This window comes from Micromonospora sp. DT44 (genome assembly GCF_049841635.1).
Lineage (GTDB): Bacteria > Actinomycetota > Actinomycetes > Mycobacteriales > Micromonosporaceae > Micromonospora.
The window spans coordinates 94890-192401 of the sequence record NZ_JBNCKS010000003.1; the positions used below are offsets into that span (position 1 = coordinate 94890).

Sequence of the window (97512 nt, forward strand, 5' to 3'; positions counted from 1 at the left end):
CGTCGGCTCGATAACCGTAGCGCACCGACCCGGGGCACCGCAAAGCGACTCCGATACCGACGTCAGCCCAGCCAGTTCTCGATCGCCGCCACCGCCCGCCGACTGTCGGCGTCCACCTGCGCGCGCTCGGCGGCGGTGTACTCCCAGCCCTGCTCCCAGAGCACCGTCACCACGTCGTCGACCCGGACCGCCCGGACCAGCCGCACCTCGTACGCGCCCGGGTTACCCATGCCCGGCGGGTACGGCGCCCGCAGCTCGAACAGCACCGACTCGTCGCCGTACGCCCCCGGGTCCAGCAGTCGCTGCCGCCAGACCCGGGTGTCGTCGGGCATCTTCTGCTCGGGGCAGGCACGCACGGCCTGCCGCAGCTCCCGCAGCGCGTCGTCGGCGCGGCCGGGACGGTAGATGGTGATGCTGTGCCGGTAACTGCCGTCCGGCACATTCCCCGCCGGGGTCTCCGGCCGCTTGTAGGCGATCGACCGGGCGCGGCGCTGCACCACCGCCGACTCGCTGGCGTACCGGGCGCCGCACAGCGTCGGCAGGACCGGCCCCGCGGCGGTCGATTCCAGACCGGTCCGGTTGGCGACCGCCAGGACGAAGAAGGCCCGGTCCGGGATCGAGGTGGGCGGGTCGACGGTGGCCTGGCCGGTGGGCGCGACCGGCCGCGTACCCCCGGCGGTGGTGTGCGACGGCGTGGGGGACGACGATTGCGGCGTGGGCGGCGCGGACGCCGACGGGGTGGGCGTGGAACTGCCCGCGACCGACGGCGGGGCCGGTGTGTCAGCCGGTGGCGGCAGCGGCACGGACCCGTCCACGGGGAACGCCAGGCGTCCGCCGACGGCTACCCCACCGAGCAGCACCGCCACCGCCAGCGCGCTACCCGCCGCTCGGACGCGGGCCCGCCGGTCGGCGTGCCGCCGGACCTCCTCGGGATGTGCCACCGTCACGTCGTCCGCGGCGACGGTGAGCGATCGGTACAGGTCGGAGAGTTCAGCGGACATCGTTCGCCTCCAGTTCGTCGATGTGGACGTCGGGCAGCAGTACGGCCAGCCGGCACCGGCCGCGGAACAACCAGGACTTGACGGTGCCGACCGGCACGTCGGCCTCCCGGGCAATCTCCTCGACGGACATGTCGAAGAGGTAGTGCAGAGCCAGCGCCTGTCGCTGCGCGGCCGGCAGTTGACGGAGCGCGCTCACGAGCAGCACCCCGTCCTCACCCGGAGGGGGCGCGGTCGACGGCGGACCGCTGCGGCTCAGCAGGACCCGCCGACGGTGCAGGTGCCGCCAACGGTCGTTCGCCAACCGGGAGACCACCAGTCGCAGCCACGCCTCGGGCGCCGGATGCTCGGCGAGCCGCCCCCACTGCCGCCACGCCCGCGCGAACGCCTCCTGCACGACGTCCTGCGCCTCGGTGTGGTCACCGGTCACCGCGTAGCCGTACCGGATCATCCGCCGGACGGCGCCCCGGTAGAAATCGTCGAAGCTCTGTGCGTCCCTCACGACTGCCCCCTTGTCCGCGCCCCGATGCATCAAGGACGGCAGGGGGCCGGCCGGGGTTGCGGGTCGGCTGAACAGAGCGTGTCGGAGAGGCGACAGGCCGGCATGCCGTACGGATACGACGGAGCCCCCGACGTCCGGACCCGGGCGGGTCCGACGTCGAGGGCTCCGGTGTGGCTCCCGAGCGGCTGGTCAGCCGCCCGGCGTGGCACTCGGGGTGCCGGACGGCGGGGGCGCGCCGCCGCTCGCCTGCTGCGCCTGCTGGAACGCGGTCAACGCCTCGTCCAACGCCTTCAGCGCGCGGCCGTACCGCTCGAAGTCCCCGGAGGTCTGTGCGGCGCGGACCTCCGTGATGGCGGACTGCACCCGGTCCGCGGCGGCGGCCAGCTCGCCGGCCGGCGGGGTGGTGCTGCCGGGCGTCGGGGTCGCGCTCGGGGTCGCGCTCGGCGACGGGCTGGTCGGGTTGCCGCCCGTAGTGGGCGGCGGCGAGGTGCCCTGCCCGGCCTTCTTACCCTGATCGACCAACTGCTTGATGCCGTCGTTGATGTTGTCGGCGAGCGCCACGAACGAGCCGCCGTCGCCGTAGGAGAGCAGCACCTTCTGCAACAGCGGGTACGCGTCCTGCTGGTTGCTCTTCACGTAGACCGGCTCGACGTAGAGCATCCCGTCGGCGAAGGGCAGCGACAGCAGGTTGCCGTACTGCACCTGCGCCTGGTTGCTGGAGAGCAGGTTGAGCTGCTGACGGATGTTCGCATTGTTGGTCATCTGCTGGTGCACCTGCACCGGCCCGGAGATCCGGGTCTGGTCCGGCAGCTCCAACACCTCGAGCCGCGGCTTGCCGTCGACGTACGACCCGGAGATCAGCGCGGCCAGGTTCTGCCGGCCGTTCGGGGTGACCGCCGAGGTGAGCTGGAAGCGCGGGCTCTCCTGCCCCGGGAACTGGGTGAAGAGGTAGTACGGCGGCTGCTTCTGGCCGCTGTCCGGCGCGTCCGGCACGTTCGGCACCTGCCAGAAGTCCTGCGCCGAGTAGAAGTCACCCGGGTTGGTCACGTGGAACTTGGTGAGCAGGTTGCGCTGCACCTTGAACATGTCCGCCGGGTAGCGCAGGTGCTCGGTCAGCTCGGGCGGGATGTCCGCCTTCGGCTTGATCAGGTCACCGCCGAAAGCCTTGTTCCACGCCTTGAGCACCGGGTCGGTGTCGTCGTACTCGTAGAGCGTCACGGTGCCGTCGTACGCGTCGACGGTGGCCTTCACCGAGTTGCGCATGTAGTTGACGTTCTCCCGGGCCAACTGGAAGGTGCCCCGGTTGGTCAGCTCGTCGGTCGTCTCGACCTGGAGGTTGACGCGCTCGGCGTACGGGAAGGTCGCGGCCGTCGTGTAGCCGTCGACGATCCACTGCACGCGGCCGTCGACCACCGCCGGGTACGGGTCGCCGTCCAGGGTGAGGAACGGCGCGACCTTCTCCACCCGGTCCCGGGGGTTACGCACGTACAGCAGCTTGGAGTCCTTGTTGATCGCCTCGGTGAGCAGGAAGTTCGACTCCTGCTCCTTGATGGCGTACAGCAGGCGCCGGCTGAAGGAACCGATCTTGACGCCGCCCTCACCGGTGTAGGTGTAGGACTCGCCGCCACCCTCACCGACCGGCCTGTCGAACTCGGCCTTCTTGTTCGGGTCGGACTGCCCGACGATCGCGTAGTCGTCGGCCGCCATCCGCTCGCCGTAGTAGATGCGCGGCTGCTTGGCGGGAATCTGCTCGGTCTGCGAGGAGCACGCCTCCTGGGTCCGCTCGCCGAGGAAGCCGGAGACGAAGAAGGGCTGCCCGCCGCACACCACCTGGTTCGCCGGGGCGGCCACCAGGCCGTACCCGTGGGTGTAGACGGTGTGCCGGTTGATCCAGGTGTTCTGCTGGTCGGTCAGCTCACCGTAGTTGATCTCCCGGACGCCGACGACGTAGTCGGAGGTCTTGCCGTTCACCCCGTACCGGTCGATGTCCAGCTTGGGGCCGAAGTCGTAGAAGCCCCGCACCTGCTGGAGCTGGGTGTACGTCTCGCTGACCAACTGCGGGTCGAGCAGCCGGACGTTCGACACGACGGACGTGTCGGTGGCCAGGTTCGCCGGTGGCGTGAGGTTGTTCGCCGCGTACGGAGTGGTCTCCGTCCCGCCCAACCCGAACGCCGCGCGTGTCGCGTCGATGCTGCGCTGGATGTACGGCGCTTCCTTGTCCTTGGCGCTCGGCTTCACCTCGAAGGTCTGCACCGCCCACGGGTAGATGCCGCCGATCGCCACCGCGGAGACGCCCAGCAGGGCGAGCGAGATGCCCGGCCACACCAGGTTCCGCATCCAGGCGTTGGAGAACACGATGATCGCGATGGCCACCACGACCGAGATGTACGCCAGGATCTCCTTCGCCGGCAGCAGCGCGTTGACGTCCGCGTAGCCGGCGCCGTAGAGCTTGGCGCCCTCGTTGTACTCCAGCAGCATCGCCCGGCGGTCCAGCACGTACGCCAGGGCCTTGAGCAGGACGAACACCGCGACGAGGCTGCTCAGGTGGGCGCGCGCCGCGTTGCTCATCCGGTCACCGACGCCCTGTAGGCGAACCCCGCCGAAGAGGTAGTGCACCGCCAGCGCGCCGATCAGCGCCAGCACCACGGCGGTGAAGCCGACACCGAGCAGGTAGCGCCAGAACGGAAGCTGGAAGACGTAGAAGCCGATGTCGACCCCGAACTCCGGGTCCTTGATCCCGAAGTCACCACCGTTGCGGAACAGCAGCCACTGGTTCCACCGGCTCTGCGCGGACAGGCCGGCGAAGAGGCCGATCACGGCGGCGGTCAGCGCGATCCACGTGCCGAGGCGCGGGCTCAGCGCCATCCGGTAGCGCTCCAGCGTGGCCTGCTCCACCGAGTGCGGTCGCAGCCGCGGCCGCAGCCGGTACGCCAGCCACAGGTTGCCGCCGACGACCACCGCCATGCCGAGGCCGATGGCGAGGAAGAGCAGCAGTCGGGTGACGAGCACACCCGTGAAGACCTCGGTGTAGCGCACCTCGTCGAACCAGAGCCAGTCGGTCCACGCCTGGACACCCCAGCCGAGCAGGGTGAAGAGCACGAACACCCCGACCAGGACGGCGATGGTGACCCGGCCGCGCCGGCTCATCCTCGGCAGAGGGCTGCTGCTACGCATTACCACTGTTGGCTCCGCACGCTCGATGTGATCGGCTCCGATCAGGCACCCAGAGTACGGGGTGTTCCTGAGCGTGTCGGGGCACGGTCACACGGGTCAGCAGCGGGTCGGCTGACCACCCGCGCGCAGCGTGTCCAACGCGGTCAGCGCCTCGTCCAGCGAGCCCACCTTCAGCAACGGCAGGTCGGGCTGTGGGTTACGGACCGCCTCGGCGCAGTTGTCCGCCGGCACCAGGAAGACCTTGGCCCCGGCTCGCTTCGCGCCGACCAGCTTCTGGGCGATTCCGCCGATCGGGCCGACGGTGCCCTCGTCGTCGATGGTGCCGGTGCCCGCGATGACCTTTCCACCGGTGAGGTCGGCCGGGGTCAGCTTGTCCACGATGCCCAGCGCGAACATCAGGCCGGCGCTCGGCCCACCGATGTCCTCCAGGTCGATGCCGAGCGTGAACGGGTGCGGCTGCTGCTGGTCGATCTCGACCCCGATCCGCGGCCGGCCGTCCTGCTCCCGACTGGTCACCGTCGCGGTGGCCGGCGTGCCGTCGCGCGTGTAACCGATGGTCAGCGCCGTACCCGCCGGCTTGGCCCGGATCAGCTCGGTGACCTTGGCGGCCACCGGCACCGGCTTACCGTCGACCGAGGTGACCACGTCGCCGACCTTGAGCGCCCCGGCGGACGGGCCGTCCGCCGCGACCGTCTTGATCACCACCTGCACCGGGAAGCCCAGTTCCCGCAGCGCGGCGGTCTCGGCGCTGGTCTGCGACACCTTGAAGTCCTCGGCGTTGCGCTGCTCGACCTGCTCGGTCGACTCCCCCGGCGGGTAGACCAGCTCGCGCGGCACCACCGCCTCGTCGTCGGAGAACCAGCCGGCGATCGCCGAGCGGAGCCGGACCGTCGGCTGCACCCCCACCGTCGTCAGCCGCAGCTGGCCCGCCGACGTGGAGGTCTCCCGGCCGGTGACCTGGATGACCTCCTTACCGTCGGTCGTGCCGAGGGTGTTGACGGTCGGGCCCGGGCCGAGCACCACGTACGGAATCGGCACCCGGAGCACCCCGATGCTCAGCAGGGCGGTGAACAGGGCACCGAGCAGGACCGTCAGGCCACGACGTCTCATGCGCCAGAGCGTACCGATCGCCACCGTCCGGTCCGACGGATGCGTCACACGACTTCGCCCTCAGCGCAACGCCAGCGGCGACTACCTGGGGCGCGGCCCGCGTACCGTAGAGGTTGTGCCTGATATTCCGTTCGGTTTCGCGCTCCCGGGTGGGCAACCACCAGACCCCAACGATCCCGCGCAGATGCAGCAGTTCATGTCGCAGTTGCAGCACCTGCTCTCGGCGCCGGGCAGCGGGCCGGTCAACTGGGACCTGGCCCGGCAGGTAGCGGCCAGCCAGCTCGCCGCCGTCGGCGATCCGGCCGTGTCGCCGTACGAGCGCAACGCCGTCGAGGAGGCGTTGCGCCTGGCCGACCTGTGGTTGGAGCCGGCCACGTCGTGGCCGTCCGGTATCCAGTCCCCGGTCGCCTGGAACCGCAACGAGTGGATCTTCAAGACCCTCGACGTGTGGCGCAAGCTCTGCGACCCGGTGGCCAGCCGGATGGTCGGCGCGATGGGTGACCTGGTGCCGCCGGAGGCGCGCGCCCAGCTCGGCCCGATGCAGTCGATGGTGGCCACCCTCGGTGGCGCGCTCTTCGGCGGCCAACTCGGGCAGGCCCTCGGCTCGCTCGCCGCGGAGGTGCTCTCCGCCGGCGACATCGGGCTGCCGCTCGGCCCGGCCGGCACGGCCGCGCTCATCCCGGCCAACATCCGCGCGTACGGCGAGGGCCTCGAACTTCCCGAGGACGAGGTACGCCTCTACGTGGCGCTGCGCGAGGCCGCCCACCAACGGCTGTTCCAGCACGTTCCGTGGCTGCGCGGGCACGTGCTCAGCGCCGTGGAGATGTACGCCTCGGGCATCCGGGTCAACCGGGAGGCGATCGAGGAGGCGATGGGCCGGGTCGACCCGACCGATCCGGAGTCGATGCAGGCGATCGCCCTGGAAGGCATCTTCACCCCCGAGGACAGCCCGGCCCAGAAGGCCTCACTGGCCCGCCTGGAGACCGCGTTGGCCCTGGTGGAGGGCTGGGTGTGCCACGTGGTGGACAGCGCCGCCAGTGACCGCCTGCCCAACGTCGTACGGCTGGGCGAGGCGTTCCGCCGCCGCCGGGCCGCCGGCGGCCCCGCCGAGCAGACCTTCGCGGCGCTCGTCGGCCTGGAGCTGCGCCCGCGCCGGCTGCGCGAGGCGGCGGCCCTGTGGGCGGCGCTCACCCAGCACCGCGGCATCGAGGGCCGGGACGCCGTCTGGGGTCACCCGGACCTGCTCCCGTCGGACGACGACTTCGCCGACCCGGTGGCGTTCGCGATGAACGACATGGACCTGAGCGAGCTGGACAGCTTCGACTTCAGCGCCCCGGGCGGCGCGCACGAGAAGGCGCCGGGCGAGAAGGCGCCGGGCGAGTCCGACGACGAGGGCAACAACGACGGCGAGACCGACGACAGCGGCACGGACGGCGACACCAAGAACTGACGCGGCCAGGCCCGGACGCCCGCGCGAGCGGGCGTCCGCCGCCCTGATCCACTCGACTTCCTGGAAAGCGGGTTGTCCGCGCGGCTCGGACGCCGCGGTTCCCGGGAAGTCGAGTGGATCACGGTCACGACGCCCCCGACGGGCGGCGGGCCGGGCACGCCAACGGCGCGCCGGTCAGGCACGGCGGGCCAGGCACGCCAACGGCGCGCCGGTCAGGCAGGGCGGGCCGGGCACGCCGACGGCGTGCTGGTCAGGCAGGGCGGCCTGAGCCCGACAGCAGCGAACGGGTGGCCTCCCAGCCTTCGAAGGCCGGGTCCAGCGCGGCGAGGTCGGCCGGGCCACGCTGGCGTCGCCAGCCGGCCGTGACGGCGACGTCCCCTGGCTGGGGGGCGCCGACCCGGGCGTCGGCGGGCACTGCGGTGTCAAAGTCGAGCGGGGGCAACCACTGAGGCACGGGCAGCCGTACGGCCACTCCGAGCAGACCCGGGCCGCCGCCCTCGGCCGGGGCGACGGCGACCGACCGGGTGGTGAGCGGACGCAACAGCTTGCCGACGGTCAGCGCGGGCAGGTCGGGCACGTCACCCGCGAGGACTGCCGCCTGGTCGTAGCCGTCCAGCGTGGCGAACACCGCGTTCGGCGTCGGCTCCGGCACCTCGTGGACGGCGGTGCCGGGCCAGACCAGCGCGTCCGCCAGCGGACGGTCTGCCGGGGTCACGGCGACGGCCACGTCCACCTCGTTGAGGGTCGCGACCAGATCGATGACATCCTCGGCGAGCGCCGCGCGCCACTCCGCCAGGTCGATTCCCGGCGGCGACCACCGCACCGGTCCGAACATGACCACCACCACCCGCCGCGCCATGACCCGACCCTAACGCCCCGACCCACCGCCTCACCCACCCCACCGAGCCCGACGCCCCGACCCCACCTCGCCGAGCCCACCACGCCGAGCCCAACGCCCCTGACCCACCGCACCGCGCCAGCCCGGACGGGCCCAGTCGACCGGCGGGCCTGATGATCGACTCCACATCGGCGAAGTCGGGGCATCCCGACGCCAGGACCCCCCCGACATCAGCGACCTGGAGTCGATCAAGGCCGGGCCGGGCCGGGCCGGACAGGCCCGGGCAGGCAGGCCCGGGCAGGCCCGGGCAGGCAGGCCGGGCAGGCCCGGGCAGGCAGGCCGGGCAGGCCCGGGCAGGCAGGCCGGGCAAGGCCAGGCAGGCCGGGCAAGGTCACCGGCCGGGTTGGGCAAGGTCACCGGCTGGGTTGGGCAAGGTCACCGGCTGGGTTGGGCTGGACCAGGGGCGGGGTCAGGTGGGGACGGGGGCGCAGGATGCGGCGGCGACGCCCTCCAGGTAGCCGCGCGCACGCTCCGACTTGGGGTACCGGCCGACGAGCCCCCAGAAACGAGCGTTGTGGCTGGGCACGATGAGGTGGGTCAACTCGTGCAGCAGCACATAGTCGATCACCCAGTCGGGCATGTCCTGGACGCGATGTGAGATGCGAATGCTGCGGTCGGCGGGGGTGCACGAGCCCCAGCGGCCGTTCTGGTTGGTGACCCATCGGACGCTGGCCGGCACGGCCTTCTCGCCGTAACCGCCCAGGTAGAGGTCGATCAGCCGGCTGGCCCGGGCGACGAGTTCGTCGTCGGAGCGGGCCAGTCGACCCTCGCGGGCGGCGAGCCGCGCCAACATGCGGTCGACCCACTCGCTCTCCTCGGCCCGGGAGAACTGGTCCGGGATGAGGACGACCACCCGTTCACCGTCACGGTACGCAGACACCGTGCGTCGCCGACGCTGGCTGCGCCGTACCTCGACGACCGGCTTACGCGTCCCCGCCATCACTGGGCCGCGCAGCCTCGGCTACGTGTCACGAGGGAAAGCTAATGCGTACTGACCAGGGGTCCGCAAGAGTTAACCGCGCGACACGCGCCCAGAAAATGGTGATTGGTCGCCCGGCGTCCCGAAAATTTCTTGACCGGACCACCACCGAAGTGCCATCACGCCGTCTCGTCACCCACCGTGTACGCCGACGGCGGCACCGCGCGGTCCGCCCCTCCACCGTAGGTGATCACCGCGCTCGACGCTGCCGCGGGGGCACCCGCAGGGGTGGCTGTGAGGGTTTGGTCGGCGTGTCCCCGCCAAACTGACTTATCCGACCTAATTCGCCATGCACACTCTCGACGTCGACTTGCTCACAGTGACGATGCACAGCTGACATGGAACTGCCCAGACCTGGGTAGGGTCCGCGAACCAGCGGTCACGAAGGTGGCCGTGGAGTAAGCCCCAGCGCCGGCGCCCCGTGAGGTCCGCCGCCGGGCATTCCGCCGGAACCGTATTGACCGGCGGACGAGACGAGGAGGGCACCGTGGCCGACCAGGCCCAGACCTACAACGGTTACTGCGTGAAGTGCAAGGAGAAGCGGGACTTCGAGGGGCACGTGGAGGTCTCGAAGACCGGCATGAACATGGCCAAGGGCAAGTGTCCGGTATGCGGCACAACAGTGAACCGGATTCTCGGCAAGGCGAAGGTCTGACCCGTACGGATCTGCGGGGGCGGGACGGCCACACGGCCGTCCCGCCCCTGTTGCCGTTTTGGACGTAGGTGACTCTGTCGGGTGGCCGACAGCACGCGCAGTGGCCTGTGGATAACCCCGCAGATCCTGTGGACAAGGCTGGATACGGCCCCGGCCGCCTGTGGACAACGATCGACCCAGCGCACGGATGCGGTCACGATTCGTCACCATGAGTCGTACGCCACTGCCTCGTCCCACCCTGCTGCCCGGCCTCAGCCGGCTCTGGCGGGATCGGCACACCCTGCAGATCGGCCTCGGCCCCGGGCCTGCCGTACTGGTGGAGCTGACCAATCCGCGCACCGCTCACCTGCTCGATCTGCTGGACGGCACCCGCAGCGAGCGGGACGTACTGACCGAGGCCGGCGCCGCCCAGGTCGCCGCCGACGACGCTCGTACGCTGCTGGACGCCCTGCGGGCCGCAGGCCTGCTGGTGCCGGCGCACACCCTGCTCCCCCGCGACCTGGCCGGGCCGGTCCGGGCCCGGCTCGCCGCCGAGGCCGGAGCGTTGGCGCTGGCGGCAGCCCGGTTGCCCGGCACCCCGGCACAGGTCCTGCGCCGCCGGCGGGCGGCCCGGGTGCTGCTCACCGGCGGCGGGGCCCTCGGCGGACCGCTGGCGCTGGCGCTGGCCCAGGCCGGCGTCGGCCAGGTGATCCCGCACCTCAGCGGCCCGGTACGACCGATCGACCTGATCGGGACAGGCATTCCCGCCACCGAGTTGGGCCGGCCACTGGCCCCGGCGATCCGGGCTGCGGTCGACCGCGTCGCGCCGGGCACCGGCACCCACCCGGTCCGGGCCGCCCGGGTGGATCTGGTGATCCAGTTCGGCGCGGACCGTCCGCCCGCGCTGCTCGCCGCCGGTCTCGCCCAGCGCCGCCAACCGCACCTCATGGTGACCGTCCGCGAGGGTGTACCGGTGATCGGGCCGCTGGTCCGCCCGCCCGCCGGGCCGTGTCTGCGCTGCGTCGAGCTGCACCGGGCCGACCGCGACCCGGCCTGGCCGGGGCTCGCCGCTCAACTGGCGGCGGCGCGGCCGGTGACCGCCGGCGCGACCGGCACACTGTTCGCAGCGATCGGATACGCGGTGGCGGAGGCCCTGGCGCACCTCGACGGAGGCCAGCCCGAGACGCTGGGGGGCGCTGTGGAGATCTCCGGCGCGGGCCGGTTCCGGCGTCGGGGCTGGCCGCCGCACCCGGCGTGCGAGTGTTCGCGGAGCCGGGCGTACGCACCAGCCCGGCCGCACGGCAGCAGCGGGGCCCTCCGGTCGGTAACAATGGCGAAGTGACCGATATCCCGCGCCGGGCCGTTTCCCGGACCGCCAAGCTCGCCGCTCTGCCGCTCGGCTTCGCCGGGCGGACCGTCCTCGGCATGGGTAAGCGCGTCACCGGGCTCGCCTCCGACGTCATCTCGGCAGAGATCCAGCAGCGCACCGCCGAGCAGTTGTTCAGCGTGTTGGGGCAGCTCAAGGGCGGGGCGATGAAGTTCGGCCAGGCGTTGTCGGTCTTCGAGGCGGCCCTTCCGGAGGAGATCGCCGCGCCCTACCGGCAGGCGCTGACCAAGCTTCAGGAGGCTGCGCCGCCGCTGCCCGCCGCGAGCGTGCACAAGGTGCTGGCCGAGCAGCTCGGCCCGGATTGGCGCGACCGGTTCGTCGAGTTCAACGACACCCCGGCCGCCGCGGCGAGCATCGGGCAGGTGCACCGGGCACGGTGGCGGGAGCCGGGGTACGGCCCGTCCGGCGAGCCGAACAGCCGCGACGTGGCGGTCAAGATCCAGTACCCGGGGGCCGGTGACGCGCTCCTCGCCGACCTCAAGCAGCTCTCCCGCCTCGGCGGAATGTTCCGGGCCATCCAACCGGGCCTCGACGTCAAGCCGCTCCTCGTCGAGCTACGCGAGCGGATCACCGAGGAGTTGGACTACGAGCTGGAGGCCGAGTCGCAGCGCGCCTTCGCCGCCGCGTACGCCGACGACGACGAGATCTACATCCCGGGCGTCGTCTCCGCGTCGCCCCGGGTGCTGGTCACCGAGTGGGTGACGGGCACACCGCTCGCCGACATCATCCGGGAGGGCAGCGAGGAGCAGCGGGACGAGGCCGGCCGGCTGATGGCCACGCTGCACCTGTCCGCACCCCAGCGGGCGGGTCTGCTGCACGCCGACCCGCACCCCGGCAACTTCCGGCTCCTGCCCGACGGCCGGCTCGGGGTGATCGACTTCGGCGCGGTGGCCCGAATGCCGGAGGGCACGCCGGAGCCGATCGGTCTGATCGCCGGGCGGGCGTTGCGCGGGGACGCGGACGGCGTGGTGGCGGGGCTGCGGGACGAGGGGTTCATCGGGGCCACCGACGAGATCGACGCCGAGGGGGTCCTCGACTTCCTCCGCCCGATGCTGGAGCCCATCGCCGCCGACGGGTTCCGATTCACCCGGGCCTGGCTACGCGCCGAGGCGGCCCGGCTGGCCAGCCCTCGATCCCCCACGTACCAGTTGAGCCGGAAGCTCAACCTGCCACCGTCGTACCTGCTCATCCACCGGGTGACGCTCGGGTCGATCGGGGTGCTCTGCCAGTTGGAGGCCAAGGCCCCGTACCGGAGCATCCTGGAACGCTGGCTGCCCGGCTTCGCGCCGGTCGCCTGAGGACGTGAGGAAGGGCGGGTGCCGGTCGGCACCCGCCCTTCTGCGTGGGGTGGTACTAGAGGACGCCCAGGTCGCGCGCCGACTGGCGACGGCTGTTCATGGCGACGGTACGGGCGGATCGGGTTGCCTCAGTGCTCGTGGTGGTACGACCGGCCTGAGGCCGGCGCATTCGAGCCCTGGTCAGCGCTTCGTGGAGTAGTTGCATCTCGTAGGCGCTACTCGGAATGTTCAACATCGTCTTCTCACTCACTGCCGGTGCGACACCGGCGTCGTTGGAACGGATCGGGAACATGTCAGGCTGCCAGCCGGACCGCGCCTCGCACCTCGGACAGCCCACTGGCCGCCAGGCGCGCCTCGGCCTCGACACGGAGTGCGGCGTCACGAGCGACGTCCTCCTTGCGCGGACGGCCACGGGGCCGCTTGCGCGGGACGACCGCGCCACGCTCGAAGATCTCGCCGCCCCAGACGCCCCACGGCTCCGCTCGCTCCACCGCCCCGGCCAGGCACTCGACGCGCAGCGGGCAGTCCCCGCAGAGCGACTTGGCCAGCTCGAGCTCGGCAGGCGAGTCGGAGAACCACAGGTCGGGGTCGAACTTCCGGCAGGGCAGGTTCGCCTCCAACTCGACGCTCACGTCGATGGGGGCCAACGCCAGACTCATCTCCCGGTCACCTCTCTCTCACTTCGATCTCGTGGATCGCATTCCGACGTACTTACGGCGGGGCAAAAAACTGAGGCCGCGGATCCCGGTAATCGGGTTCCGCGGCCTCGAGGTGAGCCGGTGTCTGAGATTCAGACCGGTCTACCTCGAGGTGGAACGCCGCGGACATCCGTACGCTTCTTGGCGCCATCGATGCCCATGCCCGTGAAGCCACTGGTCCCCTGAACTCCGGCATTCGGCGCAACGGTCAGGATCAGCTCGGTCTGAACCTGGTGCACCTGCGGAGCCCACGGTCGGGTGGCCACGAGAGCCACCCGGACAGCCGACTGCGGAGCGCAGACAGACGGCATCGCCGCCAGACGCTCATAGGTGAAGATCTTCACGGGTGCCACCTCCCTCACGTTCCTCGGATCGACTGGACCAACCCCCGTGAGCAGCCGGAATGGCGCCGCTCGCGTGGTGTGTCCTGAGGTTATTCCTCGCCTGGGCACGAGGGCAAACGAATTTACGACGAGATTTCGAAAGTTTTCTCCGGGCAGACGTCGTCCACCCCCGCGCCCCCCACGAGCGCCAGCACCGACTCGCCGTAGAGGCCGAGTTTGCGGGGGCCGATGCCGGCGATCGCGATCAACTCCTCCGGCCGGCCGGGCCGCCGCTCCGCCAGCGCGGTCAACGTGGCGTCGGTGAACACCACGTACGCCGGGACCTTCTGCGCGCCGGCCACCCGCTGCCGCCACTCGCGCAGGCGTTCGTGCAGCTCGTCGTCGATGTCGGACGGGCAGGTGGGGCAGCGGCCGAGTTTGCGGTCCGGGCCGGCGAGCAGGGTGGCGCCGCAGATCCGGCAGGACACGATCTGCGTCCGACGCCGCTCGGGTCGCCGGGCCCCGCCCGTGGAGGCGCCGGCCCGCTCGGTGCCTCCGGAGCGGTCCAACTGGGGCAGGAACCGCGAGGGCCGCCGGGCCCGTCCGCCCGGCGACCGTGCGGCGGCGTACGACAGCCAGAGCCACTGCCGCGCCCGGGTGATCCCGACGTACAGCAGGCGGCGTTCCTCCTCCACCTGCTCGACGGTCTTGGCGTACGTGGTGGGCAGGGTGCCCTCGGCGAGGCCGACCAGGAAGACGGCGTCCCACTCCAACCCCTTGGCCGAGTGCAGGGACGCAAGGGTGACCCCGTCCACCGTCGGCACGTGCTGCTGGGCGGCCCGACGGGCCAGTTCCTCGGTGAAGTCGGTGAGGGTGACGGGACGCTCCACCGACGCGGCCTCGCCGATCGGCACCAGTTCGGGGGTAGCCGCGTACTCCTCGGCGAGCTGGACCAGCGCGGCCAGCGCCTCCCAACGTTCCCGGGCGGCGCCGCCGGCCGGGGGTGTGTCCGGCGCCCAGCCCACGGCGGTAAGGGCCTCGACGACGGCGGTCGGCAGCGGGGTCTCCCCCGGGATGGACCGGGTGGCCGAGCGCAGGGCGACCATGGCCTGGCGAACCTCGGTGCGCTCGAAGAAGCGCTCGGCACCCTGGACGACGTACGGCACGGCGGCCTCGGTCAGCGCCTTCTCGTACGCCTCGGACTGCGCGTTGGTCCGGAACAGGACGGCGATCTCCTTCGCCGGAGTGCCGGCGTCGATCAGCGACCGGCAGCGCGCGGCCACCGCGTTGGCCTCGGCGGGCTCGTCGGTGAAGATCCGCAGGTCGGGTTCCGGGCCCGGAGGGCGCTGTCCGCTCAACTCCAGTCGCAGCCGCGCCTCGGTGCCGCGCGCCTGGGAGATCACGGCGTTGGCGAGCCCGACGACCTGCGGGGTGGAGCGGTAGTCCCGGACCAGCCGGACCACCGTGGCGTTGCGGTGCCGGCGGGGAAAATCGACCAGGTACGCCGAGGTCGCCCCGGTGAACGAGTAGATCGTCTGGCTGGCGTCGCCGACCACGGTCAGGTCGTTGCGGCCGGCCAACCAGGCGTCCAACAACCGCTGCTGAAGTGGGTTGACGTCCTGGTACTCGTCGACCACGAAGTGCCGGTACTGGCTGCGGATCTGCTCGCCGACGTCCGGATGCTCCTCGATGCCCCACACCGCGGCCCGCAGCATGTCCTCGAAGTCGATCACGCCGTTGGAACGCTTGAGCTGCTCGTACGCGGTGAACACCTCGGCGACCTTCGCCGGCTCGTGCGGCGTGTCCCGCGGCGCGCGGGCCGCGGCCACGACGTAGTCCCCCGGCTCGACCAACGACGACTTGGCCCACTCGATCTCACCGGCCAGGTCCCGCGCGGCGGCCCGGTCGGCACGCATACCGACCCGCGCGGCGGCGAGGGTGACCAGCCGCACCTTGCTGTCCAGCAGCTCGGGCATGGCGCGACCGGCCAGCAGGCGGGGCGCGAAGTAGCGCACCTGGCGCAGCGCCGCAGCATGGAATGTGCGTGCCTGCACGCCCTGCGCCCCGAGCAGCGTGAGACGGTGGCGCATCTCGGCGGCGGCGCGGGCGGTGAACGTGACGGCGAGCACGTGCCGGGGAGAGATCTCACCGGAGAGCGCGCGGTGGGCGATCCGGGAGGTGATCGCACGGGTCTTGCCGGTGCCGGCCCCGGCCAGGATGCACACCGGGCCCGCCGGCGCGGTCACCGCGGAGCGCTGCTCCGGGTCCAGCCCGGCGAGTACGCCTTCCGACGCTGAGTGAACCCCCACAATCAGGAATCATCTCAGCTCCCCCGGGTGTTGTAGCGGACAGCCTCGGCTTGATCGGCAAGCCGGCGGCCAGAGCGGTTGGAGGATGCGATCATGCTGACGATGTATTCCACTCCCTGGTGCGGCTACTGCCACCGGCTGAAGTCGCAGCTCGACCGGGAAGGCATCGGGTATGAGGTGGTCGACATCGAGCAGGACCCGAAGGCCGCGGACTTCGTGATGAGCGTCAACGGCGGTAACCAGACGGTGCCGACGCTGCGTTTCGATGACGGCAGCGCCCTGACCAATCCGTCGATCGTGCAGGTCAAGCAGCACCTGGCGACGCTGAATGCCTGACTGGCAGGCGTAACGACCCTCGACGAACGGCCACCCCCGCGGGTGGCCGTTCGTCGTGTCCGGCCTCCCGTCAACGCCGGAACGGCCGCCGGGTGACCACGGTCACCGAGCTGTCGATACCAGCGTCGAGTGGGCGGCGTGGCCCCGGAAGGGCCGGCGGTGTGGTCTTCGCGCCGCCGGACGGCGCGCTGAGGTGTCGGCCCCGCCACAGGTAGACGCCGGCGGCCAGCGTCGCCACCCCGACCAGCACGAACAGGGCACGGTAGTCCAGGACGCCGACCAACAGGGCGCCCGCGCCGATGGAGAGCGCCTGCGGCCCGCTGATCAGCGCCTGGGTGGCCGCCGCCACCCGTCCGACCAGAGCGGGCGGCGTGCGCCGCTGGATGAGCGTGTGCAGACCCACCATCGTCAGCGGCAGCGAGACGCCGGCCAGCAGCACCGCCCCGAACCCGAGCGGCAGGTCGGGGTACGCGAGCGCGAGCGCCGCCGGAGCGAAGAACGCCACCCCGGCGGCCAGGGTGCCGACCTCGCCGAGTCGCCGGACCAGGACCGGTGAGCAGATCCCGCCGCACAGTCCGCCGACGCCCTGCACCATCACCAGCACGCCCACGAACGCGGCGTCGCGGTCCAGCCCCTGGTCGACGTACGCGAAGATCAGCGACTCGCTAAAGCCCATCACCAGCGACCCGAGCCCGTAGCCGACGAGGGCCCGGCGCAGCGCCGGCTCACCGGTCAGGTGTCGCAGGCCGGCACTCAGCTCGGCGGGCCACCGCAGCCGTACGGTGGGCGGCGGCTGTGCCGGGCTCGGTACGGCGGTCACCACCACGGCGGCGGTCACGAAGCCGAGCATGCCGACGCCGGCCAGCGCCCACCCGCCGAGCGCCGCGTAGAGCGCCGCGCCGACCAGGGGGCCGACCAACCGCAACCCCTGGCGTACGGTCTGCAGCACGCCGTTGGCCTCGGCCAGCAGATCCACGGGCACCAGTTGCCGGATCAGCCCGCTGAGCGCCGCGCCGAGCGTGATGGAGGACAGGCCGTACAGGGCGGCGACCAGGTAGACGCGCCACACGTCGCCCGCGTCGCGGACGCTGAACAGCGGTACGAGCAGCACCGCGGTGACCACGTTCGCGGCCACGAAGAAGGGTCGGCGCGGGTACCTGTCGACGAACCACCCGACCAGCGGTGCCATCGTCATCGGGGCGACAACGGCGAAGATGATGCCGCCGGCCAGCCCGTCGGAGCCCGTCAGGTCCTTGACCCAGATGGCGAGCGCGAGTAGCAGGATCGACTCGGCGGTCATGCTGGCCAGTAGGCCGCCGAACAGGAGACGGAAGTCGGGTCGGCGCAGGACGGTGCGCATGGGTCCCTCCGGCAGGGTGGCGTGCCCGGCTGGGCGCGGTCGACGAGGCTGGGACCGCGGGTCCGTCATCGTCCGGCGTACCCGTGGTCCATTTTTGGCAAGACACGCCCCCGCCGGAACCTCCGACACCGGTCGCGCCGTCCATACTGACCGTGGGGGGCGAATTTCATACAGTTACCGTCGCGTCTGCGGCGGACGACGGGAAAGAGGACACTGTGCCTCCTGCCGCACCCAGCCCAATCATGCGCCGCCGGCGGTTGGGCATCGAACTGCGCAGTCTGCGCGAGATCGCAGGCCTCACCGGCGACCAGGTCATCGAGCGGATCGGCTGGGCGTCCGCGTCCAAACTGTCCCGCCTTGAGAACGGCCGCAGTAGACCGGACCCGCAGGACGTCAGCGTCCTGCTGGACCTTTACGGCGCCGACGCCGCCGCGCGCGAGGAGTTGCTCGGGATCGCCGGTGAGGCCGGCGACATGCGCGGCTGGTTGAAGAACTTCCCGGTGATGACGCAGCAGCAGCGGAGCTGGGCCGAGTTGGAGGCCGGCTGCGCGGAGATCTCCGAGTACAACCCGGTGCTGGTGCCGGGCCTGCTGCAGACCGCCGGATACGCGCGGGTCCGACTCCAGTCGGCCCGTCGGGTGAGCGAGCGGGCCGGCGAGCCGGAGCCGGCCGACGAGCTGGAGACCGAGGTCAAAGCGCGGCTGGCCCGTCAGACGCTGCTGACGCGCGAGCCGCACGCGCCGACCTACACGGCCGTGCTGGAGGAGGCCACCCTCGGCCGTCGGTCCGGGCCGCCCGAGGTACTCCACGAGCAGTTGCACCAACTCTGCGAACTTGCTCTGCTACCGAACGTGACGTTGCACGTGCTTCCGCGGGACATTCAGGTGGGCGATTGGTACCTTCCGCCGACCGCCTTCTCCCTCTATCGGTTCGCCGATCCGCTCGATCCGGAGACGTTGGCCATCGAAGGGGGGTTCGTCGACGTCATGTCGACCGAGTCAATCACGCTAAATCGCTATAAAGTAGTGTTCGAGTGGCTATGCACGGCGGCACTAGACGCTTCGGACACCCTCTCCTGGCTGATCGAGGCGACGGGACGGCCGACCGGGGCGGCACCCGCATCCACAGTGGCGTTCGGGCCGGCAACGGCGCCGACCCAACGTCGCCGTGATTCGGGACGACTGACGGATCGGTGATCCACGGGGGACCCTCCGTCGGGGCGTGCGGCACCACTCGTCCCATCGGATCGGTTCACATCAGGAGCAGAACCATGAACGACATCCACCACACGCCGTCCGTCTCCGCCAGCTCCCTGGCGGACGCCCCGTGGCGTACCAGCACACGTAGCCAGACCTCCAACTGCGTGGAGGTCGCGCCGCTGGGCACCGGCCCGTCGGCGGTCGCGCTGCGCGACAGCAAGGACCGGGGCGGCCCGGTGCTGCTGTTCAACCGGGCCGGTTGGCTCGGCTTCATCGCTGGGGCGAAGACGGGCCAGTTCGATCTGAACTGATCCTCCAATGTGGGGCGGGGCCGTCGGCACAGTGCCGGCGGCCCCGTCGTCGTATCCGCCGGCGGCCCCGCTGACCAGGCATCCGCCGATCGGACGAGGCTCGAAACCAATAGGCGCGTTTCACTTGCTGGGATGAACACGGCGCGTAACATGACCCACGAGAACGTGGAACTTCCACACACCGGCTCATCCGTCGCGGTTCATCCGGAGACCCTCATGCGGTTCCTGATCGTTCGCACCGACATCCGCACCGTCGCCGACGGTGACATCGCCGCCGCCTGGGCGGACGGCCACCGCCTCCGCGACGAGACCACCACGCCTGAGCCGCGCCGGCAGACCGTGCACGCCGAGGACCGGGACGCCGCGCTGGTGCTGGCCCGGGCCCTGTCCACCGTCGGCGCGGTGCGGGCCGGCAAGCAACGGGTCAAGGTCCTTCCGCTCAACGAGCCGCAGCCCGCCTTCCGGCGCAGACCCGGCCGCACCGGCACCTGACCCACCAGACGTCCGCCGTGGTCGGCTCGGCTCCCCCGCCGCGTCATTCGCTCCCACCGACCACGGCGGCCCGTGTTCCCGGCCCGTGACCGTCGCGGCAACGGCGGCCACGGGCCGGGACCGTGCTCACCGCCCGGCGTCCATCCACCCGTCCAACCAGCGGTGGATGAGGAACAACGCGATCGACGACGGCGGCGGCAGGATCAGCTGGGCCCCGTCCCCGACATCCACGGCCCGCCCCGCGCACGCCGCCCCGATCTCCTCCCGGGTGAACCACCGGGCGTACGCGATCTCGGACGGGTCGACCCGCACCGGGTCGGACGGGTCGGCGGTGGCCAGGAAGCCCAACATCAGCGAGCCCGGGAACGGCCAGGCCTGGCTGCCGACGTACCCGATCCGCTCGACCGCGATGCCCACCTCCTCGCGGACCTCGCGCAGCACGGCGGCCTCCGCCGACTCCCCCGGCTCGACGTAACCGGCCAGGCAGGAGTAGCGCCGCCCGCCCGGGGTGCCCGGCCAGCCGGCGTTGTTGCCGAGCAGGCAGCGACCTTCGGGGCCGTCGACGCCGTCGTGCACCAGCACGATCATCGCCGGATCGGTACGCGGCCAGATCCGCCCGCCGTTGCGATCCACCCGCGACCAGCCGGCCTCGTCCATGACGGTGGGCGCGCCGGTCGCCGACGAGTAGCCGTGCCGAGTGTGCCAGTTCAGCAGCGCGACCGCGGTCGTGAAGAGGCCGGCCTCCCGGTCACCGAGCAGGTGACCCACCTCCCGCAGGTTGACCGCGCGGGTGCCCGGCAGCGCCGGCAACGGGGCGTCGACCGCGAACACCGGCACCCCGTCCGGTTCGACACCGAGGAACATCGCCGTCGACTCGGCGCCGGCCGGCGCGTCGGCCGCGCCGAACAGCACCAGCGTCGGAGGCGACACGTCGGTACGCGCGAGGGTCCGCCCGTCGTTGGTCGAGTCGAGCAGCAGCACCCGGCCGCGCAGCCACGCCTCGGTCAACCACTGCGCGTCACCCCGGCGGTGCGCGGCCCGATCCAGCGTCGAGCGCGCCAGCGGTGGCGCGCCCTCGCCGCTCACGGCTGCACCGGCTCGGTGTGCACGGGCGTCAGCGCGGTCAGCCCCGGGGTGATCCGCTCGGCGTCGCCGAGCACGACGACGACCGCCCTGGCGGGCGCGAGGTAGTGGGCGGCGACCCGGGCGACGTCGTCGACGGTCGCCTTCGCGAGGCGGGACGCGTACTCGGCCAGGAAGTCCAGGCTCAGGCCATTGCCGGCGTACGCGCTGGTCAGCGCCGCCAGACCGGCCTGGGTGGACATTCCGAGCTGGAGGGTGCCCAGGGCGTACTGGCGGGCCTGCTCCAATTCCTCCGGCTTCGGCGGCAGCGAGGCCAGCCGACCCAGCTCGTACGTGGTCTCCAGGAGCGCCGGACCGGTGACCTCGGTGGCCACCTCGGCGCCCGCGACCAGCACCGATCCGGCCACCGAGTGCTCGATCACCGAGTGCGGACCGTACGTGTAGCCCTTGTCCTCGCGGATGTTCTCCACCCAACGGGACGAGAAGTAGCCTCCGAAGATCAGGTTGGCCAGTTGCAGCGCGGCGTGGTCGGGGTCGGTACGCGGCACGGCGGGCAGCGCGACCCGCAGCGAGGACTGCACCGAGCCGGGCCGGTCGACCAGCAGCAGCGGCCCCGGCGTCAGCGGTGGGGTGGCCGGCAGGGTGGCCGTACGCCCGGCTCCGGCCCACCCGGCCAGCGCCCGCTCGGCCGCGTCCAGGGCCTTCTCCGGCTGCACGTCGCCGACCACCACGAGCTGCGCCCCGGCGGGGTGCACCCGCTCGGCGTGCAGGCTGCGCAGTGCCGCCGGTCGTACGGCACGGAGCTGGGCCGGCTCCGGCGTCTGCGTGGCGTACGGGTGCCGCCCGTAGATCCTCCTCAGGAGCGCCTCGCGGGCCAGGTGCGACGGCTGGCTCTGCGCGACCTGGATCCGGTCGATGAGCCGGTCCCGTTCGGCGGCCACCTCGTCGTTCGGGTAGCTGGCGCCGGTCAGCACCTCGGCCAGCAACTCCAGCATCCGGTCCAGGCCGGTGACCAGCCCCGCGCCGGAGATCATCAGCCGGTCCGGGTCGACTCCCGCGGACAGGCCGCCGCCGACCTTCTGCAGCTCGGCGGCGAGCTGCACGCTGGTCATCGACTCGGTGCCGGAGAGCATGGTCTGAGAGAGCATCGCGCCGCGCGCGAGGTGGGCGCGGCCGAACGGCACCCAGAGCCGCAGTTCGACCAGGGGCACCGCGGGCCGGCGTACCGCGATGACGGTGAGCCCGTTGCCCAGCGTGCGCTCGGCCGCCTTGGGCACCTTCAGCTTGCGGGTGGGCCCGAGCGGGGGCAGCGTACGCGGCCCGACGGTGGCGGTGGTCGTGGTCGTCACTGTGTCACCTTCGTTCGCGACTGCGGGGCTCGCAAAACCGGCTTACTCCTCGCGCTCACCGACCGACTCCGGGGATGACCTCGACCGTCGCGCGACGTTCCGGGCGCAGGGTGGCCGCGGCGGCCCGGACCTGATCCTCGGTGACGTCGCCGACCAGTCGGGGCAGGTCGTTGAGCAGCCCCGGCTCGCCGCGTTGCTGCTCGAGGACGGCCATCCGCAGCGCCCGGCCGAGGACCGCGTCGGTGTCGCGGAGCAGGTGGGTGGCCATCCGAGCCTGGGTGCGGGCCAACTCGCCGTCGGTCAGCCCGTCGGTGGCCAGCCGGTCCAGCTCCTCGTCGATGGTGCGCAGCACCTTGTCCACGTCGCCGCCGGGCGGCAGGTGCGCCTGCAACAGCAGCGCCGTGGGGTCGCGGACGTCGAACGGGTCGCCCATGAAGCCGAGGTAGCCACCCAGGCTGGTCACCGTGCGGTCGCGCTGCACGAGGCGTTCGACCAGGCGGGACGCGTCGCCGTCGGTGAGCACCTCGGCCAGCACCACGTACGGCAGGTAGCCGGCGAAGTCGCCGACCGGGTCGGGTACCCGCCACGCGCCGGCCACGGCCGGCAACGGCGCCAGGGCATCCGTGTACGAGCTGCGCCGCTCGGCGGTCAGGTCGGGCTCGGTGAAGTCGGGTCGTCGTGGCGCGGGACGGGCCGGCACGTCCCCGAAGTGCCGGGTGACCAGCTCGGTCGCCTCGGCCACGTCGATGTCCCCGCTGACGGCCAGAACCGCGTTGCCACTGGCGTAGTAGTGGCGGAAGAAGTCGGCGGCGTCGGCGACGGTGGCCGACTCCAGGTCGTCGAAGGAGCCGTAGCCGTCGTGCGCGTTCGGGAAGGTGTCGAACATGACCGGCGGCAGGGTCAGCCAGGGGAAACCACCGTACGGCCGGCTGAGCACGTTGACCCGGATCTCCTCCTTCACGACGTCGACCTGATTGCGCAGGTTCTCCTCGGTCAGTCGGGGCGCCCGCATCCGGTCCGCCTCCAGGAACAGGGCGCGTTCCAGAGCGTTGCTGGGCAACGTCTCGAAGTAGTCGGTGTAGTCCAGGTGGGTGGAGCCGTTGAACGTGCCGCCGGCGCCCTGCACGTGCCGGAAGTGGGCCAGCTTCTCCAGGTTCTCCGAGCCCTGGAACATCAGATGCTCGAAGAGGTGAGCGAAGCCGGTACGCCCCTCGGGTTCGGAGCGGATGCCGACGTCGTAGACCACCGCCACCCCGATCACCGGGGCGCTGCGATCGGGGGTCAGGACCACCCGCAGGCCGTTGTCGAGGGTGAACCGCTCGACCGGATACTTCGTCGCTGGAATTCTGGATCTCCGCGCCGCCACGGGATCGACCCTAGCGCGTCGGCACCTCCGCCACCGGCGACCTCCATGCAGCCGCTGCCACCGGCTTGAGAGGCTGACCATTTACCACAGCAAGACAGTAGGAAATGCCGACATAACTGAGACGCCCCTTCCCGATATGTGGATGCCCCTTGACGCTGCTCGCAGTCTGGCCCAGTCTTCCTACCAACTAAGTAGGAATACTGCGGATTGGATGGACGATGAGACGCCTCCCCCTGCGCCGGTTGGTCACCCTGGCCACCCTCACCGCTCTCGGCGCGGCGACCCTGGGCAGCACCGCCGCGTGCGGCGACGATGACAGCAAGGGCGCGAGCGGGAGCTCCGGCCCGGTCACCCTGCGGCTCGGCTACTTCCCCAACATCACCCACGCGCCGGCCGTCGTCGGCGTGGAGAAGGGCATCTTCGCCGAGAAGCTCGGCGCCGACGTCAAACTGGAGCCGAAGACCTTCAACGCCGGCCCGGCCGCCATCGAGGCCGTCTTCTCCGGCGCGCTGGACGCGACCTACATCGGCCCGAACCCCACCGTCAACGCGTTCTCCAAGTCCAAGGGTGAGGCGGTCCGGGTCGTCTCGGGCGCGGCCTCCGGAGGCGTGGCGCTGGTCGTCAAGCCCGGCATCAACGGCCCCCAGGACCTCAAGGGCAAGAAGGTCGCCACCCCGCAGCTCGGCAACACCCAGGACGTGGCCGTCCGCTACTGGCTCAAGCAGCAGGGGCTGACCACCACCAAGGAGGGCGGCGGCGACGTGAAGATCGTGCCGCAGGAGAACGCCCAGACGGTGGAGACCTTCAACTCCGGCGCGATCGACGCCGCCTGGGTGCCCGAGCCGTTCGTGTCCCGGCTGGTCAACGCCGGCGGCAAGGTGCTCGTCGACGAGCGGGACCTCTGGCCGGACAAGAAGTTCGTCATCACCAACCTGCTGGTCAGCACCAAGTTCCTCAAGGCGCACCCGGACGTCGTGCAGAAGTTGGTCGACGGCCAGGTCGCCGCGAACGAGTTCGTCAACAGCAAGCCGGACGAGGCCCAGCAGGCCATCTCCGACGCGATCGGCAAGATCACCGGCAAGCCGCTGGACCTCAAGCTGATCAAGCAGGCGTGGCCGACGTTGGAGTTCACCAACGACCCGATCGCCACCTCGCTCAAGGCCGGGCTCGACCACGCCGTCGAGGTCAAGCTCACCGAGCCCGTCGATCTCAAGGGCCTGTACGACCTGACGTACCTCAACAAGTCGCTCAAGGCCGCCGGCAAGCCCGAGGTCACCCAGCCATGACGTCGACCACGACGACGCCGCAGAGCGCGACCACCGCGGTCGCGCTCTCCGGCGTGACCAAGGTGTACGGGCGCGGGGCGAACGCCGTGCTGGCCCTGGACGGGGTCTCCCTCGACGTCGCGCCGGGCGAGTTCGTCTGTCTGGTCGGCGCGTCCGGCTGCGGCAAGAGCACTCTACTCAACCTGGTCGCCGGCCTGGACCGGCCGAGCGGCGGCACGATCGGCATCGCCGGAGACGCCAACCCGGGCCTGATGTTCCAGGAGCCGGCGCTGTTCCCCTGGCTGACCGTCGAGGCCAACGTGGAGGTGCCGCTGAAGCTGCGGGGCCTCTCCCGTGCCGAACGCCGCGACCGGGTCGCCGAGCTGCTGCGCACGGTGCACCTCGCCGAGTTCGGCCGCAAACGCCCGCACGAACTGTCCGGCGGAATGCGCCAGCGGGTCGCGCTGGCCCGCACCCTGGCCCTGGACACGCCGGTGCTGCTGATGGACGAGCCGTTCGGCGCGCTGGACGCCATGACCCGCGACATCCTGCACGACGAGTTGGAACGCATCTGGTCCGAGCGCCGACTCTCGGTCCTGTTCGTCACGCACAACGTGCGCGAGGCCGCCCGGCTGGCCGACCGCATCATCCTGCTCTCCAGCCGCCCCGGCCGGATCATCTACTCCACCGAGGTGGACATCCCACGGCCACGACGGATCGACTCCCCCGAGGTCGCCGCCATCGCCGCCGAGGTCACCGAACGACTCCGTACGGAGGTGGGCCGCCATGGCCAGTGACACCCTCACCAGCTCGGCGCGTAGCGACGCGGAGATCACCGGACTGGACGCGCTGGAGATCGCCGGTCGGGAGAAGGAGGTCTCCCGGGGCACCCGGCTCTGGGCGGCCACCTGGCCCAAGCTCGCCGCGCTGGCCATCGCCCTCCTGGCCTGGCAGCTTGTGGTCCTCTCGGGCTGGAAGCCGCCGTACTCCCTGCCCGGGCCGCTGGTCGTCGGCCGTGAGCTGGTCAGCCAGGCCCAGACCCCGCAGCTCTGGGAGGGCCTGCTTACGACGCTGCGCCGAGCGGCCCTCGGGTACGTCTTCTCGGTCGCGGTCGGCCTGCTGCTGGGGCTCGCGGTAGCCCGGTCCACGGTGCTGCGCGCCGCTATCGGCTCGATGATCACCGCCTTGCAGACCATGCCCTCGATCGCCTGGTTCCCGCTGGCCATCCTGCTGTTCGAGCTGAGCGAGAAGGCCATCTTCTTCGTGGTGGTGCTCGGCGCGGCGCCGTCCATCGCCAATGGCGTGATCTCCGGCGTGGACTACGTGCCACCACTGCTGCTGCGCGCCGGCCGCAACCTGGGCGCACGCGGGCTCAACCTCTACCGGTACGTGATCGCGCCGGCCGCGCTGCCGGCGATCGTCGCGGGTCTGAAGCAGGGCTGGGCGTTCTCCTGGCGCAGTCTGATGGCCGGCGAGCTGCTCGTCGTCGGCATCTCGCAGACCTCGCTCGGCGCGCAGCTCACGTATTCCCGGGAGCTGTCCGACGCGCCGTGGCTGCTCTCCACGATGATCGTCATCCTGGTGGTCGGCCTGGTCGTGGACGCCGCGTTCGGCGCGGCGGACAAGGCGATCCGACGTCGTTGGGGCGTGCTCGACCAGGCGGGCAACTGAGCGGTGTACGTCTCCGCGCGCAGCGACTACGCGCTCCGGGCGATGCTCGCCGTCGCCGCCGCCGCACCGGGCGGCGACGGTGTCGGCGAGCTGGTGAAGGCGGGCAGCCTGGCTGAGGTGCAGGAGATCCCGCTCAGCTTCCTCCAGAGCATCCTGCTCGACCTGCGTCGCGCCGGTCTGCTGCACAGCCATCGCGGCGCTGATGGTGGGTACGCGCTGACCAGGCCGGCCACCGAGATCACGGTTGGGGATGTGCTGCGCGCGGTCGGTGGGTCGCTGACCACCGTGCGCGGCCTACCCGCCGAACGGGCCGGCTACCACGGGGTGGCCGCCGGGCTCACCGACGTCTGGCTGGCGGTGCACGGGGCGATCGCCACCGTCGTCGACAGCACCACCCTGGCCGACCTGCTGCTGGCCAACAACCAGACCCGAACCGCCCCCTGACCCCGCCCGGTCCCGCCCTGTCCCGTCCCGCCCCGCCCCGCCGCGCGATCTTGCGCTTTCTGCGGCGACAAAAGGGGCGTATCACGGCCGATCGACGACCGAAGCTGCAAGATCGACGAGCTGGCGGACCCGCGTACCGAGGCGGTGTGGTCGGGCCGGTGCCCCGCCGGCCCGACCACACCTCGTACCGATCCTGACCGGGCCTGCCCCTCCGCCGGCGCCGGTCGGCCGGTCGCTGCTCAGCCCCGGTGCTCGACCGTCGGGCCGGGGCCCGGGTCGCCGGGACTGCGCAGCTCCACCAGACCGGCGGGAGCGTTGCCCGCCGTGGTGGCATGCCAGGGGCCGAAGGCCGCGACCATGGCGAGGAGCAACCCGGCGAGCCCGACCGCGACCACCAGGATCAGTTCACGCAGCGCCCCCGAGCCGGCTTCACCCACCATTGCCGCTCCTCCCCCCGTGCCGGGCCCCCGCCCAGTTCCCCCGGTGGTCAGCTTCGGCCACCGGGGAGCAGGGCACAGTCGGCCAGCCGACCCAACGGAGGCTGATTACCGATTCAACCGAACGGTCAAGTGCGGGCAGCGGCACGGAACGAACCGACCCGCCCAGCCGAAGCGGGACGGGTCGGTGTCGTGCGGAAAGGATCAGACCGTACGCGGGCGGCGCGGGCGGCGCGGGCGGCGGGACCGGCCCGACGCGCGGTGCGCGGAGCGGGGCGCGCCGTCCGTGGCTGCCGAGCCACCCGCGGCCCGTCCCCGGTTGGCCGCCACCGGCGGCGCGGCGATGGTGACCGGCACACCGGAGGGCTCACGCGCCCCGGTGACCCGGGCCAGCGCCTCGTCACCCGAGCGCACCTGGACCGACTGCGGCCGGATGCCGGCGGTGGCCATCAGCCGGGACACGTCGCGGCGCTGCTCCGGCAGGACCAGCGTCACCACCGAGCCGGACTCGCCGGCGCGCGCCGTCCGACCGCCCCGGTGCAGGTAGTCCTTCGCCTCGGTCGGCGGGTCCACGTTGACGACCATGTCGAGGCCGTCCACGTGGATGCCGCGCGCCGCCACGTCCGTGGCGACCAGGGCGGTCACCTGGCCGTTGCGGAACTGCTCCAGGATGCGGGTGCGCTGCGGCTGGGACTTACCACCGTGCAGCGCGGCGGCGCGTACACCCTTGGAGAGCAACTGGCGCGCGAGCCGGTCGGCGCGGTGCTTGGTGCCCATGAACAGGATGGTGCGGCCCTCACGAGCGGCGATCCGGGTCAACGCGTCGGGCTTGTCGAGCGCGTCGACGTGCAGCACGTGGTGGGTCATCGCGGTGACCGTGGCGGTGCCCGGGTCGACCGAGTGGGTGACCGGGCTGCTGAGGAAGCGGCGGACCAGCCGGTCCACGCCGCCGTCCAGGGTGGCGGAGAAGAGCATCCGCTGACCCTGCGGGGCGACCTGCTCCAGCAGCTTGGTCACCTGCGGCAGGAAGCCCATGTCGGCCATCTGGTCGGCCTCGTCCAGCACGGTGATCTCGACCTGGTCGAGCCGGGCGTCGCCGCGGTTGATCAGGTCGTGCAGCCGGCCGGGGGTCGCCACGACCACCTCGGCGCCGGCGCGCAGCGCGTCCGCCTGGCGCTGCAACGACAACCCGCCGACGACGGTGGCGCAGCGCAGACCGACGGCACGGGCGTACGGGGCCAGCGCGGTGGTCACCTGCTGCGCCAGCTCCCGGGTCGGCACCAGCACCAGGGCCAGCGGGCGACCCGGCCGGGCCTTACGGCCGGCGGTACGCGAGAGCAGGGGGAGCCCGAAGGCGAGCGTCTTACCCGAGCCGGTACGACCCCGGCCGAGCACGTCCCGACCCGCGAGCGAATCCGGAAGAGTCGCCGTCTGGATCGGGAACGGCTCGATGATGCCCTGCGCGGTCAGGGCGCTGAGCAGCGCCGGCGCCAGACCGGTATGGGCGAAAGACGGAATAACTGTGGTCACGCAGAAGCCTTCCTCGACGCGGAACGTGTCGAGGGAGGGCGCCGAAGTCGGCGCTGTCAACCGGCCGCGCAAGGCAGCCAGGACTCACAAGCACGAACCGATTGGAGTACGGGCCGGCCCGCCACCGGGCCGCCGCCTGCGGAGGCAGGCGGCGGCGAGGCGGGCCGGTCCCGTCACCGTCACACCCGGAGGGCGCGACAGGTAATGCTGACCGATCCGAAGATCAGATCGGGCGGATGTTCTCCGCCTGCGGGCCCTTCTGGCCCTGGGTCACCTCGAACTCGACCCGCTGGTTCTCGTCCAGGCTCCGGTAGCCGGAGGACTGGATCGCCGAGAAGTGGGCGAAGACGTCAGCGCCGCCGCCGTCCGGGGTGATGAAGCCGAAGCCCTTGTCAGCGTTGAACCACTTCACGGTGCCAATAGCCATGTGTTTCGTCTCCTTGACGGAACGTCGGACGCGCACTTGTTGCGCGCCCGAAGAGGAGCGCTCCGCGCGGGGATGCGCGAATCGCCTGTCGCTTCTGGTCGCCCCGCCCGGAGAACTCCGGACACAACAAAGAGCGCCTGGGGCCACAATCCCGCCAGGCGCACACAGAGTCTCTGGTAACCAAAACTGCAACCCGGTCAACCTACCACGGATTTCCCCGTCGTGGTCAAACTTGGCCGGAATCCACGGGCAAGTGAGCGATCATGGCGGTGAGCCCGGTCACGTCCAGCAGATCGGTCGGACGGACGGTCGCCCCGTCCCGCACGTAGTGGAACGCCGCGCCCACCCGTTCGACGTCGACACCGGCCAGCTCGGCCCACGCCAGCCGGTACACAGCCAACTGGACCGCCGCCACCTGGGCGGCCGTGCCGGTGGGACGCGCGCCCGTCTTCCAGTCGACCACGTCGAACCGTCCGCCCGGGCGGGCAAAGACCGCGTCCATCCGCCCCCGGACCACCACACCCGCGATCACCGTGGCGAACGGCACCTCCACCTCGACCGGCACCCGGTCGGCCCACTCGCTGGCCAGGAAGCGCTCCTGAAGCTCGACCAGGGCTTCGTCCGGCGCGGCGTCCGCGTCCGCCGCGCCGGGCAGCTCGTCCACGTCGAGCAACCGGTCGGCGCCGAAACGCTGCTCCAGCCACGCGTGGAAGGCGGTGCCCCGGCGGGCGTACGGATTCGGCTCGGTGGGCACCGGACGGCGCAGCGTACGGGCCAGCGCCGCCGGGTCACGCCGCAACGCCACCAACTGGGTGACGCTGAGCTGCCCCGGCAGGGCCACCTCGACCGCGCCGGAGAGCCGGGTCAGCTCGGCCCGCTCGGCCAGCAGCAGATCCGCCTCCTGCCGCCAGCGCTCCACCTCCGGGTCTGCCGTCTCGACCGTCTCGGCGTTGGACCCGGTCGACGGCAGCGCGCCGGCGAGCGCCGGCCCGACCGGCCCCGGCAGCGCCGACGCCGGACCGTCGGTCATCAGCCGGCGGACGAGTCCGGCCGCCTCGGCCAACGCCGGCCGGCGGCCGCCCAGCGGGTCGGCCGGCCACTCCGCGCGGAGCACCACCTCGGCCGTCGGGTTCGTGGCGTCCGGGGTGGGCTCCGGCGTCCACGTGTCGACCAGGTGCCCGGTGCCGCCGTCCAGACAGGCGTCGTACACCTCGCGCAGGAAGACCGACGGACCTCGCGGTCGCTTCGTGCCCTCGCCCCACCAGTACCCGGAGCAGAGCAGCAGCCGGCGCGGCCGGGTGACCGCGACGTACGTCAGCCGGCGCTCCTCCCGCTCGTCGTGGGCCCGCCAGGCATCGGTGAAGTCGGCCACCGCCCGGGCCACGGCACGCTGGTCGGCAGCCTCGTCGAGCGCCAGTTCGGGCAGCCCGTCGGCGTCCCCCCGCAGCGGGAACGGCAGCACGCCCAGGCCGCCCAGCCAGTGGTCGGAGTTACGGACCGGACCGGGCCACGAGCCCCGGCACAGACCGGCCACCGCCACCACATCCCACTCCAGGCCCTTGGCGGCGTGTGCGGTGACCACCTGCACCGCGCCCTCCACAACCTCGACCTCGCCCGGGGCGAGGCCGCGCTCCTCGTCCTCGGCGGCAGCCAGGTAGGACAGGAAGCCGGAGAGCGTCGCGCCGGGCGTCTCACCGCTGAAGCGGGCCGCCACGTCGGCCAGGGCGTCCAGGTGACCCCGCGCCAGGCCGGCGTCGCCCGCGCCGTCGCGGCCGGCGCGCACCGCGACCTCGACGTCCAGGCCGATGGTCCGCTCGATGTCCGCGATCAGATCCGGCAGCGCCTGGTCCAGGCGGTAGCGCAGCAACGCCAGTTCGGTGCCGTACGCCCGCAGCCGCCCGAACCCCTCCGCCGAGTACGCCTGCGCCGGCCCGAGATCGGCCAACGCCTCCACCAGGGTCGCCTCGTCCAGCAGGTCGGGGCTGATGTCCGAGTCCTCGTCGGCGGCCACCTGTTGGCGGGCCTTCGCGATGCCCCGCGCCCGTCGGTGCAGCGCCACCAGGTCCCGCGGCCCGATCCGCCACCGGGCGCCGGTGAGCAACCGCAGCAGGGCGGCCCCGTCGGTCGGATCGGCCAGCACCCGCAGCGTGCACACCACGTCGCGGACCTCGGGAGTGTCCAGCAGGCCACCCAGCCCGACCACCTCCACCGGAAGGCCCCGCTCGCGCAACGCCGACTCGATCGCCGGGATCTGGCTGCGAACGCGGACCAGCACGGCCGTCGTCGGGCGCTGCGCCACCGGAATGTGCTCCGGCGCCGCGCCGGGCATCCGGGCGGCGCCACGCCACGCGGCGAGCACACTGTCGGCGATCCACGCGGCCTCGTCGGCATACGTGTGCAGCAGCGCACAGTACACCGTGCCACCGGCCGCCCCACCGGGGCTGCGGTGCGGAATCGGGTCCCGGACGGTCAGCGCGGAGCGCAGCTCCGGAACCCGAGCGCCGGCCGCACGCAACGGCGTGGACAGCGCGTTCGCCACCCGCAGGATCTCCGGGCGGTTACGCCAACTGGTGGTCAGCCCCAGCGCCCGCGCGGGCTCGCCGTCGGAGCGCGCGAACTCGGTCGGAAACCGGTCGAGGGTGCCGGCGCTGGCCCCGCGCCAGCCGTAGATGGACTGGCACGGATCGCCCACCGCGGTCACCGGGTGACCGCCGCCGAACAGCGCGTTGAGCAGCACCACCTGCGCGTGGCTGGTGTCCTGGTACTCGTCGAGCAGCACCACCCGGAAGCGGTCCCGCTCGATCTCGCCGACCGCCGGGTGATCCCGCGCCACCCGGGCCGCCCGGGCGAGCTGGTCGGCGAAGTCCATCGCCTCGAAGTCCAGCTTGCGTCGGGCGTACGCCCGCACCAGCGGCAGCAGGCGCAGCCGGGTCTGTTGCAGGGTGAGCGCCTTGCGTACATCGGCGTAGACCCGGCCGGGACGCGACTGCACCTCGGCAAAGAACCGACCGGTCCAGGCCGCCAACTCGTCCGGGGCGACCAGGTGCTCGTCCAACTCCCCGGCGAGGGCCAGCACCGCGTCGGTGATGGTGCTCGGCATCCGGTCCACCTCGGACATGTCGCCGTCGTAGTTGCGCACCAACAGGTCGACCAACTGCCAGCGGGACGCCTCGGTGAGCAGCCGGGTCGACGGCTCGTAGCCGGCCCGCAGACCGTGCTCGGTGACGATCCGCCCGGCGTACGAGTGGTACGTGGAGACGGTGGGCTCACCGGCGAGCGGGTCGTCCAGCGGGTCGCGGTCCTGCCGGCCGACCCGACGGATCAGTTGGTCGAGCCGGGTACGGACCCGGTGCGCCAGCTCACCGGCCGCCTTGCGGGTGAAGGTCAACCCCAGGATCTGCTCCGGGCGCACGTACGAGTTGGCCACCAGCCAGACCACCCGCGCGGCCATCGTCTCCGTCTTGCCGGACCCGGCGCCCGCGACCACCAGCAGCGGCTCCACCGGGGCGGCGATGATCGCGGCCTGTTCGCGGGTCGGCGCCGGCAGCCGCAGCAACTTGGCCAGCTCCACCGGCGTGTACCGGGGGCCGGAGTCCGCGAGCCGGGGCGTCGGCGCGGGACCCGCGCCGAACAGGGTGGGCTGGCTCATGAATTCTCCGGGGGACGGACGGTCGGCGGCTCGACCACCTGGCGTCCCTGCCCGGAGACTGGACAGCTGGTCCGCACCGGGCAGACCCGGCACTTCGAGTTGGCGACCGCGGCGAACGTGGCGGCTGCCATCGTATCGGCGGTCCGCCGGACCAGCGCCGTCGCCCAGCCGGCGGCCGGGCCCTCCCCCGCCGCGGGCTGGTTCTGCTCCCGGGCGTCCTTCGCGGAGGTGCCGAGCTGCACGAGCGCCGCGCCACCGGACTCGTCGCCGAACTCGGCGAAGGCCCCCGCCTCCACCGCAGCCTGGTACGCGCCGAGCTGCGGGTGCTCGGCCAGTTCGCTGCCGGTCACCGCGGTCGACTTGCCGGTCTTGAGGTCGATCACCACCAGCCGGCCGGCCTCGTCGACCTCCAGCCGGTCGACCCGCCCGGTCAGGTCGACCGGGCGCTGCGGATCGTCCAGCCGGACCGCGAACTCGTGTTCGATGGCGAGCAGCCGACGCGGGTTGGTGGCGAGCCAACGCAGCAGCTTGTCGACCATCGCCTCGGCGCGCTCCCGCTCGGGCCCGGCCATCCACCGGGCGGCCAGCTCGATCGCGTCGAACCGGGCGGCCACGTAGTCGAGCAGTGCGCCCCGGTCGGCGCTGGCGTCCTCGGCGAGCATCGCGGCGGCGTGCACCAGGTTGCCGACGCCCTGCGCGGTGCTGGTCGGGCCGCTGCCGCCGTGCCGTTCCAGCAGCCAGCGCAGGCTGCACCGCAGCGCACTCTCCATCGCCGAGGGCGTGACCCGCACCGGCGCCCCGTCGTCGACCAACGGCCGGTCGTCGGAGAGTGCCCGCAGCCCCCACCAGTCGTCGGGGTGCGCGCCGGGCACTCCGGCGGCGGCGAGCCGCGCCAACTCGGCCGCCGCGGCGCGCCGCCGGACCGCCGGCGCGCCCGGGTCGATGACGGCGGTACGCAGCTCGGCGACCAGCGCCGGCAGGGTGAGCGCCCGTGGCGGCCGGGTGACCGGCAGCGCACCGGGCTGGTCCGGCCCGTCGTCTCCGTCGGCCAGAATGTCACCGCCACCGACGGCCGCGCCGGTGGCGGCACCGCCGCTGCGTACCCCGCCGTTGCCGGTCGCGTTGACGGCGACCGCGCTGGTGCCGGTCGCGCTGGTGCCGGTCGCGCTGGTGCCGGTCGCGCTGGCGGCGACCGCGCTGGTGCCGGTCGCGCTGCTGCTGGTTGCGCTGGTGCCGGCCGCGCTGGCGGCGGCCCCGCTGCTGCTGGTTGCGCTGGTGCCGGCCGCGCTGGCGGCGACCGCGCTGGCGGCGACCGCGCTACTGGTGGGGGCGGCGTCGGTGGCGGGCCCACCACCGGGCGGGCCGGTGCGCGGGCCGGGCGGGCCGGGCGGACTTGGCGGACTCGGTGGGGCGGGCGGGCTCGGCGGGGCGGGCGGGCGCAGCTCGTGCAGGAACCGGCTGGGCTGCTCCTCGTGGTCGTCGCCACCGACCGCCGCCGACGCCACCGCGCTGACCAGCAGGCGGTGGCGGGCCCGGCTGATGGCGACGTGGAACAGCCGGCGCTCCTCGTCGAGCAACGCCGAGGTCTGACCCACGACGTTGGCGGCCCGGGCGCCGCCGACGGACCGGCCGGCCAGGACGTCGACCAGCCGTTCCGACCCGAGCAGGCTGCCACGCAGGCGCAGGTCCGGCCAGATGCCCTCCTGCACGCCGGCGATCGCCACCAGGTCCCACTCCAGGCCCTTCGCGGCGTGCGCGGTGAGCAGTCGTACCGCCGCGCCCCGGTCGGCGGTCGGCGCGATGGTGTCCGCCGGCAGGTCCTGGGCGAGCACGTGGTCGAGGAAGACCTCGGTGCGCGCGCCGGGTAGCCGGTCGGTGAAGCGGGCCGCCGCGTCGAAGAGCACGAGCACGGCGTCCAGGTCGCGGTCGGCTGCCTCGGCCCGCCGACGCCGGGCCAGGTCGCCCTCGCCGGCCACCGGCCGCCCCTGGGCGAACGCGCCGGACCAGCGCTCGGCCAGGCCGCTGGCGTCCCACACCTCCCAGAGGACGGTCTCGGCGGTGGCGCCCGGTTGGGCGGCGGCGTCCCGGGCGGTGGCGAGCAGGCCGGCCACCGCCTGCGCCGGCTCCGCCCACCGTCGGTCGATGGTGGCCAGCTCCGTCGGGTCACGCAACGCCTCGACGATCAGCTCGCCGGACGGGCGGCGGTCGCCCCCGGCCAACGCCAGGGCGCGCAGCCCCTGCCGCAGTCGTCGTTCGGCCAGCGGGTCAGCGCCGCCCAGCGGCGAGTGCAGCAACGCGACCGCGGCCTCCTCGTCGAGCCGGTCCGGCTCGAGGGCGCACCGCAGCAGCAGCAGAAGCGGCGCCACCGCGGGTTGCAGGTGCAGCGGAAGGTCCTCGCCGTGCACCACCGTCGGGACGCCGGCGGCGTGCAGCGCGCGTCGCAGGGTCGGCAGTTGCAGGGCGGTGGACCGCACCAGCACTGCCATCCGCGACCACGGCACGCCGTCCAGCAGGTGGGCCGAGCGCAGCATGTGGGCCAGCCAGGCGGCCTCGCTGGTCGCCGACCGGAAGGTGTGCACCTCGACCACGCCGGTCGGGGCGTCCGGCAGCGGACGCAGCCGGCGGTGCGCCGTCGGACCACGAAGGCGGCGGCCCAGCCGGGCCACCGCGTCGAGCAGAACCGGTCCGGCCCGGTACGACGTGCTCAGCAGCACCTGCGCGGCCGGTGCTCCAGAGGCCGTCCGGAAACGGTGCCGGAAGGTGGACACTCCGGCCGGGTCGGCGCCCCGGAAGGCGTACGTGGAGGAGTCGGGGTCGGCGAAGGCCACGAGCGGCTTGCCACCGCCGGCGATGACCGAGAGCAGTTCGAGTTGGGCCGGGTCGGTGTCGGCCAGCTCGTCGACGTACACGTGGGCGAGGCGGTGGCGCTCGGCGGCCAGCAACTCCTCGTCGTCGCGCAGCAGACCGGTGGCGGCCCGGACCAGTTCGGCGGGGTCGTACGCGATCGAACCCCGGTTGCTGACGTCGCGCAGCGCGAGCACCTCGACGTACTCCCGCAGGAAGCGCGCGGCGGCCGGCCAGTCGGCGCGGCCGAGCTTCTCGCCCAGCCGGGCCAGGTCGCCCGGACCCACACCGCGTTCGGCGGCTCGCATGAGCAGGTCACGCAGTTGACCGGCGAAGGCCCGGGTGCGCAGTGCCGGCCGCAGATCGGTGGGCCAGCCGACCGGGTCGTCCTCGGGTGCCTCGCCCACCACGTCGAGCAGCTCGCGGATAATCAGATCCTGCTCGGGGCCGGTCAGCAGGCGGGGTGACGGCTCGCCGCGCTCGGCGGCGGCGCGGCGCAGCAGCCCGAAGGCGTACGCCGGGAACGTGCGTACCAGCGGCTCACGCAGCACCCGGTAGCCGTCCTGCGCGACCCGGGCCTCGATGCGCTGGCGCAGTGCGGTGGCGCCGCGGCGGCCGAAGGTCAGCACGAGGATCCGTTCCGGGTCGACCCCCTCGGCGATCCGGGCGGCGACCGCCTCGACGAGGGTGCTGGTCTTGCCGGTGCCGGGGCCGCCGACGACGAGCATCGGCCCGTCGGTGTGCCCGACGATCTCGGCCTGGACCGGATCGGCGTGCCAGCGCGCGCCCGCCGACCCGGTCGCGTCGGCCGCGACGGCGAGGACGCCACCGTCACCCGGCGCGTCCTCATCCCCCAGCGCCGGCCCCCCGGGCCGCCGCACCAACCGGTACGACTGCATCACCAAATCCCATCACCCCCCTACGACAGCAACCCCACCCACGCCGCCAGGCCGATCGTGAAGGTGGAGGCACGACACGCCGACGGCCCTGCCGCCACCCTCACGACCGACGAGGTGGCCCGGAGTCAGGGTAGGTGGGACTCCAGCGCCTTCAGTGCCTCGGGGACCGTGGTGACCACGGTCAGCAGGTCGAGGCCGGCCGGTTTGAGGAAGTGCTGGTCGGTGATGGTGTGCAGCCAGTCCAGCAGGGGGCGGTAGAAGCCGTCGGCGTCGATCAGCACCATCGGCTTGGCGTGCAGCGCCAGGGTGGCGGTGGTCCAGACCTCGAACAGCTCGTCCAGCGTGCCGAGGCCGCCGGGCAGGGCGAGGAACGCGTCCGACCTGTCGATCATCAGGGTCTTGCGATCGGCCATCGAGCCGGTCACCAGCAGTTCGTCCGAGGCCAGGTCGGCGACCTCCAGGTCGACGAGCGCCTGCGGGATGACACCCACCGTGCGGCCACCGGCGGCCCGGGCGCCGTCGACCACCGCGCCCATCATGCCGACGCAGCCACCGCCGCTGACCAGCGTGTGCCCGCGCCGGGCCAGCTCCGCACCGGTCTCGGTGGCGAGGTCGAGCCAGCGTTGGTCGAGGGTACGGGAGGAGGCGCAGAAGACGCAGACGGCCGCCATCAGTCCTCCCGGGGCCGGTCGGCGGCCTGCTCGGCGGCGGCCTGCTGGTCGGCGCCGGTACGCGCCACGGCCTCGTCGCGGACCGCGTCCTGCTCGGCCGAGAGCGCCGCCTCGGCCTCGACGATGTGGCGGACGGCGGCGTTGACGTCGTCGGTGAGGCAGATCAGGTCCAGGTCCACCGGACCGATCTTGCCGCTGGCCGCCATCGTGTCGCGCAGCCAGTCGAGCAGCCCCTGCCAGTAGGCCACCCCCATCAGCACGACCGGGAACCGGGTGACCTTGCCGGTCTGCACCAGGGTCAGCGCCTCGAAGAGCTCGTCCATGGTGCCGAACCCACCGGGCAGCACCACGAACGCCTGGGCGTACTTGACGAACATGGTCTTGCGGGCGAAGAAGTAGCGGAAGTCGATGGCCAGGTCGACCCAGTCGTTGATGCCCTGCTCGAACGGAAGCTCGATGCCGAGCCCGACGGAGAGCCCGCCGGCCTCGGTGGCGCCCCGGTTGGCGGCCTCCATCACGCCCGGCCCGCCGCCGGTGATCACCGCGTAGCCCGCGCGGGCCAGCGCGCCGCCCACCTCCTCGGCCAACCGGCACTCGGCGGTGTCCGGCCCGCTGCGCGCCGAGCCGAACACACTGACGGCCGGCGGCAGGTCGGCGAGGGTGTCGAAGCCCTCGACGAACTCGGAGAGGATGCGCAGCGCGCGCCAGGCGTCCTTGGTCTTCCAGTCGCCGCGTCCACGCGAATCCAGCAGCCGCTGGTCGGCGGTGCTGTTCGGGATGGCACCCCGACGCAGCGTGACAGCGCCCCGGTGCCTCTCCTGTCCGGGACCGCGGCCGGCCTCCCGCCCGTTGTTCTGGCTCATGCAGCAACCGTAGTGGAGCGGCACACCGTCGGGGTCCGGGGCGGGGAGCCGGAGAAATAGTTCGCGATCAAGGGCAACTATTTCGCTTCCCCGTACGTCTTACTATTCGCATACCGGGTATGCCCGGGCGCGCGCCTTCGGGGGAGGAGACAGCGTGATCAGCAACAGCGAGATGATCCGGATCCGTCGACAGATGCAGCGACGGATTCAAGACGTGGTGGCCGAGCGCCGCCGCATCCGCGCCCTCGATCCCGCCTCCCCGCCTGCCGCCGCTGGATCCGGAGCCGACCAAGAGGTTCGCGCCGCCGACAACGGGCCAGGCTGACGCGAACCTCTTGGCCACCGGTAGCCCCGGTGACCGGGCTCAGGCCGGCGCGAGCCAGCGGTGCAGCGTCGCCGCGCCGTCACGGATCTTGCTGATCTCGACGTGCTCGTCCGGGTGGTGGGCGAGGTTGGGGTCGCCCGGGCCGAAGTTCAGCGCCGGAATCCCCATCGCCGCGAACCGGGCCACGTCCGTCCAACCCAGCTTGCCGATCGGTGCGGCGCCGACCGCCGCCAGGAACTCCTTCGCCGGGGCGGCGCCGAGCCCGGGCGGGGCACCCGCGATCGAGTCGGTGACCCGCACCTCGAAACCGGCGAATACCTCACGCACGTGTGCCTCCGCCTCGGCCGGGGTCCGGTCGGGGGCGAACCGGTAGTTGACCTCGACCTCGCACAGGTCCGGGATGACGTTGCCGGCCACCCCACCGTTGATGCGTACCGCGTTCATGCCCTCGCGGTAGTCGCAGCCGTCGATGGTGACCCGTCGTGCCTCGTACGTCTGGAGGCGACGCAGCACCTCCCCGGCGCCGTGGATCGCGTTCACCCCGTGCCAGGAGCGCGCCGAGTGGGCGCGTACGCCGGTGGTGGTGACGATGGACCGCATGGTGCCCTGGCAGCCCGCCTCGACGATGCCGTACGTCGGCTCCAGCAGCACCGCGAAGTCCGCCTCCAGCCACTCGGGGAACGCCTGGGCGACCAGGTTCAGCCCGTTGTAGCGGGACTCGATCTCCTCGGCCTCGTAGAAGAAGTACGTCACGTCGTAGCGCGGCTCGGGCAGCGTCACCGCGAGGTGCAGCGCGTACGCGGTGCCGGACTTCATGTCGGAGGTTCCGCAGCCGTACATCAGGTCGCCGCGCATGGTCGACGGGAAGTTGTTGTTCAGCGGCACCGTGTCGAGGTGCCCGGCCAGCACGACGCGCTGCGAGCGGCCCAGGTCGGTACGGGCCATCACCGTGTTGCCGTGCCGGTGGGTCGTCAGGTGCGGTACGCCCCGCAGCACCTCTTCCACGCAGTCGGCGATCGCCTTCTCGTTGAGGGACACGGACTCTATGTCGACCAGTACGCGGGTCAGCTGCACCGGATCGGCGAGGACCTCGGGGGTCAGCGGGTTCTCCATGGTTCGCACGGTACCTTCAGGTCTGTCAGCGCGAGGAGCGAGCCGAGGCCGGCGTGGCCGCGACCGAGAGGGTTAACAGTGACGTCCGCAGATTCCGCTTGGGGCATCGGCCTGGCCACCGTCACCGCCGACGGGCAGGTGCTCGACACCTGGTACCCGACCGGCAAGCTGGGCCTGGGTGAGCTGCCGCTGATCGCCGGCGAGGACAAGTCGGACGTGCTCGACCTGCCGCCGGGCGCGCTGGGCGACCGGCCGCTGCCCGGTCTGCGTACCGTGCAGGTGGTCACCGTCATCGGCTCGCTGGACGACCCCATCAAGGACGCCTCCGACGCGTACCTCCGCTTGCACCTGCTCTCCCACCGCCTGGTGCGGCCCAACCAGCTCAACCTCGACGGCGTCTTCGGCAAGCTGGCGAACGTGGCCTGGACGTCCGCCGGGCCGTGCCCGCCGGAGCGGGTGGACGAGCTGCGGGTGATCGAGCGGGCGGCGGGCCGGCACCTGTCGGTGTACGGGGTGGACAAGTTCCCCCGGATGACCGACTACGTGGTGCCCTCGGGTGTGCGGATCGCCGACGCGGACCGCGTCCGCCTCGGCGCGCACCTGGCCGCCGGCACCACCGTGATGCACGAGGGCTTCGTCAACTTCAACGCCGGCACGGTGGGCACCTCGATGGTCGAGGGGCGGATCGTGCAGGGGGTGCTGGTCGGCGATGGCTCCGACATCGGCGGTGGCGCCTCGATCATGGGCACGCTCTCCGGCGGCGGCACCGAGAAGGTAAGCATCGGCGAGCGGAGTCTGATCGGCGCGAACGCGGGCGTGGGCATCTCCCTCGGCGACGACTGCGTGGTCGAGGCCGGCTGCTACATCACCGCCGCCTCCAAGATCACGCTGCCGGACGGCCGGGTGGTCAAGGGCCGGGAGCTGTCCGGCGTCGACGGCCTGCTGTTCTGGCGTAACTCGGTGACGGGCGCGCTGGAGGCCCGCCCGCGCACCGGCCGCGGCATCGAGTTGAACGCCGCCCTGCACGCGAACGACTGACGTACCCGCCGGGTCCGCGGCACTCGGCCGCGGACCCGACGGGAGTACGCCTCAGCGCAACCGGTACGCCTGGATGATCCGCTGCGTCACCGTGTTACCGGCGGCGTCCCGGGCGGTGGCCCGCAGCGACACGTGGCCCTTGCCGGCCGGATGCCGCAACAGTGCCGACCAACCGTCGGCCGAGGTACGGACCAGCTTCGCCTTGTCCCAGGTCTTCCCACCGTCGTACGAGACGTCGACGGTGAGCCCTTGGACCCCGGCGGCCGTAGCCCCGGGCTGCCGCTGCACCCGCACCGGTACGAGGAAGCTCCGCCCGGCCGGTGCGCTGCCGTCGGCGCGCAGCGGCGGCGCGAAGCGAACCGCCATCAGCGGCAGGCGGGCCGGCGTGTCACCGGCGACGTGCCGTGACCGGAAGGTCCAGCTCGATTCCACCTCGGTGCTCAGGTCGGTGAAGCTCCGCTTCGACGACGCGACGAGCCGGTAGTGCGCCGCGGCCGGCGGCACGGTGAAGTCCCCGTAGCCGGCGTACTCGCTCTCGCCGACCAGCTTGCCGTCGCGCCAGAGCTTGGTGTGCTCGCTGTCGCTCAACGAGCCGCCCGGGTGACCGGCCGCGTCGCTGAAGATCGGCAGGTCGACCGCGATGGTGTCGCCGGCCCGGGTCACGCTCTGGTGCGGCCAGCGCGGGTTCGGGAAGGACGGCCCGAACGGCGCCTGGTTCCAGATTTCCTGGACCGTCCGCCCGGCCCGGTACGCGGTGGGGACGGAGAGGAGCACGGCCTGCGGGTTCAGCCACCCCTCCTCGTCCAGGGTGCCGAAGTAGATGTCCGACTCCCACTGCACCCCCCTGGTGTTGTAGTACTCGACCCGCTGGCCGGGCACGCTCGTGGGCAGGACCAGAGCGGAGCCGCCGACGTTGTACTCCAACACGGGGTACACGGTTCGCTCGGCCTCCATGCCCGCGTAGCCACCGAGGAACCGGTGCACGACGGCGGCCAGGTCACTTCGGGCGTAGTCGCGGACGAACCCCGTGGGCATCCGACCGGGGATTGCTTCGGCCAGCGCGTACAGGTACGGGCTGTCGGGCGTGCCCGGCTTGATCCACTGGCTGCTGACCGTGGAGACGAACTGGTCGGCGGAGACCGTCTTGCCGAGCTGACCGCTGCTCAGACCGGTGAAGGTGTCAGCCCAGAGCCCGATCCCGTACCCACTGCCATCGGCAGCCGTGAAGTTGCCGCTGACGTCGATCAGTTCCGGGGCGGCGTTACGGTCCGGAATGGTGGTCCGGACCGGTTTGGCCCGGCGGGCATCCACGACGATCCGGGTGTCCCGCTCGATCGTCAACACGGGCTGCATCAACAACGACATCCCGCGCTGCTCGTCCTCCGGCCCCGGCTCGAAGACCAGGCCGCTGAGGCCGTAGTGCCCCTTGGGCACCCGCACGGTGGCCACCCCATCGGTACTGAAGAGGTCCCAGGTGGCGAAGGTGTCCATCCCGACCAGCGCGCTCCAGTGGTCGGCGGTACGAGCGCCCGCGCGGTTCAGGTGTTCCACGGTCAGCGTGTAGCTCTCCACCTCCCGGTTCACGGCCAGCGGCGTCACGGCGACGGCCGACCCCGCCCGGGCCACGATCCGGCCGGTCCAGTAGCCGTCGGCGTCGCCGACCCGGGTGTCCGTGGTGACGGTCGTGGCGGCCGTGCCACCCGCCGGTACGGTGAGCTGGCTGGCGCCCAACTGGAAGAGACCGGCCGGCAGCGCTCGACCGCCCGGGCCGGCGCCCTCGACGCTCAGGTCCACGGTGACCGGGGCCGGACCATCGTTACGCCAGGTCACCGTACGGGTGATCGGGGTGTCGTCGTTGTGCGGCCAGAGCGTACGCCCGAAGGAGACGCTCACCGGGTCGGTGGTGATCTGCTGGGTGATCGCGTGGGCGACGTCGACGCGCCCGGCGCCCTGCTGGTAGGCGGTCTGCTCCGGGTGCGGCTTGGCGGCGGCCATCAGGGTGGCCTTGAGCCGGTCGGCCCGCCATCCCGGGTGCTGCTGGGCCAGCAACGCGGCCGACCCGGCGACGTGCGGGGTGGCCATCGAGGTGCCGGAGAGCGTGACGTACCGGTCCCCCACCGGATCACCGATGACGCCGTTGGCGGACTTCGCGGCGACGATGTCGACGCCGGGTGCGGTGATGTCGGGCTTCAGCGCGTCGTCACCGATCCGGGGACCCCGGCTGGAGAACTCAGCCAACTCGTCGTCGCGATCCACCGCGCCCACGGCGAGCCCGGCGTCGGCGCTGGCCGGGGAGCCGACCGAGCCGTCCGAGCGGTCGTTCCCCGCGGCGAGGACGAACAGCGTGCCGGTCTGCGCGGTCAGGGTCTGCACCGCCTCTTCGAGCGGGTCGACCTCCGGCGTGTCCCAGCCGCCGAGGCTCATGTTGATGACGGCCGCCTTCTTCTCCACGGCGGCCCACTGCATGCCGGCGAGGATCGCCGAGTCGGGGCAGCCCTGGTCCTCACAGACCTTGCCGTCCAGCAACGTCGCGTCCGGCGCCACACCCCGGTAGCGACCGTCGGAGGCCGCGCCGGAACCGGCGATGGTCGAGGCCACGTGGGTGCCGTGGCCGACGGTGTCCCGGGCGTCGGCGACCTCGGTGAAGTTGCGCGCTTCGGCCACCTTGCCGGCCAGGTCCGGGTGGGTCGCGTCGACACCGGTGTCCAGCACGGCCACGGACACGCCCTTGCCGGTGAACCCGGCCGACCAGGCGGCGGGCGCCCCGATCTGCGGCACGCTGTGGTCGAGAGCCACCCGTCGACGGCCGTCCAACCAGATTCGCTCGACGCCCCCCGCCGCGCCGAGCCGAGCCGCGCTGGAGCCAGTGCTGACCGCCGCCCAGACCGCGCCGAGGGAGGACTTGTCGCTGCTGAGGGCGGCGCCCTCGATCACCGGTAGGTCGCGGACCACCCGGGTGCCGGGCAGCGCGGCCGGCGCTCGCCGGGCGGCGTCCGTCGAGCCGTACGACACCAGCAGCGGCAGCGTCTTGCGGTGGGCGTCGTCGTAACCCGCCTCGATCAGCCCGGTGACGTCGAAGAGTCGCCGGTCCACCCGGCCCGAGCGCAGCAACGGCAGCGCGTCCGTCGGCAGCACCGAGAGGCGTCCTCTCTCGCGCTGGACCAGGAACTGCACGGCCGCACGGCCGGGGCCGGGCTGGGCCGAGGCGCCGGAAGCGGTGACGGTGACTCGGTCACCGGTGATCAGCGTGACGGTGGTCGAGCGCTCGGGGCTGGTTCCGAGCGCAGTGGACTGTCGGTCGGCGCCGCCAGGTGGGGCGGGCGCGGCGGTCGCGGCTGAGGCGGGAGCCGGCGCGGCGAGCGCCAGCACTGACACGAGGCCGAGAGCGGCCAATCTTCTTCCCTGGTGCAACGTTTCCTCCTGGTCGTGCGTCCTGATTGATAGGAGTCGCATTGACAACCCAGAATTGCATACCGGGTATGCAAAAAGAAGACGAAAATACGACGAACCTGCCACGGGACACCGCCCCCCGCCGGCATCATCGACCGGGTGACCTCCATGAAGGACCGGATGCTGGCGGGTGAGCCCTACCTCGCCGACGACCCCGAACTCGTCGCCGACCTGGACCGGGCCGCCCGCCTGATGGAGCGCTTCAACACCAGCTCAGCGGCCGACCCGGCGGCCCGGCTCGCGGCGCTGCGCGACCTGCTCGGCGACCTGGGCGACGACAGCTGGGTCCGGCCGCCGTTCTACTGCGACTACGGCTGGAACATCCGGATCGGGCCGCGCAGCTTCGTCAACTACCACGCGGTCTTCCTCGACGTCGCCCCGATCACCCTCGGCGCGGACGTCCAGGTCGGACCGAACGTACAACTGCTCACCCCGACCCACCCGGTGCAGCCCGGCCCCCGCCGCGACAAGTGGGAGGCCGCGAAGCCGATCACCATCGGCGACAACGCCTGGCTCGGCGGCGGCGCGATCGTCCTGGCCGGGGTCGCGGTCGGCGCAAACACCGTGGTCGGTGCGGGCGCCGTGGTCACCCGGGACCTGCCCGCCAACGTCGTCGCCGTCGGCAACCCGGCCCGACCGGTCCGCGAGCTCGACTAGTCCGGCAGGCGGACCACCAGGTCGGCGTGCACGGCCGTCGGGGTGATGAGAGCCGCGTTGGCCTCGTCGCTGCCCAGCGCCCACGCCCGGGCTGCCTCCGGCGAACGCCCGTACGCCTCGTGCCGGGCGGTCAACCGACGCTGGCGCAGCTCGGCGTCCAGGTCGAGGAACCACACCTCGTGCAGCAACGTCCGGGCCTCCTCCCAGGGAGAGTCCGGCACCAGCAGGTAGTTGCCCTCGGTCACCACGAGACGAACCGACGGCGGGACCTCGATGGACCCGGCCACCGGCTCCTCCACCTCCCGGCGGAACTCCGGCGCGTACACCGAGGTCGGCTCCAGCCGACGCAACCGGCGCAGCAGCGAGACGTACCCGTTGGCGTCGAAGGTGTCGATCGCGCCCTTGCGGTCGGCGCGGCCCAGCCGTTCCAACTGCGTCTGCGCCAGGTGGAAGCCGTCCATGGGCACCAGCCGCGCGCTCGCCCCGACCTCGGCGACGATCCGCTCCGCCAGGGTGGACTTTCCCGCACCGGGCGCCCCGGTGATGCCGAGCAGTTGCCGCGGGCCGGCGTCGGCCAGTGACCGCGCCCGCGCCACCAACTCGTCGATGGCCAGCACCCGGGCCGGCGGCATCAGTCGAGCACCGGTTCGCTGATCGTGAACCGCGCCTGCACCGCCGCCTGCACGGTCTGCGGTTGCGGGTCCAACTCCAGCTCGGGAACACCACCGCCGCCTCCGCCCCCGGCGTACGCCGCGCGGGCGAACATCGGCCGGTCGGCCGGACCGGAGTCGGCCAGCTCGATGAGGGCGATGACCCGGGCACCCAGCGCCTCGGCGTACTCCCGGGCACGCAGCAGCGCGTCGCCGATCGCGGCGTGCCGCGCCTCGCGGTACGCCGGGCTGTCCGGGCGCAGCTCCCACCAGGGGCCGGACACCTGGACCTGATCCTGGTCGGCGAGCCGGAGCATCAACTCGCCGAGCGCCGTGAAGTCGGTGACCGTCACGTTGGTGGTGACGCTGCCGATCCAGCCCACCACACGCTCACCCGAGCGCTTGGTCTGCGGCCGGACCCACAGGTCGCCGGTCTCCCGCCGGGCCACCGCCGGCTCGGAGCCGTCCAACAGCACCCGGACGGCGGCTGCCCCCTCGGCCAACTGGGTGAGCGTCGCCTCCCGGTCCCGGCCGCGGGCCGTCACGGTCACCGCGAACCGCGCCAGCTCGGGCGGCACCTCCCGGGTCGCCTCGCCGCGCACCTGCACCACCGGGCCGTCCGTCGCCATACCTGTCAGCCTAGTCAGCCAGCGGCAGCAGTGCCGGGTAGGAGACGACGTCCGGACCGACCCGGCAGCCGGTCAGATGGCCGCCGGCAACACCCAGTTCGCGCAGCCAGGCCACCTCGACGGTGTGGTCGCCGTCGGCCGGGAACTCCCGGTCCGCCGCGGCGAACCGCCGATTCCGCAGCGCCGACCGCGCCGCGCCGGCCTGCGCGTACCGGGCGGTCAACCCCGTCGCGTCGGCGGACCGCAGCGCGTCCGCCAGCTCATCCAGGAGTACGCGCACCCCGGCCAACTCGTCCAGCACCCGCGCACGGTTGCCGAGCAGCATGTTGGCCGTCCGCTCGGCCGGCGTCCCGGCGACCCGGGTGCCATCGGAGAAGCTGCCCGCCGCCAGGGCCAACACCGCGTCGCGCAGCGGCGACCGCTGCGTCGCACCGGCCAACGCGCCGGCCAGCAGGTGTGGAACGTGCGAGGCGAGCGCGGCCACCGAGTCGTGCGCGGCCGGGGACATCGGCACCACCCGGGCGCCGAACAGCTCCACCAGGAGCCCGGTGAGCCAGCGGAAGGCGGGCGTCGCCGCGCCCGGCGCCGGGCAGAGCACCCAGGCCGCGCCGGCGAGCAGCGTCGGAGAGGCCGCCGCCAGGCCGGCGGACTCCGCGCCCGCCATCGGATGTCCGGGTACGAAACGATCGGCGAGCCCGAGCCGGTCGGCCGCGTCGGCCACCTCGACCTTGGTGCTGCCCACGTCGGTGAGCACACAGCCCGGCGCGGTCAGCTCGGCCACCTGCGCCAACGTCCCGGCAAGGGTGGGCAGCGGGCCGCAGAGGAAGACCAGATCCCGACCGGCGACGGCCTCTTCGACGGTGTCCGGTGCCGACACACCGCACGACCGCATGCGCTCCCGGGTGGCCGGATCGGGATCCCAGCCCGTCACGTCGAGACCCGCGTCGCGCAGCCGCAACAGCACCGAACCGCCGATCAGGCCGGTGCCGACGACCGCCACCCGCGTCCGGGCGTACGCCCCGTCAGCCTCGGGATTCCGATCGTCCACCTCCGGGCCTGACCCGGCGACCTCGTGGCGTTGGTCGCCCGCCTCGCGGCGTTGGTCGCCCGCTGGCGTGGCGGCACCGGCGTCCGGCGTCGGGACGGTCGTGCCGTCGGTCATCGCCGGACGCCCGGTCAGGCCCGCAGCCGGCCGGCGACCGCCGCGACGTGCTCGTCGGACTCGGTGAGCGCCACCCGCACGTACCGCTGGGCGGCGGGGCCGTAGAAGGCGCCGGCCGCGACCAGGATGCCGCGCCGGGCCAGCCAGTCGACGGTCTGCCAGCAGTCCTCGTCGCGGGTGAGCCAGAGGTAGAGGCCCGCCTCCGAGTGCTCGATCGTGAAGCCGGCCTCGGTGAACGCGGCGCTCAGCACCTCGCGTCGGGCGCGGTAGCGTTCCCGCTGCTCGACGGCGTGCCCCTCGTCCTGCAGGGCGGCCACCATGGCGGCCTGCACCGGCGCGGGCACGATCATCCCGGCGTGCTTACGGATCTTCAGCAGCTCGGCGACGAGGGCCGGATCGCCGGCCACGAATCCGGCTCGGTAACCGGCGAGGTTGGACCGCTTCGAGAGCGAGTGCACGGCCAGCACACCGGTGTGATCGCCACCGCAGACCTGCGGGGACAGCACCGAGACCGGCTCGGCCGACCAGCCCAGCGGCAGGTAACACTCGTCGCTGGCGACCACCGCGCCGCGTTCCCGCGCCCAGTCGACGACCTTGCGCAGGTGCGCCGCGGGCAGCACCCGGCCGGTCGGGTTACCGGGCGAGTTGATCCAGACCAACCGGACCCGCGAGGTCGGCCCGACCGAGGTGAGCGAGTCGGCGCGGACCACGGTGGCGCCGGCCAGCCGGGCACCGTCCTCGTACGTCGGGTAGGCGATCGACGGCACGACGACCACGTCGCCCGGGCCGATGCCGAGCAGGGTGGGCAGCCAGGCGACCAGCTCCTTGGAGCCGATCGTCGGCAACACACCGAGACCGTCGACGCCCGCGCCACAGGCCCGGGCCACCCACGCGGCGATGGCGGCGCGGAGCGCCGGGGTGCCGGCGGTCAGCGGGTAACCCGGCGCGTCGGACGCGTCAGCCAGCGCCTGACGGATCACCGACGGGACCGGATCGACCGGCGTACCCATGGAGAGGTTGATCAGGCCATCCGGATGCGCCGCGGCCAGGGTGGCCGCGGCCTCCAGGGTGTCCCAGGTGAACTCGGGTAGCCGTGCCGAGACCGGCGCGGGCCGGTTCAGTGGCCCTCGCCGCGCGGCGGCTGCGCGGCGACGAAGGTCGCGTCCTTCTCCACCTTGCCAATCTTCGAGGCGCCTCCGGGCGAGCCCAGGTCCTCGAAGAACTCGTAGTTCGCGCCGGTGTAGTCCTTCCACTGCTCCGGGACGTCGTCCTCGTAGAAGATCGCCTCCACCGGGCAGACGGGCTCACAGGCACCACAGTCGACGCACTCGTCGGGGTGGATGTAGAGCATCCGGTTGCCCTCGTAAATGCAGTCGACCGGGCATTCCTCGATGCATGCCTTGTCGAGCACATCCACGCACGGCTCGGCGATGATGTAGGTCACCGGTCTTCTCCTCCGCAAGACGCGCCGCGATCTCCCGCGACGGTAAGAGCCTAGTATCTCGCCGGGGAGGGGGTCGATCGTGCTCCGACAGCAGGATGTGGGACATCGGATCGTAGTCCGCCGGATTGTGGGGATTCGCGAAGGCCGCCCGCTGTTCAGCGACGCCCTCGGCGAGCTGGTCGAGCTGAGCGAGGCTCATCTCACCCTCGCCACGGCGCACGGGCCGCTGCGCGTCCCGGTGGCGCAGGTGCACCGGGCGAAGCGGGTGCCGCCGACCCGACGGCCGACGGCCGCGGCGGTGGTGGCGCTGGAACGGGCCGCCGACGAGGCGTGGCCCGCCCCCACCCGAGGCCGACTCGGCGACTGGCTGCTGCGCTCGGCCGAGGGCTGGACCGGCCGGGCCAACTCGGCGCTGCCCATCGGCGATCCCGACCGGCCGTTGCCGGCGGCCGTGGACGCGGTGGAGCGCTGGTACGCCGAACGGGGTCAGCCCGCGATGATCAACACGCCGCTGCCGCTCGCCGCGCCGGTCGGCGCCGAGCTGGACGAGCGCGGCTGGACCACCCGCCCACCGACCCTCGTCCAGACCGCGCCCCTGCCCGTCGACGCCCTCGCGCTCGGCGGGCCGGGCGTTGCGGTCGTCGAGGTGGTGACCGCGCCGAGCGAGGACTGGCTCGCCATCGCGGCCGGCCGCAAGGGCGGTCTACCGGACGCCGCCCGGCACGTGCTCACCGCCGTGGACCAGGTCCGCTTCGCCCACGGGTACGTCGACGGCGCGCTGGCGGCCATCGGCCGGGCAACGGTGACCGGCCAGGGCCGATGGCTGGGCCTCAGCCTGATCGAGGTGGTGCCGGCCGCCCGCCGGCAGGGGCTGGCCCGCCGTGTGATCGGCGCGCTGGCGGCCTGGGGCGTGTCGGCCGGCGCGACACACGCGTTCCTGCAGGTGGAGCAGCGCAACACGGCAGCCATCGCGCTCTACCGAACGCTGGGCTTCAGCACCCACCACACCTACCTGACGCGCGTCGCCCCGAGCTGACACCCCCGCTCGTCGATCTTGCACTTTCTGCGGCGACATATGGGGCGTCCAAGCTCATGCCGGCAACCGAAAGTGCAAGATCGACGCGAGGTTCTGGTTGGCGTGAGGCGCTGGCGTCAGCGGCGGACTACGCGGCGGGGCTTGGCGGCCTTGACCTCGGCGTACCGCTTGAGCTGCTGCGAGCGGTAGTCGAGACCGAGGGCGGTCGCCACCAGGTAGCCGCCCAGCGCGCCCAGGCCGGTGGCGAGCAGGTAGAGCCAGATCTGCGCGAAGAACGTCCCCGCGCCATCGGCGAACGGGCTGTAGCCGACGAGCAGCGGCCCGACCAACACGGTCAGGGCCATGGCGATCAACACCACGACGGCCACGTCGGCCGCCCAGGCGGCCAGCGGCCGGACGCGACCCCAGCGGAAGGCGACCACGGCCAGGGTCAACCCGATCACCACGAACATCACCAGTGTGACCCGATCGGCCGCAGCGTCGTCGTTGTCGAAACCGAATCGGGTGATCAGCCGGGCAACCATGTTGACCGCGAAGAGCCCTCCCGCGAGCACCCCGATGGTCCGCCACCGTCTGTCCATCGCACGACCTCCTGCCGTACGCCCCGTTCGCGGGGCCGCTTCCCTGGCAGGAATATCTACCACTCGTAGCTGTGTGACGTCACCAACCGCCGAGCTTGGACGGCGGGGCGAGGACCTGCCGGAAGCCCATCACGGCGAACGTCATCGCGCCGGCCACGATCATCGCCAGGCCGACCCAGTTGTCGCCGGCCAGCAGCAGGTCGCCCTCGGTGGTGCGGATGGCCGCCACCGCCATCAGGGCGAACCACGGCACCGCCGGCAGCGCCACCGCCCAGCGACGGCCGACCACCTCGTGCGCGAACCAGCTCAGCACGATGTTCGCGCCGACTGCGAGCAGCGCCGAGAAGCCGATGAGCTGCCCACCGACCCGGACGGTGGCGAGCAGCAGCTCCAACACCCCCGTCACCACACCGGCCACCACCACGACGATCGCGCCGGCCACCCGGAGGCCCAGGTCCAGCAGACGCGGCGGCGGCCCCGCCGGCGGCGGGCCGTCCTCATCGTTCACGACCGACATCGGCGCGGCGGGCAACGTCACCGGAGACCGGCCGCCGCGACCGGGGAGCGGTCCGCGTCGGCCACGTCCGGCAGCCCGGCGAAGAGGTCGTCCTCCCAGCCGTACGGGCCGAAACCGGGACCCTTCGCGCCGACGGCGAGGGTGAAGAACTCCACACCCATGAACTCGCCGCCGAAGTTGCCCGCGATCGAGTAGAGCCACGAGGTGGCCGGGATCTGGGTGCCGTGCGCCCGCATCGCCGCCTCCTTGGCCGCGTGCTGGTCGGTGCCGTCGATCCGGGCGGCGATCTGCTCGTCCGGAGTGCCGAAGGGCAGCTCGGCCAGGTCCTGGATGCCGGCGAACGGATTGTCCGAAGATTCGGCGAAGTGCGACATGCCGGCCTCGAGCACGCTGAGCGGCATGGCCGTCCAGTAGACCTTGGCCGGGGCGCAGCCCTCGAGGGCGGCCAGCTCGACGGCGCGCATCGCCACCCGGTGCGCCTGGATGTGGTCGGGGTGGCCGTAGAAGCCGTTCGGGTCGTAGGTGACCAGCACCTGCGGGCGTACCTCTCGCATGATCTCCACCAGGTGCCCGGCGGCCTCGTCGAGGTCGGCCTGCCAGAAGGCCCGGGGGTGCTCGTTCGTCGCGAGGCCCATCATCCCCGAGTCGCGGTAACGACCGGCGCCGCCCAGGAAGCGGTGATCGGCGACGCCGAGCGCCGCGCAGGCGGCCGCCAGCTCCGCGATCCGGTACCCGCCGAGCTGGTCGGCCTCGGCGGCGGCGAGCTGCGCGAGCGCCGGCACGTGGATCTCGCCCTCCTCGCCGAGCGTGCAGGTCACCAACGTGACGTGCGCGCCGGCGGCGGCGTAGTGGGCCATGGTCGAGCCGGTGCCGATCGACTCGTCGTCAGGGTGCGCGTGGACCAGCAGCAGGCGGCGGTCGGGCAGCGTCGTCACGACGGTCACTCTAACCGGCGGCACGGGCCGGGAGTCGTTGGACGCGTCCGCCCAGGTCGGCCACATCACGCCCGGCGCGGCTCTACGATTTGGCCTGTGGACTTTCCGGAGCTGGCCGCCCGTACCCGCCGGTTCAGCCACGGCGCGCCCCGGGCTGTCTCCGTGGCCGCGGACGGCTCCCGGGTGATCTTCCTGCGCTCGGCCGGTCCGGAGGATCCGGCAGATGCGCTCTGGCTGCTGGACGTGGCGACCGGCGAGGAACAGCTCGTGGCCGATCCGGTGGCACTGCTGGGCGACGACGGCGACGTCCGGGCGCTCACCCCCGGCGAGCGGGCGCTGCGGGAACGGCTCCGGCTCAGCGCCGCCGGCATCGGCTCGTACGCGTTGGACGCCGCCGGCCGGGTGGCCGTGTTCGCGCTGGCCGGCCGCCTGTTCCGGGCGGATCTGGTGCACGGCGACGTGGTGGAGGTGGCCACCGTCGGCCCGGTGCTGGACCCTCGACCCGATCCGACCGGCGAGCGCCTGGCCTACGTGACCGACGCGGCCGGGGGCGTACGCCGCGGTGAGCTGCGGGTGATCGACGCCGACGGCGCCGACACGCTGCTGGCCGGCGAGGACGCGGGCGTGAGCTGGGGGTTGGCCGAGCACATCGCGGCCGAGGAGTTCGGCCGGTACCGGGGCTACTGGTGGGCCCCGGACGGGCGCATGGTGCTCGCCGCCCGGGTGGACGAGTCCCGGCTGGAGCGCTGGCACCTGCACGACCCGGCCGAGCCGGGCAGTCCGCCGACCGCCGTCGCGTATCCCCGGGCCGGTGGCCCGAACGCCGAGGTGAGCCTGCACCTGCTGGACCTCGACGACGGCTGGGTCGACGTGCACTGGGACCGGGAGACCTACCCGTACCTGACCGGGGTGAGCTGGGGTGAGGGCAGCCCGCTGATCACCGTGCTGCGCCGCTCGCAGCAGCACGGGCTGGTCCTCGCGGTGGACCCGCGTACCGGTGAGACGCAGGTCCACGCCGAACTGGCCGACCCGCGCTGGGTGGAGCCGATCGCCGGCACCCCGGCGCACCTGCCCGACGGCCGGGTGCTGGTCGGGGGCGAGTTGGCCCACGACGGGTACGACGCGCGGTGCCTGTTCGCCGACGGCACGCTGCTCACCCCACCCTCGCTGTACGTGCGGCGGGTCGTCGGTCGACTGCCGGCCGTCAGCGGTCCCGCCGACCTGCTGGTGGAGGCGAGCGACGGCGAGCCCAGCGAGAAGCACCTGTTCCGGGTCCGTACGACGATCGGCGGCGGGGTGGACGCCCGGCGTGTCACCACCGACTCGGGCTGGCACACGGCGGCCGTCGGCGGGGACGTACTGGTGGTCGGCAGTGCGTCGCTGGACCACGCCGGGGTGCGCTGGACCGTGTCGCGCGGCGGCCAGGAGCTGGCCGAGCTGCGATCGCTGGCCGCCGAGCCGCCGTACTCGCCACTGCCGCTGCTGGAACGGGTGACCGACCGGCGGCTGCCGGCGGCGGTGCTCTACCCCGACAACCACGTGACCGGCCGGCGGCTGCCGGTGCTGCTGGACATTTACGGCGGCCCGGGGCACCAGGAGGTGGTGGCGGCGCGGGCCGCGTGGTTGGAGCGGCAGTGGTGGGCCGACGCCGGGTTCGCGGTGGTCACGATCGACAACCGGGGTACGCCGGGAGTGGCCCCCTCGTTCGAGAAGGCGATCCACCGACGGCTGGCCGACGTGATCCTGACCGACCAGATCGACGCGTTGACCGCGCTCGCCGGCAAGCACCCGGACCTGGACCTCGGTCGGGTGGCCGTCCGCGGCTGGTCGTTCGGCGGGTGGCTGGCCGGGTTGGCCGTGCTGCGTCACCCGGAGCTGTTCAAGTGCGGCATCGCCGGTGCCCCGGTGACCGACTGGGCGTTGTACGACACCGCGTACACCGAGCGGTATCTCGGCCTGCCGGAGGACGGCATGGACGTGTACGCGCACCACTCGCTCGTCGAGTTGGCCGCCGAGCCGGTCACCGGCCCGGACCAGGCCCGCCCGCTGCTGCTGGTGCACGGCCTGGCCGACGACAACGTGGTGGCCGCGCACACGCTCCGGCTGTCGGCAGCGCTGCTGTCCACCGGCCGGCCGCACGCCGTGCTGCCGCTGACCGGCGCCACCCACATGGCCGCGAACGGCACCGCCGAGCGGCTACTCCCGCTGGAACTCGACTTCCTGCGTACGCATCTGCTCTGAAACGGAGGCGACCCCCGTTCCGACAACGCTGCCGGAACGGGGGTCCTTTTCCGGGGTGCGGACAGGTCAGCCCTTGGGGCTGGGACCAAAACGGTTCGCCCCGGGCGTGCCGTCCTGAACGAAGAACACGATCAGGACGATGGCGCCGATGATCGGCACCAGGCTGATCAGCAGCCACCACCCCGTCTTGTCGGTGTCGTGCAGGCGTCGCACCGCGACAGCCAGCGTCGGGAGAAGCAGCGCCAGGGAGGCGATGAGGCCGATGAAACCGCTCGACGAACCGTCGACGAAGGTCAGTCCCAGCGCGTTGTCCAGGACGGAGGTGACGATGCTGACAAGGACTGTGAACAGGACGAACCACCAGTATTCAGAGCGGCGGGCCCGACCCGCGAAGCCGACGTACTGGCTGAGCACCGATTTGACGGCGGCACCGAAGGACATTGCTATCTCCCGTTGTGTGAGGGGTTTCGAGATCAACGCGAGGGCAGCCAAACAGACCGATATGACACGGTCAACGGCTGAGCAGCCGAACAGCAGTAGCTACAGCGCCTGATCTTCGGCGGTTCCGTCGGCTACAGGCTCCCCGACTCCGGCCAGTGGGACCAGTGTGTGTTCGGCTGCGCTTTCGGTGCGTAGAGCGTGCGATCGCCGGTCGCCAGGGCATCGGCGATCTGACGGAACGTCTCGGACCGGCTTGGACGTGAGCCGGTGAGGTTGCCGGCCCGTGGCGAGTAGCCGATTGTCTCGACGACGAGCGCCCGTCGCCCCGCGTCCCGATATCCGTGCAGTCGGGCGTCGACGGCGTAGGAGTAGCCGTTGTCGAGGTCCGGAAACCGGAACTCTTCGGCTGCGGCGTCGAGTTGTTCGAGGATGTCGGCTGGGCGCACGGCCGGGGTCATCGTGTCCCGCGTTCCCAGACCGACTGCGGCGGCTCGGCAAGAGCTTTGGTGAACAGGGCGAGGTAGCTGTCGTGGGCCAGGCGCAGTTCGCCGAGTTCGTCTTCGGTGAACCAGCCGATGGCATCGTGTTCGTCGGGCGCGGCGTTGACCGGGGACCCCTGCCACGCGTCGACCAGCCAGATCTGCATGTCGAACGTGTCGGTGTGCACCTCGTGCACCGGCGGCGCCGAGGGTGCCGTGATATCGATGCCCACCTCCTCCCGAAGCTCCCGGGCCAGGGCCTCGCCAGGTAGTTCCCCGGGCTCCACATGCCCGCCGGGCATGTCCCAGACGTCGGGGTACCACCGCCGCTGCGGAGATCGGTGACACAGCAGCACCCGGTTCCCATCGCGCAGCAGGCCGGTGACGATGCGTGCCTTGGCAGAGATTTCCGCAGAGTTCGACACGGCCGCATCGTGTCACCCGTCCCGGCTCAGCGGTGGGGCGCGCCTCGCACCCAAGATCGTCACAACATCAGGGTTGTTGCTGCTTCAGAGGCCCGGCAGGCAGCAACATCAGGGTTGTTGCTGGCTACGGGCGTCGGGATGTCCACGCGGGTGGCCCATTCGGCGAGTTCCTCCGCGGACATGGGCCACGTCGTGTGGGGCGCATCCGCCTGGCGCTGATCGAGCCTTTCGCGCTTCTCGGCCGGGGTGAGTTCGAAGTAGCGCAGCTCCACCTTCGCGCCGAGGTCGGCCGCCGCCTGCCGCAGCGCGGAACGCTCGTCCCGACTCCAGAGGCCGAAGTCGATCACCACGTTGTTGCCGAGTTCGAGGGCGCGCAGCCCGATCTCGACGAGCCGCCCCTCGATCACGTCCGAGGCCGCCGGCGGATTCTCGGCCCCGTAGAGGGCCTTCACCCACTCGTCCTTGGTCAGCCGAAGCGCCTTCTGCTCGACCTCGATCCGCCGGGCGGCAGTGGTCTTTCCCGTACACGGGAGCCCCACCGTCAGGAACAGTGTCGGTCGCGTCATCACGGCTCCCATCCGGTCAGCGTGCCCGGGTCTCCCAGACCGGCTCCTGCGGCTCGTCATTGTGCACGACGAAGTCGACGTGATTCCTCGGGCGCACGGTGTCGAAGTAGAGCTGTTGGGCGGGGACGTAACGCTCCCGCCAGCGCCTCTCGACATCCGCCCGGGATGACACCCGCCGCTCTCGGATCACGGCCCGGTCCACCGTCGTCTCGATCGCCGTGGAGACGAGGATGCGCAGCTCCCACCGATCGATCAGTTCCGGGCGCATGAGGAACACGCCGTCGAACACCAGCACGGCGTCGGCGGGGGCCGTCATGCTCGGCGGCGACAGCACGGTATCCGTGGCGCGGTCGTACACCGCGGGTTGGAAGCCTCGATCGCGGCCCGGTCCGAGGGGATCGAGCAGAACCCGGTTCAGCGCCGCAAAGTCGTGGGTGTCGAAGTAGCAGCCTTCGGCCGAGTACTCGCCGCGCGGATAGCGTCGCGACCGGGGAAAGAGGAAGTCGTCGATCGTCGCACGGATGACGTAGCGGCCCTGACTCCGCAGGACGACGGCGAGTTCGTCGGCGAGGGTGGTCTTGCCGGTGGCTGGTGGTCCGTCGACGGCAACCCGTACCGGGTGTGCGACATCAACGGACCCGACCGCCTCGGCGAGACGGCCGAGCAACTCCGCACGGCGCGACCCTGGCCGTACCTCACTCACCGCAACTCGCAATCTTGGATCTGCCGCCACAGCTCCACGTCAATCGTCCTCGATGCGCCCGGTGGCGGGATCGACCATCGCCAGGAAGTCGCGGATGTTCTCCCTGTGCTCGTCGAGCGACAGGCCGAGAGTCGGACCGACACCGAATCCGTAGCCGGGCCTCGGCCCGCTGAGCCACGTGTAGTCGGTGCCGTCGCACTCGTTCGGGCGGAGGGCGAACGTCTCACCGTCGACGTCAACCGTGACCGACGTCGCGTCGTCCGTAGGTACGGGGCGCAGACCGGGTACGGCGTTCCGATCGACATCGCCGTCATCGGGGTAGATGGGCTTCACCTGGCCATCATCGCGCGGTAAGGACCATCCGCTGGCGGCCCGGCCGCAACTGCCCCCTGCTCCTGCTTCGCCAACCAACCCGCGACCACGCCGACCACGACGCTGGCGGTCGCCGTCATGCCGGTGCCAGAACGTCCCGTCGACCGGTAAATCATGATCGGCGAAAGGACCGTCGCACGTATCAGCCATCGGGAAGCGTTGACAGTTGCGCCTAAACTGTCGCACGTGAATCGACAAACCTCGAACAAGATCGGCGTATCAAAAGGAAGTGGGATTCGTCCGCAGGTCCACGATCTGTTCATCAGCTACTCGCACAGCGATCGTTCGCTGGTTGAGAGTTTTGCATCCGCACTGCGGGCGCGACGCATCCGAGTCTGGTTTGACGGTTGGGAGATGAAGCCCGGCGACGTCCTGCGCGAACGCATTTCCGCAGGCATCGATAACACGTCGTTCTTCCTCGTCATCCTGTCGCCGGAGGCCCTGGCGTCGAACTGGGTGAAATACGAGCTGAACTCCGGAATGATTCATGAGATTGAACGTGGGCACGTCCGGGTAATTCCAGCGATGGCGCGGGATGTGACCCTGGCGGACTTGCCTGCGGACCTCAGATCGAAGTTCTGTCTGGATCTGCGTACGGCGGCCGCCCGGCGGCTCGCGGTTGATGCAGTTGTCGATCTGGTTCAACCAGAAAGGAGGCTGCGTAAGGAGTTGATGGAATCGCTGCGCTCCCCCACGGACGACACGCTGGCGACCATAGCGCTCCTGCGGGAGTACGCGAATCGCTACGGAGACCAAGGGATCCAGGCATCCGCGCTTCGTGGGCTGGCGAAGATCAAGACGCCGGCGGCAACCCTGGTCATCGCCGAACGAGTGTTCGACATCTGGGGGGTGCAGGCCATCAAGGTGGCACTGAGGATGCTGGCCCGCAACCGCGACTCTGGCGGACTGCTCGCGCTGACCGCCCTCATCTTCCACGACCTACGCTTTTTCTACGACAAGATAGATCTGATCTGCAATCTCATCGCGGACGATGAACCCGATGTGACGCGTCTCTTACGGCAGCATTCGGATCATGGCCGGGGAAGATTCGTTCGACTGGCCGGCATTTTCGACAAAGCCACCGATCTCGACCTGCGTCATGGTAGTCGCCTCGCCGCGTCCATCGGCCATTGGGAGCTATATGATCGCCCTCCCCTCGCAACGCCGCACGAACTGGCCATGGCCGAATCCTATGCGAACCATCGGATGCCAGGACTGGTCAACCTCATGCGAAGCATGATGTGACCCGCCGACGGCGGAGCACGAGTGGGGAATGCCATTCCTACGCCGCGCACCCGGGCCGCCTGACGTCACTGCAGGAACAGGTCCGCAGGTTGCGACCGAACGGTGACCCGTTCAGCGGAATCGGAGCGGCCTCCTCCCGACGGCATTGTCGGTAGGGGAACCCTCCTACTCGACCTACGGCTTACGCGACCCCTCGCTCGTCGAGTCGGCCGCCGAGCCGGTCACCGGCCCGGACCAGGCCCGCCCGCTGCTGCACGGCCTGGCCGACGACTACGTGGTGGCCGCGCACACACTCCGGCTGTCGGCGGCGCTGGTCTCCAGCGGCCGCCCGCACGCCGCGCTGCCGCTGACCGGTGTCATCCACATGGCCGCGAACGGTACCGCCGAGCGGCCCACACTCCCAAGATCGCACCCGATCCAGGAACGAGTGGTATCCCCGGCGCCACACAACCTCAGCCGCGAAGGACTCGTCACGAAAGGCGACATCGGTTACGGTCTCTGCAACAAACGCATGTGACAACGCGGGGGCCACCCTGATCGTTGAACCGGCGCCTGCCGAGCCGGCCGTCACATCACGGGAGGACAATGTGTCGGATTATCCGAAGATGATCGTCCCGGTCGACCACATTGAGCCGGTGCCTCGCCGGATCCGAGCCTTCCTCGGCGGCGAGCAGGTACTGGAGACCACGCGTGCGTTGTACGTGTGGGAATGGCCGTTCTTCCCGCAGTACTACATCCCCGTCGATGACGTGAATCGCAGCCTGTTGATCGAGGGCGAGGGCACCGAGGCGTCCCGGCGCGGGACCGCGCGGCTGCACGGGCTGCAGGTTGGCGAGACGATCCGTCCTTCGTGCGGGCGGTTGTACGGAGACGACGCGCTGGCCGGGTTGGCGGACACGATCCGGTTCGACTGGGCCGCCATGGATTCTTGGTTCGAGGAGGACGAAGAGGTCTTCGTGCATCCCCGCAACCCGTTTGCGCGGGTCGACGCGGTGCGTTCCACCCGCAGCGTCAGGGTGGAACTGGAAGGGGTCGTCCTGGCCGAGTCGACATCGCCCGTGGTGGTCTTCGAAACCGGTCTACCGCCCCGCTACTACCTCAACCGGACCGACGTGAACTTCCAGCACCTCGTGGCGTCGGCGACGAGGACCGCCTGCCCGTACAAGGGCCAGACCAGCGACTACTGGTCCATCCGACTCGATGACCAGACCCACCCGGACCTGGCCTGGTCGTACGACTTCCCGACCGCCGCACTCCTGCCGATCGCCGGCCTGATCGCCTTCTACAACGAGAAAGTCGATCTCTTCGTCGACGGCGAGCGACTGAGCCGGCCGGCAACGCCCTTTCACTGAACCGACTTCACGCCGCACTGGATTGATCAAAATCCGGCAAGGGTCCCCGCCCGACGATGTTGTCGGGCGGGGACCCTTGCCTTTGCGCGGTGTGACCTACGGCTTGACGTACGCGTTGACGAACGCCGGGTAGCCGAAGACGCTGGAGACGAAGACGCCGCCGGCCTTGGAGCCGTACACGTGGTACGCCACGTCGACGTAGAGCGGCACCACGGGCGCGTGCTCCTTCATGATCCGCTCGTCCAGCTTGGCCCACTCCGGGCCCTGCTCGGACGGGGCGAGCGCCAGGATCCGGTCCATCTCGGCGTTGATCGTGGGGTCGTTGAAGTAGGACTGGTTGCTGTTGCCCTCGGCCTTGATGCTGCGGCCGTCGTACAGCACGGAAAGGATCGCCGCGCCGCTCGGCCAGTCCGCCGCCCAGTTACCGATGTACAGGTCCCACGGGTTGTCCTTCTTCTTGATCTCGTCGAGCTTCGCGTCGTCGGAGATGTTCCGCAACGTGATCTTGAAGCCGGCGCGCTCCAGGTTGGCCTTGAGCTGGGCGCCCTGCTGCTGCTCGGTCGAGTTGTCGGCGACACCGAGGACCAGCTCCGGCGTCTGCCCGCCGAGCAGTTCCTTGGCCTTGGCGACGTCGCCGTTGGGGCCCGCCGGGTACGCCTCGTACGCCTCGTAGCCGATCGTGGCCGGCGGCATCAGCGTGGTCAGCGGGGCGGCGACGTTCTGGCCGCCGAGCGCCTTGACCATGCCCTCCCGGTCGATGGCGTAGTTGAGCGCCTGGCGGATCTTGAGGTCCTTGACCCGCTGGTTGTTGATGACGAGCTGGTTGGCGCTCGGCGTCGGCGAGAGGATGCTGCGCGACTTCAGCGCGGCGTCCCCGGCCACCTTGGCGACCAGCGAGGCGGGTACGGCGTTGAAGGCGAGCGCGCTCTGGTCGGCGCCGTTGTCGGCGATCACCCGGTTGTTGGCAGCGTCCGCGGTCGGGCCGAAGCTCCACACGAACTGGTCCGGGTACTGGTGCCGGACCGGGTCGGTGTTCGGGTCCCAGTTGGTGTTGCGGTCGAGCGTGATCTGGACGCCGACCTGGTTCTTGGCGACCTTGTAGGGGCCGGACGAGAACGGCTGCTTGTCCAGGTCGATGCCGGTGTCCTTGTCCGGGGGCAGCGGTGCGGTGGTCGGCAGTGACGCGGCGAACGGCAGGTCACAGCGCGGCTTGGCGAACTCGAACCGCAGCGTCTTCGCGTCCGGCGTGCTCAAGCCGGGCGGCAGGGACGTCTTGTTCTTCTTGAAGTCCCACTTGGTGTCGAACTGCGGGGTGTCGGCCAGCCACTCCTGGATATAGGTCGGGCCGCCGGAGAGGTCGGGGTCGAAGGAGCGGGCGATGCCGTACGCGATCTCCTTGGAGGTGATCGGCCGGCCGTCCTCGAACTTCACCCCGTCCTTGATGGTGAATTCCCAGACCTTGCAGTCGTTGTTGACGTTCTTGCCCGGCGTCTCGGCGAGGTCACCGACGAGAACGAGGCCGCCCTTGCCGTCGTCCTTCCAGGTGGTCAGGTAGCGCGCGAAGAGCGGGTTGGTCATGAGGCCGGCGAACGAGTACGTCCGCTGCGGGTCAAGGTGGGAGATCGGCGACTCCCGGATGATGGTGAAGGTGCCGCCCTTCGCGGCGCCGCTCACCTCGGCCGCCGGCCCCTTCGAGTCCTTGGGGTCGGTCGCGATGACCCCGGTCTGCTGCCGGTTGTTGTCCACCGTGGTGCCCTCGCCCGTGTTCTTCGAGCACGCACCCAACGTCACAACCAGAGCGATCGCGCCGCCTGCGGCAACCGCCACGCGTGGTCGCATGAAGTACCTCCTTCACCCATGTGTCGTGCGGTTCCGTCGGGGCGGGAACCGCCGACGTCCCGAGGATCGTAAGGAAGAAAACCTACAAGTTGTGTAACAGTTGTCGATAAATTCCGCCAGCAGCCATGCGCGGGACGGCGCGCGGCTCAGCGCAGCCGCACCCGTGGGTCGATGGCCGCATACAGCAGGTCCACCAGCACGTTCGCCAGCACCACGAAGACGGCGGCGATCAGCACAGTGGCCATGATGGTGGGCAGGTCGCCCGAGCGCACGGCGTCCACGGCCGTACGCCCCAACCCCTGGATGCCGAACGTCGTCTCGGTGATCACCGTGCCGCCCAGCGCCCCGCCCACGTCCAGCCCCGCGATGGTCACCACCGGGGTGATCGCCGCGCGCAGCGCGTGTCGCCCGTACACCACGGGTTTGGCCAGGCCCTTGGCCCGCGCGGTCCGGACGAAGTCCTCGGACAGCGTCTCCAGCATCTGCGCCCGCGACAGCCGGGCGTAGATCGCCGAGAACAGGAACGCCAGCGCCACCCAGGCGAGCACCAGCCCGCTGGCCCACTTCGCCGGATTGTCGAACAGGGACGTGTAGCTCGGCACCGGCAGCCACCGCAGGTTGTAGACGAACACCAGCAGCAGCACCGCGCCCACGAAGTAGAGCTGCAACGACGCGCCGGTGAGCGAGAAGCCGATGGCCGCCCGGTCCAGCCAGGTGCCCCGGCGCAGCGCCGAGACCATGCCCAGTCCCACCCCGAGCAGCAGCCAGAGGATCGCCGCCGGGATCACGATGCTCAGCGTCACCGGCAGCACCCGGGCGATGGTGTCCGAGACGGCCTCGTTGGTGACGTACGACCAGCCCAGGCAGGGCGCGTCGCACCGGCCGCCCTGGGCGCTGCCCAGGTCCCGACCGGTGACGATGCCCTTCATGTAACCGGCGTACTGACTGACCAGCGGGTCGTTCAGGCCCAGGTCGTCGCGGACCCGTTCCAACCGCTCCGCGTTGCAGTTCTTGGAACAGATGCTGCTGACCGGATCGCGGGGCAGGGCGAAGAACATCAGGAACGTCAGCACGCTCACCGCGAACAGGGTCAGCGTGGCGGAGAAGAGTCGCTTGATCAGAAATCGCGCCATGATTGTGACCCCTACCGGGACGACTTCGGGTCGAGCGCGTCCCGCAACGCGTCGCCGAAGAGGTTGAAGGCGAACACCAACGCGAAGATCGTGATGCCCGGGAAGAACACGTACGCCGGGTCGGTCTGAAGAAAGTCCAGACTGCGGTAGATCATCCGACCGAAGCTCGGCGTCTCGTCGCTGAGGCCGACGCCGATGAAGGACAGCGCGGCCTCGCTGGTGATGAACTGCGGCACCGCCAGGGAGAACGACACCAGGATCGGCGCCCAGATGTTCGGCAGCAGCTGCCGGAAGATGATGTGCCCCAACCCGGCGCCGCTGGCCTTGGCGGCCTCCACGAACTCCCGCTCGCGCAGCGCGATCACCTGCCCACGTACCAGCCGAGCGGTGCTGGTCCAGCCGAAGATCGCGAAGACGGCGATCAGCACCCCCACCCCGAAGGCCAACGACACCTGCCCCCGCTCGCCGTAGAAGCGCAGCGTGATCGTGGGGGTGAGCGCCAACGCGATGATCAGGAACGGCATGGCCAGGGTCAGGTCGGTGATCCAGTTGATCACCGCGTCCAGCCAGCCGCCGAGGTAGCCCGCCAGCGCGCCGAGCACGATGCCGATCGCGGCCGTGATCAGGGCCGCGGCGAACGCGATGAACAGTGACGTGCGCAGCCCGTAGATCAACCGGATGAAGATGTCCCGGCCCAGCCCCGGTTCCAGGCCGAACCAGTGCTCCCCGGTGACCCCGCCGACGTAACCGAGCGGCATGCCGAAGCCGTCCAGCAGGCTCTGGAACTGCTCGCGCGGCCCGACGCCGTAGACCATCTCGATCAGCGGGGCGGACAAACCCAACAGCATGAAGAACACCAGGAGTACGCCGCTGACCACCGCCGTACGGTCGCGGCGCAGCCGCATCCAGGCGAGCTGACCGGGCGAACGACCGACGACGCCCTTGACCTGCGGCCCGCTCGCATCAGAGCCGGACTCGATCTCGGCCAGCGCCACACCCTCCACCGGAGACAGGCTCATGACGACACCTCCTCGATGATCGGGGCCGCTACCTCGGGGCCGGTGCTGCCTGCTTCCCCTTCGGGGCCGGTGCTGCCTGCTTCCCCTTCGGGGCCCGTGCCAGCCGCTTCCCCTTCGGGGAAGTGACACGCGGTGGCCTGCCGACCGCCGTCGCGCGGGACCAGCGCGGGCTGCTCGGTGGCGCAGACGTCCTGCGCCTTCCAGCAGCGGGTACGGAACCGGCAGCCCGACGGCGGGTCGAGCGGCGTGGGCACGTCACCGGTCAGCCGGATCCGGCCCGCCGGGCCGAGCTGCGTGACGTCCGGGATCGCCGAGAGCAGCGCCCGGGTGTACGGATGTTGCGGGCGCTCGTAGATGTCCTCCCGGTCGCCGATCTCCACGATCCGGCCCAGGTACATGACCGCGACCCGCTGACAGAAGTGTCGGACCACGGCCAGGTCGTGTGCGATGAACACGAACGCCAGCCCGAGTTCTCGTTGCAGGTCCCGCAGCAGGTTGACGACCTGCGCCTGGATCGAGACGTCCAGCGCGCTCACCGGCTCGTCCGCCACGATCAGCTTCGGTCGCAGCGCCAACGCGCGGGCGATACCGATGCGCTGGCGCTGCCCGCCGGAGAACTCGTGCGGGTACCGGTTGTAGTGCTCCGGGTTCAACCCGACCAGCTCCAGCAGCTCCTGCACCCGCGCCTTGATCCCGCCGGGCGGCTTGATGCCGTTGACCTGCAACGGCATCGCCACGATCCGACCGACCGTGTGCCGGGGGTTCAGCGACGCGTACGGGTCCTGGAAGATGATCTGAAGTTCCTGCCGCAGCGGGCGCAGCTCGCGCCGGCCGGCGTGCGTGATGTCCCGCCCGGCGAACTCGATGCTGCCGCTCGTCGGCTCCAGCAGCCGCACCAGCATCCGGCCGGTGGTCGTCTTGCCGCAGCCCGACTCCCCCACCAGGCCGAGCGTCTCGCCGGGGCGTACGTCGAAGTCGAGCCCGTCGACCGCCCGCACGGTGCCGGTCGCGCGCAGTCCCTGCCGTACCGGAAAGTGCTTGGTCAGCCCGCGGACCCGCAGCAGTGGTTCGTCGCTCATCGGGCCACCCCCACGGATGCCACGTTCTCGGCGTAGATGGCCGCACGCTCCTCGGCGCTCAGGTGGCAGGCGACCAGGTGGCCGTCGCCGCCCGCCGGCCGCAACTCGGGCACCTCGACACGGGACCGGTCGCCGACGCGGTCGTCATACCGGCAGCGCGGGTGGAAGGCGCACCCGGACGGCAGGTTGATGAGGCTCGGCGGATTGCCGGGGATCGGCACCAGGTCCGCGTCCGCGTCGCCGTGCAGCGACGGCACGCTGGAGAGCAACCCCCAGGTGTACGGATGCTGCGGCGAGCGGAGCACCTGCTCCACGCTGCCGTGCTCCACGGCCCGCCCGCCGTACATGACCAGCACCTCGTCGGCGACCTGGCCGACCACACCGAGGTCGTGGGTGATCAGGATGATCGCGGAGTGGAACTCGGCCTGGAGGTCGGCGAGCAGGTCGAGGATCTGCGCCTGCACCGTGACGTCCAGCGCGGTGGTCGGCTCGTCGGCGATCAGCAGCGCCGGGTCGTTGACCAACGCCATGGCGATCATCGCCCGCTGGCGCATGCCGCCGGAGAACTCGTGGGGGTACGCATCGAAGCGGCGGGCGGGCTGCGGGATGCCGACCCGGCCCAGCATGTCCACCGCCCGCTGCCGGGCCGCACGCCGACCGACCTTCGGGTGGTGCACCCGGTACGCCTCGGCGATCTGCCGGCCGACGGTGTAGTACGGGTGCAGCGCGGACAGCGGATCCTGGAAGATCATCGCCATCTCCCGGCCGCGCAGTCGGCGTACCTCCTCCTCGGGCAGACCGACGAGCTGCCGGCCGCCGACGGAGATCTCCCCGGTGATCGTGGCCCGCTTGGGATCGTGCAGACCGAGGATGGACAGCGACGTGACGCTCTTTCCGGAGCCGGACTCGCCGACGATCCCGAGCGTGCGCCCCCGCTCGACGGCGAAGGACACCCCGTCGACCGCGCGCACGACGCCGTCGGAGGTGTCGAACCGGACCCGCAGGTCACTCACCCGCAGGTAGGGATCCGAGCTGTCCACGGCACCTCCCTCAGTGACGAAGAGAACTTACAACAATGCCCAGAGGGTGAAAATAAGCTACAGGTTCGGCACGTGTCAGCGGGCCCGAGCGTAACGAGTCCGCATCAGCCCCGCACGCCCCGCGCCCCGCGCCCCGCGCCCCGCGCCCCGCGCCCCGCGCCCCGCGCCCCGCGCCCCGCGCCCAAGATCCTCACAACATCCCCGAAGTTGCTGCCTCAGCCGCGCCGGAGACAGCAACATCCCCGATCCTGCGCAGATCTTGACGACGGACCCACCCAGCGTCGTCAAGGTCATGCTCGAACCAGGATTAAGTGGCCTCGATGCGCCGGGAGACCACTACATCCACGATCGAGCGCGATCTTGACGAGTCGACCTCGGCGATCACGGGATCCGAGCCGCATCCATGCGTGCTCGCACCACAAGTGCGACCTCAGCAGACGGGAATGAGGTGCGCTGGTCAGGTGATACCCACCGGCATTCTTTGCCGCAGCCTGCCGTGGACTGAATCGGACTACCTCGCCCTTGGCGTAACGGCCGAGCGGATCGAACTCCTCGATGGCGCCCTGCTCATCGGACCGCCACCGTCTGTACGGCACCAGGTGATCTTCGGTGCGCTCGCAGCCACGCTGACACCGGGCTGCGTAGCGGCGGATCGCACCCTGCTGCCGGTGGTCAACCTACGACTCAGCAGCAGTCGGATCCTCAACCCCGACCTCGTTGTGACGGCGGAGCTGGAGCTCACGGCCGATTGCGTGCCGGCGAGCGCGGTCCTGCTTATCGGCGAGATCGCCGCGCCTCACACCGCCGTCATCGACCGTCTGTTGAAGCCGCATGTCTACGCCGTGGCCGGCATCGAGTGGTATCTCCTCGTCGAGCAGGAAACGCTGACCCTGCGCCTTCATCGGCTGGAGGGTTCCCGATACGTGCGGCAGTCGACGACCAGGGTCGGCGAGGTGCTGGAACTGACCGAGCCGGTGCGGGCGACGATTCGGCCGGAAGAACTTCTTCCCTGACGGGTGTCGGTCGGCTGCCCTAGGGTCGTCGCATGACCGAGTTCGACGCGGCCACCGCCGCCGTCCAGGCCGCTCTCGACGCGGGCGCCCGGTACGCCGACGCGCGGGTGATGCACCGCCGCTACGAGTCGATGACCGCACGCAACGGTGACGTGGAGGAGCTGACCCAGGACGAGAGCATCGGGCTCGGGGTCCGGGCGCTGGTCGGTGCGAGTTGGGGCTTTCACGCCGTACCCGATCTGTCGGACGCCGCCGCCCGCGACGCCGGCCGGCGCGCGACCCGGACCGCGATGGCCAGCGCGCGGGTGCCCGGCCCCGCAGTCGACCTGGTCGCGGTCGAGGCCGTGACGGCGAGCTGGTCCTCGGACTGCCGGATCGACCCGCTCGGGGTTCCGCTGTCCGACAAGGGCGACCTGCTGGTCGGCGCGACCCGCGCCATGGCCGAGCACGGCGCGGACCTGGCCGAGGGGCTCTACCAGATCTGGGACACCACCAAGTGGTTCGTCTCCAGCGAGGGTCACCGCATCGATCAGCGCATCCGCGAGTGCGGCGGCGGCATTTCGGCCACCTCGATCGGGGACGGCGAGACGCAACGGCGGTCCTGGCCCAGTTACCGGGGGCAGTACGGCACCACCGGCTGGGAGCTGGTCGAATCGCTCGACCTGGCCGCGCACGCCGCGCAGATCGCCGAGGAGTCGCGGGCGCTGCTCACCGCGCCACCCTGCCCGGCCGGCGAGACCGATCTGATCCTCGGCAGCGAGCAGCTGGCCCTGCAGATCCACGAGTCGGTGGGCCACGCCATCGAGCTGGACCGGATCCTCGGCTGGGAGGCCGCGTTCGCCGGCACGTCCTGGCTGGACCTGGCCCAGCTCGGATCGCTGCGCTACGGCTCCGAGCTGATGAACATCACCATCGACCCGACCATCCCCGGCGCGCTGGGCAGCTTCGGTTTCGACGACGAGGGCTCCCCCGCCGTCAAGCGGGACGCGGTACGCGACGGCCGGTGGGTGGGGGTGCTCGCGGGTCGCGACTCCGCGGCTGTGGCGGGCCTCGACTACGGCGGCAGCGTACGCGCCGACGGGTGGGCCCGGCTGCCGATGGTGCGGATGACCAACGTGGGCCTGGAACCCGGTCCGCACACCCTGGAGGAGATCATCGCGGCCACCGACGACGGCGTGCTGATGGACCTCAACCGATCCTGGTCGATTGACGACAAGCGGCTCAACTTCCAGTTCGGTTGCGAGATCGGCTGGGAGATCAAGAACGGTCGGCGAGGGCGGATGCTGCGCAATCCGACGTACACCGGGATCGGGCCGCTGTTCTGGCGTTCGATGGACATGCTCTCCGGCGAGACGGTGCCCTGGGGGACCCCCAACTGCGGTAAGGGCCAGCCGGGCCAGATCGGGCACACCGGCCACCCGGCCGCGCCGGCCCGCTTCCGCAACGTCCGGGTGGGGGTATCAGCGTGAGCGCGAGGAGTGAGCCGGTTTTGCGAGCCCCGCAGTCGCGAACGAAAGGCGGCCCAGCGTGAGCGCGAGGAGTGAGCCGGTTTTGCGAGCCCCGCAGTCGCGAACGAAAGGCGGCCCAGCATGAGTGAGTTGGATCTGGCGGGGCAGGTCGTCGAGTTGGTGCGGCGGCTCGGTGGCCCGGCCGTGCAGGCCGAGGTGGTGGCGACGCGGGCCGATCTGGCGCTCACCCGCTTCGCCAATTCGGCCATTCACCAGAACGTGTCCGAGTCGACGGTCGGCGTCCGGCTGCGGCTGCACGTCGACGGTCGCACCGTCGCCGGTAGCGGCAGCATCGTCACCCCTGACGGGCTGCAGGCGCTTGTCGAGCGGACCTTGGCCGCGACACGCCTCGGTCCGCTCGACCCGGGTTGGCCCGGCCTGGCGCCGCCCACGCCCGCGCCGGTCGGGCCGCCCGTCGACGAGGCGACCGCCCACGCCGAGCCGGACCAGCGGGCCGACCGGGTGGCCGCGTTCGTGGCCGCCGCCGGGCCCCTCACGACGGCCGGATACTGCCGTACCGCGCACCGCTCGTCGGCGTTCGCCAACTCGGCGGGGCACAGCGCGTACGGCCGGTCGGCGGAAGCGGCGATGGACGGCATCGCCCGCCGCGACGGCGCGGACGGCGTCGCGCGGCACAGCGCGGACCGACTGTCCGACCTCGACGGGGCCGAGTTGGGGGCGCAGGCCGCCGCGAAGGCGCAGGCGGCAGCCGATCCGGTCGAGTTGCCACCGGGGCACTACGAGGTGGTGTTCGAACCGGCCGCCGTGGCGGACCTGTTGCAGAACCTTTCCTGGTACGGCTTCAACGGCAAGCGGTACGCCGAGCGGCAGTCCTTCGCGGAGCCGGGGGCGGCCCAGTTCGACCCGCTGGTGACCCTGGTGGACGATCCGCTCGGCGCGTCCGGCCTGCCCTTCGACGCCGAGGGCACCGGCCGGCGGGCGGTGACCCTGGTCGAGGCGGGCACCACGCGGGCCGTCGTACACGACCGGCGGACCGCCGCCGACGCGGGCGCGGAGTCCACCGGCCACGCGATCGCGGGCGGCGCCACCTGGGGCCCGATGGCCCGCAACCTCCGACTCTCGCCTGCGGTGGCCGGGCCGGCCAGCGCGGTGGGCCGGAACACCACGGGTACGGCCGCCGGCGCGGTGGTCGACGCGGACACGGCGGCGCTGGTCGCCGGAGTACGACGAGGGCTGCTGGTCAGCGACCTCTGGTACACCCGTGTGCTCGACCCGAAGAGCCTGGTCGTCACCGGGTTGACCCGCAACGGAGTGTGGCTGATCGAGGACGGCACGGTCGTCCGGGCGGTCCGCGACCTGCGGTTCACGGAGTCGTACCCCCGGGCGCTCGGGCCGGGCGCGGTGCTCGGGCTGGGTTCTCGGACGGTGCGCCAACCGGACCGGGTGGACGGTGCCTGGTGGGCGGCGCCCTCGGTGCGGCTGGCGTCCTGGCACTTCACCGGAGGCGCGTCGGGCTGAGGACCGCGACGGTCCGCCCGCCTCGGCGTTTCAGCAGGCCAGACACACGGGACACTCCCTTGCGCGGACGGCTCGCAAAGATCGGCGTAACGTGTGTCACTTAGCTGCGTCGGTCGATCCGGCGTGGTCGTTGGTGTGCGCATGACGTGGCAGCGGGTGCGGGTTCGCCGGTCCGCGTGCCGACCGGAGACAGCTGCCCGCCCGTACGGGCCCGTCGAGGAGACGACTCGAATGACTTCAACGGCAACGAGGCCGCGGGGGGCGCGGGCGCGCGCCGCCATCACGGCGAAGACGTTGCGTACCGACCGATGGTGGTTCGCCCCGCTGATCACGGTGATCGGGCTCGGCGCCTGGGTGGCGTACGCGACGGTCCGGGTGTTCATGCACAAGTGGTACTGGGTGGACCAGTTCCACTACCTGACCCCGTTCTACTCCCCGTGCGTGACCGACCGGTGTGTCGAGCAGGCCTCGCACTTCGGTCGGTTCCTGCCCGGCTGGTGGATCATCCCGGACGCCGCGCTGACCCTGCCGTTCCTGCTGCTGTTCCGGCTCACCTGCTACTACTACCGCAAGGCGTACTACCGGTCCTTCTGGCTGTCGCCGCCGGCCTGCGCCGTCCCGGACGGTCACAAGGAGTACGGCGGGGAGACCCGTTTCCCGCTGCTCGGTCAGAACCTGCACCGTTACTTCTTCTACGCCGCCGCGATCATCTCGCTGATCAACACGTGGGACGCGATCCTCGCGTTCCACTCGCCCAAGGGCTTCGGCTTCGGGCTGGGCAACCTCGTCCTGCTGCTCAACGTGGTGATGCTCTGGGCGTACACGATCTCCTGCCACTCCTGCCGGCACATCATCGGCGGCCGGCTCAAGCACTTCTCCAAGCACCCGGTGCGCTACCGCGCGTGGACCTTCGTCTCGGCGTTGAACGTCCGGCACATGCAGCTCGCCTGGATCACCCTCGGCACCCTCGCGCTGACCGACTTCTACGTGATGGCGCTGTCTGCCGGCTGGTTCAACGACCTGCGGTTCATCAACTAAAGGGCCCCTGACATGACCACTACCACTCGTATCGAACGACACCACTACGACGTCGTCGTCATCGGGGCCGGCGGCGCCGGTCTGCGCGCGGCCATCGAGGCCCGCCTCGCCGGCAAGAAGACGGCGATCATCTCGAAGTCGCTGTTCGGCAAGGCGCACACGGTGATGGCCGAGGGCGGCGCCGCCGCCGCGATGGGCAACGTCAACAGCCGTGACAACTGGCAGGTGCACTTCCGCGACACCATGCGCGGCGGCAAGTTCCTCAACAACTTCCGGATGGCCGAGCTGCACGCGAAGGAGTCGCCGCAGCGGATCTGGGAGCTGGAGACGTACGGCGCGCTCTTCGACCGTACGAAGGACGGCAAGATCTCCCAGCGCAACTTCGGTGGGCACGAGTACCCCCGACTGGCGCACGTCGGCGACCGGACCGGCCTGGAACTGATCCGCACCCTCCAGCAGAAGATCGTCTCGCTGCAACAGGAGGACAAGCGCGAGTTCGGCTCGTACGACGCCCGGATCAGGGTCTTCTCCGAGACGACCATCACCGAGCTGGTGCTCGACGGCGACCGGGTCGCGGGCGCGTTCGGCTACTACCGCGAGTCCGGCGAGTTCATCCTCTTCGAGGCGCCGGCGGTGGTACTGGCCACCGGCGGCGTCGGACGCTCCTACAAGGTCACCTCGAACTCCTGGGAGTACACCGGGGACGGCCACGCGCTGGCGCTGCGCGCCGGGGCGACGCTGATCAACATGGAGTTCCTCCAGTTCCACCCGACCGGCATGGTCTGGCCGCCCTCGGTGAAGGGCATCCTGGTCACCGAGTCGGTCCGTGGCGACGGTGGTGTCCTGAAGAACTCCGAGGGCAAGCGGTTCATGTTCGACTACGTCCCCGACGTCTTCCGCAAGCAGTACGCGGAGACCGAGGAGGAGGCGGACCGCTGGTACACCGACCCGGACAACAACCGGCGTCCACCGGAGCTGCTGCCCCGCGACGAGGTGGCCCGCGCGATCAACAGCGAGGTCAAGGCCGGTCGGGGCTCCCCCGCCGGCGGTGTCTTCCTGGACATCGCGAGCCGGCGCTCGTCCGACGAGATCCGCCGCCGGCTGCCCTCGATGTACCACCAGTTCAAGGAGCTGGCCGACGTCGACATCACCTCCGAACCGATGGAGGTCGGGCCGACCTGCCACTACGTGATGGGCGGAGTCGAGGTGGACCCGGACTCGGGCGCCGCGTTCGGCCACGTACGCGGTCTGTTCGCCGCCGGTGAGGTGTCCGGTGGCATGCACGGCTCCAACCGCCTCGGCGGCAACTCGCTGTCCGACCTGCTGGTGTTCGGCAAGCGGGCGGGTGGGCACGCGGCCAGCTACGCCGACGGGCTGTCCGCCCGACCGAAGGTGGCCGTCGACGCCGTCGAGGCCGCCGTGGAGACCGCACTCGCCCCGTTGCAGCGGGACACCGGCGAGAGCCCGTACACCCTTCAGCAGGACCTCCAGGCGGTCATGGGGGATCTGGTCGGCATCATCCGGCGCGAGGGTGAGCTGGCCGACGCGCTGGTGCGGCTGGCCGAGTTGCGCGAGCGGGTGGCCAAGGTGAGCGCGGCCGGCGGCCGGCGCTACAACCCGGGCTGGCACCTCGCCCTGGACCTGCGCAACATGCTTGTCGTCTCGGAGTGCACCGCGAAGGCGGCGCTGGAGCGGCAGGAGTCGCGCGGCGGGCACACCCGCGAGGACTATCCGGCGATGGAGCCCAAGTGGCGGCAGGTCAACCTCGTCTGCTCGCTGGACGGCGACACCGTGCAACTGACCCGTAAGCCGCTGCCGAAGATGCGGCCGGAGTTGATCGGCCTCTTCGACCGTGCGGAGCTTTCCAAGTACCTCACCGACGACGAGCTGGCCGACTTCGACGCCCTCGTCGCCGACGCTGGAGAGGCGGACAACCGATGAGCGCGAAGCGTCAGTTCCGGATCTGGCGGGGCGACGAGACCGGCGGCGACCTGCAGGACTACATGGTGGAGGTGAACGAGGGCGAGGTCGTCCTCGACGTCATCCACCGCCTCCAGGCGACCGACGCGCCCGACCTGGCCTGCCGGTGGAACTGCAAGGCCGGCAAGTGCGGCTCCTGCTCCATGGAGATCAACGGCAAGCCCCGGCTGGGCTGCATGACCCGGATGTCGACCTTCGGCGACGACGAGACGGTCACGGTCACCCCGCTGCGTACCTTCCCGGTCATCCGGGACCTGGTCACCGACGTCTCGTTCAACTACGAGAAGGCGCGGGAGACCCCAGCGTTCGCCCCGCCGGCGGACGTCGCCCCGGGTGACTACCGGATGCAGCAGGTCGACGTCGAGCGCTCGCAGGAGTTCCGCAAGTGCATCGAGTGCTTCCTGTGCCAGACGGTCTGCCACGTGATCCGTGACCACGAGGAGAACAAGCAGGCGTTCTCGGGGCCGCGGTACTTCATCCGGGCGGCCGAGCTGGACATGCACCCGCTGGACGCCCGGACCGACCGCAAGGAGTACGCACAGGCCGAACAGGGCCTCGGTTTCTGCAACATCACCAAGTGCTGCACCGAGGTCTGCCCCGAGCACATCAAGATCACCGACAACGGGATCATCCCCATGAAGGAACGCGTCGTCGACCGCAGGTACGATCCCCTTGTGTGGCTTGGTAGCAAGATCTTCCGTCGGGGCGAGACGCCCCAGACCAGCGTGACCACCGCCCGTCAGGGCTCGGCGAACCTGCCGGGTACGAGCCGAGGCGGCGTGCACTCGCACGCCGGCGGCTCGCACGACCCGCAGGCCGAGGCGCAGGCGCAGTCCGGCGTCAACTGGGACCGGGAGGTGCCCCACCCGACCGCTCCGGCGGTCGACGACCGGGGCAAGCTGCCGCTGACGGAGCTCACCTTCGACCGGCCCGCCGCGCCGTCGCCCTTCGGCGACGACGTGACCTTCCCGCTGCCTCCGGAGCACCTCAACTTCGCGCACCCGGACCAGGACGACAAGCACTAAAAAGACCACCGGATACGAGGGCTGTCGGCAATGCCGACAGCCCTCGCCCCATTTCCCCCGCCCTTGACCTCGTTGATCATGAAGTTATTGCCCTTCCCGCCGGCGCGTCGTGGCAATAACTTCATGATCAACAGGGCTCGGCGAGGGTCGGGGCCGGGGGCCCGGGGTTAGGGGGTTTTTAGGTGGGGGCTTAGGGCGGCCACGATGGGGGCGTCGGCGGGGAGCCAGGTGACCGAGTCCAGTTCGTCGGCGGTCAACCAGCGCAGCGCCTGGTGCTCCAGCGCCTGCGGCTCGTCACCGTGGAGCAGGCGGGCGGCGTACACCTTCAGCACCGAGCGGCCATGGGCCATCCGGACGTTGCGGCCGACCCGAACACCGATCTCGACGCGTACGGCCAGCTCCTCGGCGCACTCCCGGATCAGCGCCTCGGTCTCGCCCTCCCCCGGCTCGACCTTTCCACCAGGGAACTCCCACATGCCGGCCACCTCCGGCGGGGCGGAGCGCGCACAGGCGAGCACCCGTCCGTCCCGGATGATCGCCGCTCCCACGATCACCTTCAGGTCTCGTCGGGGGGCCTGCCCGTCACCATTAGCCCGTTCGGTCTGCACGGGCGTCCACGGTGCCAGATCAATCGGCGGTTTGGGTACCGACACCGTCCGCTAGGCCAATAGAACACGGAAGTGTGGGCGTGGACACCCCTACCGAGCGACGACAGACTAGAAGGCACCGACAAGACACGGGATGGCGACGATTTGGCCACAAGCCGGCAACGGCGCTTGGGGGGTGCGGTAATGCGCGTGCTGTTCAGCAGCCGAGCCAAACACGACTACCTTTCCGACGCGTTGACCTTGCTATCTGGTTGGACGCGGGACGGTGAGCAGATCCGGCGCAAGCTGGTGATCGACGATACCCAACACGCGGCCCTGACTGAACGGGTCAAGGTCGTGGCGGACGCCCTGCACCTGCGTCCCGAGATAAGCCGCCGGTCCGACAGCACCCTGATCCGGGTGGGGCACGGTAACGGTGAGCCCCTGACCGAGGGTGAGGTCCTGCTGGCCGCCCGCATTGAGGACGCCTACCGGGCGGTCACCGAGTCCTGACGAGCCGGCGCGGTGGCACCCGTTTCCTAACCTGGATCGCATGGCGAACATCGCGTACGACCGCAAGGAGCAGGTCCAGCAGATCGAGAGTGGGCTGCTCGACGGCGAGCAGATCATCGCCGTCTACGACGCCGTCGGCACCGGCACCGGGTTCATCGGGCTGACCGACCGGCGCGTGATCATCCAGGACCGCTCCTTCGTCGGTAAGCGGTATGCGATCACCAGCATCCCGTACTCGAAGATCACCAGCGTGAGCGTGGTCAGCAACAAGTCCTGGGGTGGGTCGTTCTTCTCCACCGGCGCGATCGCGATCCACGTCGGCACGCACACGTACGAGGTGGAGTTCCGCGGCGCGCAGAAGAGCCACCACGTGCACAACGTGATCCTGCACCACATCTCCTGACGATCTTTCCGACCGGGAGCCCGGCGGGCGTAAATGCCTTGCCGGGCTCCCGGCGTCTCTGGTGTCCTCGGTGCACAGCCACCCGAAGGGAGCAGTGCCATGCCCAACACGACGAAGTCCCCCCGACCGAACGTCATTCGACTTGAGGAAACGAGGCTTCGTGAGCAGAACTGCTCTCCAGAGGACGCGCGTCACTGAGCACAACCCCGGAGGCCGCTGATGTCGGTCCTCGACGATCCCGGCCTCTTCGGCCGGCTGTGGGCTGCCGGATACGACAGCCCCGGCAACCCCGACCCGGCGCCCGCCGTGGACTTCCTGGCCGATCTGGCCGACGGCGGTCCGGTCCTGGAACTGGCGATCGGCACCGGCCGGGTCGCACTGCCACTGGCCGAGCGCGGCCTCAGCGTGCACGGCATCGAGGCGTCCGAGGAGATGCTGGCGCTGATGCGGGCCAAGCCCGGTGGCGACCAGATCCCCACGGTCGTCGGTGACATGGCGGACGTGGGCGTAGAGGGCCCGTTCCGCCTGGCGTACCTGGTCTTCAACACGCTGTTCAACCTGGTGGACGCCGAGCGGCAGGCGGACCTGTTCCGGAACGTCGCCCGGGTGCTGTCGCCCGGCGGGGCGTTCGTCATCGAGACGTTCGTTCCCGACGAGCGCGGTTTCGACGCGGACGAGCAGATACAGGTCCGCGAGGTGACCGAGGACTCCGTGACGATCCGAGTGCACCGGTACGACCGGCCGGCGCAGCGTTTCATCCGCCAGACCATCACCTTCGACGACAACGGCGTGCACCTGAAGCCGTTCGGCATGCGGTACGCGTGGCCGCACCAGATCGACGAGATGGCGCGGCAGGCGGGACTTGCGCTCACCGAGCGGTACGCCGACTGGCACCGGCAGCCGTTCACGGCGGAGAGTCAGTCACACATCTCCGTCTACCGAACGCGGTAACGGTCGGTCGACTCGGGTTCCGCGTAGGCGTCCACGGGGGACCCGAGCCGATCCCGACACCCGAACGAGCGCGTTGCGCGCTGGGCTGATTCTGCTGGCAGCAGTACCTGCTGGCGGATGACTTCGATGCCCGGTCGACTGCTCTCATGCCTCGTTTTCCGCGTACCTCGCCGTACTGGCCGGTGGTCAGTCATCCCCTGCTGCGACGCGTACTGCCCGGGTTGGCCGTGTCCGCTCTCGGCGACGGCATGGCGGTGGTCGCGGTGCCCTGGCTGGCCCGGCAGCTCGCACCGACCGATCAGCACGGTCTCTGGATCGCGGTCGCCGTGGCCGCGTACACCCTTCCCAGCGCTGTCGGAACGGTGGCCTTCGGTCGGCGGCTGCGCGGGCGCGGCGGCGCCCAGCTCGCCGGGTGGGACGCGATCCTGCGGGCCGCCGCGCTCGCCGCGATCCCGATGGCGTACCTGACCGGCACGCTGACGATCGGGCTGTACGCCGTCCTGCTCGCCGCATCCGCCCTCCTGCACTCGTGGGGTTCGGCGGGGCGGTTCACCCTGATCGCCGAGTTGCTGCCCCAGCGACACCATCTGCCGGCGAACGCGGTCCTCACCACCATCTCCGGCTTCGCCACCATCGTCGGTCCTCCGCTGGCCGGCATCCTGATCGGCTGGGTGGGGGCGGTGTGGGTCATCGCCGTCGACGCCGCCACCTTCGCGGTGCTGGCGCTCACCTATCGGCTCGCGCTACCCGCCACCGGAACAATCCGTCGGTACGAGCCCAGCGCCCCGCGTACCGCAGGTTTCGCGTTCATCCGCCGTCAGCCCACACTGCTGGGCCTGCTGGTGCTGAGCGTCGCGTTCTTCTTCCTGTTCGGCCCGGTGTACGTCGCCATGCCGTTGCACGTCACCGACGACCTGCGAGGTTCCGCGACGCTGTTCGCCGTGTACTACACCGCCTTCGGCATCGGTGGCCTCCTCGGCGGTGTGGTCGCCGGCCACCTCCGGCACTGGCCGCTGCGCACGACGATCATCGGGATCGTCATCGGGTTCGGCGTCGCGATGCTGCCACTCGGCGTGGGAGCGCCCGTCGTCCTGTCCCTGCCCGCGTTCGCCCTGGCGGGCCTGATCTGGGCGCCGTACATGTCCACGTCGATGGCGCTGTTCCAGCGCAGCGCGTCGACGGAGCAGCTCCCCTCCGTACTCGCCGCGAACAGCGCCGTGCTTGTGCTCACGGTGCCTCTGGGCACCATGCTCGGCGGCCCGCTGGTCGGTGCCATCGGTCCCCGCCCGACGCTGCTCCTTTCCAGTACGGCGATTCTGGCACTCGGGCTGGTCGCGGCAGGGTTCGCAATGCTGCGGCGGACTACACCAGGTCCCGTCAGAGTGCCGCGCCGGTCCAGCTCGTGGCGCTGGCGCTCATACGGCGAGCGCGAGGCCGAGGCCGATCAGCACTGACGCGGCGGCACCCATTCCGAAGACCCGCCTGCTCCGAGGCCGCATGCCCCAGCTGTTGTCCAGGAACGGCACGCGCTGGCCGCTGATCCTGCCGCGCAGCCACCTCGCGCTCTGGAACAGCAACGTCCAGACCAGGGCGGCCCCGAACGAACCGACCAGGCCGGCGACCAGCGCTTCGCCAACCGGGGTGTGGGCGGCCAGCCGGTAGGCGTCCGAGGAACGCCGGTCCTTGCGGAAGATGGTGGGAACCTGGCCCGCCAGCACGAGGCCAGACAGCGCTACCAGGGTGAGCCAGGGCTGCCGCATCGGCGGCGCGTCGACCCGTGCCGAGTCCGCAAAGAGGAAGAGGATGAACGACCCGAATGGCAGCCAACTCAGCACGACGACCAGCGGCAGCCAGATGCCGGACATGACATCGACCAGCACGACCATCAGATCGTCACCGACGAGCATGCCGGCACCGAAGATCGCGAACCACAGCACCAGGTAGGCGAAGCCGAACCGTCGTAGATCCTGAGGCGTCACGGTCGTGGAGTGTATTCAGCAGCGGCGACAGGTCAGCCGCCGGCGTGGCGCCGGATCGTGGAACCCGTGCGGCCCCGACGGCGACCGTCAGAGTCGGCGGGCGCGAAGGACACCGGTCAGCATGGGCAGGGTGAAGTCTCCCTCGGCGGTCTCGGCCCTTCCGCCCAGGAACTCGCGGATCCGGTCGAGCGTGGCCGTCCGCTCCGGTTCCGGCATCACCAGCAACCCGGCCCGGGTGGCGAGCGTCGCGACCAGGGAGTCGACGCTCCGGCGCTGCCCGTGGGGGAACTCGGCCTGCTCGGGCGTACCGAACCGGTCGGCAGTTCCGTTGTCCGGCGTGAGCAGGCCTGCCGTAGCCGCGCGCCAACTGCTCAAGGTGTCACGCGGGCCGATGGCCGCGGTCCCGCTGACCTGTTCGAGGGCTGCCACCCAGTCCACCCGGTCGTCCATCACGTTCCACAGACCGGCCAGGATGCCGCCGGGCGTCAGGACCCGGGCGATCTCCGGCCCCGCGACGGTCATGTCGAACCAGTGCAGGGCGTTGCCGGCCAGCACCGCGTCGACGGACGCGTCCGGAAGGGGGATCGCCTCCGCGCTGCCGGGGAGGGCCCGTACGGTCGGCAACGCCCGGCCCAGCTCGGTGAGCATCGCCGGGTCGGGCTCCACCGCCACGACGTCGACACCGAGCGCGACCAGCGTGGCGGACAGTTTGCCGGTGCCGGCGCCGAGATCGAGGACTCGCGAGCCGGGCGCGACCTCGAGCGCCCACCGCGCCGCGGCCTGCGCGTAGTCCGGGCGATGCCGGGCGTACGCGGACGCCGCCGAACCGAACGACGAGCTGAGCACCATCGATCCCACCGTCCTTCGACTGTCGGTGTCCGCATCATCCCTCGGATCCTGGATGTCGGGGTGTCCCGATCGGCCGGACACCCCGACATCCAAGACGCCGGAGGCGCAGATCTGCCGTGGTCAGCAGCAGCGTGAGCCGACTCCGCTGGCCACCGACTCGGTGTCGGTCGTCGTGGTGAGCGTGTCGGCGTCCGCCTTGACGGTGTAGACCTCCCAGCGCTCGTCACCGGGGCCGCGTACCCAGACCTTGTCCTGCAGGGCATAGCAGCACTCGGTGTCGTTCTCCTCCAGCGTGATCAGGCCGGAGTCGGTGAGGCGTCTGGTGGCGGCGGTGACCTCGTCGGTGCTGAACACCTCGACACCCAGGTGGTCCAGCGCGGTGGGCTGGTCGGCCTCGCCCTCGATGAGGACGAGCTTCAGCGGCGGGTTCTCGACGGCGAAGTTGGCGTAGCCGGGCCGGCGCTTGGCCGGGCCGACGCCGAAGAGCTTTGAGTAGAACCCGATCGAGCCTTCGAGGTCGGAGACGCGCAGAGCGAGTTGGACGCGGGACATGGGACACCTCCTGCTGGGACGGACTGCTGTCTAGACAGATTTCGAAGCAGCCGCACCACCGTCGCAGCCTGATTCGACGCCTGTCAAGATAGATGGGTGCCGAAACAGAATCTGCCGGTCGTAGACCTGCAAGCGGTAGCCTGCTGCGCGCCGTTGGCGGTCCGCCCGATGGACGCCGAGCAGGCGGCGGTCGTCGCGCCGATGTTCAAGGCCCTCGGTGACCCGGTCCGGCTGCGACTGATGTCGATGATCGCCTCGGTGCCGGAGATATGCGTGTGCGACCTGACCCCGGCGTTCGACCTGTCCGGGCCGACCATCTCCCACCACCTCAAGGTGCTGCGGGAAGCCGGTCTCGTCGACTCCGAACGTCGTGGCACCTGGGTGTGGTACCGGGTCGAGCCCGAGGCGTTCCGTCAGCTCGGCGTACTGCTCGACCTGCCGGCCGCCGCTCCTGCCACCCCGTGAGCCGGCCGGCCCGACTCCCCTGGGACGCCGCCGATCAACGCTCTCTGTGGAACTCGATCAGGTCGCAACTGTCCGGGTCGCCTTCGAATCGGTACAGCCAGGACTCGCCCCCGTCGCCGGAGATCCACATCTGGTGATCGCCGAGCCGCACATCCTCGGTGGTCGGCGAATCGAGGTCGAGAGTCCACATGCCCTCTTCCGCCTCGCCCGGGACCTCCGGCGACAGGTTGCTGGCGGTGTAGTGCCCGTCTCCGGTCAGCTCGATGCGTCCGCCTCCGGAACCGGTGTAGACACCTTCCAGGTCGGCCATGCTGATGTCCTCGGACGGCCGGGGCGCGCACGGGAAGTAGCGGGAGCAACCGGCGACGGGCATCGGCACGAGCAAGCTGATCGCCAGTGCGGCGGTGAGTCGCAGGCCTCTTCCCATCACAGGCTCCGTCCTGCCCGACGGACAGGAGGCCGGGCGAAAGTGGACTCTAGCGAGCCCGAGCAGCAGGAGCATCCGGGCTCGCACCCGCAGGCGGCGGGGTTATCGCGCGGCAAGGTAACTGGGGTCGAGCTGTTGATGGGCACCGCGCAGCAGGTGTCGCCACGCCACGCCTCGCCATCAGGCTGACCTCGCTTGATGCGTGACAAGATCGGGACGTCCGGTGGCAGTAGCGGGACGGAACCCGGCACCGGGTTGCGGCAGGATGCATGCATGCACAGCGATCACCAAAAGGCGGAAGACCTGTACGCCGAAGTGGCAGCCTCAGGCAGTCTTGCCGCCGCTCTCGATGCCGTCGCTGTTCAGCACGGTCTATCGCTCGGAGGGGTTCACGCGCTGGAAACGTCCTCGCCGCTGACATCAGCAGTTGTCCCGAGTGGAGTTGCGGTTCGTGACGATCTCGCGGTGATTGCGAGCACCGACGAACGCCGCTTCGGAATCGGGGGGTGGGGGCAGGGAATCCAGTTGATCGCCGGTGACAGCGGCGACCTGGTCGAGGTCGTCCGAGCGGCGCACAGTTGGCGTGCCGGCGTGCCGTTGCACGACATCAGGCGCACGGTGCCATTTGTAGCGCTGACCCGTCGGGGCGAGGTCGTCGAGCAAGGCCCGGCGCAAGTGGTAGCGGCCGAGTGGCAGTGGCTTCGACAAAGGGCCGGAGAGACCGATTGGCCGAATTACCGGGCGCTGATCGAGGCAGCCTACAACGAGCCGAGACTACGGCAGCTGTATCCGTACACCAGCCACTCCGTCCTGAACTTCTCCGCCACCACGGGATATCCGTTCTCGCCCAGCCCGGTCAGTCTCAGTGCCCATGGTTCGCGCTCAAACTTTCGGGTCTCGGGCCGCGCCGAGGTTCTCGGAGAGACAGCCACCGCCACAGAGGCCGTCACGCTCGCTGTTGCCCACGTCCCGGCTGACCTCGGCCCGGCCGTCGCTGGAAAATACGAGGCGTAAGCGTCGAAGTGGGGCTGCCCCAGGACCAGGTGCCAACCCTCTTGACCCGCCAGGACAGGTCAGACTCAGACGTTGAAGCGGAACTCCACGACGTCGCCGTCCTGCATGACGTACTCCTTGCCCTCGATGCGGACCCTGCCCGCCGCCTTGGCCGCCGCCATCGAGCCGGCCTCGACCAGGTCGCCGTAGGAGACCACCTCGGCCTTGATGAAGCCGCGCTGGAAGTCGCTGTGGATGACACCCGCGGCCTCCGGCGCGGTTGCGCCGGTCGGAACGGTCCAGGCTCGTGCTTCCTTGGGGCCGGCCGTGAGGTACGTCTGGAGCCCGAGCGTACGGAAGCCGACGCGGACGAGCTGGTTGAGGCCGGGCTCGTTCTGGCCGATCGACTCCAGCAGCTCGCGGGCCTCCTCCTCGGGCAGGTCCACCAGCTCGGATTCGATCTTGGCGTCCATGAAGACAGCCTCGGCGGGGGCGACCAGGGCACGCAGTTCGTCGAGGAACGCCTCGTTCGCGAGTTCGGCCTCGTCGACGTTGAAGACGTACAGGAACGGCTTGGTGGTGAGCAGGTGCAGCTCGCGCAGGTGCTCCAGCTCGATCTTCGCGGCGGCGGCCCCGGAGTAGAGGGTGGTGCCGCCGTCGAGCACCTCGATGGCCTGCTTCGCGGCGGCGACCGCGGCGGACCGGTCCTTGCGGAGCTTGGCCTCCTTCTCCAACCGGGGCAGCGCCTTGTCCAGGGTCTGCAGGTCGGCGAGGATCAGCTCGGTGTTGATCGTCTCGATGTCGTCGGCCGGCGAGACCTTGCCGTCGACGTGCACCACGTTCGGGTCGGAGAAGGCCCGGACCACCTGGCAGATGGCGGAGGCGTCGCGGATGTTGGCCAGGAACGCGTTGCCCCGCCCCTGCCCCTTCGACGCGCCGCGCACCAGGCCGGCGATGTCGACGAACGACACCGGAGCCGGCAGCACCTTCTGCGAGGAGAAGATCTCGGCGAGCTTGCCCAGCCGCTCGTCGGGCAGCCCGACCACGCCGACGTTGGGCTCGATGGTGGCGAACGGGTAGTTCGCCGCCAGCACGTCGTTCTTGGTCAACGCGTTGAAAAGCGTGCTCTTGCCGACGTTGGGCAGGCCGACGATGCCGATGGTGAGACTCACGACGAGCCAGCTTACGCCGGTGCCGAGCGGACCGGTCCACGTGGCTCCGATTCCACCGGGCCGAACGCGGCCCTGGTCGCTCCTCAGCGCGTCTGCCAAGGTGGCAGACGTGCCGACGTTGCAGTTCCTCATCATGGTCGACGGCCCGCCGACGGCGGCGGAGCTGCTCGACCTGATCCGAGCCCGGGTGCCCGACGCGAAGCCCTACCGCCGGGACTCGGTCGACGTCCGGGGCAACCTGTTGGAGATCAACACCAACGAGGGCGCCGACCCGCGGCCCGCCACCGACGAGGACGGCTATCTCCACTTCCGGTGGCGGGTGGAGGTGACGCCGATGGACCGGTCGGTCGACGAGGCGCAGCAGATCGCCCTGGCCCGGGAGCTGCTGCGGGCCATCGAGGGGCAGCAGGTGCGGGCGACCGTGTGCGCCGCGTTCGAGGATCGGGTCTGACCGGCGCTCACCGGAGCAGGCGGGGCGCGATGACCTCTTCCCGCACACTGCCGTCCGCGCGACGACTCACCTCGTACGCCGAGACGCCCTCGCGGTCGGCGACCGCCTCGACCAGCCGGGTCCCCCGGTAGACCAGGCCGACGCCGTCGTCGGTGCAGTGGCTGGTCGGCAGCGTCCCGTCGCCGACCAGCTCGTGCATCAGCGGCCGGCGCTGACTCTCGCTGTCGTAGTGCACGCCATTGCCGTACGGCAGCCAACCCAACGCCTCCGTGTAGCCCCGCAGACGGGGCCCGAAGCTGTCGGTGGCGCCGCCCACGTGCCAGCAGATCGAGCCGGCCGAGACACCGGCCAACACCACACCGGCCTGCCAGCACTCGTGCAGGATCTCGTCCAGCCCGTGCACCCGCCAGACCGCGACGAGATTGGCGACGCTGCCGCCGCCCACCCAGATCGCATCCTGTGCGAGCAGGTGGGCTCGGACGTCGTCGACGTTCGGCATCGGGAACAGCGCCAGGTGCGACAGACGGAACCGCGTGTCGGCGAACGCACCGTAGACAGCGGTGAACGAGGTCGGCTGGTCACCGACGGCCTGCCCGAGGTAGCAGATCCGTGGCTGCGGACCGGCCTCGGCCAACTCGGCGGCCAACTCGAAGATCGGGCCGGGACGCAGGTCGGACGGCCCCCGGTCACCACGGAAGAAGCCCATGCTGGTGGCGAGGATGGTGGGTTCGCTGGAGGGCATGAGCGATCCTTCCGTCGGTGTGCTCTGCCCTCCATCCTGCCGTAGTCGATCATTGTCCAAGGGCTGTCCGCGTTCGGGCGCGTCGACCTGCCCGACCTCCGTCGATCTTTCGGCGGGCCATCGGCCCAACTCGCTCAGCCGGCGGGCCGTCGGCTCAACCTGCTCAGCCGGCGCGGCGTTGCCGGGGAATGAGAGGGGGTCGCGCGTTGGCCGGGTCGGCGGTGACGCTCGACGTTCCCGACGGAGACGCCTGCGGATCGGGCCGGCGTCTCGCCGCCGCACCCCCGACGGGAGGCTCGATCTCGGCGGGCAGGTCGTCGAACGGCCGTTCCGACGCGGGCAGTTGCGCGCACGCGGCGCGGGGCAGGGTGAACCGGTCCGCTGCCGCCGGGCCTGCGGAGATCGACTCGCGCAGCATCCAGCGCACCTCGTCCGCCGTCCAGCCGAGGCTGGGCCGGGCCGCGATCTCCCCGATCAGCCGCCGGCCGACGGTCGTGTCGTCGTCGTAGAAACGCATGCACCGGTGATGCGTCCACATGCCGAGCGCCCGCAGACCGGCCTCGTCCAGCGATCGGACCAGCCGGCCGCAGGCGGTGTCGTCGAACGCCTCCGCCTCGTCGGCGGACCGGTCCCGTTCGATGGCGCCGACGGCGGCCGGCGCGACGGCCCGCATCCGACGGTAGAAGGACTGCACCACGGCGCGGGGCAACGGCGGAATCGAGCCGTGTGTCGACGCCGCCACCCAACCCGCAACGCTCGCCATCGCCGCCCCCTTCTTGAGTTGGTGGCGAGACGTTACCCGGGACGCCCGACACTTCCGGGCGGAAATCACCCGCCCCACCTCTCCGCCCTGTTGATCAAGAGGTTCGCGTCACGGGGTACGGCGTGTCGTGACGCGAACCTCTTGATCACCGGGAGAAGCGGGGGCGGAGCGGGGGGCGGAGCGGGGGGCGGAGCGGGGGTGGGGCGCGGGCGGGGCGGGGGCGGGGTGCGGGGGTGGGGTGCGGGGGTGGGCACACTCAGGTCTGATTTCCGCCAGCCGACGGCTTGAGCAGCAGGGCATCATCGATGGCGTGGAGATGGACTTCGAACGGTGCTACCGGGCGGTGGACAGTCGCGACCAGAGGTTCGATGGCTGGTTCTACACCGGCGTGACGTCGACCGGGATCTACTGCCGGCCGTCCTGCCCGGCGGTCACGCCGAAGCGGCAGAACGTCCGGTTCTTCCCGTCGGCCGCTGCCGCCCAGGGCGCCGGGTTGCGCGCCTGCCGCCGCTGCCGGCCGGACGCCGCGCCCGGCTCGCCGCAGTGGGACGTCCGCGCCGACGTGGTGGGCCGGGCGATGCGGCTGATCGCCGACGGGGTGGTCGACCGGGACGGCGTACCGGGCCTGGCCGCCCGACTGGGCTACACCGAACGGCACCTGCACCGGATGCTGCGCGCCGAGATGGGGGCCGGGCCGCTCGCGCTGGCCCGGGCCCAGCGTGCGCAGACCGCGCGGATCCTCATCGAGACCACCGGGCTGGGGATGGCCGAGATCGCGTTCGCCGCCGGCTTCGGCAGCGTGCGGCAGTTCAACGACACGGTCCGCGAGGTGTACGCGAGCGCCCCCTCGGAGCTGCGGACCGCTCACGGCCGACACCTGGCGGCAATCGGGGCGGGGACGATCACGCTCCGGCTGGCGTACCGTCCGCCGCTGCACGCCCACGCGCTGCTGGACTTCCTCGCGCTGCGCGCGCTGCCGGGTGTCGAGGAGGTACGCGACGGGACGTACCGCCGGGGGTTGCGGTTGCCACACGACCCCGGCCAGGTGGCCCTGACCCCGGCGGACGGGCACGTGGCGGCGACGCTGCGCCTGACCGACCTGCGGGACCTCGCGCCGGCGGTGGCCCGCTGCCGGCGTCTGCTCGACCTCGACGCGGACCCGGAGGCGGTCGACGCCACGCTGGCGGCGGACCCGGCCCTGGCCCCGGCGGTGGCGGCCGAGCCCGGCATCCGCGTCCCCCGCGCGGTCGACGGTTTCGAAATGGCGGTACGCGCGATCGTGGGCCAACAGGTCTCGGTGCGCTCCGCGAGAACCACCCTGACCCGCCTGCTGGCCACCCGCGTTGATCATGAAGTTGTTGCCACCGACGACGGCGTGTCGCGACAGCAACTTCATGATCAACGGGGTGACCTGCGGGGGTTTCTTACGCCGGAGGAGGTTCTGGGGGTGCCGGATGGGGAGTTTGGGATGCCGGGGCGGCGGCGGGACGCCGTTCGGGGGCTGGCCCGTGCCTTGGTGGACGGAGGGTTGGACCTCGCGCCGGGGGGTGACCGTCAGGAGACCAGGCGGCGGCTGCTCGCGCTGCCCGGGATTGGGCCGTGGACCGCCGACTACCTCGCCATGCGCGCCCTCGGCGACCCGGACGTCCTCCTCGACAGCGACCTCGCGATCCGCCGGGGCGCGGCGGCGCTCGGTCTACCCCACACGACCCTCGACGCGCACGCCGAACGGTGGCGCCCCTGGCGGTCCTACGCCACGATCAGACTCTGGAGAGCGGCATGAGCATCGACAGCACCGTCCTGACCACCCCGACCGGTCCGCTGAGCATCCTCGCCGACCACGACGGTCAGGTCCTGGCGGCCGGCTTCACCCCCGACCCGGAGGCGCTGCCGCCCCTGATCCACCCGAGTCTGCGAGCGCCGATACGGCAACGCGCCGAGCTCGGGCCGACCACCGTGGCGGTCCGGTCCTACCTGGACGGGGATCTCGCCGCCATCGACTCGGTGCCGGTACGGCAGCACACCGGCGGCGAGTTCATGGCGTACGCCTGGCAGGTGCTGCGGGACGTGCCGCCGGGCGCGCCGGTCACCTACACCGGGTACGCGGCGCTGGCCGGACGGCCACCCGCGGTGCGGGCCGCGGCCGCCGCCTGCGCGCGTAACGCCGCGGCGCTCTTCGTGCCCTGCCACCGGGTGCTGCGTACCGACGGGAGCCTCGGTGGCTACCGCTGGGGGCTGGACGTGAAGAAGTGGCTTCTCGGTCATGAGCGGCGGTTGACGGCAAGCTGACAACTACACGGGCACCCAATGACGCTACCGTCGGGTAGTGCCTGTGGAGAGCGACGGCGACCGGGCCGCCCCGGTCGCCGCGGGCCGCCACCCGGTGCACAACCTCTGGCGGCTGCGTCGCTACCTGCGGCCGTACGCCGCCGAGTTCGTCTGGTTGCTGGTCGCCGGGCTCGCCGGCACGGCCGCCGGGATCGCCGTACCCCTGGTGGTGCAGCGCGTGGTGGACGGGCCGGTGGCCCGCCACGAGCCTGCGGGCCTGCTTCAGCTCGGTGGTCTGGCGCTGCTGCTCGGCGTGGTCGAGGCGGTGCTCATCTTCATCCGTCGATGGGTGCAGTCGTCCTCGGCGGTGGGCATGGAGGCGGCACTGCGCGCCGACCTCTACGCGCACCTGCAACGGCTGCCGGCCAGTTTCCACGACCGTTGGCAGTCCGGCCAACTGCTCTCCCGGATCACCAGCGACCTGTCGGTGATCCGCCGGTTCCTGTCGTTCGGTGTCTTCTTCCTGGTGCTCAACCTGACCACCTACGTGGTGGTGGTGCTGCTGCTGATCCACCTGCACGCGGCACTCGGGCTGCTGGTCGCGGCCAGCGCGGTGCCACTGCTGCTGATCAGCCGCCGGTTCGGTCGGCACTACCACACCGCGTCCCGGCGGATGCAGGACCAGCAGGGCGACGTGGCGACGCTGGTCGAGGAGACCGCGCAGGGCCTGCGCACCATGAAGGCGTACGGGCGAGGGCCGGAGCTGGCCGCCCGCTTCGCCGACGGGGCCCGGACGCTGCACGACACCGGCGTGGGCAAGGGCCGGCTGCTGGCGAACACGGCGGCGCTGCTCGACCTGGTGCCCAACCTGACGCTGGGGGTGGTCCTGGTCGCCGGTGCCGCCGCCGCCGCGCGGGGCGTGCTCACGCTCGGGGAACTGGTGGCGTTCGCCAGCCTCCAACTGATGCTCATCTGGCCGGTGCAGTCGCTGGGCTGGATCATCGCCAACGGGCAGGAGGCCGCCACCGCCGCCGACCGGGTCCAGGAGGTGCTGGACACTCCACCGCAGATCGTGGACGCTCCCGACGCGCTCACGCTCAGCCGGGACGCGGTCCAGGGTCGGCTCCGCTTCGAAGGGGTCGCCTTCCGCTACCCGGGCGCGGCCACGGGCGTCCTGGACGAGATCGACCTGACCATCGAGCCGGGCGAGACGCTGGCCCTGGTCGGTGCCACCGGCTGCGGCAAGAGCACCCTGCTCTCGCTGGTGCCCCGGCTGCACGAGGTGACCGGCGGCCGGATCACCCTCGACGGGCACGACCTGCGCGACCTGCGGCTGGCCTCGCTGCGCCGGCTGGTCGGGGTGGCGTTCGAGGAGCCCACCCTCTTCTCCATGTCGGTGTGGGAGAACCTCACCCTGGGCCGCCCGGACGCCGGCGACGACGAGGTCCGCGCGGCCCTCGCGCTGGCACAGGCCGATTTCGCGTACGACCTGCCGTGGGGCCTCGCCACCCGCGTGGGTGAGCAGGGGTTGTCCCTCTCCGGGGGCCAGCGGCAGCGGTTGGCCCTGGCGCGGGCCGTGCTCGGTCGCCCGGCGCTGCTGGTGCTCGACGACCCGCTGTCCGCCCTCGACGTGCACACCGAGGCGCTGGTGGAGGCGGCGCTACGGCAGGTGCTGCGGGCCAGCACCGCGCTGCTGGTGGTGCACCGGCCGTCGACGATCGCGCTGGCCGACCGCGTCGCCCTGATCGACGGTGGACGGATCGTCGCGATCGGCCGGCACTCGGAACTGCTCGCCACCGTGCCCGCCTACCGGGCGTTGCTCGCCGCCGAGCCGACACCCGCGCAACAGGCTCACCCAGCAGCCGTCGACCCGACACCCGCGCAACAGGCCGCCGCCGTCGATTCAGCCGGAACCGGGCCCGGGGGGTGTCGGGCCGCCGGGGCCCGGCGCGTCCACCTCGGACGGCTGGGGCCTGGTGCGCTCGTGACAACCCCGGAGCAGGCCGATCCGCCTCCCGATGGGGAGCCGGAGCTGGCCCGCTGGCGGGGGACGGCCACCGACCCGGAGGCCGACCGGAGTCGGGCCGAGGAGAACACCCCGGAGGCCGTCGCCCGGCTGCGCCGGCACAGCCGGGCCCTGCTGGCCGACCTGCTGCGCCCGCACCGGGGGCGACTCGCCGCCGCCGTCGGTCTGCTGCTCGCGCAGAACGCCGCCGCGATGGCCGGCCCGTACCTGGTCATGATCGGCATCGATCGCGCCATCGCCCCGCTGCGCGCCGGGAACGCCACCCCGCTGGTCGCCGTGGCCGGGGCGTTCGCCGTCGCCGCCGTGACGGAGTACGCGGCCCGCCGAGGCTTCCTGACCCTCTCCGCCCGCATCGGCCAGGCCGTCCTGCTGGACCTGCGACAGCGGGTGTTCGGGCACTTCCTGCGCCTGTCGGTGGGCTTTCACGAGCGGTACACGTCGGGTCGGATGGTGTCCCGCCTCACCAGCGACCTGGACAGCATCGCCGAGTTGGTCGACGGGGGAATCGACAGCCTGGTGCTGGCCGCGCTGTCGATCCTGTCGGTGGCCGCCATCCTGCTCTGGCTGGACCTGCCACTGGCCGCGGTGACGCTGCTCGCGTTCCCGTTCCTGTTCTGGCTCTCCCGCTGGTTCGCCCGGGCTTCGGCCACCGCCTACCGGCGGACGAGGGAGGCCGTCGCGCTGGTCATCGTGCACTTCGTCGAGTCGATGCGGGGTATCCGGGCGGTGCAGACGTTCCGTCGGGAGCCGCGCAACCAGCGAATCTTCGTGACGCTCGGGGACGACTACCGGCGGGCGAGCCTGCACGCGTTCCGGCTGATCGCCACGTACTCGCCGGCGATCAAGTTGATCGGCAACCTCACGGTCGCGGTCGTGCTCTGTTACGGCGGGTGGCGGGTGCTCGGCGGGCGGACCGAGGTCGGCGTGCTCGCCGCGTTCCTGCTCTACCTGCGACGCTTCTTCGAGCCGATGCAGGAGCTGAGCCAGTTCTACAACTCGTTGCAGTCGGCGACGGCGGCGCTGGAGAAGCTGGCCGGGGTGCTCGACGAACGGCCCGGCGTCGCCGAGCCGGCCTGGCCGGTGCCGCTGCCGCGCGGCCCCGGTCACGGCGAGCTGACCTTCCGGGGCGTCTCGTTCGGCTACCGCGCGAACACCCCCATCCTCGCCGGACTGGACCTGCGGGTGCCGGCCGGGCAGACGGTCGCGCTGATCGGGCCGACCGGCGCGGGCAAGTCGACGATCGCCAAGCTCGTGGCCCGGTTCCACGACCCGGACGCCGGCACGGTCCTGCTGGACGGGATCGACCTGCGCGCGGTGTGCGACGCCGACCTGCGCCGCGCCGTGGTGCTCGTGACGCAGGAGAACCACCTGTTCAGCGGCACGGTGGCGGAGAACATCCGGTTCGGCCGGCCGAGTGCCGACGACGCCGAGGTGCGGGCCGCCGCCCAGGCGATCGGCGCGCACGAGTTCATCGCCGCGTTGCCCGACGGGTACGCCACCCAGGTGCACCGGCGCGGCGGGCGGCTCTCCGCCGGCCAGCGACAACTGGTCGCGTTCGCCCGGGCGTTCCTCGCCGACCCGACCGTGCTGATCCTCGACGAGGCGACGTCGTCGCTGGACGTGCCGACGGAACGGCTGGTGCAGCGCGCGCTCGGCACCATCCTGCGGGACCGGACGGCGCTGGTGATCGCACATCGTCTCTCCACGGTGGAGACCGCCGACCGGGTGCTCGTCGTCGACGGCGGGAAGGTCGTCGAGGACGGCCCGCCGGCCGTGCTGGTCGGGTCCGGCGGCCGGTACGCGGCCCTGCACCGGCAGTGGCGCGACTCGCTCGTGTAGGACCGGCGATGCGCAACTCCGTGGCCCGGCACCCGGCTGATGCCTACGATCGGCAGATGACCGATACGGCGAGGACGGCCCGCGCCGGCGTTCCCGAGCGTCCCAGTCTGGACGGGCTCGAGGAGCGCTGGGCGCAGCGCTGGCAGGAGGAGGGCACGTACGCGTTCGACCGTTCGAAGCAGCGGCCTGACGTGTACTCCATCGACACCCCGCCGCCGACCGTATCGGGCGAGCTGCACATGGGGCACGTCTTCTCGTACACGCACACCGACACCGTCGCCCGCTACCAACGGATGCGGGGCAAGGCGGTCTTCTACCCGATCGGCTGGGACGACAACGGGCTGCCCACCGAGCGTCGGGTGCAGAACGTGTACGGGGTGCGCTGCGACCCGGCGTTGGCGTACGACCCGGTGTGGCGGCCGCCGGCCACCCCGGTCGACGATGCCGCCCGCCGCGACCCGACGCCGATCTCGCGGCGCAACTTCATCGAGCTGTGCGAGCGGCTGACGGTCGCCGACGAGCAGGTCTTCGAGGCCCTCTGGCGGCGGCTCGGGCTCTCGGTGGACTGGTCCCTGACGTACACGACGATCGGCCGGGTGGCCCGCGCCACCAGCCAGCGGGCGTTCGTGCGCAACCTGCGCCGGGGTGAGGCGTACCAGGCGGAGGCCCCGACACTGTGGGACGTCGGCTTCGCCACCGCGGTCGCCCAGGCCGAATTGGAGGACCGGGAACGTCCCGGGGCGTACCACCGGCTGCGGTTCGCCGGGCCCGGCGGGCGCGAGGTGCTCATCGACACGACCCGGCCGGAGCTCCTGCCGGCCTGCGTCGCGCTGGTCTGCCACCCCGACGACGAGCGGTACGCCGACCTGGTGGACGCGACCGTGCGCAGCCCGCTGTTCGACGTCGAGGTGCCGGTGCGCGCCCACCCGCTCGCCGATCCCGCGAAGGGCACCGGCATCGCCATGGTCTGCACGTTCGGCGACCTCGCCGACGTGACCTGGTGGCGTGAGCTACAGCTGGACACCCGGGTGGTGATCGGCCGGGACGGTCGTCTGCTGCCGGAGCCGCCGGCCGGGGTGCCCGCGGCGCCGTACGCGGGGCTGGCCGGGCAGACCGTCAACGGCGCGCGCCGGGAGATCGTCGGGATGCTCGCCGACGCGGGTGACCTGGTCGGCGAGCCGCGTCCGGTGACCCACCCGGTGAAGTTCTACGAACGTGGCGACCGGCCACTGGAGATCGTCTCCACGCGCCAGTGGTACCTGCGCAACGGCGGACGGGACGCCGAACTGCGGGCGACGCTGCTGGGCCGGGGCGCGGAGCTGCACTGGGTGCCGGCGCACATGAAACACCGCTACGACAACTGGGTGGGTGGCCTGACCGGCGACTGGCTGGTGAGCCGGCAGCGCTTCTTCGGAGTGCCGGTGCCGGTGTGGTACCGGCTCGACGACACTGGCGAGCCGGACTGGTCCCACCCTCTCACGCCGGATGAGTCGGCGCTGCCGGTCGACCCGTCCAGTGACCCGGCGCCCGGTTTCGACGAGTCGCAGCGTGGGCGGCCGGGTGGCTTCATCGGCGACCCGGACGTGCTGGACACCTGGGCCACGTCGTCGTTGACGCCGCAGATCGTCGGCGGCTGGGAGACCGACCCGGAGCTGTTCGCGCAGGTCTTCCCGATGGACCTTCGCCCGCAGGGGCAGGAGATCATCCGGACCTGGCTCTTCGACAGCGTGGTCCGTTCGCACTTCGAGCACGGGGTGCTGCCCTGGCGGGACACCGTCCTGTCGGGCTGGATCCTCGACCCGGACCACAAGAAGATGGCCAAGTCCAAGGGGAACGTGGTCACCCCGCTCGCGCTCCTCGAGCAGCACGGCTCCGACGCGGTGCGCTACTGGGCGGCCAGCGGCAAGCCCGGCATGGACCTGGCCTTCGACCCGGCGCAGATCAAGGTCGGCCGCCGGCTGGCCACCAAACTGCTCAACGCGTCGAAGTTCGCCCTCGGCCTGGGCGCCGCGGACGCGCTGCGCGCCGCGGCGACCGCCCCGCTCGACCGCGCCATGCTCGCCGAACTGGGCACGGTGGTCAGCGCCGCGAGCACGGCCTTCGACGGGTACGACCACACGGCCGCCCTCCAGGTGACCGAGGCGTTCTTCTGGCGGTTCTGCGACGACTACATCGAGTTGGTCAAGGAACGGGCGTACGGCACGGGAGCGGCGGCCGACTCGGCGCGGGCGGCGCTGGCCTCGGCGCTGTCGGTGCAGCTACGGCTGTTCGCCCCCGTGCTGCCGTACGTCACCGAGGAGATCTGGTCGTGGTGGCGGTACGGGTCGGTGCACCGCGCGCCCTGGCCCACCACCTACGAGGTGGCCCGCGCGATCGAGGGGGCGGGCGAGCCCGCGCTGCTGCGGCTGGCCGGGGACGCGTTGGGCCAGGTGCGGCGGGCCAAGTCGGAGCGGAAGCTGTCGATGAAGGCGGAGGTGCCGCTGGCCGAGGCGCTGGGCCCGGCGGCGCTGCTGGAGCAGCTCACCCTGGTCGCCGACGACCTGCGGGCGGCGGGCCGGATCGGCAAGCTCGACCTGCTGCCGGACCGCACCCCGGAACTCGTCATCGCCTGCGCCTTCTGACCGGGTCCGCCGCCGCCCACCCCCCGGGGGCGGCGGCGGACCGGCCGTCACCAGCCGCGCAGGAAGCGCAGGCCGAGCAGGAAGGCCACCACGGAGGGCCCGACCAGCAGGGTGATCGCCTGGAGCCGGTACGGCATCCGGTGCCGGGCCAGCTCAGCCGCGTTGCCCAGCACGATGACCCCGGCGACCATCATGAACGCGCCCCACCAGCCCGTCCCCAGGTGGATCACCCGGGCGTGGAGCAGTTGCAGGGTCACACCGACCAGCGCGCCGGTCAGTGCGAGCAGCGCCACCGCGCGGTGCAGACCACGGGCCAGCGGGTGGCCCGCATGCCAGCCGTACGTGCCGGCCACCGCCAGGCAGGGCAGCACCACAAGCAGTGGCCAGCCCTTACCCATCGCACCGAACATCAGCAGCGCGCCCACCACGAATGCCAGTGCCCCGACGCAGGCGACGACGTAACCGGCGAAGGCGCGACCACCGCCGCGGGCCAGCAGCGGGCCGCCGCTGGCCGCGATCAGCGCGGCCGGGATCAGGATGAAGCCGGCCCACCAGTGGAACCGGCCACTGCCCTGGGCGGCCGTCGCGACCGTCGCGGACGCGAGGCCGGCAACGGCCAGGCTGATCAGCCACGCCCGGCTACTGCGGGAGTACGGGTCAGCCAAGGGTCTGCGCTCCGCTTCAACAGTCACGTCCACCAGCCTCGTCGGTGGGACCCGCCCGGTCCATCCGGCCAGCCCTACCCGTCGCCGGAGGGCTGGCCGGACTCCGCACGCCTCAGCTCGTCTCGCCGGCCACGCTGAACGAGCGCAGGCGGTCGATCGCCAGCACGGTGAAGCCGACGCTCACCAGCGCGGTCATCACGCCGGCCACCGGCACCGACACGCTGGTCTCCAGCAGCCCGCTGGGGGCGAGCCGGTCGGCGAGCGCGATCACGTACTGCTGGATGGAGAGCACCTTCGTGCCGCTGACGAAGTTACCCAGCAGCCCCTCCCAGATCAGCACATAGACGAGGCCGAGCAGCACCGGACGCCGGGTGAGGAGGCTGAGCGCCAGGAACAGCGCCGAGTACGCCAGCGCGCCGAGCGCGGACGCGGCGGCGAGCGCCAGTCCGAGGCGTACCGAATCGGCGAGCACGCCCGCGACGTAGAGCGGCACCGCGACGGTGACCGCGGTGACCCCGGTCGCGACCGCGAGCTTCGGCAGCACGATCTGCCAGCGCGGCAGCGGCTTGGTGAGGATGTGCACGACCGTGCCGTCGTCGATCTCCGCGCCCAGCACGCCCGTGCCGATGATCAGGGCCACCACCGGCAGCACCACCGCCAGGCCGAGGCCGACCAGCACCGGCGGGCCCCACTGGCGGGGGTCCACACCCAGCGAACGGCAGAGGACGGCCAGGCCGAGCAGCACTAGCGGCAGAGGGAGCAACAGCAGGAACCGCCGCCGGCCGAACAGCCCGCGCGCGGTGATCCAGGTAATGGTCGACATGTTCTCAGCCTCTTTCGTTCGTGACTGCGGGGCTCACTCGCTGCGCTCGTTCACTCCTCGCACTCACCTCAGGCCTCCACCAGGTAGGAGAAGACGCTCTCCAGGGACTCGTCGGACGGCACCAACTGACGCACCCGGATGCCCTGACGCAGGGCGATCCGGGGCAGCGCCCGGGTGAAGGCGCCGTAGTCGCCGGCGCGCACGGTCAGGCCGGCGCGGTCCAGCTCGACGCCGCTCACCGACGGCTCGGCGATCAGGGCGACGGCCAGCGCCCGGTCGTCGGTCGAGCGCACCGCGAAGACGTGCGGCCGGTTGGTCATGAGCCGGCGGATGGTCCGGAAGTCGCCGGAGGCGGCCAGCCGGCCCGCCACCATCACCTGCACCGTGCCGGAGACCTGCTCGACCTCCTCCAGGATGTGGGAGCTGAACAGGATCGTCCGGCCGGAGTCGCCCAGGGAGTGCAGCAGATCCATCATGTGCAGCCGCTGACGCGGGTCCATCCCGTTGAACGGCTCGTCGAGCAGCAGCACCTGCGGGTCGTGCACCAGCGCCGCGGCCACCCGCGCGCGCTGTCGCATGCCCTTGGAGTACGTGCCGATCCGGCGGTCCTGCGCCGACTCCAACTCCACCAGGTCGATGGCGCGTCGGGCCGCCGCCGCCGGGTCGGCCAGTCGGTGCAGCTTGGCGCTGGCGAGCACGAACTCGTACGCGGTGAGGAAGCTCTGCACCGCCTCCCGCTCGCTGACCAGGCCCAGCCGGCGGTAGACGGCGGGGTTCCGCCAGGTCGGCTCGTCGTCGAGGGTCACCGTGCCGCGCGACGGGGAGAGGAATCCGGCCATCATGTGCAGCAGCGTGGTCTTGCCGGCGCCGTTCGGGCCGAGCAGACCGGTCACCCCGGGGCCGAGGACCATGCTGATGTCGTTGACGGCCACCACGTTGCCGTACCACCGGGACACCCCGGTCAGGCTCAGGGTGCTGCTCATCAGGAGGCGACCTTCCGGTAGCGGGCCAGCAGGAGGGTGGTCGCCCCGGCGACCAGCAGCGCCGCCACCAGGGCGTAGACCGGGCCGAACCCACCGATCGGCAGGCCGCCGCCCTGGTTGTCGGGGACCAGCAGGTCACCGAGCGACCAGATGCCCACCCCCTGGACCAGGGTGGTGGGCGAGGCGAGCCCGGCCAGCTCGTTGGCCGTCCGCGACGGCAGGATGCTCAGCACCCCGACGATCGGGGTGGTCATCAGGAAGACGGCGACCACCCCACCGGCGGCAAACGCGCGCTTGCCGGTCAGCGACGCGACGAGCAGCCCCACCGAGGCGAAGACCACCGCCCACAGCCCGGCGTAGAGCAGGCCGGGGAGCAGGTCGAGCAGCTCGTTCCAGACGCCCTTCAGGCCGTCCTTGGTGGTGAACGCGGCACCCAGGAACATGATCAGTTGCGGTCCACCGAGCAGCAGCCAGAGGCCGGTGATCAGCGCCAGCAGCTTGGCGATCGCGTAGTCGGCGCGCGGCAGGGGGCGGGAGAAGTAGAGCGGCAGCACACCACTGCGCAGGTCGCGGGAGACCAGCTCCGGAGCGGCCACCGCGACGAAGAACAGGACCAGCCAGCTCATCGCGTCGGCGAACTGGGCGTACGTGGCGACCGGTTCACCCAGTTGGCTGCGTACGGCGGCCAGGGCCACCGCGACCAGGGTGACAATGCCGATCACCAACCACGGAAAGATCTTGGCCTTGGCGCTGCGGCCGAGCCCGAAGATGGTGCGCAGCCCGTGCAGGTAGAGCGCGCCGAAGACGTGCCGGCGGCCCAGGCGGGGGCCTTCGTAGCGCTGGTAGCCGATGTCGTGGATGACACCGGCCGGCGCGGACCGGACGGCGGATGACGGCTCAGGCATGGGTGAGCTCCCTCGTGGCGAAGAGTTCGGCCACCCGGTGCCGGCGCTGGTCCAGCCGGTGCAGCGGCAGGTCCAGTTCGGCGACCGCGCCGAGGATCAGGTCGTAGGTGCTGTCGTCGGCGAGCGGTACGAGCAGCAGCCGGCCGTCGCGCGCCACCGGCAGGTCGAGCGCGGTGAGTCGGGCGGCCAACTCCTCGGTGCCCTCACTGACCTCGACGGCCAGCACGTCGGTGGCCGAGGTCATCGCGGAGATGTGGTCGGCCCGCAGCAGCCGGCCACCGTCGATGGCGATCAGCGTGTCGCAGATCCGCTCCACCTCGCCCAGCAGGTGCGAGCACACCAGGACGGAGATGCCGAACTCGGTGCCGATCCGGTGCACCAACGCCAGCATGGCGTCCCGGCCGGCCGGGTCCAGACCGTTGGTCGGCTCGTCCAGCAACAGCAGGTCGGGGTCGTGCACCAGCGCCTGGGCCAGCTTGACCCGCTGCTTCATGCCGGTGGAGTAGCCGCCCACCGGCCGGTAGCGCTCCTCGTAGAGCCCGACGTGACGCAGCGCCTCGGAGGCGCGCTCGCGGGCCACCGTGCGCGGCAGGCCACTGATCCGCCCGAGGTGGGTGACCAGCTCGGCGGCGGACAGGTCGGGTGGGAGGCAGTCGTGCTCGGGCATGTAGCCGACGCGGGCGCGGACCGCCGCCGGTTCGGTCGTCGGGTCGATGCCGAGCACCGAAACCTGCCCGCTCGTCGGGGCGATCAGGCCGAGCAGAATCTTGATCAAGGTGGATTTGCCGGCGCCGTTCGCCCCCACCAGGCCGATGATCCCGGGCTCGACGGCGACGGTGAGGTCGGTCAGCGCGGTGACCCGACCTCCGTACGTCTTGGTGAGCGACTGGGTCGCGATCAGTGTCACCAGGCCAGCGTAGGGAGTCGATGCCCCAGGTCGACACCGGCGCGCCCCCGGCGCTCCCCTGATCCTCGCGGCGCCGTACCCCTAGGTGACTGGTGTTAAACGATGGCTGCCACTGGCGTGGCGGCCATCGCTTTCTGTCTATTTTAGGTAGTTTGTTG

General features: G+C 71.4%; 89 protein-coding genes and 2 pseudogenes. 37 read left to right on the forward strand and 54 right to left on the reverse strand.

Going from position 1 to position 97512, the window contains the following annotated elements; all coding sequences use genetic code 11:
• Positions 1-62 precede the first annotated feature (62 nt).
• From ACLQ25_RS02980 to ACLQ25_RS02995, 4 genes are all read right to left on the reverse strand, one after another.
• Positions 63-1001, reverse strand: coding sequence for a hypothetical protein (locus tag ACLQ25_RS02980; protein ID WP_425728805.1), 939 nt, complete (start codon positions 999-1001; stop codon positions 63-65).
• Positions 991-1500, reverse strand: coding sequence for a SigE family RNA polymerase sigma factor (locus ACLQ25_RS02985; RefSeq protein ID WP_425728807.1), 510 nt, complete (start codon positions 1498-1500; stop codon positions 991-993). Before ACLQ25_RS02985 ends, ACLQ25_RS02980 begins: the two co-directional genes overlap by 11 nt.
• Before the next feature lie 189 nt (positions 1501-1689).
• Positions 1690-4674 (reverse strand): UPF0182 family protein, encoded by a 2985-nt coding sequence (locus ACLQ25_RS02990; protein WP_425728959.1) that lies wholly within the window; start codon positions 4672-4674, stop codon positions 1690-1692.
• 96 nt (positions 4675-4770) lie between these two features.
• Complete coding sequence (locus ACLQ25_RS02995) at positions 4771-5784, reverse strand: YlbL family protein (RefSeq protein WP_425728809.1); 1014 nt, start codon at positions 5782-5784, stop codon at positions 4771-4773.
• A 115-nt stretch (positions 5785-5899) separates the two neighbouring features.
• On the opposite strand from ACLQ25_RS02995, the gene ACLQ25_RS03000 reads away from it, so the two are divergent.
• Positions 5900-7234, forward strand: a complete 1335-nt coding sequence (locus ACLQ25_RS03000) for a zinc-dependent metalloprotease (protein ID WP_425728811.1) — start codon at positions 5900-5902, stop codon at positions 7232-7234.
• A gap of 250 nt (positions 7235-7484) precedes the next feature.
• On the opposite strand, the gene ACLQ25_RS03005 is transcribed toward ACLQ25_RS03000, so the two are convergent.
• Positions 7485-8093 carry a hypothetical protein gene (locus ACLQ25_RS03005; protein ID WP_425728813.1) on the reverse strand — a complete coding sequence of 203 codons (609 nt, stop codon included), beginning with the start codon at positions 8091-8093 and terminating at the stop codon, positions 7485-7487.
• A 448-nt stretch (positions 8094-8541) separates the two neighbouring features.
• Positions 8542-9072, reverse strand: coding sequence for a M48 family metallopeptidase (locus tag ACLQ25_RS03010; protein WP_425728815.1), 531 nt, complete (start codon positions 9070-9072; stop codon positions 8542-8544).
• A gap of 526 nt (positions 9073-9598) precedes the next feature.
• On the opposite strand from ACLQ25_RS03010, the gene ACLQ25_RS03015 reads away from it, so the two are divergent.
• The 3 genes from ACLQ25_RS03015 to ACLQ25_RS03025 all read left to right on the forward strand — a co-directional run bounded on the left by ACLQ25_RS03015 (position 9599) and on the right by ACLQ25_RS03025 (position 12430).
• Entirely contained in the window at positions 9599-9766 is a 168-nt protein-coding gene (locus ACLQ25_RS03015) for a DUF5679 domain-containing protein (RefSeq protein WP_007464795.1), read from the forward strand.
• A 208-nt stretch (positions 9767-9974) separates the two neighbouring features.
• A complete protein-coding gene (locus ACLQ25_RS03020) occupies positions 9975-11087 on the forward strand; it encodes a hypothetical protein (protein ID WP_425728817.1) in 1113 nt (370 codons plus the stop codon).
• Complete coding sequence (locus tag ACLQ25_RS03025) at positions 11084-12430, forward strand: ABC1 kinase family protein (RefSeq protein ID WP_425728818.1); 1347 nt, start codon at positions 11084-11086, stop codon at positions 12428-12430. The genes ACLQ25_RS03020 and ACLQ25_RS03025 overlap by 4 nt, the downstream gene beginning before the upstream one ends.
• Positions 12431-12723: 293 nt before the next feature.
• Here the strand turns inward: ACLQ25_RS03025 and ACLQ25_RS03030 are convergent, their stop codons facing one another.
• The 3 genes from ACLQ25_RS03030 to ACLQ25_RS03040 all read right to left on the reverse strand — a co-directional run bounded on the left by ACLQ25_RS03030 (position 12724) and on the right by ACLQ25_RS03040 (position 15760).
• Complete coding sequence (locus ACLQ25_RS03030) at positions 12724-13089, reverse strand: WhiB family transcriptional regulator (RefSeq protein WP_355050569.1); 366 nt, start codon at positions 13087-13089, stop codon at positions 12724-12726.
• Between the two features lie 131 nt (positions 13090-13220).
• Positions 13221-13472 (reverse strand): hypothetical protein, encoded by a 252-nt coding sequence (locus ACLQ25_RS03035; protein WP_425728820.1) that lies wholly within the window; start codon positions 13470-13472, stop codon positions 13221-13223.
• A gap of 122 nt (positions 13473-13594) precedes the next feature.
• Entirely contained in the window at positions 13595-15760 is a 2166-nt protein-coding gene (locus ACLQ25_RS03040; RefSeq protein ID WP_425728821.1) for an ATP-dependent DNA helicase UvrD2, read from the reverse strand.
• Between the two features lie 93 nt (positions 15761-15853).
• Here ACLQ25_RS03040 and ACLQ25_RS03045 point away from each other — a divergent pair, with 93 nt between their 5' ends.
• A complete protein-coding gene (locus tag ACLQ25_RS03045; protein WP_425728822.1) occupies positions 15854-16096 on the forward strand; it encodes a mycoredoxin in 243 nt (80 codons plus the stop codon).
• A gap of 70 nt (positions 16097-16166) precedes the next feature.
• Here ACLQ25_RS03045 and ACLQ25_RS03050 read toward each other — a convergent pair whose 3' ends face one another.
• Entirely contained in the window at positions 16167-17456 is a 1290-nt protein-coding gene (locus ACLQ25_RS03050) for an MFS transporter (RefSeq protein WP_425728823.1), read from the reverse strand.
• 215 nt (positions 17457-17671) lie between these two features.
• Between ACLQ25_RS03050 and ACLQ25_RS03055 the strand changes: the two genes are divergently transcribed.
• The 3 genes from ACLQ25_RS03055 (at position 17672) to ACLQ25_RS03065 (ending at position 19458) form a co-directional block, all read left to right on the forward strand.
• A complete protein-coding gene (locus ACLQ25_RS03055; protein ID WP_425728824.1) occupies positions 17672-18652 on the forward strand; it encodes a helix-turn-helix domain-containing protein in 981 nt (326 codons plus the stop codon).
• Between the two features lie 74 nt (positions 18653-18726).
• The gene (locus tag ACLQ25_RS03060) at positions 18727-18966 is read left to right on the forward strand and encodes a DUF397 domain-containing protein (RefSeq protein ID WP_357125981.1); all 240 of its coding nucleotides are present in this window, start codon (positions 18727-18729) and stop codon (positions 18964-18966) included.
• A gap of 216 nt (positions 18967-19182) precedes the next feature.
• Positions 19183-19458, forward strand: a complete 276-nt coding sequence (locus tag ACLQ25_RS03065) for a hypothetical protein (protein WP_355050778.1) — start codon at positions 19183-19185, stop codon at positions 19456-19458.
• A 126-nt stretch (positions 19459-19584) separates the two neighbouring features.
• Here ACLQ25_RS03065 and nudC read toward each other — a convergent pair whose 3' ends face one another.
• The 3 genes from nudC to ACLQ25_RS03080 are packed head-to-tail and all read right to left on the reverse strand — an operon-like array spanning position 19585 to position 23256.
• On the reverse strand, positions 19585-20544 hold the full coding sequence (gene nudC, locus ACLQ25_RS03070) for an NAD(+) diphosphatase (protein WP_425728825.1): 960 nt from the start codon (positions 20542-20544) through the stop codon (positions 19585-19587).
• The gene (locus ACLQ25_RS03075; RefSeq protein WP_425728827.1) at positions 20541-21890 is read right to left on the reverse strand and encodes a M16 family metallopeptidase; all 1350 of its coding nucleotides are present in this window, start codon (positions 21888-21890) and stop codon (positions 20541-20543) included. The genes nudC and ACLQ25_RS03075 overlap by 4 nt, the downstream gene beginning before the upstream one ends.
• Positions 21891-21945: 55 nt before the next feature.
• Complete coding sequence (locus ACLQ25_RS03080) at positions 21946-23256, reverse strand: M16 family metallopeptidase (RefSeq protein WP_425728829.1); 1311 nt, start codon at positions 23254-23256, stop codon at positions 21946-21948.
• A gap of 218 nt (positions 23257-23474) precedes the next feature.
• On the opposite strand from ACLQ25_RS03080, the gene ACLQ25_RS03085 reads away from it, so the two are divergent.
• From ACLQ25_RS03085 to ACLQ25_RS03100, 4 genes are read left to right on the forward strand one after another with little or no spacing between them, the layout of a single operon-like run.
• Positions 23475-24542 (forward strand): ABC transporter substrate-binding protein, encoded by a 1068-nt coding sequence (locus ACLQ25_RS03085; protein WP_425728831.1) that lies wholly within the window; start codon positions 23475-23477, stop codon positions 24540-24542.
• The gene (locus ACLQ25_RS03090) at positions 24539-25318 is read left to right on the forward strand and encodes an ABC transporter ATP-binding protein (RefSeq protein ID WP_421473043.1); all 780 of its coding nucleotides are present in this window, start codon (positions 24539-24541) and stop codon (positions 25316-25318) included. Before ACLQ25_RS03085 ends, ACLQ25_RS03090 begins: the two co-directional genes overlap by 4 nt.
• Positions 25308-26192, forward strand: a complete 885-nt coding sequence (locus ACLQ25_RS03095) for an ABC transporter permease (protein ID WP_425728834.1) — start codon at positions 25308-25310, stop codon at positions 26190-26192. Before ACLQ25_RS03090 ends, ACLQ25_RS03095 begins: the two co-directional genes overlap by 11 nt.
• Before the next feature lie 3 nt (positions 26193-26195).
• A complete protein-coding gene (locus ACLQ25_RS03100; protein ID WP_425728836.1) occupies positions 26196-26636 on the forward strand; it encodes an RrF2 family transcriptional regulator in 441 nt (146 codons plus the stop codon).
• Between the two features lie 239 nt (positions 26637-26875).
• On the opposite strand, the gene ACLQ25_RS03105 is transcribed toward ACLQ25_RS03100, so the two are convergent.
• The 7 genes from ACLQ25_RS03105 to ACLQ25_RS03135 form a co-directional block, all read right to left on the reverse strand.
• Complete coding sequence (locus tag ACLQ25_RS03105; RefSeq protein WP_357126006.1) at positions 26876-27076, reverse strand: hypothetical protein; 201 nt, start codon at positions 27074-27076, stop codon at positions 26876-26878.
• Positions 27077-27277: 201 nt separating this feature from the next.
• Positions 27278-28603 (reverse strand): DEAD/DEAH box helicase, encoded by a 1326-nt coding sequence (locus ACLQ25_RS03110; RefSeq protein WP_425728838.1) that lies wholly within the window; start codon positions 28601-28603, stop codon positions 27278-27280.
• Between the two features lie 223 nt (positions 28604-28826).
• Entirely contained in the window at positions 28827-29030 is a 204-nt protein-coding gene (cspE, locus tag ACLQ25_RS03115; RefSeq protein ID WP_101369720.1) for a transcription antiterminator/RNA stability regulator CspE, read from the reverse strand.
• Between the two features lie 226 nt (positions 29031-29256).
• Entirely contained in the window at positions 29257-32679 is a 3423-nt protein-coding gene (locus tag ACLQ25_RS03120; protein ID WP_425728841.1) for an ATP-dependent helicase, read from the reverse strand.
• Entirely contained in the window at positions 32676-36422 is a 3747-nt protein-coding gene (locus ACLQ25_RS03125; RefSeq protein ID WP_425728843.1) for an ATP-dependent helicase, read from the reverse strand. Before ACLQ25_RS03125 ends, ACLQ25_RS03120 begins: the two co-directional genes overlap by 4 nt.
• A gap of 125 nt (positions 36423-36547) precedes the next feature.
• Positions 36548-37093, reverse strand: coding sequence for a TIGR00730 family Rossman fold protein (locus tag ACLQ25_RS03130; protein WP_425728845.1), 546 nt, complete (start codon positions 37091-37093; stop codon positions 36548-36550).
• Entirely contained in the window at positions 37093-37956 is an 864-nt protein-coding gene (locus tag ACLQ25_RS03135; protein WP_396804748.1) for a TIGR00730 family Rossman fold protein, read from the reverse strand. Before ACLQ25_RS03135 ends, ACLQ25_RS03130 begins: the two co-directional genes overlap by 1 nt.
• Positions 37957-38110: 154 nt before the next feature.
• Here ACLQ25_RS03135 and ACLQ25_RS03140 point away from each other — a divergent pair, with 154 nt between their 5' ends.
• A complete protein-coding gene (locus ACLQ25_RS03140; RefSeq protein ID WP_425728847.1) occupies positions 38111-38281 on the forward strand; it encodes a hypothetical protein in 171 nt (56 codons plus the stop codon).
• Positions 38282-38320: 39 nt separating this feature from the next.
• On the opposite strand, the gene dapE is transcribed toward ACLQ25_RS03140, so the two are convergent.
• Complete coding sequence (gene dapE, locus ACLQ25_RS03145; RefSeq protein WP_425728849.1) at positions 38321-39394, reverse strand: succinyl-diaminopimelate desuccinylase; 1074 nt, start codon at positions 39392-39394, stop codon at positions 38321-38323.
• A gap of 78 nt (positions 39395-39472) precedes the next feature.
• Here dapE and dapD point away from each other — a divergent pair, with 78 nt between their 5' ends.
• Positions 39473-40432 (forward strand): 2,3,4,5-tetrahydropyridine-2,6-dicarboxylate N-succinyltransferase, encoded by a 960-nt coding sequence (gene dapD, locus ACLQ25_RS03150; RefSeq protein WP_355050590.1) that lies wholly within the window; start codon positions 39473-39475, stop codon positions 40430-40432.
• A gap of 51 nt (positions 40433-40483) precedes the next feature.
• Here dapD and ACLQ25_RS03155 read toward each other — a convergent pair whose 3' ends face one another.
• Complete coding sequence (locus ACLQ25_RS03155) at positions 40484-43885, reverse strand: S8 family serine peptidase (RefSeq protein WP_425728851.1); 3402 nt, start codon at positions 43883-43885, stop codon at positions 40484-40486.
• A 96-nt stretch (positions 43886-43981) separates the two neighbouring features.
• Between ACLQ25_RS03155 and ACLQ25_RS03160 the strand changes: the two genes are divergently transcribed.
• Complete coding sequence (locus ACLQ25_RS03160; protein WP_425728853.1) at positions 43982-44539, forward strand: sugar O-acetyltransferase; 558 nt, start codon at positions 43982-43984, stop codon at positions 44537-44539.
• Here the strand turns inward: ACLQ25_RS03160 and ACLQ25_RS03165 are convergent.
• From ACLQ25_RS03165 to fdxA, 5 genes are read right to left on the reverse strand one after another with little or no spacing between them, the layout of a single operon-like run.
• Positions 44536-45171, reverse strand: coding sequence for a nucleoside/nucleotide kinase family protein (locus ACLQ25_RS03165; RefSeq protein ID WP_425728855.1), 636 nt, complete (start codon positions 45169-45171; stop codon positions 44536-44538). The two genes, ACLQ25_RS03160 and ACLQ25_RS03165, sit on opposite strands and share 4 nt — an antisense overlap.
• Positions 45171-45818 (reverse strand): SIMPL domain-containing protein, encoded by a 648-nt coding sequence (locus tag ACLQ25_RS03170; RefSeq protein WP_425728857.1) that lies wholly within the window; start codon positions 45816-45818, stop codon positions 45171-45173. The genes ACLQ25_RS03165 and ACLQ25_RS03170 overlap by 1 nt, the downstream gene beginning before the upstream one ends.
• Positions 45819-45828: 10 nt before the next feature.
• On the reverse strand, positions 45829-46980 hold the full coding sequence (locus ACLQ25_RS03175; RefSeq protein ID WP_425728859.1) for a prephenate dehydrogenase: 1152 nt from the start codon (positions 46978-46980) through the stop codon (positions 45829-45831).
• 14 nt (positions 46981-46994) lie between these two features.
• Positions 46995-48101, reverse strand: coding sequence for a succinyldiaminopimelate transaminase (gene dapC, locus ACLQ25_RS03180; protein ID WP_425728962.1), 1107 nt, complete (start codon positions 48099-48101; stop codon positions 46995-46997).
• Entirely contained in the window at positions 48098-48424 is a 327-nt protein-coding gene (fdxA, locus tag ACLQ25_RS03185) for a ferredoxin (protein WP_007464872.1), read from the reverse strand. Before fdxA ends, dapC begins: the two co-directional genes overlap by 4 nt.
• Positions 48425-48503: 79 nt before the next feature.
• Between fdxA and ACLQ25_RS03190 the strand changes: the two genes are divergently transcribed.
• Positions 48504-49460 (forward strand): GNAT family N-acetyltransferase, encoded by a 957-nt coding sequence (locus ACLQ25_RS03190; RefSeq protein ID WP_425728861.1) that lies wholly within the window; start codon positions 48504-48506, stop codon positions 49458-49460.
• A gap of 116 nt (positions 49461-49576) precedes the next feature.
• Here ACLQ25_RS03190 and ACLQ25_RS03195 read toward each other — a convergent pair whose 3' ends face one another.
• The 3 genes from ACLQ25_RS03195 to mshB all read right to left on the reverse strand — a co-directional run bounded on the left by ACLQ25_RS03195 (position 49577) and on the right by mshB (position 51502).
• Complete coding sequence (locus ACLQ25_RS03195; protein ID WP_425728863.1) at positions 49577-50041, reverse strand: hypothetical protein; 465 nt, start codon at positions 50039-50041, stop codon at positions 49577-49579.
• Between the two features lie 79 nt (positions 50042-50120).
• The gene (locus tag ACLQ25_RS03200) at positions 50121-50558 is read right to left on the reverse strand and encodes a hypothetical protein (RefSeq protein ID WP_425728865.1); all 438 of its coding nucleotides are present in this window, start codon (positions 50556-50558) and stop codon (positions 50121-50123) included.
• A 17-nt stretch (positions 50559-50575) separates the two neighbouring features.
• Positions 50576-51502, reverse strand: a complete 927-nt coding sequence (gene mshB, locus ACLQ25_RS03205) for an N-acetyl-1-D-myo-inositol-2-amino-2-deoxy-alpha-D-glucopyranoside deacetylase (RefSeq protein ID WP_357126054.1) — start codon at positions 51500-51502, stop codon at positions 50576-50578.
• An 87-nt stretch (positions 51503-51589) separates the two neighbouring features.
• On the opposite strand from mshB, the gene ACLQ25_RS03210 reads away from it, so the two are divergent.
• A complete protein-coding gene (locus ACLQ25_RS03210) occupies positions 51590-53734 on the forward strand; it encodes a prolyl oligopeptidase family serine peptidase (RefSeq protein WP_425728867.1) in 2145 nt (714 codons plus the stop codon).
• Positions 53735-53800: 66 nt separating this feature from the next.
• Here the strand turns inward: ACLQ25_RS03210 and ACLQ25_RS03215 are convergent, their stop codons facing one another.
• From ACLQ25_RS03215 to ACLQ25_RS03240, 6 genes are all read right to left on the reverse strand, one after another.
• Positions 53801-54175, reverse strand: a complete 375-nt coding sequence (locus ACLQ25_RS03215; RefSeq protein WP_425728869.1) for a DUF805 domain-containing protein — start codon at positions 54173-54175, stop codon at positions 53801-53803.
• Between the two features lie 131 nt (positions 54176-54306).
• Positions 54307-54633, reverse strand: coding sequence for a DUF7003 family protein (locus ACLQ25_RS03220; protein ID WP_425728871.1), 327 nt, complete (start codon positions 54631-54633; stop codon positions 54307-54309).
• Positions 54630-55079, reverse strand: coding sequence for an NUDIX domain-containing protein (locus ACLQ25_RS03225; protein ID WP_425728873.1), 450 nt, complete (start codon positions 55077-55079; stop codon positions 54630-54632). The genes ACLQ25_RS03220 and ACLQ25_RS03225 overlap by 4 nt, the downstream gene beginning before the upstream one ends.
• Before the next feature lie 59 nt (positions 55080-55138).
• Entirely contained in the window at positions 55139-55657 is a 519-nt protein-coding gene (locus ACLQ25_RS03230) for an ATP-binding protein (RefSeq protein ID WP_425728875.1), read from the reverse strand.
• A 4-nt stretch (positions 55658-55661) separates the two neighbouring features.
• A complete protein-coding gene (locus ACLQ25_RS03235; protein ID WP_425728877.1) occupies positions 55662-56348 on the reverse strand; it encodes a uridylate kinase in 687 nt (228 codons plus the stop codon).
• Positions 56349-56387: 39 nt separating this feature from the next.
• Positions 56388-56681, reverse strand: coding sequence for a hypothetical protein (locus ACLQ25_RS03240; RefSeq protein ID WP_425728879.1), 294 nt, complete (start codon positions 56679-56681; stop codon positions 56388-56390).
• Between the two features lie 225 nt (positions 56682-56906).
• Here ACLQ25_RS03240 and ACLQ25_RS03245 point away from each other — a divergent pair, with 225 nt between their 5' ends.
• From ACLQ25_RS03245 to ACLQ25_RS03255, 3 genes and pseudogenes are all read left to right on the forward strand, one after another.
• Positions 56907-57965 carry a toll/interleukin-1 receptor domain-containing protein gene (locus ACLQ25_RS03245; protein WP_425728881.1) on the forward strand — a complete coding sequence of 353 codons (1059 nt, stop codon included), beginning with the start codon at positions 56907-56909 and terminating at the stop codon, positions 57963-57965.
• Between the two features lie 193 nt (positions 57966-58158).
• Positions 58159-58356: pseudogene (locus ACLQ25_RS03250) on the forward strand (hypothetical protein); the annotation flags it as partial.
• A gap of 214 nt (positions 58357-58570) precedes the next feature.
• The gene (locus ACLQ25_RS03255; protein ID WP_425728883.1) at positions 58571-59317 is read left to right on the forward strand and encodes a DUF427 domain-containing protein; all 747 of its coding nucleotides are present in this window, start codon (positions 58571-58573) and stop codon (positions 59315-59317) included.
• A 96-nt stretch (positions 59318-59413) separates the two neighbouring features.
• On the opposite strand, the gene ACLQ25_RS03260 is transcribed toward ACLQ25_RS03255, so the two are convergent.
• The 5 genes from ACLQ25_RS03260 to ACLQ25_RS03280 form a co-directional block, all read right to left on the reverse strand.
• A complete protein-coding gene (locus tag ACLQ25_RS03260; RefSeq protein WP_425728885.1) occupies positions 59414-61156 on the reverse strand; it encodes an ABC transporter substrate-binding protein in 1743 nt (580 codons plus the stop codon).
• A 146-nt stretch (positions 61157-61302) separates the two neighbouring features.
• Entirely contained in the window at positions 61303-62289 is a 987-nt protein-coding gene (locus ACLQ25_RS03265; protein WP_425728887.1) for an ABC transporter permease, read from the reverse strand.
• A gap of 11 nt (positions 62290-62300) precedes the next feature.
• The gene (locus ACLQ25_RS03270) at positions 62301-63308 is read right to left on the reverse strand and encodes an ABC transporter permease (protein WP_425728889.1); all 1008 of its coding nucleotides are present in this window, start codon (positions 63306-63308) and stop codon (positions 62301-62303) included.
• Complete coding sequence (locus ACLQ25_RS03275) at positions 63305-64387, reverse strand: ABC transporter ATP-binding protein (protein ID WP_425728891.1); 1083 nt, start codon at positions 64385-64387, stop codon at positions 63305-63307. Before ACLQ25_RS03275 ends, ACLQ25_RS03270 begins: the two co-directional genes overlap by 4 nt.
• Positions 64384-65427, reverse strand: coding sequence for an ABC transporter ATP-binding protein (locus tag ACLQ25_RS03280; protein WP_425728893.1), 1044 nt, complete (start codon positions 65425-65427; stop codon positions 64384-64386). The genes ACLQ25_RS03275 and ACLQ25_RS03280 overlap by 4 nt, the downstream gene beginning before the upstream one ends.
• A 320-nt stretch (positions 65428-65747) precedes the next feature.
• Here ACLQ25_RS03280 and ACLQ25_RS03285 point away from each other — a divergent pair, with 320 nt between their 5' ends.
• The 6 genes from ACLQ25_RS03285 (at position 65748) to ACLQ25_RS03310 (ending at position 73470) form a co-directional block, all read left to right on the forward strand.
• Positions 65748-66440 (forward strand): Uma2 family endonuclease, encoded by a 693-nt coding sequence (locus tag ACLQ25_RS03285; protein ID WP_425728895.1) that lies wholly within the window; start codon positions 65748-65750, stop codon positions 66438-66440.
• Between the two features lie 32 nt (positions 66441-66472).
• Entirely contained in the window at positions 66473-67909 is a 1437-nt protein-coding gene (locus tag ACLQ25_RS03290; protein ID WP_425728897.1) for a TldD/PmbA family protein, read from the forward strand.
• Between the two features lie 120 nt (positions 67910-68029).
• Entirely contained in the window at positions 68030-69427 is a 1398-nt protein-coding gene (locus tag ACLQ25_RS03295) for a TldD/PmbA family protein (RefSeq protein ID WP_425728899.1), read from the forward strand.
• Between the two features lie 231 nt (positions 69428-69658).
• The gene (locus ACLQ25_RS03300) at positions 69659-70465 is read left to right on the forward strand and encodes a hypothetical protein (RefSeq protein WP_355050620.1); all 807 of its coding nucleotides are present in this window, start codon (positions 69659-69661) and stop codon (positions 70463-70465) included.
• A 12-nt stretch (positions 70466-70477) separates the two neighbouring features.
• Positions 70478-72406: a fumarate reductase/succinate dehydrogenase flavoprotein subunit gene (locus ACLQ25_RS03305; RefSeq protein ID WP_425728901.1), complete on the forward strand. Its 1929-nt coding sequence runs from the start codon at positions 70478-70480 to the stop codon at positions 72404-72406.
• Positions 72403-73470 (forward strand): succinate dehydrogenase/fumarate reductase iron-sulfur subunit, encoded by a 1068-nt coding sequence (locus ACLQ25_RS03310; RefSeq protein ID WP_425728903.1) that lies wholly within the window; start codon positions 72403-72405, stop codon positions 73468-73470. Before ACLQ25_RS03305 ends, ACLQ25_RS03310 begins: the two co-directional genes overlap by 4 nt.
• Before the next feature lie 167 nt (positions 73471-73637).
• Here the strand turns inward: ACLQ25_RS03310 and ACLQ25_RS03315 are convergent, their stop codons facing one another.
• Entirely contained in the window at positions 73638-74078 is a 441-nt protein-coding gene (locus ACLQ25_RS03315) for a (deoxy)nucleoside triphosphate pyrophosphohydrolase (RefSeq protein WP_425728905.1), read from the reverse strand.
• Positions 74079-74261: 183 nt separating this feature from the next.
• On the opposite strand from ACLQ25_RS03315, the gene ACLQ25_RS03320 reads away from it, so the two are divergent.
• From ACLQ25_RS03320 to ACLQ25_RS03335, 4 genes are all read left to right on the forward strand, one after another.
• Positions 74262-74570 carry a 4a-hydroxytetrahydrobiopterin dehydratase gene (locus tag ACLQ25_RS03320; protein ID WP_425728907.1) on the forward strand — a complete coding sequence of 103 codons (309 nt, stop codon included), beginning with the start codon at positions 74262-74264 and terminating at the stop codon, positions 74568-74570.
• Positions 74571-74610: 40 nt separating this feature from the next.
• Positions 74611-74973, forward strand: coding sequence for a PH domain-containing protein (locus ACLQ25_RS03325; RefSeq protein ID WP_355050625.1), 363 nt, complete (start codon positions 74611-74613; stop codon positions 74971-74973).
• A 219-nt stretch (positions 74974-75192) separates the two neighbouring features.
• Positions 75193-75924 carry a class I SAM-dependent methyltransferase gene (locus ACLQ25_RS03330; RefSeq protein ID WP_425728910.1) on the forward strand — a complete coding sequence of 244 codons (732 nt, stop codon included), beginning with the start codon at positions 75193-75195 and terminating at the stop codon, positions 75922-75924.
• Positions 75925-76070: 146 nt separating this feature from the next.
• A complete protein-coding gene (locus ACLQ25_RS03335; RefSeq protein WP_425728912.1) occupies positions 76071-77378 on the forward strand; it encodes an MFS transporter in 1308 nt (435 codons plus the stop codon).
• Here ACLQ25_RS03335 and ACLQ25_RS03340 read toward each other — a convergent pair.
• From ACLQ25_RS03340 to ACLQ25_RS03350, 3 genes are all read right to left on the reverse strand, one after another.
• Entirely contained in the window at positions 77340-77903 is a 564-nt protein-coding gene (locus ACLQ25_RS03340; RefSeq protein WP_425728914.1) for a hypothetical protein, read from the reverse strand. The genes ACLQ25_RS03335 and ACLQ25_RS03340 overlap by 39 nt on opposite strands.
• Positions 77904-77990: 87 nt before the next feature.
• Positions 77991-78752 carry a class I SAM-dependent methyltransferase gene (locus ACLQ25_RS03345; protein ID WP_425728916.1) on the reverse strand — a complete coding sequence of 254 codons (762 nt, stop codon included), beginning with the start codon at positions 78750-78752 and terminating at the stop codon, positions 77991-77993.
• 120 nt (positions 78753-78872) lie between these two features.
• Positions 78873-79304 (reverse strand): ArsI/CadI family heavy metal resistance metalloenzyme, encoded by a 432-nt coding sequence (locus ACLQ25_RS03350; RefSeq protein WP_425728918.1) that lies wholly within the window; start codon positions 79302-79304, stop codon positions 78873-78875.
• Between the two features lie 96 nt (positions 79305-79400).
• On the opposite strand from ACLQ25_RS03350, the gene ACLQ25_RS03355 reads away from it, so the two are divergent.
• Positions 79401-79769: an ArsR/SmtB family transcription factor gene (locus tag ACLQ25_RS03355; protein ID WP_425728920.1), complete on the forward strand. Its 369-nt coding sequence runs from the start codon at positions 79401-79403 to the stop codon at positions 79767-79769.
• A gap of 34 nt (positions 79770-79803) precedes the next feature.
• On the opposite strand, the gene ACLQ25_RS03360 is transcribed toward ACLQ25_RS03355, so the two are convergent.
• Positions 79804-80196 (reverse strand): hypothetical protein, encoded by a 393-nt coding sequence (locus ACLQ25_RS03360; protein WP_425728922.1) that lies wholly within the window; start codon positions 80194-80196, stop codon positions 79804-79806.
• Between the two features lie 198 nt (positions 80197-80394).
• Between ACLQ25_RS03360 and ACLQ25_RS03365 the strand changes: the two genes are divergently transcribed.
• A complete protein-coding gene (locus ACLQ25_RS03365) occupies positions 80395-81210 on the forward strand; it encodes a DUF6193 family natural product biosynthesis protein (RefSeq protein WP_425728924.1) in 816 nt (271 codons plus the stop codon).
• A gap of 65 nt (positions 81211-81275) precedes the next feature.
• On the opposite strand, the gene ychF is transcribed toward ACLQ25_RS03365, so the two are convergent.
• Positions 81276-82361: a redox-regulated ATPase YchF gene (gene ychF, locus ACLQ25_RS03370; RefSeq protein WP_425728926.1), complete on the reverse strand. Its 1086-nt coding sequence runs from the start codon at positions 82359-82361 to the stop codon at positions 81276-81278.
• 109 nt (positions 82362-82470) lie between these two features.
• Here ychF and ACLQ25_RS03375 point away from each other — a divergent pair, with 109 nt between their 5' ends.
• Positions 82471-82812, forward strand: coding sequence for a hypothetical protein (locus tag ACLQ25_RS03375; RefSeq protein WP_425728928.1), 342 nt, complete (start codon positions 82471-82473; stop codon positions 82810-82812).
• 7 nt (positions 82813-82819) lie between these two features.
• Here the strand turns inward: ACLQ25_RS03375 and ACLQ25_RS03380 are convergent, their stop codons facing one another.
• Positions 82820-83554, reverse strand: coding sequence for a Type 1 glutamine amidotransferase-like domain-containing protein (locus tag ACLQ25_RS03380; protein WP_425728930.1), 735 nt, complete (start codon positions 83552-83554; stop codon positions 82820-82822).
• A gap of 250 nt (positions 83555-83804) precedes the next feature.
• Positions 83805-84317 (reverse strand): annotated as a pseudogene (locus ACLQ25_RS03385) (hypothetical protein); the annotation flags it as partial.
• A gap of 310 nt (positions 84318-84627) precedes the next feature.
• On the opposite strand from ACLQ25_RS03385, the gene ACLQ25_RS03390 reads away from it, so the two are divergent.
• From ACLQ25_RS03390 to valS, 4 genes are read left to right on the forward strand one after another with little or no spacing between them, the layout of a single operon-like run.
• Complete coding sequence (locus ACLQ25_RS03390) at positions 84628-86100, forward strand: DNA-3-methyladenine glycosylase 2 family protein (protein WP_425728932.1); 1473 nt, start codon at positions 84628-84630, stop codon at positions 86098-86100.
• Positions 86097-86606: a methylated-DNA--[protein]-cysteine S-methyltransferase gene (locus ACLQ25_RS03395; protein ID WP_425728934.1), complete on the forward strand. Its 510-nt coding sequence runs from the start codon at positions 86097-86099 to the stop codon at positions 86604-86606. The genes ACLQ25_RS03390 and ACLQ25_RS03395 overlap by 4 nt, the downstream gene beginning before the upstream one ends.
• A gap of 37 nt (positions 86607-86643) precedes the next feature.
• A complete protein-coding gene (locus tag ACLQ25_RS03400) occupies positions 86644-90450 on the forward strand; it encodes an ABC transporter ATP-binding protein (protein ID WP_425728936.1) in 3807 nt (1268 codons plus the stop codon).
• Between the two features lie 56 nt (positions 90451-90506).
• The gene (gene valS / locus ACLQ25_RS03405) at positions 90507-93071 is read left to right on the forward strand and encodes a valine--tRNA ligase (protein WP_425728938.1); all 2565 of its coding nucleotides are present in this window, start codon (positions 90507-90509) and stop codon (positions 93069-93071) included.
• Between the two features lie 47 nt (positions 93072-93118).
• Here the strand turns inward: valS and ACLQ25_RS03410 are convergent, their stop codons facing one another.
• The 5 genes from ACLQ25_RS03410 to ACLQ25_RS03430 form a co-directional block, all read right to left on the reverse strand.
• On the reverse strand, positions 93119-93763 hold the full coding sequence (locus tag ACLQ25_RS03410) for a hypothetical protein (protein ID WP_425728940.1): 645 nt from the start codon (positions 93761-93763) through the stop codon (positions 93119-93121).
• A gap of 85 nt (positions 93764-93848) precedes the next feature.
• Positions 93849-94559, reverse strand: a complete 711-nt coding sequence (locus tag ACLQ25_RS03415) for an ABC transporter permease subunit (RefSeq protein WP_425728942.1) — start codon at positions 94557-94559, stop codon at positions 93849-93851.
• A 68-nt stretch (positions 94560-94627) separates the two neighbouring features.
• Complete coding sequence (locus tag ACLQ25_RS03420) at positions 94628-95542, reverse strand: ABC transporter ATP-binding protein (protein WP_425728944.1); 915 nt, start codon at positions 95540-95542, stop codon at positions 94628-94630.
• Positions 95542-96447 carry an ABC transporter permease gene (locus ACLQ25_RS03425; RefSeq protein ID WP_425728946.1) on the reverse strand — a complete coding sequence of 302 codons (906 nt, stop codon included), beginning with the start codon at positions 96445-96447 and terminating at the stop codon, positions 95542-95544. The genes ACLQ25_RS03420 and ACLQ25_RS03425 overlap by 1 nt, the downstream gene beginning before the upstream one ends.
• The gene (locus ACLQ25_RS03430; protein ID WP_357126191.1) at positions 96440-97354 is read right to left on the reverse strand and encodes an ABC transporter ATP-binding protein; all 915 of its coding nucleotides are present in this window, start codon (positions 97352-97354) and stop codon (positions 96440-96442) included. The genes ACLQ25_RS03425 and ACLQ25_RS03430 overlap by 8 nt, the downstream gene beginning before the upstream one ends.
• Positions 97355-97512: the final 158 nt, after the last annotated feature.

What these genes read in the sequence shown, in the direction of transcription:
- ACLQ25_RS03310 (WP_425728903.1), top strand. Translation starts at nt 72,403, where the DNA reads ATGAGCGCGAAGCGTCAGTTCCGGATCTGGCGGGGCGACGAGACCGGC.
- ACLQ25_RS03090 (WP_421473043.1), top strand. Translation starts at nt 24,539, where the DNA reads ATGACGTCGACCACGACGACGCCGCAGAGCGCGACCACCGCGGTCGCG.
- ACLQ25_RS03195 (WP_425728863.1), bottom strand. Translation starts at nt 50,041, where the DNA reads ATGGACAGACGGTGGCGGACCATCGGGGTGCTCGCGGGAGGGCTCTTC.
- ACLQ25_RS02980 (WP_425728805.1), bottom strand. Translation starts at nt 1,001, where the DNA reads ATGTCCGCTGAACTCTCCGACCTGTACCGATCGCTCACCGTCGCCGCG.
- ACLQ25_RS03395 (WP_425728934.1), top strand. Translation starts at nt 86,097, where the DNA reads ATGAGCATCGACAGCACCGTCCTGACCACCCCGACCGGTCCGCTGAGC.
- ACLQ25_RS03220 (WP_425728871.1), bottom strand. Translation starts at nt 54,633, where the DNA reads ATGACCCCGGCCGTGCGCCCAGCCGACATCCTCGAACAACTCGACGCC.
- ACLQ25_RS03420 (WP_425728944.1), bottom strand. Translation starts at nt 95,542, where the DNA reads ATGAGCAGCACCCTGAGCCTGACCGGGGTGTCCCGGTGGTACGGCAAC.
- ACLQ25_RS03060 (WP_357125981.1), top strand. Translation starts at nt 18,727, where the DNA reads ATGAACGACATCCACCACACGCCGTCCGTCTCCGCCAGCTCCCTGGCG.
- ACLQ25_RS03290 (WP_425728897.1), top strand. Translation starts at nt 66,473, where the DNA reads ATGACCGAGTTCGACGCGGCCACCGCCGCCGTCCAGGCCGCTCTCGAC.
- ACLQ25_RS03305 (WP_425728901.1), top strand. Translation starts at nt 70,478, where the DNA reads ATGACCACTACCACTCGTATCGAACGACACCACTACGACGTCGTCGTC.
- ACLQ25_RS03350 (WP_425728918.1), bottom strand. Translation starts at nt 79,304, where the DNA reads ATGTCCCGCGTCCAACTCGCTCTGCGCGTCTCCGACCTCGAAGGCTCG.
- ACLQ25_RS03300 (WP_355050620.1), top strand. Translation starts at nt 69,659, where the DNA reads ATGACTTCAACGGCAACGAGGCCGCGGGGGGCGCGGGCGCGCGCCGCC.
- ACLQ25_RS03320 (WP_425728907.1), top strand. Translation starts at nt 74,262, where the DNA reads ATGCGCGTGCTGTTCAGCAGCCGAGCCAAACACGACTACCTTTCCGAC.
- ACLQ25_RS03415 (WP_425728942.1), bottom strand. Translation starts at nt 94,559, where the DNA reads ATGTCGACCATTACCTGGATCACCGCGCGCGGGCTGTTCGGCCGGCGG.
- ACLQ25_RS03130 (WP_425728845.1), bottom strand. Translation starts at nt 37,093, where the DNA reads ATGGCGGCCGTCTGCGTCTTCTGCGCCTCCTCCCGTACCCTCGACCAA.
- ACLQ25_RS03425 (WP_425728946.1), bottom strand. Translation starts at nt 96,447, where the DNA reads ATGCCTGAGCCGTCATCCGCCGTCCGGTCCGCGCCGGCCGGTGTCATC.
- ACLQ25_RS02990 (WP_425728959.1), bottom strand. Translation starts at nt 4,674, where the DNA reads ATGCGTAGCAGCAGCCCTCTGCCGAGGATGAGCCGGCGCGGCCGGGTC.
- ACLQ25_RS03085 (WP_425728831.1), top strand. Translation starts at nt 23,475, where the DNA reads ATGAGACGCCTCCCCCTGCGCCGGTTGGTCACCCTGGCCACCCTCACC.
- ACLQ25_RS03050 (WP_425728823.1), bottom strand. Translation starts at nt 17,456, where the DNA reads ATGCGCACCGTCCTGCGCCGACCCGACTTCCGTCTCCTGTTCGGCGGC.
- ACLQ25_RS03330 (WP_425728910.1), top strand. Translation starts at nt 75,193, where the DNA reads ATGTCGGTCCTCGACGATCCCGGCCTCTTCGGCCGGCTGTGGGCTGCC.
- ACLQ25_RS03325 (WP_355050625.1), top strand. Translation starts at nt 74,611, where the DNA reads ATGGCGAACATCGCGTACGACCGCAAGGAGCAGGTCCAGCAGATCGAG.
- ACLQ25_RS03200 (WP_425728865.1), bottom strand. Translation starts at nt 50,558, where the DNA reads ATGTCGGTCGTGAACGATGAGGACGGCCCGCCGCCGGCGGGGCCGCCG.
- ACLQ25_RS03155 (WP_425728851.1), bottom strand. Translation starts at nt 43,885, where the DNA reads ATGCGACTCCTATCAATCAGGACGCACGACCAGGAGGAAACGTTGCAC.
- ACLQ25_RS03360 (WP_425728922.1), bottom strand. Translation starts at nt 80,196, where the DNA reads ATGGGAAGAGGCCTGCGACTCACCGCCGCACTGGCGATCAGCTTGCTC.
- ACLQ25_RS03365 (WP_425728924.1), top strand. Translation starts at nt 80,395, where the DNA reads ATGCGTGACAAGATCGGGACGTCCGGTGGCAGTAGCGGGACGGAACCC.
- ACLQ25_RS03065 (WP_355050778.1), top strand. Translation starts at nt 19,183, where the DNA reads ATGCGGTTCCTGATCGTTCGCACCGACATCCGCACCGTCGCCGACGGT.
- cspE (WP_101369720.1), bottom strand. Translation starts at nt 29,030, where the DNA reads ATGGCTATTGGCACCGTGAAGTGGTTCAACGCTGACAAGGGCTTCGGC.
- ACLQ25_RS03335 (WP_425728912.1), top strand. Translation starts at nt 76,071, where the DNA reads ATGCCTCGTTTTCCGCGTACCTCGCCGTACTGGCCGGTGGTCAGTCAT.
- ACLQ25_RS03295 (WP_425728899.1), top strand. Translation starts at nt 68,030, where the DNA reads ATGAGTGAGTTGGATCTGGCGGGGCAGGTCGTCGAGTTGGTGCGGCGG.
- ACLQ25_RS03135 (WP_396804748.1), bottom strand. Translation starts at nt 37,956, where the DNA reads ATGAGCCAGAACAACGGGCGGGAGGCCGGCCGCGGTCCCGGACAGGAG.
- ACLQ25_RS03095 (WP_425728834.1), top strand. Translation starts at nt 25,308, where the DNA reads ATGGCCAGTGACACCCTCACCAGCTCGGCGCGTAGCGACGCGGAGATC.
- ACLQ25_RS03105 (WP_357126006.1), bottom strand. Translation starts at nt 27,076, where the DNA reads ATGGTGGGTGAAGCCGGCTCGGGGGCGCTGCGTGAACTGATCCTGGTG.
- ACLQ25_RS03170 (WP_425728857.1), bottom strand. Translation starts at nt 45,818, where the DNA reads ATGGCGACGGACGGCCCGGTGGTGCAGGTGCGCGGCGAGGCGACCCGG.
- ACLQ25_RS03230 (WP_425728875.1), bottom strand. Translation starts at nt 55,657, where the DNA reads ATGGGAGCCGTGATGACGCGACCGACACTGTTCCTGACGGTGGGGCTC.
- ACLQ25_RS03165 (WP_425728855.1), bottom strand. Translation starts at nt 45,171, where the DNA reads ATGCCGCCGGCCCGGGTGCTGGCCATCGACGAGTTGGTGGCGCGGGCG.
- ACLQ25_RS03030 (WP_355050569.1), bottom strand. Translation starts at nt 13,089, where the DNA reads ATGAGTCTGGCGTTGGCCCCCATCGACGTGAGCGTCGAGTTGGAGGCG.
- ACLQ25_RS03260 (WP_425728885.1), bottom strand. Translation starts at nt 61,156, where the DNA reads ATGCGACCACGCGTGGCGGTTGCCGCAGGCGGCGCGATCGCTCTGGTT.
- ACLQ25_RS03255 (WP_425728883.1), top strand. Translation starts at nt 58,571, where the DNA reads ATGATCGTCCCGGTCGACCACATTGAGCCGGTGCCTCGCCGGATCCGA.
- valS (WP_425728938.1), top strand. Translation starts at nt 90,507, where the DNA reads ATGACCGATACGGCGAGGACGGCCCGCGCCGGCGTTCCCGAGCGTCCC.
- ACLQ25_RS02995 (WP_425728809.1), bottom strand. Translation starts at nt 5,784, where the DNA reads ATGAGACGTCGTGGCCTGACGGTCCTGCTCGGTGCCCTGTTCACCGCC.
- ACLQ25_RS03380 (WP_425728930.1), bottom strand. Translation starts at nt 83,554, where the DNA reads ATGCCCTCCAGCGAACCCACCATCCTCGCCACCAGCATGGGCTTCTTC.
- ACLQ25_RS03120 (WP_425728841.1), bottom strand. Translation starts at nt 32,679, where the DNA reads ATGAGCCAGCCCACCCTGTTCGGCGCGGGTCCCGCGCCGACGCCCCGG.
- ACLQ25_RS03285 (WP_425728895.1), top strand. Translation starts at nt 65,748, where the DNA reads ATGCGCCGGGAGACCACTACATCCACGATCGAGCGCGATCTTGACGAG.
- ACLQ25_RS03275 (WP_425728891.1), bottom strand. Translation starts at nt 64,387, where the DNA reads ATGAGCGACGAACCACTGCTGCGGGTCCGCGGGCTGACCAAGCACTTT.
- ACLQ25_RS03005 (WP_425728813.1), bottom strand. Translation starts at nt 8,093, where the DNA reads ATGGCGCGGCGGGTGGTGGTGGTCATGTTCGGACCGGTGCGGTGGTCG.
- ACLQ25_RS03345 (WP_425728916.1), bottom strand. Translation starts at nt 78,752, where the DNA reads ATGGTGCTCAGCTCGTCGTTCGGTTCGGCGGCGTCCGCGTACGCCCGG.
- ACLQ25_RS03265 (WP_425728887.1), bottom strand. Translation starts at nt 62,289, where the DNA reads ATGGCGCGATTTCTGATCAAGCGACTCTTCTCCGCCACGCTGACCCTG.
- ACLQ25_RS03215 (WP_425728869.1), bottom strand. Translation starts at nt 54,175, where the DNA reads ATGTCCTTCGGTGCCGCCGTCAAATCGGTGCTCAGCCAGTACGTCGGC.
- ACLQ25_RS03270 (WP_425728889.1), bottom strand. Translation starts at nt 63,308, where the DNA reads ATGAGCCTGTCTCCGGTGGAGGGTGTGGCGCTGGCCGAGATCGAGTCC.
- dapE (WP_425728849.1), bottom strand. Translation starts at nt 39,394, where the DNA reads ATGGAGAACCCGCTGACCCCCGAGGTCCTCGCCGATCCGGTGCAGCTG.
- ACLQ25_RS03010 (WP_425728815.1), bottom strand. Translation starts at nt 9,072, where the DNA reads ATGGCGGGGACGCGTAAGCCGGTCGTCGAGGTACGGCGCAGCCAGCGT.
- ACLQ25_RS03125 (WP_425728843.1), bottom strand. Translation starts at nt 36,422, where the DNA reads ATGCAGTCGTACCGGTTGGTGCGGCGGCCCGGGGGGCCGGCGCTGGGG.
- ACLQ25_RS03020 (WP_425728817.1), top strand. Translation starts at nt 9,975, where the DNA reads ATGAGTCGTACGCCACTGCCTCGTCCCACCCTGCTGCCCGGCCTCAGC.
- ACLQ25_RS03045 (WP_425728822.1), top strand. Translation starts at nt 15,854, where the DNA reads ATGCTGACGATGTATTCCACTCCCTGGTGCGGCTACTGCCACCGGCTG.
- ACLQ25_RS03175 (WP_425728859.1), bottom strand. Translation starts at nt 46,980, where the DNA reads ATGACCGACGGCACGACCGTCCCGACGCCGGACGCCGGTGCCGCCACG.